Here is a 114,764-nt window from a genome sequence, read left to right as displayed (position 1 = left end):
GACCGGCGCCCGGCCTGCCGATATTGCCGCGCAGCAGCATGAAATTGGTGATCTCGCGGATCGTCGCCACGGAATGCAGATGCTGGGTAACGCCCATTGCCCAGGTGCAGATGACGCGTTCTGCGGTCATATAGACATCCGCCGCCCGCTCGATCTCCGCGCGGGTCAGGCCGGACTGGTCCTCGATCGCTGCCCAGTCCGTCGCTGCGACGGCGGCGCGGTAATCGTCGAAGCCTGCGCAATGCTCAGCGAGGAAGGCATGATCGAGCACGGGCGGCAGGCCCATCGCAACGGCAGCCTCTTCGGCGGCGAACACCGCCTTGGCCATGCCGCGCATCGCCGCCATGTCACCGCCGAGCTGCGGCTGGAAATAGTGGCTGGCGATATCCGTCGAACCGCCGCGCAGCATCTCGATCTTGTCCTGCGGATCGGAGAAGCGCTCCAGTCCGCGCTCGCGGATGGGATTGAACACGACGATGCGCGCACCGCGCAGGGCCGCGCGACGCAAGTCGCCCAGCATGCGCGGATGGTTGGTGCCGGGGTTCTGGCCGATCACGAAGATCGCGTCCGCCTCCTCGAAATCCTCCAGCAGCACCGTGCCCTTGCCGACGCCGACCGACTGGCGCAGGCCCACGCCGCTCGCCTCGTGGCACATGTTCGAGCAATCCGGGAAATTGTTGGTGCCGTAGAGCCGCACGAAGAGCTGATAGAGATAGGCCGCCTCGTTGCTGGCGCGGCCGGAAGTGTAGAACTCGGCACGATCAGGATTGTCGAGGCCCTTGAGAATCCCGCCGATCTCGGCGAAGGCGTCCGCCCAGGCTACGGGCAGGTATCTGTCGCTGGCCGCATCGTAACGCATCGGATGGGTCAGGCGGCCGTGCAGCTCCAGCTCGTAGTCCGTCAGCTTGCGCAGCTCCGACACGGTGTGCGCAGCGAAGAAGGCCGGTGAGGCGCGCTTTTCCGTCGCCTCCCAGGCGACGGCCTTCACGCCGTTCTCGCAGAATTCGAAGGAGGAGCCGTGTTCCGGATCGCCCCAAGCGCAACCGGGGCAATCGAAGCCATCGGGCTGGTTGGCCTTGAGCAGGGTGCGCGCGCCGGAGAGCGGCATGCCGCTTTGCAGAAGCTGTTTGCCACAACTCTTCAACGCCCCCCAGCCGCCGGCCGCAGAGGACTTCTTTCCGATAAAAGGTGTGTTCATGCCTCCTGTATTTGTCATCCGGCGCAGCGTATCAAGGGGATGGTTCGTATGACTTGATAGAAAACAACTATCGAAACCACATCCTCAAAGGCCGTTCCGCATGGCCGCAGCGATCCGCGCCGCATCTTCCGGCTCGATGGTGAAGACGCCGAAACGCAGCTGGTAGCCCCAGTTTCCAGCCCGCGTGAAGGCGAGCTGATCGAGAAGCGGGCGGATTGGCGCCTCCGTGGCAGGCCACCATTCGACATCCCGCCGCCAGGGCAGGAAGCCAGGCGCCATTTGCAATTGATAGGGCACGCGGTCGACAATGGTGCCGATCGCTGTGAAGGCCTGCAGGCGGTCCTTGCCGCGCATGGTTTCCGCGGGCGAATAATAGATGACGGTGTCGCCGGCGGCGGTCCGCCGCAGCGGGCCTCCTCTGCCGTGACAGACCTGCATGAAGCCCTGCGCGCGCCCGATGCGCACATGTTCGGCCGAAGCGACGGCAATCCAGGCGCGCGCCATGGCTCAGCCTCCATCCGTGACGGTGTAGACGCGCAGGCGATGTCCGTCGGGATCGGCGGCGACGAAGCTGCGGCCGAAATCCAGCTCCGTCGGCGGCATCAGGATGGCGGCGCCGTTGGCGCGCCATTCGGCATGCCATTGATCGACCTCAGCCGCGCTGTCGACCTTGAAGCCGATTTCCGATCCACCGCCCGGAACCGAGGGTGCCGGCTCGACACCATCGCGCCCCCACAGGCCGAGGCCGAGACCGGATTTCAGGACGAAGATGACGAAGGTCGGGCTCGCCTCGACCGGCTTCTGGCCGAGGATGCGTTCATAGTAGCGACCGCTCGCGGCCGCGTCCTTTACGTAGAGAAGAATGCTGTTGGACATGGTGCTCTCCTGTCTTGGTTGGATAGGAGAAAGCTAACACCGCATGCTGTCAGTTTCTGGCAGCATCATGCGCCACGCAGCGGAATCCCCTCGGCCTCGCGCCATGCCCGAAGCATGGCCTGCCGCCGCCTCGGATACCGGATATCCAGCACCGCAGCCGTTTCGATCCGGTCGGTTCGGAAATGGCGAAAACTCTCGCGCAATTCGCACCAGCCGATGACCACCCGGACGTGATCGAAGAAGGAGAGTGCGAAGGGCCAGATGGTGCGGGCCGAAGCTTCGCCGGAGCCGCTACGATAGGTGATCGCAAGCTTGCGCTCCATGCGGATCGCCGTGCGCAGCAGCGCGATATCGATGCTGTCGGCGGGCAGTTTTGCGCCCGGCCCGACCAGAAGCGGCGACGTATCCAATTCATTGCGCAGGTCGGCCGGCAGCACGGCGGCGATCCTTGCCAGCGCATTGCGCGCGGCACCGCTCAGATGGCTGTCCGCCCGGTCGGCAACCCAGCGGGTGCCGAGCACCAGCGCCTCGATCTCCTCGGCGGAAAACATCAACGGCGGCAGGAGGAAGCCAGGCTTCAGCACATAGCCCACACCCGGCTCTCCCTCGATATCGGCGCCCTGTGTCTGGAGGCTGGCAATATCGCGGTAGAGGGTGCGCAGGCTCACCCCCGTCTCCTCCGCCAGCGCCTTGCCGCTGACCGGCCGGCGATGGCGACGCAGGGCTTGCAGGAGATCGAAAAGGCGCTCGGATCGGGACATGGCGCCAGTCTATAGAAGAGGCCTGCCGCCAGAAAGTGGCAGCAGGCATCAAACGGGCCTCAGTTCAGGCCCGTGATCATCGAGACGACCTCGTTCTTGTTCGTTTCGGCCATGTTGCGGATGCCAATCTGCTTGCCGCGGCGCAGGACGCAGATGCGATCCGACAGCTTGAACACCTGATCGAGGCTGTGACTGATGATGAGCACGCCGATATTGCGTGATTTCAGCGACTGGACGATCGCCTCCACCTTGGCCGTCTCGGCAACGCCGAGCGCCGCCGTCGGCTCGTCGAGCAGGATGAGCTTGCTTGCCCAGCGCGTGGCACGCGCAATCGCCACTCCCTGCCGCTGGCCGCCGGAGAGATCGCGGATCGTCGCATGCGCGGAGGGGATCCGCACGTCGAGCTCCTTCACCAGCTTTTCCGTCTCGGAAATCATGGTGCGCCGGTCGAGCAGGCCGAAGCGGTTCACCGGCTCGCGGCCCAGGAACATGTTCATATAAACGGTCTGCTGATCGGCGAGCGCGAGGTCTTGATAGACCACCTCGATGCCATGGGCGCGGGCCATGCTGGCGCTCGCCATCGACACCGTCTCGCCCTCGATGGTGATCGAGCCCGAGGTCGGCGCATGCACGCCGGAAATGATCTTGATCAGCGTCGACTTGCCGGCGCCGTTGTCGCCGACAAGCGCCACGATTTCGCCCGGACGGATATCCAGCGAAAAGTTCTCGATGGCCGTGACGGCGCCGAAACTCTTGCGGATGTCCTTCAGGACGAGAACGGGTTCGGAAGATGAGGTCTGCATCATTCTCTCCTAAACCGGCCAGGCGGCAGTTTCGCCAAAACTGTTTTCAGTGGTCTCGACTTTCGGCGCTCCCTTCGAGATGCCGGAGACGCCAACGACGAACGCACGCGTGACGAAGGCCTGCCCGCGGAAGCCGAAGACGGCGGTGTCGCCGGGCTGCGGCGCCGCGGGGCCTGCGGCATCGATCATCGCGTAATAATCGATGGCCGAAGGCGGCGGCACCTCGACGCTGCGCAGTGCGCCTGTCGAAACGGTCGGCTCGCGGCCGACGATCGCCTTCACGTCATAATCCGGGAAGATCGGGTCGATATAGAAGCCGCCGCCGAAACAATAGGCCTTGCCGCCCGAAAGGTGCGAGACCTCTGTGAGGTAGAGCACGGCCGGCCGTTCCGGCAGGTCTTCCATAACATGCAGCGCCGTCGTGCCGTGCAGGCCATTGCCCGGCTCGCATTGCGTGGCGCCGGCCTCGGCAAGCGCGGAAAGCAGCACTGACGAGGTCGTGCCCGGGGCATTCACCTCGATATCGCGGCGGCCGGCCTTGGCCAGCGCCTCCGCAGCCTTGGTCAGCGTTGCAAGGTTGGGCGTCGGCAGGACCTTACGGCTGGCATGGTCGAAGAGCAGCGCCGGGAAGGTGGTGATACCGGCAAAGCGGCCGCCCTCCACCGCATCGAGACGGTCGGCAACGGCGGCGACATCGGAAGCGTCGAAGCCGCCCTCATGGCCGCGATAGAAGGTGTCGCCCTCGGCGCGGATGCGCGCGAGCAGGTTCTGCACGTAGCCGGCGGCTTTTGCACCGGCAGCGGCTTCCTCAGCCTTCGTGTCGTTGAAGACGGTCCAGTAATCCGGCCGGAAGCGATCTGCCGCCGCCTTCGCTTCATGGCGGGCGACCTGCTGGAGATGGCCGAGATGGCCGACCTTGAGACCCGCCTTGTGCGTTGCCCGGGCGCAGGCCATGTCGACGGCGACGGCGCGGTCGATGCCACCGCGCTGTACGGCGGCACAGAAGGAACTCGCGCGACCGACCTGCTTGGTCATGGCGAAGGTTTTCAGGCCGTGTTTATCGGCCTCGACCTTGATCACGCGGGCATTGGCCTCGACGGCATCGAGATCGAGCACATAGGCATTGGCGGGGATCAGGCCCTGCTGGTGCAGCGCCATGGCGGCTTCGATGAAGGCGGGGTTGCGGCGGCGCAGAACGTCGAGAAACATGAAATCCTCCTTCAGCGGGCTTTTTCGCGCAGCGATACGGCGACTGCGGCGAGAATGATGAGACCGCGAACGATCATCTGGTCGGAAACGGACAGGCCCATCAGGATGAGGCCGTTGTTGAGCATGCCCATCATCAGCGAGCCGACGAGCGCGCCGACGACCGAGCCCTTGCCACCATTGAGCAGCGTGCCGCCGACGATGACAGCGGCAATGACCGTCATCAGGTCGGTTTCACCAAGCGTGTATTTCGCCGCCTGCAGGCGGCCGGCATAGAGCAGGCCGGCAAGGGCCGCGAGACCGCCCGAGAGCATCATGACGGCAAGGCGGATGCGCGGCACGCTGATACCGGAGACGCTGGCCGCGCGGTTGTTGTCGCCGGTCGCCAGCACATGGGCGCCGAAACGGGTTTCGCGATACACGATATGGCCGATCAGGATGGCGATGGCCGTCCACCAGACGAGCGACGGAATGCCGAGCAGCGCGCCGGAGCCGAAGAAACCGGTGAAGGCGCTGTCGGTAACGGGGATGGACCGCAGGTCCGTCAGCGAGCGTGCCACGCCGGCAAAGAGCCCCATCGTGGCCAGCGTCACCAGGAAGGACGGCAGGCGCACATAGGCAACGAGCACGCCGTTGACGAGGCCGATCGCAAGGCCGGCACCGAGCCCGACGACGACACCGGCCGCCATGCCATAGGCATTGATGGTGACGGCGGCGGCAAGCGCCGAGACAGCGACGATGGAGCCGATGGAAAGGTCGATCTCGCCCGCCGAAAGCACGAAGACGAGGCCGATCGCCATGATCGTCGCCGGCGCGGTCTGCAGGACGATATTGGAGAGGTTGCGCACCGTCAGGAAGCCGCTGTCGCGCAGCACGATGGCAAAGAACAGGAAGATCGCCAGGAAGCCGAGATAGACGACGTATTGCTGGAGATTGATGCGCTTCAGAAGAGGCGGTCTCTCCATCGGCGCCGACGACGGCGTGGCCGTCTGCTTTGGTTGGGACATGGCGATCATCCTCACGGGAGCCGGGTCGTTCGGCGGGAGACACGCTCCCGCCAGGGGCTTACTTCAGGGCTTCGACGATGCTTTCGGGTGCATCCTTGTTAAGCGAGGCCTTCCAGCCGTCGAGCACGCTATCCTTGGTGACGGCAAGCGAATCCACCACGAGGAAGGGGGCAGCTTCCTTGCCGATCAGCGAAGCGGCGGCGGCCCGCGCGGCAGTGCGGCCGATGTTATAGGCCTCATCCGCGACGATCGCCGCGAAATTGCCGCCCTTGACCATGTCGAGTGCTGCCGGCTCGTTGAGGTCGAGCGTGACGATCTTCGTCTTGGTGTTGCCGGCAGCCTTCAGGCTGGAGAGCAGGCTCAGCGCCGGTTCGGCCCACGCAACGTAGATGCCGTCGAGATCCGGGTTCTGGGTCAGCAGGCCCTGGGCGATTTCCTCGGCGCGCGCCGGATCGGCCATGCCGGCCTCGGCGACGATCGACATGTCGGGGTAATCCTGCTCGATCGTCTTCTTGAACGCCTGGTCGCGCTGGTTGGTCACGTAGAAATCGGCATCATGGAAGATGTAGCCGAGCTTGCCCTTCTTGCCGAGCGCGGTAGCCATGGCATCCGCTGCCTTGCTGCCCATCTGGAAAAGGTCGTCGGAGACGATCGTCACATAGTCCTTGCCGTGTTCGTAGCCGGCGGGGGAATTGTCAACGAAGGCGAGTTTCACACCGGCCTTGCGGGCGGGATCGTAGACGGCGGCGGCCGTTGCCGGATCGACCGGCAGCGACAGGATGATGGTCGGCTTCTTGGCAAGCACGGTCTCGACATCGGCCTGCTGGCGGGCCGCATCGAAGCCGGCATCCGTCTGCGCCACAACGTCGATGCCGAGTGCTGCAAATTCATCCTTGGCGCCACGATCGACGGCACCGGTATACTCGCTCATCTCGTGCCAGACGAGGGCAGCGGAATACTTGCCCTCCTTGATCTTCGCGATCTCAGCATCCGTCAGCGTGACGGAAGCGGCTGGCGTGGGTTTTTCGCCATGCGGGCCGACGGTTGCACCGTCGGCGGCAAAGAGGCTGGTGGAAACAAGGCAAGCGGCGGCGAGTGCCGACAGTCGTGAAAATCTGGGCATCGTTCTTCCTCCAATGAAACCGGTGACGGGAGGGCGCCGAAGCGCCCTCCGGAGATCACTTCGCGGCGTCGAGAATGCTCTGCGGTGCGTCGCGGTTGAGCGATTCCTTCCAGCCTTCCGCCACGTTTTCCTTGGTGACGGTGAGCGCCGGGGCAACGATGAAGGCGGGCGTTTCCTGGCCGAGCAGCGACTTCAGGCCGGTCGCGGCCATGGTGCGGCCGAGCTCATAGGCCTTGTCGGCGACGAGCGCGACGACGGCGCCGCCCTTGACCATGTCGAGGCCGACGGGTTCGGCCAGATCGAGCGTCACGATCTTCGTGCTGGTGTTGCCGGCCGCGCGAAGGGCGGCGAGCACGCCATCCGCTGGTTCTGCCCAGGTGACGTAGATGCCGTCGAGATCGGGATGCTTCAGCAGCATGGCGCTGGCGAGTTCCTCAGCACGGGCCGGGTCGGTGATGCCCTGCTCGGCGACGATCTTGATGTCAGGATAGTCTTTCTCGATGGTCGACTTGAAGGCGTTGTCGCGCTGGTTGGTCACGTAATAGGTCGCATCGTGGAAGATCCAGCCGACCTTGCCCTTGCCGCCCATCGCCTTGGCCAGCGCATCGGCTGCCTGCTTGCCCATCTGGAAGAGGTCGTCGGTGACAACAGCCGCATAGTCCTTGCCGTGTTTGTAGTCGGCCGGGAGGTTGGACAGAAAGACGAGCTTACTGCCGTCGGTCACAGCTTGGCGGAAGGCTTCGGCCGAGGTGACCGGATCGAGCGGCAGTGCGAGAATGACATTCGGCTTGGCAGCAAGCGCCGTCTCGATGTCCGAGCGCTGGCGGGCGGCATCGAAGCCGGCGTCCGTCTGAACCACGACCTCGACGCCCGCGCGGGTGAATTCGTCCTTGGCGCCAGCGGTCACGGCGTTCACGAAGTCGGAGGAGGTGTGCCAGAGGAGCGCTGCCTTGTAGCCCTTGTCCTTCAGGGCCGCGACATCCGCGTCCGTGAGGGTTACCTCGGCGCTCGGAGTGGCCGTTTCGCCGGCCGGGCCGACGGTCTGGGCAAGGGCGGGCATCGTCGACAGGAGGAGGCCTGCCAGCACGGTGGCATTCAGAAATTTCCGCATGAACATGTTGTCGTTCCCTCTTTTGATTGTTCGTTCACTCAGTCGATCACGCCGCAATAGCGCGCCATGAAGCTTGCGAAGGCGACGATGCCGGCGAGGTATTCCTCGACATCGACATGCTCCTCGAATGTGTGGCAGTTCCTGATGTCTCCGGGTGCGCAATAGACCGCCGGCACGCCGAGCCGGTTGACGAAGAACGGCGATTCCGACCAGAAGGGCGCCCCTTCGATTAGGCCGCGACCGGGCATGGCGGCGGCCACCGCCTCAGACAAGAGCGCGACTTCGGAACTGTCAGCGGCGATCTCCGCCGCCGTGCCGCCGAGTGCATGGTCGCGGCCGGCGGGATAGGTGATCTCGACGCGGATCTCGGGGTCTTCGACGGCGCCGCGAATGACGGCCTCCATCTCGGCCGCTGCGGCATCGAGCGATTCTCCCGGCAGGAGCTTGCGGATCAGCGAGAGCTTGCAGGTCTCCGGCACGGCGATGAAGCCGCCGCCTTGCAGACCGGTGACGAGCAGGAAGCCGCGGCCGATCAGGTTATGTTCGGCGCGGGCGGAAATCGCGTCGGAATGGCGCCAGAGGGCGGACATGACGGCGTGGCTTGCCTTCAGCGCATCCTTGCCGAGTTCCGGCACGCCGAAATAGGCGGATTTGCCCGTGATGATGATGTCGGCGATGAAAAAGCCGATCTGCGCCGGATAGACGGCAAGGCGGGTCGGCTCGACATAGACGGTGAAATCGGGGCGGGCAATGGCGCCGCTTTCGATGCGCGCGACATAGTCCTTTACGCCGGCCGAAATGCCGGAGCCAGGCTCGCCGCTCTCCTCGTCGCCGACGAAGGCGAAGCCGATATCGCCTGCAAGGCGGATGCCCGCTTTGTCCAGAAGCGAGAGAGCGGCAAGCGAAGTGCAGATGCCGGCCTTCAGGTCCCCTGCCCCGCGGCCCCAGATCGCGCCGTCGATGATCGGCGCGCCAAAGGGGTCTTCGCGCTCCGTGCCGGCCCAGTGCTCGCGCCAACCTTCAACATGGACGGTATCCGTATGGCCGATGAACAGCAGGCGGCGGTCGCCCGTCGCGCCCTTGCGCTGCCCCCAGACATTGGGGCGACCGGGCAGGAAATCTGCGGTCTCCACGTCCTCGACGCCGCGCGCGCGCATCTGCGCTTCGAGATAGGAGACGACAGCAGCCTCGTTGCCCGTCACGCTGTTGCAGCCGATGGCGCCGCGCAGCAGCGCGATGGCATCGTCGCGGTCAAGCGCGGCGCGCAGGCGCTCAGTGAGGACAGTCGTCATTGGGCAACCTCCCGGAGGGCGACCGTGCTGGCCGGCGGCAGCGAGATGCGGCTATCGGGCGTATCAGCGCCAAAGAGCGTGTTGTGCAGATGGCCAAGCCCGATGGCGGCAGCGCCGACAAGGGCGGCGCGCGCGCCCAAGGCGCTCGCCTCGACATCGATCGGATAGGGGAAGCACTGCGGCAGGAAGACTTTGACCCGCTCCAGCATTTCCGGGCGCAAGCCGATGGAACCGCCGAGGATGACCTTTTGCGGATTGGCGATGACAGCAATAGCGCCGATGCCGCGCGACAGCAGGCGCGCCGTGTCGTCGAGTACCTTCAGCGCATCGGCATCACCTTCGGTTGCAAGGTCGAAGATCGCCGGCACCGACAGCGTCTTGCCGCTCGCCGTGCGAAAACGGTCGATGATACCGGCGGAGGCGACCACGCGCTCGAAGGCGCCGTAATGCAGGGATTCGGCTTCGAAGGGATCGGCGCCGAAGGGCAGAAAGCCGAGCTCGCCGGCCGCATGGCTTGCACCGCGCACCAGATTGCCGCCGACCATCAGGCCGCCGCCGATACCCGTGCCGAGCGCGATATAGGCGAGGTTGTCGATGCCCTGCCCCTGCCCTAGCCAGTTCTCACCAAGCACCGCAAGGTTGACGTCGTTCTCCAGCATGACGTCGAAGCCGAAACCCTTCTCGAAGGCGGCGGCGACGTTCATCGTGTCGAGATGGGGAATGTTCGGAGCGAGCAGGATGCGGCCGGTCTTATCGTCCGGTGCGCCGGGTGCGCCGATGACCGCGAGGCGAATGCGCTCGCGGGCGATGCCTTGGCGATCGGCGGCGCGAAAACACATGCCGACGATCTGGTCGACCACGGCTTGGCCGCCGCGCGGATCGGTCGGTGCGACATCCTCGGCGAAGACCTGACAGGTGAGATCGGCAATCGCGACGCGCACTTTGGTGCCGCCGAGATCGACCGCAGCGATATAGGCGGCGTCCGGTACCAGCTCATAGGTCACGGCGGTGCGGCCGATATGGCCGCTGGTGCGCCCGGTCTCGCGCACCCAGCCCTCGATTTCGAGCTGGCGCACAATTTCCGAGATCGTCTGCTTGGAAAGACCCGTCTGCTTGGAGATCGAGGCCCGTGAGATGGGACCGCCCTGCACGATCGTTTCCATGACCGCCCGCTGGGAGAATTTCCGGGATATCCGAAGGGTCTCGCTCACATCCGCCTCATTTAATTCGTTCAGTCACCGAACTAAATAACGGTTTCGAATATCCGTCAAGGGCGCCGCGGAAAAAATCGGTCAGGACGAAAGCCGGTGGCCACGGTTCGGCGCCTGCCGAAACCGGAGCAGGTGCGCGTTTTCGCCATCATCCTCCCATGGCCGCAACGGACGATGTGGCCCTCCAAATCCACGGCCAGCACGCCCCCAACAATTTTTTTTACTCCCGATTGACGGATCAGGAAAAATCAGCCTTTGATTAAATCAAATTGATTGACTCTTAAAAACGAGAGCGAAAAGGGGAATGAAATGCCAATCAATACAAAGGATTATCTAGCCATGACGCGGCGGGGACTGCTTGTGTCGGCAGCCGCGATAAGCGCCGCGCTAATGGCAGGTGGTGCCTCCGCGACAGCGGCGCAAGCCGAGGCGGTGCTCACCATGCACATCGAGGAACAGACGAGTTGGGTGCAGAATTTCAACCCGTTCGACCTCGGCGGCCGCCGACAGAGCACGATGGATTTCATCTACGAACCGCTGGTCATCTTCAATCCCGATGACGGCGGCAAGCCGGTCTTCCGCCTTGCCACGGACTTCAAGTTCTCCGACGACATGACGTCGATCACCTACACGATGCGCCCCGACGTCAAATGGTCCGACGGCCAGCCGCTGACCGCGGCGGACGTCAAATACACGCTCGATTTGATGCTGAAGAACCCGGCCCTCGACACCGCCGGCGTCGGCGAGACCGTTGCCTCCGTCGAGGCACCCTCGCCGACCGAGGTTGTCATCCACCTCAAGGGCGTCAACAGCCAGTTCCCGGAATCGCTCGCCGACCTCGCCGTCGTGCCGGAGCATATCTGGAAGGATGTCAGCGACCCCGTCGCCTTCAAGAACGAAAAGCCGGTCGGCTCCGGCCCGATGACCGAGATCCGCCGTTTCACTCCGCAGGTTTACGAGCAGTGCCGCAACCCGAACTACTGGGACGCCGCCTCGCTGCATGTCGATTGCCTGAAGCTGCCGCAGATCGCCGGCAACGACCAGATGCTGGCGCTGCTGCCGGAAGGCACTCTCGACTGGATCGGCTCCTTCCTGCCAGAGATCGACAAGACCTTCGTGGCGCTCGACCCCGAGCATAACGGCTACTGGCAGCCGCCGGCCGAAACGGCCGCGTTCCAGATGAACCTGAAGAGCAGCGACGAGGCCAAAAACGAAGCCTTCAACGACCTGAATTTCCGCCGCGCCTTCAGCCTTGCCATGGACCGCACGGCCATGGTCGATATTGCAAGCTTCGGCTATCCCAAGGTGAACCTGCATGCCAGCGGCCTGCCGCCGCGCTTCGAGGCCTGGCGCAACCCGCAAGCGGAGGGCGCCAAGGACGAATGGATGGCCTTCGACGTGGAAAAGGCCAACAAGCTGCTCGACGAGGCCGGCTACGCCAAGGGCGACGACGGCATGCGCAAGACGAAGAGCGGCAAGCCGCTTGCCTTCACCATCATCATCCCGAACGGCTGGACCGACTGGATCGACACCGCGCAGATCGCCGCCGAAGGCCTGCGCGCCGCCGGCATCAACGCCTCGGTCGCGACGCCGGAATACGAGCAGTGGCAGAAGCAGCTGCTCGAGGGCAGCTTCGACGTGGCCTTCCAGTCGCGCGCCGACGGCTCGACGCCGTTCCGCGGCTATTACCAGTCGATGTCGACGGCCTTTGCCGGCCGCATCACCACCGCGCCGTCGCGTTACTCCAATCCGAAGCTCGACGCCCTGTTCGATGCCTATCGCAAGGTCACGACGGATGAGGAGCACAAGAAGCTCTTCAACGACATCCAGATCATCGTCGCGGATGACCTGCCGATGGTTCCGATCTTCAACGGCCCGACCTGGTTCCAGTATTCCACCAAGCGCTTTACCGGCTGGGTGACGGACAAGGAGCCCGTCATGAACCCGGAGAACCATGACAACAACCGCATGCGCCTCGTGCACCTGCTCCGCCTGAAGCCGGTGGAATAAGGCAGGATCGCGGGATGTACATCTCCCCCCGGCGCCTCGGCGTCTATGCGGTGGCGCTCGCCTTTGCGATCGTCATGAACTTCACGGTCCCCCGGCTCATGCCGGGGTCCCCCGTCGATGCGATGATCGCCCAGCTCGGTCCCCGCGCGACGCCCGCCGCCATCGAGGCGATCAAGGCCAGGTTCGGCGCCGTCGAGGCGCCGATCACCGCCCAGTTCCTCGATTATCTCAAGGGACTGGCGACGCTCGATCTCGGCGTCTCCGTCAAATATTATCCGCAGACCGTGACAGAGGTGCTCGCCCGTTCGACGCTCTGGACGCTGTTCCTCGTCGTGACGGCGATCACGTTCTCGCTCGTCGTCGGCACGCTACTTGGCGCCATCGCCGCCTGGCGGCGCGGCGGGCGGTTCGACACGGTCGTCTCGCCGTTTTCGGTGGTCATGATCGCCGTGCCGCCCGTCATCATCGCGCTTTCGGCACTCTTCGTCTTCGGCGTGTCGCTGCGCTGGTTCCCGGTCGGCTACGCCTATGACCCGAGCCTCGATCCCGGCATCAACTTCACCTTCGCCGGCAGCGTCTTCTACCACGCCATCCTGCCCGTGTTGACGCTCTCGCCCTATCTCATCGGCGAATTCCAGACGACCATGCGCTCCTCGATGATCTCGGTACTCGGCGAGGACTACGTCACGATGGGCCGCGCCAAGGGGCTGACGGCCGCAACCGTGATGCTCGGCTACGGCGCGCGCAACGCCATGCTGCCGGTGCTGACCAATCTCGCCTTGATGCTCGGCGCGGTCTTCGGCGGCTCGATCGTCACCGAGATCGTCTTCAACTATCCGGGCCTCGGCCTCACGCTCTTCACCGCCAGCGTCGCGCGCGACTATCCCGTCATCCAGGGCCAGCTGCTCTTGATGACGCTTGCCACGCTCGGCGCCAATCTTCTCGTCGATATCATCTACGGCGTCATCGACCCGAGACTGAGGGATGCTTCCGCATGATGTCCGGCCTCAAAATCCTGCTTCAGCAGAAGAAGGCCGTTGCCGGTCTGATCATCATCGTGGCGCTGTGCCTGATGGCGCTTTTCGCCCCCGTCATCGCGCCCGGCGCGCCGAGCGCCCGCGTCGGCCGCTCGCACCAGCCGCCGACCGTCGAGCATGTCTTCGGCACGACGAAGATGGGCCGCGACGTCTATACCCAGTTCGTCTGGGGTTCGCGCACGTCGCTCGCCGTCGGCTTCGCCACGGGCATCGCCATCACCATCGTCGGCACGGCCATCGGCCTGATCGCCGGTTATGCCGGCGGGCGCACCGATGCCGCCCTCGACCTCGCCACCAATGCCGTGCTCGTCATCCCCAACATACCCTTGCTGATCCTGCTCGCCTCCTTTGCCGGCACCGTCGGGCCGCTTGCCATCATGGCGATCATAGCACTTACCTCCTGGCCTTGGGGGGCACGCATGACGCGCTCGCAGACCATGGCGCTGCGCAACCGCGATTTCGTCACCGCCGCCCGCATGATCGGCGAGCCGGCCTGGCGCGTGCTGTTCGTCGAGCTCCTGCCCAACCTGCTGCCGCTGATCGGCATCAATCTCGTCGGCAGCATCATCTATGCCGTCGTCGCCCAGACGACGCTCGAATATCTCGGTTTCGGCGATCCCTTGCAGGTAACCTGGGGCACGATGCTCTACAATGCGCAAAATTCCTCGGCGATCATCCTCGGCGCCTGGTGGGATATCGGCGCGCCCGCCGCCGGCATCGCGCTGATCGGGCTTGGCCTGGCGCTCGTCAATTTCACCTTCGACGAGATCGCCAATCCGCAGCTGCGCTCCGGCCCGGCGCTGACCCGCTGGCTGCGCCTCAACCGCCAGCGCAACCGAAGCCTGGGAGGCGCACGATGAGCGACACGCTTTTGAAAATCCGCAATCTCGAGGTCGATTACCTCCTCGACAAGGGCGCCTTCCGCGCCGTGAAGAATGTCTCCTTCGATATCGGCCGCGGCGAGATCTTCGGGCTTGCAGGGGAGTCGGGCTGCGGCAAGAGCACTATCGCCTTCGCCATCACCCGCCTTGCCAAGTCGCCCGCCTGGGTGACCGGCGGCGAGATCCTGCTCGACGGCCGCGATCTCCTGAAGCTGCCGGAAGGCGAGATGCAGAAGGTGCGCTGGCGCCGCGTCGGCATGGTGTTCCAGAGCGCCATGAACTCGCTGAACCCGCTGATGCGCGTCGAGGCGCAGTTCCACGACGTGCTGCACCGGCATACCGGCGCGACGCGAGCGCAATCGCGCGAACGGGCAGAAGCCATGTTCAAGCTGGTCGGCATCTCGACAAACAGGCTCACGGACTACCCGCATCAGTTCTCCGGCGGCATGCGCCAGCGCATCGTCATCGCCATCTGCCTCGCCTTGCAGCCCGAATTGATCATCATGGACGAGCCGACGACAGCGCTCGACGTGGTGGTGCAACGCGAAATCCTTGAGCAGGTCATCGATCTCCAGCGTAGCCACGGTTTCTCCGTGCTGTTCATCACCCACGACCTGCACCTGATGGCGCAGCTCTGCCACCGCATCGGCGTCATGCTGAAGGGTGAACTGGTCGAGGTCGGTGACGTCAGGCAGGTGAGCCATGCACCGGTTCACGACTATACACGCAAGCTCTGGAACGCCATTCCGCAGCTGCCTGGCCGCCGGGAACTGGCGGGAGGTGTCGCATGAACCTCGCCCCCAGCCTTTCCCTCCCGACGGCGGAGCCGATCATCCGCCTCGACACGATCGAGCGCAGCTTCGGCGCCGTGCAGGCGCTGCGCGGCATTTCGCTGTCGCTGACGCCGGGCCGCGCCTTGGCGCTGGTCGGCGAATCCGGTTGCGGCAAGACGACCTGCGCCCGCATTATCGCCCGCATGGACCAGCCAACATCGGGCCGCCTCTCCTTCCGCGGCCGCGATGTCACCGCAACCGGCACGCGCGACGAGGAAAAAGCCTATCGCCGCGAGGTGCAGATGGTCTTTCAGGACCCGTTCTCCTCGCTCAATCCGGTCTTTTCCATCGACCATCACCTCTCGCGTCCGGTGCTTCTGCACCGCCATGCCGCGGGCAAGACTGAGGTCGCCGATGCGGTTTCCACCCTGCTGGCCGATGTCGGGCTCGACCCGACAGTGACGCGGCGGAAATATCCGCACGAGCTTTCGGGCGGCCAGCGCCAGCGCATCAACATTGCGCGTGCGCTCGCCGTACAGCCCGGCGTGCTCGTGGCCGACGAGCCGACCTCGATGCTCGACGTCTCGATCCGTCTCGGCATCCTGGAACTGCTCGCCCGCATCAAGCACGAGCGCAGCCTGGCCTTGCTCTACATCACCCATGACATCGCGACCGCCGCCCACGTGGCGGAAGAGATCGTGGTGATGTTCGCCGGCCAGATGGTCGAGTGGGGCGAGACGGAGGCCGTCATCGCCAATGCGCGCCATCCCTATACGCAGCTCCTGCTTTCGGCCGTGCCTGACGGCGCCAGACCCTTTATCATCGGCGAGAGCGCGCGGTTTCTCGAACGGGCGGAAAAGGTCCGCGCGCTCTCGCGCCCGACCTCGACTGCCGTCGAGCAGGTCGGGAAAAACCATTTCGTGCGCGCGCTTGCGGCACAGAGCTAGAGGATTTCAGCTTGGACTATCTCGTCAATCTCTCACTGCTCACCCCGAAGCCGGACCTCGACGCCAGAATGGCGGAGGCCGGCGTCACCATCCGCCGGCCGCTGGCGCCGGAAGCGCGCCTGATGACCGAATGGGTCACGGAAAAATTCGGCAAGGGCTGGGCAAGCGAGACGGCCATTTCGCTGTCGCGCCAGCCGCCGACCTGCTTCATCGCGACACGCGCGCAAAAGCTTGTGGGCTTCGCCTGCCATGAATCGATTGCCCGCGGCTTCTTCGGCCCGACCGGCGTCGATGAAGCGGTGCGCGGGCTCGGCATCGGCCAAGCGCTGCTGCTTGCCTCCCTCTTCGACCTGAAAACCATGGGCTATGGCTATGCCATCATCGGCGATGTCGGCCCCTCGGCCTTCTACGAAAAGACGGTCAGCGCCATGCCGATCCCCAATTCCGCCCCCGGCATCTATGCCGGATTGCTCGACGTAAACTGATCCCCCCAGCGCATCTCCGGCCCCCCCCCCGGAAATGCTCTGGGATTTCGTTTTAACCGCATTGTCCGACGCCGAAGCGAAATCGCTTCGGCTGGAAATGCTCAAGACCCCAGAGACCGCCATGCCGATATCCGCCTTCGCCCTCGAAACCTCCTGGGCGCCCGCCACCGACGACCAGCCGCTCGCCTATATTCTCAAGCTGACCAACCATTCGAAATCGTCGCTTTCCGGCTTCCGCCTCTGCGTCAGCGGACCGGGACGGGTCGATCCGGCCGCAAGCATCGATGGCGGCTCGCTCGGCACGCGGCTTTCCAACTTCACCGAACTCCTGCCGCCGGACGGGTTCGTGCTGGAGCCCGAGGCCACATGGACCGTCGCCGTGCACGGCCTCAGCTGGGCCTTCAAGCACTGGACGGACGGCGCGCGCGGCGCCTATCTGGTGCTGGCCGATGGCGGTACGCTTGCCATCGGCACCGGGCCGACGCTCAAGGTCGGCGGCAATGCGCCGCCTAAGCGCGGCGTCGCCGCCTTCCCCGTTCCCATGAGCCCGCCGGTCCCCGTTTCGGTAATCCCCTGGCCGAAAGAGGTCGCCGTTTCCGGTCGCCGCGCCACGCCCGCCGGTTTCACGCTGCTTGCCGACAGCACCGAGGCAACCGCCGCCGCTGAAGCGTTCACGAAGCTTACGGAAGACCTGTTTGCCGTCGAGGGCATCGTCCGCGCCGCATCGGAAGGCGGGCTTCCCGTGCAGCTCAATCTGAAGCAAGGACTTGCAGCGGAAGCCTATGAGGTCACCTTTGCCGCCGACTCGGTTTCGGTTGCCGCCTCCGGCCGCACCGGCCTGCTCTATGGCCTGATCACGCTCGGCCAGATCTGGCGCGGGGCGCGGCATTTCCCCGATGCCTACAGCTTCCCCGCTACGGGCACGATCACCGACGCCCCCTCCATGGACTGGCGCGGCTTGCATCTCGATGTCGCACGCCAGTTCTATGGCGAGGCCGAGATCCGCAAGATCCTGGCCATCCTCGCCTGGAGCAAGCTCAACCGCTTCCATTGGCATCTCTCCGACGACGAATCTTGGCGCGTTGAAATCGACGCCTATCCGGCACTGACCGAGATCGGCGCGTGGCGTGGGCATGGTCTCCCCGTCCCGCCGCTGCTCGGCACCGGGCCGGAAAGGACCGGCGGCTTCTATACGAAGTCGACGATTCGCAGCATCGTTGCCTACGCCCGAACCATCGGCATCGAGATCGTGCCGGAAATCGACGTGCCCGGCCACTGCTTCGCCATGCAGCTCGCCATTCCGGAGTTGCGCGATCCGGACGAACAGGGCAGCTACTATTCCGTACAGGGTTTCCCGGACAATTGCCTCAACCCGGCGCGCGAAGAGACCTATGACGTGCTGGAGACGATCTTCAAGGAGCTGATCGAGCTCTTCCCCTTCAAGACGATCCATGTCGGCGCCGACGAGGTGCCGATCGGCGCCTGGTCGGGCTCGCAGGAGGCTCTGGAGAAGCTGCGCGACGTCAGCGGCGCGGCCATGGCCGAGGCGCATGCCCGCCGGCTGAACGTCATCACCAACACGCATGGCGCCGATGCCATCGACGGTTCGGGCGCCGCCGTCCTGCAGGCGATCTTCCTCAAGCGGATCCAGACGTTCCTCGCCTCGCAAGGCTGCGTCACCGGTGGCTGGGAAGAGGCCGCGCACGGCAATGTCATCGACAAGGCCGCGACCTATCTCTGCGGCTGGCGCGATATGGACGTCTCGGCCGCACTTGCCGGCGAGGGCTATTCGATGGTCGTCTGCCCCGGCCAGGCCTATTATCTCGACATGGCCAACAGCCCCGACTGGGACGAGCCGGGCGCCAGCTGGGCCGGCTGGTCGGCGCCGGAAATGACCTACCAGTTCGATCCCGTCGCCGGCTGGAACGACGCGCAGAAAGCGAATCTCCGGGGTGTGCAGGCCTGCATATGGTCGGAGCCGATGAAGGATCGCGCCGTCTTCGACCGTCTCGTCTTCCCCCGCCTTTCGGCCATTGCCGAAACCGGCTGGACGCTGCCGGAGCGCAAATCCTGGGAGCGGTTCAAGGCCGCCGCCGGGCTGATGCCGGTGCTCTACGGCTTCCCGATCGCGTAAGCAAAAACTTACGCCACAGGCTTCTGCAACACCGCAAATTGCGGGTTCGTCTCGGAAAAGACCGGCAAGGCGGCAGCACCCAGAATGGACGTGTCCTTGCCGGTCGCCGCAATCATGATGCGGGGAATGCGCCGCTCTTCCGTTGGATCAACAGGCGGATAGAGCGGTTCCATGCGCGCGGCAAGCCGCGCCAGCAGCCCCGCAGGCATCGGCCCGCCGAGCACGATGGTCTGGGGATCGAAGGCCAGTTCCAGGAAATCGATGGTCCGGCGCATCGGGTCGGCCGCCGCGTCGAGCCAGCCGTCCAGTGCGGAGCCAGCTCCCTCCACCATCGCATCAAGTTGATCGGCCTTGTAGGCACCGGGATCTGATATCTTGAGGTGCTCGTAAGCCGCACCAAGCGAAACATAGCGGTCGAGGCATCCGCGCTTGCCGCAAATGCAGGGCAGGCCATTGGGCTCGACGACGATATGGCCGATCTCGCCGGCATTGGCCCGGCTGCCCCGATAGAGATGCCCGTCGAGGAACATGCCCGCGCCGATGCCGCCGCCAAGGAAGAGGTAGACGAAGCTGCTGAGGCCACGGGCGACGCCATAGAGCCGTTCGCCGATCGCCGCCGCCGTCGCATCGTTTTCCACCAGAACCGGCACGCCGACCAGCCGTTCCAGCGCCGGCCCGACCTCGAAATGCTGCCAGCCCGGCAGGGCGATCGGAGTCAGCGAGGTCACGCCCTCCGCCGCATAGCGGCCGGGCATGGCGATGCCGACGCCGAGCAGGCGGTTGCGGTCGAAGGCAAAGGTCTCCTGCAATTCCGCGCTGATCGTCGCGAGGATCGGGATCGCCTGCTCCGGCGTCGGCGGGTCGATGGGCCTGACAATGCGGGCCCGGATCGTGCCCGAGAGATCGGTCAGCACGCCCGCCGCATGGTCGCGCTCCAGCTCCAGGCCGATCGAATAGGCGCCGTCGGGATTGATCGAATAGGGCGTGAAGGGCTGGCCGCGCGCCAGCTTCTGCGGGCTGTCGGCCTTCAGGAGTTCCGACCCTTCCAGCTCCTCGACGATGTTCGACACGGTTTGCGCCGTCAGCGCGGTCAGGCGGGCGATCGCGGCGCGCGACAGCGGACCGTTCGTGCGGATCGCCTCGATCACGACCCGCCGGTTGTGCGCTTTCGCCTGTTCGAGATTGGTGCCGGAAATGGCTTTCATGATGGGAGTAGTTTCACCGGATGCACCTGCGCCCGCAAGCTCTTTCAATCCATCCGGCATAAGCGGGAATCCGCCGTGTGGCCAGCGAATTGGCTGGTTATCCCGCAAAAGGCGACAGGGCACCCGTTCGGGGTGCCCTGTCTTGGTGTTCTGAAAGTCCTGTCGTCTATTTCGATGCCGGTTCGAGCGCGCCGGTCTCGGGTGCGTTCTTCCCGGCGCTCATCTTCTTGTAGAGGAAGAAATAGAGCCTGATGTACTGACCGATGAGGATGGCATTGATAATCGTGCCCTCGCGGATGAACTGGATTTCACCGAGGAAGCCGAGGCCGATCAGCGCCGACGTCACGAGCAGCGTGCAGTCGAAGCCCGTCTTGATGTTGCCCCACTTCCAGCCGGTGCGCTTGAAGATCGTGTTGACGAACATGTCGATCGGCATCAGCACGAGATTGGCGCGGATCATCAGGAAGAGACCGAACGCGAGGGCCGCATCGGCAAAGACCAGCAGTGCCACCCGGTAGGAATACTCCTCCAGCACGATGAACTCGGTGAGCTTGAGGTTGAGATCGAGGAACACCGCCAGCACGAAGGCCGGGATGAGCGAGGCGAAATTCTTGAGCTTGAAATCCTTCGGCAGCACGAAATAGGTCAGCGCGAGCATGATCAGCTCGAGCATGAAATTGTACGTGCCCTGGCTCAGCGGCGGATAGACCAGCGTCATGGTGCGCGTCAGGCTGCTCTGCGGCGAGATGCCGACGCCGGCGCGGATCGCTAGGCTGACCCCGAAGGTCAGGATGTAGATCCCCAAGACATACATGATCCAGCGCCGCGTCAGGCTGCCGGTATCGACGATTTCGGCTTCCGCCGCATGATGTGCCATGGTTTCCTCCCAAGGGCGTTGCGCGGAGCCTCCCGTCACTCCCGGCCTGCCGCGCTGAAAAACGTTTTCGCGGATGTCCCGGAACTCCTTCTCCCGGTCAATCCGTAACTTTTGGGTACCGGCAGGCGCCTCCTGCGCCTGCCGGTACGGTTCTTTCCGTCAGTGCATTAACCGGAAGCGGTGCAGCGAGATGAACAGGCTGAGCAGCTTGTTGACCACGGGCTCACCCTCGTTGCGGTTGCCCATCGCGGCGAGCGCCGCATCGATCGACCCGGCCGCCGCCGTCAACTCGGAAACGGTCATGTTCGCCATGACGCCGTAGATATCGAGCGGCATCACCGCCTTCTCCACCTTGTTTTCGGTGACGATGCACGCGCCGGCATAGGTGTCGACCTGCTTGACGCAGTGGCACATTTCCGCGCTCTCCTCGCCCACCACGACGAAGTAGGGTTTCGGCGCCGGCCAGAAGGTCGCGACAGCGCCGCGATCGATCGACACGCCCTTGAACAGGCCGTTGACGATATGGCGCTTGCCATCGGCGTAACGCTGGATGACCGAGAGGCGCGAATATTTGACGCCGTCGACCTCCGGCACCACCTTGCCGTCGCGCAGCGGCACCCAGACCTCCTGGTAGAACTTCGCATGGCCGCGGCCATAGACGTCGAACAGATAGACCTTCGCCTTGCTGCCGTCCTCGGAGATTTCGAGCGGCACGATATTGAGCTGGTCGGCCGTCAGATCGGCGAGGCCGGGAACGCCCTTCTTGCACATGCCGGAATAGTCGATCTCGGCATTCGTCAAAAGCTTGCGGTCCTTGGCGACCAGTTCGCCGTCCTTGAAGACATAACGCGGATTGATCTTCGACAGGCTGTCCGTCAGCACGATGTCGGCGAAGCGGCCGGGCGTCAGCGAGCCGAGCTTGTCTTCCATGTGGAAGGAGCGCGCCGTGTTGAGCGTCGCCATCTTGATCGCGTGGATCGGATTGATGCCCATCTCGGCGCAGAGCGAGATGATCCAGTCCATATGGCCCATGGTCAGCAGGCGCTCGATGGAGATATTGTCCGTGCAGAGCATGAAATTGTCCGTCGGCCATTTGCGGTCGACGATGGCGCGCAGCAGCACCTTGATCACCTCGGCGCTGCCCACGCCGAACTTGATATGCGTCGGGAAGCCGTAGCGGACGCTCTTTTCAAGGTCCTTCTCGTTCCAGACGTCATGGTTGTTCGAGCAGCCGATGGCCGGCAGGTAGTTGAGGATCATGTCGGAGAGCGCGGTGACGCCCCAGTGACCGTTCATGAAGCCGCCCTGCGCGCGAACCCAGGCGGCCTTGCGGAAATCGTCGTCATTGCCCGAGGAATAGGTGAAGTGCTCGAACTCGCCGAGCCCGATCACCGGCTCCATCTTCAGTACCGCCTCGGTGACATTAGCCGCCGTCTTCTTACCCGGCGCGAAGGCATAGAGGCGATAGGGCAGCTTGTCGTAGTCCTTGAACAGTTTCTGCGCCGCCTCGACGCCCTCTTCGCCGGCCGCACTCAGGAGATCGAGGCATTCGGAATAGATCGTCGTCGTGCCGCAGGGCACCATGGCCTCGGCCAGCGCCGTCGGATGGGCGAGCTGGGATTCGAAATGGATATGGGCGTCGATCAGGCCGGGAATGGCATAGAGCCCTTCGCCGTCGAAGACTTCCTTCACCTTCAGGATGCTCTCGTCCGGGTTGAGCGCGATGATGCGCTTGTCATAGACAAGGATCGAGCCGTGATAGACGGTCTCGCCGTGGACATCGAGGATGTTCAGGTTCTTCAGGAGCAGGTCCGCCTCCCGCTCGCCGTTCAGGACGGCGAAGATCGCCCGCACCTTGTCGTAGTGCGCGGCCTCCGCGATGGTGACATGTTGGTTCATGATGGTCCTCCGGTCTCTTCGGCCCGTCGCCGGGCCGGCAATCGTTCGGGGCTTCCCCCGCAAGCGCAGCTCCTGCCTCCGCGCCTTTCGAAACCATAAGACGCCATTGAACCGTTTCCGAAAAGCAGTATTTTACGCGCAAAGCGTACGCTTTTCGAGAACACTTGAAGGAGGCGAACATGCTGCACTCCCGCGTGCTGCGCTATATCGACGAGGTGGCGCGGCTGGGTTCGATCCGCGCAGCCGGCGAGCGGCTGAACGTGGCGCCGTCGGCTATCAACAAGCATGTGCTGCAATTGGAGGAGGCGATCGGCGAGCCGCTGTTCGAGCGCCTGCCGCGCGGCCTGCGGCTCACGCCGGCAGGCGAAATTCTGCTCGCCCATGTGCGCCGCACGATCAAGGAATACAGCCAGGTCGAGGCGGAAATCCGCGACATCAAGACTTTGCAGAGCGGCGAGGTGATCATCGCCACCATGAACGGCCTGGCCGGCGGCATCGTGCCGAAGGCGGCGGCCAGCTTCTGCGCCCGCCATCCGCGGCTGAAAATCTCCATCCGCGTGATGTTCGTCCGCGATATCGTGCAGGCCGTTATCGACGGCGAGGCGGATCTCGGCCTCGCCTTCAACCTCCCCGTCCTGCCGCAGCTCGAAACGCTGTGGAAGATGGACACGCGGCTCGGCGCCGTCGTCTCGCCGGAACATCCGCTCGCCGGCATGGAGACCCTGCCGCTCTCCTTCTGCGAACCCTATCCGCTGATCTTCGCCGACAAGTCGATGCTGATCCACGGCATCGTCGCCGATGCCTTTTCGGAGGCCGGGCTTGCCGTGGAGCCGGCCTTCCTGACCAATTCGATCGAGGCCATGAAATGCCTCGCCGCCAGCGGCGACAGCATCGCCTTCTTGAGCAAGTTCGACATCGCCGAGGAGCAGCGCAACGGGCTGCTCACCTATGTGCAGATCCGCGACCGCACCTTCGGCAAGAATGTGCTCTCCCTCGTCCAGCGCGAAAAGCGCGGCCGGGCGCTCGCCGCCTCCATGTTCGCCGACGAGATCACGCGGGCCTTGCGCGCGGCGGTGGAGTGATCCGGTACTTCAGAATCGTCTATAGAACAGAACCCTTAGAAAACCGGACCCGATGCCAGCCTCCACCCCGTCCCAATCCGTCCTGATTACCGGCGCACGCGCACCCGTCGCGCTGCATCTGGCGCGGCTGTTCCACGGCGCGGGCTGGCGCGTCGTGCTGGCCGATACGCCGGCCTTTCCCCTCTCCGCCGCCAGCAGCGCCTGCACCCGTTATGTCCGCCTGCCGCCGCCGCGCTTCGAGCCGCAAGCCTATGGCGATGCCGTCGCGGCTCTGGTGAAACGGGAAGGCATCTCGCTGGTCCTGCCGACCTGCGAGGAGGTGTTTTACCTCGCCGCCGTCTGGCGCGAGCGGCATCCGGCGGCAAGGCTTTTCGCCCCGGATAGCGATCTGCTTGCCCGCGCGCACAACAAGTTCGATTTCATCGAACTGTGCAAAGACCTCGGCCTCGCTGCACCGCAAACGACGCTCATCAGGGATCGGGCCGACCTCGCCGCTATCAGCGGGTCAGCATCAAAGCTAGTCTTCAAGCCGGCCTGGTCGCGTTTCGCAAGCCGCGTCCTGCTTCGTCCCCGGCCGGAAGACCTCGATGCGTTCGCCCCGACGCCGCAGGCGCCCTGGGTCGCCCAGGAGTTCCTCGAAGGCGAGGAGCTCAGCGCCTACGCCATCGCCAATGAAGGCCGCCTGCAAGCTTTTTCGCTCTACCGTTCGGTCTATCGCGCCGGCAAAGGGGCCGGCATCTACTTCGTGCCGGTCGAGAATGGCGCCGCTAAGGCTTTTGTCAGCCGCTTCGCCGCGGGCACCTGCTGGACCGGCCAGTTGTCCTTCGACCTGATCCGCCGGCCTGACGGCACCGTGCTGCCGCTCGAGTGCAATCCACGCGCCACGAGCGGCCTGCATTTCTTCCGGAACCCGCAGGCCTTCACGGCAGCGATCGCCGCCGGCGAAGGAGCCGTCGGACCCGATGTCGTTCGCCCGCAGACAGTCCGCCTCGCACTCTGGCTCTACGGACTGCCGGCCGCGTTGCGCTCGGGTGCGATCGGCAGTTTTCTACGCAACTTGAGGGGCGCCGACGAGCTTCTCGACTGGCCGGATGATCCGGCTCCGAAACGGGCGCAGTGGCGGGCGCTCAGTGAGATCGCCGCGCTGGCGCTGCGTCACCGGATTTCGCTGCAACGCGCCTCGACCCGCGATATCGAATGGGACGGGCCGGATCAAAGTTCGATGTAAAAGGTCTCCGGCTTTTCTGCGACAGGCGGCAGCGTGCCGGCCATGATGGCCTCGATGCTGCGGCGCAGGAAATCCAGCGGGCCGACGATTGGCGCGGCCTCCGGCCAATGGGCGGCGTTAAGGCTCGCAGAGGTCAGCACCCGGCGGTCCTGCTCCAGCGCGATGCGGAACATCGGCCGGAAAGCATAGGATTTGAGGTGGTCAAGCAAGCCGCCGCGCGGGCCGATCAGGCAGCCGATGCCGTCCACCTGGTTTTCCGCGGCCTGCCGAAGATGGAAGGTCGTGGCCAGCACCAGCCCTTTCGCCCCCCAATATTCCAGTTCCGCAATGCCGGGCGCGCGAAAACGCCCGATCGTCTTGACCCGGTCGCCCTCCAGCAGCCGGCTGATCAGGCCATGCTGACGCTCTTCGCCGGTGTAACACGCTTCGATCCAGCCCGGACCGCCCGACACGTCGACCCGAACGCGCTGGCGCTCGCTGCTTAGGCCGCGCAGAAGCCCCTTGTGAGTGAAATGCGTGTGCGTGGCGTCGAGAATGTTTTCGGCCGTATCGACCAGCGTCGAGCGCGTGCTGCTCTCCACAAGCTTCATGATGATCTTCTGCCCCTCCGCGCAATGCAGATAAGGCTCGCCCTCCGGCTCGCCGCGCGCGACGAAGACGACGCCATCCTTCACTACCGTCCTGAGCCTAGGCACCCGATAGCCGGGCACCGCGCCCGTCAGTCCTGGAATGGCCGTGCAGGCACCGGCCGCGTTGAAGCGCCAGCCGTGATAGGGACATTCGATCTCGCCGTTTTCGACCTTGCCCTTCGACAGTTCCACATGCCGGTGCGGGCAGCGGTCGTGCAACGCGGCGATCTCCGCGCCGCTGCGAAACAACACGACCGGCAGGCCGGACAGCAGGATGCGCCGCGGCGCCTTGCCGATCGTTGCCGCAATTGCCACCGCCTGCCATTCGTCGGGAGAAGAGTTCATAGATCGAATGCCTCCAGAAGCGGAATGCCGATGCGCCGCAACAGCCCCTCCATGAGCCGCACCGCGAGGCGCTGTTTCAGCGGAAGATGGGCGACATAGACGGCGTTGTACTCGATAACGGGTTCTGCGCCGCGCAGGCTTTTAAATCGGCCGGCGCCGGCGCTCATGTTGAAGAACAGACCGCGTTCGGCCGCAATACTCTGCCCCGTCGCCATCACCAGCCGGTAGAGCCCGTCCTTCAGCGGAAGGCTCGTGTCATAACCGACGATCGGCTGCGTCAGCGTGCGGCCATTGGCGAAGAAGCCTGAAACTGCGGCGAGCCGCCCGTTGCCATCCCGGAAGCCGATCAGGTCGAACAGGCCGTGCCGATGCATTTCGCGGATATAGAGGGCGGAGTAGTGCGGGTTCAGCGGCGTGTATTTGTCGAGATAGAGCAGCTTGTAGAGTTCGGCGGCGCGGACGTAGTCCGCCTCCGTAAAGCTCTCACCGCATGCGAAGCGATAGGGCGTGCGCGAGAGAAGCGTGCGGTCATATGACTGGTTCTGCGTTTTCCGCGCGCCCTCGCCAGAGAACAGATAGACGCGCCGCGCGGCAAGAAAGCGAAACCCCGCCGCCTTGAGACTGGCCATGGAAGGGCCGTCCGCCGTCTCGTTGAGCGAGCGGATGACAATCGCCCTGTCGGGATATTTTTCGCGCAGCTGCGCCATCAGCAGGGCCGCCGCCGAGGGCGAAATCAGCGGCACCGGATTGGTGGACAGCAGCCAGTTGTTGACCTGCACCTGCTGGTCGAGCCCGCTTGCCGCCACCAACGGACGGCAGGCGCGGATGAGGGCGCGCGCCGCGCCGCGCACCATGGGGGCGGCAGCAAAATTGCGGGTCTCATCGATGGCATAGTCGACATAGGCACTGCTCGGGCAGCAGATATAGCAGGTCGGCGCATCCCGCCGGTCGTTGAGCGTGATCGGGAAATGCCGCCCTTCAACCTCGACGGATTCGACCACTGTCACCAGATTGCCGATGAGGTCGGCCACGGGATGGGCGTTGAAAAGCGCGACGAAGCGGCGAACCGCTTCCGGCGCATTGCCCACCCGCTCGTCCTGCTGGGGCAGCACGATCATGCCCCGCCCTCCGGCCGATAGCGGTTTTCCACCCGCCGCAGCTTGCGACGCACCTCGAAGGCCATTGCCTCGCGCCGCACGACAATCTCCGGGCCGAGCCCGCGCTGCGAAAACGCCCTGCCGAGCGCATCCCGCGCCGCCATGGCACTCTCGTCTGGAAGGCCCGGCTCCAGCACGAGGATTATACCGCCATGCGCTTCCCGGATGATACGGAAATCGGTGATCGCGCGGGCGGCGTCGAGCACGGCATTGCGCATCACGTCGGGCGTCACCAGAAGCCGCGCGCCATCGCCGCGTTCAAAGACAAAGACGTCGTCCAGCCGTCCGACGATCTCGTCAACCACCCGCAGAGGAGAACCGCAGGCGCAGGAGCAATCCGACAGGCGCAGGAGATCGTTCATGCGGTAGCGCGCCATGATCTGGAAGCGGCGGCGGAAACCCGTCACCAGCGGGGCGACCAATCCATCCGCGACAGGCTCAAACTCGAAAACATTGGCATCCTCCGCCAGATGAAGCCTGCCCTTGGCGCAGGAAACCGCGAAAAGCCCCTCCGTCGCCATATAGATCTGCCCGAGCTTTTTGCCGAAACGCGCTTCGATGACGGTGCGGTCCACCGGGTCCAACGTCTCGGCGCCGGCGAAAAGCCGTCGCGGCTTCAGCCTTTCGGAATTTTCCGCCAGATGGCGCAGGACCCGGGGTGGCGCGACGATGGTGGTCGGCGCGAAGGTCTCCAGCGCGGGCATCCAGCTTTCGAGGCCCTGCCGCAGGTCGAAGAACTCCAGCCGCAGCAGGCGCGACTGGCGGGCGCCATCGTAGAGTGCGGAATTCTGGGGCAGGATGACGGCAACGCGCTCGGGCTCGACGAGAAACCGCGGCACCGCCTTGGCGAGGATCGTGCCGAGCCAGCGGTCTTGTTCCGCTGATGTAATGGCATACAGCGCGCGGTTGCCGCTGGTGCCCGTGCTGGCGCCGATGCTGATGTCACCCCATCTGCCGGTCGTTTCGAACGCCCGCCAGCCCGCTTCCGCCGTAATCCGTCCCCGGTTGAAGGCCGCGAAATCCGCCATGACGACGGCCTTGTCGATGATCGGCAGCGCCTCCAGCCGAGGCGGCGCGTTGCGATAGAAATCAACGCCGGACAGGTCCTGTTCCAGCCAGCGGCGAAGGGCTGCGGCCTGTCCCCGTTCGAATGCAGCGCGCGAATGGCCGGCACGGCAGGTCCACCGCGTTTGCGCGAAGGCCGAGGCGATGCGGAGCCGGCCGGTCATGGCACCTCCGCGGCAAGATCGTAGCGGCTCTCGGCCGGATCATGGCACAGCAGCACCGCACCACCCGCCTGACGGAATGCCAGGACACGGCGGGCGCTCTCGGCAAGCGCATTAGGATCGTGGGCGATCAGACTCGCCGGGAAGCCGGGGCGGCGGCCCTCCTCCAGCGCTTCGGCGCACCATTGCGCGTCCACTGCATAGAGAAGCGGCACGGGCAGGTTGGCGAAGCAGAGACCGAAATGGCCTTCGGCATGGCCGGGTAGATTCATGGCGAGCACGCTGCCATCGCCGAAGAGATCGCGGCCTCTTCCGAGCCCAAGCGGAGCCTCGCGTACAGCAACGCCATCGACATCCTCCACCCGCGAAGCGAGATCGGCCGGCAGAAGCTCGGAGAAAACACCATGGCGCAGGTTCTTGTACGCGGACTGCTTCAGGATTGTCCGGAGCACCTCAGCCTTCGCGACGATCCGCGCTTTCGGGAAGAGATTGAGACCCGCAACGTGATCGGCGTGGAAATGCGTGACGATGATGGTGCCGACATCCTCGACCTTCAGGCCGAGCCGCCGCAGAACGGGTTCGGGTTGGCCGTCGGCCACCAGACTGGGGCCGAGGACCCTGTTGTAGAGACGCAGCGTCAGACTGCGCGGCCCCTGCGTTACGCTCGGACCATAGCCCGTGTCGATCAGCACGGCGCCGGCCGTCGGGTGCCGGAAGAAGCCGTAGCGCACCTTCAACGGCACACGCCGCCAGGCTCCACCGCGCAGGAACAGCCGTTCCGGCGCCAAGACGAAAGCGCTGTTGGCAAAAATCGGCTTCATGGCGCGCGCCTTCTGTCCAGCGTCATGGCCAGACCGTGCTCAAGCGAAATCCGGGGTTGCCAGCCAAGCCTCCGCTGCGCCTTGGAGATATCGAGACTTTGCCGAAACGCGAAGAGGCCGAGCGTATAGGGCGTAACCAGAGGCTCTTTCGGAACAGGGCGGGCAAGGCTCGCCATTTCCGCAAAACGCGCCAGCAGGAGCGCCGGATAGAACGGCACTGGCTTCCAGCGCAGCGGCACGGAAAGCGCCGAGCAAACGCGCTCGACGAGATCGCATATAGGCACCATTTCGCCGCCCGAAATGTTGAACGTCTCGCCTTCAACCGCAGGATCGGCGCTCAGCGCCGCCTCGATCGCTGTTACCACGTCATCGACATGGGTGAGATCGATGGCCGCGGCGCTGGAGCGCAGCAGCGGTAGAGGCCCGCGGCGGGCGGCGGCGATGAGGCGTGGCAGCAGCGTTTCCTCTCCCGCGCCATAAATCCCTCGGGGCCGCAGGTTGACCGGGCCGAGTTTTGCCCGCGCCAGAACCAGCTGCTCGGCCTCCGCCTTGGTCCGGGCATAGGCATTGATCGGGCGCGGCAGGGATGCGGTCTCGGCGACGGCGATCTTGTCCTTCATCTCGAAATAGACCGTCGGCGAGGAGATATTGACGAACCGGCGGGCGCCGAGCGCTTCGGCCAGATCGAGCGCATGTCGCGTGCCCTCCACATTGGCGGCGCGGAAGGCGGCAAGCCGACCCCAGGGGGCCGAGAGCGCGGCGCAATGGACGACGGCGTCCACCCGGCCGATAACGCCGGCCAGATGCAGGACGGAACGGGAAAGGTCGGCGCGGACAATCGTGAAACCCGCATCCTGAAGCGCGCGGCAACGGGCTTCATCGCGTCCGAGGCCGATGGCATCGAGCCCGCGGGCGCCAAGATGCCGGATCAGTCTCCCACCCAGAAACCCCGTCGCTCCGGTGACCAGGACACGCATCGCGATCAGACCTCGATGGCCATGCCGCCGAAGGAAACGCCGGCCGAGGTGCCGAGCAGCAGAAGCCGCGTTCCCCTGGTGATCCGACCCTCAGTCCAGGCGATGTCGAGCGCGGTCGGAATGGACGCCGCAATCTGATTGCCGAACCGCGCCGCGATATTGACCACGCGCGCGCCGGGCATGCCCGTCTGCTCGATCATGTGCTCCAGCGCCAGCGGACTTGCCTGGTGCGGCACGACGAGATCGACATCGGCGGGCGTCCATCCGGCGGCGGCCAGAAGATCATCGACGAAGCGGGGGAAATGCCGGTGCGTGACGCGGAAGAGCTCCTTGCCGTCCATGCGGAAGACGGAATGGGCGGCAAATTCCGCCGCTTCGCGCACGAAATCGAAGCGCGTGCCGCCGGCGCCGATCTCACAGGCCCCATAGGCTGAAGGATAGGTGCGCATGAGGCTCGCGCGGATAGCGCCCGCCCCTTCCGGCGCCGCCGTCAGCACGACGGCGGCCGCGCCGTCACCGAACAGGGCCGCGACATCCGGCTGGTCATTCCAGGGCAGCGCCCGCGAGGCGATTTCCGAGGAGAAGACGAGTGCGGTGCGGGACTGCCCGGCGGCGATACGGCCGGCAGCCAGTTCAAGGGCCGACAGGAAGCTAAGACAGGTCGCATTGACGTCGAAAGCCGCAGCCGCACCGTCGGGAATGCTGAGCTCGCGCATCACGAGCGGCGCCGTTGACGGCAGGGTCTGGTAGGGAATGCCGCAGGCGCCGAGCACCAGGTCGATATCCCCGGAAGTAACGGCGGCCCTTTCCATGGCGAGCCGGGCAGCGGCCACGGCAAGGCCGATCTGGTCTTCCGCCTCGCAGACATGCCGGCTGCGCACGCCCGAAAGCCTTTCCAGATGACCGGCAGGAAATCCCAGCCGTCGGTCTAGCGCCTCGGACAGAACCACCTTAGTCGGCACTGCGTGCCCCGTGCCTGCTATGCGGATGGAAAAAATGGCGCGCATCTCCGGTCGCAACTCGATCAAGGCCCCGGCCTCACGCTATCAGGACGTTTCAGATATCCTCAATGCAGGTCCACAGCATCAAAATATTCGGCCCGGCCAGACACGCATAGCACCCGAATAAAGTCACCGCGGCACAAATTCCACCAGCAGCGATTTCAGTTCAATCTCGCGCACGCGCCGCGCCGCCTCGTCCGGGCTGACCCAGGCAAGGATGCGTTCGCCCTTCTCCTTGAATTTTCCAGCGGTCTCGGTGACTTCAATCTGGAAGACGTCGACGATGCAGGGCACGACGTCGCCGTCATCAAGGAGCTTCAGATAGGTGTAGCTGCCAACCGGCTTCTTGCGGACTTTTCCGGAAACCCCGGCCTCCTGGACGGCTTCGATCGCGGCGGCCTCGTAGGGTTTCCTGCCCTTCATCGGCCAGCCCTTGGGGATGATCCAGCGCCCGCTGTCGCGCGAGGTCACGACAAGGATTTCGATGCCGGCGGCCTCAGGTAGGAAACGAAAACACAAGGCGGCATATTGCTGACGAAACGCCCCGGAAAACAGCTTTTCCGGCTTGGCGGCAAGCTGTTGCAGCAGGGTTTTCGGCTTATTCGGCCGCGGCGCCTTGTCTTTCCTAGTGCTTTTCAACGGTCCCTGTCTCGCGGCATCGGCTCGCACACCATGTCGGGCAATATCGGCTGAAATCAAGCAACCGCGCCGGCATGTCAAAGGGAAATCTTGCAAAAAGACAGGTTCGGCCGCCTCAGGCGCGCGCGGAGCGCAGCCCCGCTGTCGTGTCGCGTACGACCAGCGGGCCATCGACCTTGATGGTCATAGCGCGCGTCTGCTTGCCGTGGATCGCCATGTCGATCAGAATTTCGGCAGCCTTCTGGCCCATCTCGTAGTTGGGCAGCACCAGCGTCGAGAGCGGCGGATGGGTGTAGCGGGCGAGTTCCTGGTCGTCGTAGCCCATGACGGAGACATCCTGCGGCACGCGAAGTCCCTTCTCCTGCGCCGCCTCCATCACGCCGATCGCCATCAGGTCGTTGCCGCAGAAGATGGCGGTGGGTGGATTGTCCATGGAGAGCAGGTCGAGACCCGCCTCATAGCCGCGCAGCGGCAGCCAGTCTCCGTCGCGCACCAAGCTTTCGTCGAAAGCGATGTCGGCGGTGGCAAGCGCCTGCTTGTAGCCTTTCAGACGATCCATCGCCGCATCCATCCACGGCTCGCCATTGATGAAACCGATGCGCTTGTGGCCAAGCGCCGTCAGATGCGCCGTCGCGGTAAAGCCACCCGCCACCTCGCCCGGCACGATCGCCACATGCTGGCGCGGCTCGCCGTAGCAGTTGAGCAGCACCGTCGGAACGGACTTCAATGCCTTGGGAACGGAGACTTTTCGCGTGAAGATCGTCGCATAGATGACGCCGGCAATCGAGGGATCACGCAGCACGGAGCGCAGAACGGCCTCTTCGAGGTCCGGATTGGAGCGGGTGGCATGGGCGGAGACCAGAAGCCCCTGCTCGAAGGCATAGTCACGGATACCATCGAGGCTCACCACCGGATGCGGGCTGGTGGAGATTTCATCGACGATGAAGGCGATTGTATCCTTCTCGACCGTGGGGGCGGCGGCGACCGGGCTGCGGGTCGCAGGTAATTTATAACCTATTTTATGAGCAGCCTCGCGCACCTTCTGCTGCGTTTCCGGTGAAATGCGCGAGCCGGACATCTCATTGAGCACGAGCGACACACTGGACTGGGAAACACCGGCAATGCGTGCGATGTCCGTCATTGTCGGGCGTCCGCCGCCTTCTTTGTCTGTATTGCGCCCGTTTCCCCTGGCCATGCGTCGTTCCTCACCCCTCGACGTGCTTTGCACTGCACGCGGATTTTTTGCAAGTGCTCATAATTTTGGCTCTTGACTGCTCATATTATTAGCGCAAGATTTGCACATGTGAAGCAGGAATTTGCTCACGTCCGGTAGAGGAGCACCGGCTAGAACCTGGGAGGAGAACCCGCTCATGACCACAATTTCCCGTCGCACCCTCATGCTTGCGGCAACGGCCATCGGTGCGCTTGCCGTCGCCGGCGTCGCCATTGCCGAAGTGCCGAAGCTGGCACAGAAGGACACCTACAAGGTCGGTTTCGCGCAGACCGAATCCAACAACCCCTGGCGTATCGCCCAGACCAACAGCATGAAGGCCGAGGCAGAAAAGCTTGGCTACCAGCTGGTCTATACGGATGCCGCCGGCTCCGCTGCCAAGCAGGTCGCCGACGTCAACTCGATGATCGCCCAGGGCGTCGACGTCATCTTCCTCGCACCGCGTGAAGAAAAGCCGCTGATCCCCGCCGTCATGGCCGCCAAGAAAGCTGGCATCCCGGTCATCCTGCTCGACCGCTCGGTCGATCCGTCGCTCGCCAAGGCCGGCGAGGACTACCTGACCTTCATCGGCTCGAACTTCGTCGAGGAAGGCAAGCGCGTCGCCGAATGGCTGGCGAAGAACGCCAACGGCAAGTCGAAGATCATCGAACTCGAAGGCACCACCGGCTCGTCGCCGGCCAACGACCGCAAAAAGGGCTTCGATGAAGCGATCCAGGCCGCCGGCGGCTTCGAGATCGTCGCCTCGCAGACCGGCGACTTCGCCCGAGACAAGGGTCGCCAGGTCGCCGAAGCGCTGCTTCAGGCGCACCCGGATGCCGATATCATCTACGCCCACAACGACGAAATGGCGATCGGCGCCATCGCGGCGCTGGAAGCGGCCGGCAAGGTACCGGGCAAGGATGTGCTCGTGCTCTCCATCGATGGCGGCAAGGAAGCCGTCCAGCTGGTGGTCGACGGCAAGATCGCGGCGGTCGTCGAGTGCAACCCGCGCTTCGGGCCCAAGGCCTTCGAGACGATGCAGCGCTACGCCAAGGGCGAAGCCATCGAGCCGAACCTCGTCAACGAAGACAAGTTCTACGACGCGTCCAACGCGGCGGCCGAACTCGCGAACGCCTACTGATCGCATCTCCCAAGCACTGTGCGGCCGGGGCGGCAAAACCGTCTCGGCCGTTTTTTGAACGGGCCTGATCTTTGGTTCGTTCGGGTGTAGGCTTGAGAGGCCGTCCCGAAGGGCGGAGAGGAGGAAACCGATGCTCTTGTCCATGCAGGGCATTTCCAAGGCATTTGCCGGCGTCGCCGCGCTGAAATCCGCCTCGCTCGAGGTCGAGCCTGCGGAAGTCATGGCGCTTGTCGGCCAGAATGGCGCCGGCAAATCGACGCTCATCAAGATCCTGACCGGTGTCTATCGCCGGGATGCGGGCGACATCACCTTTGATGGCAAGCCCGTCGATTTCACCATGCCGGCGGAAGCGCAAAGCGCCGGCATCGCGACGATCTACCAGGAAATCAACCTCGCGCCGCAGCGTTCGGTGGCGGAGAACATCTACCTCTCGCGTGAGCCGAAGCGCTTCGGCATGATCGACCATGCCGCCATGCGGCGCGGTGCGGCGGCCGTTTTGCAGACCTTCAACCTTGCCATCGACGCCGACCGTCCCGTCGCGCATTTCGATGCCGCGACACGGCAGATGGTGGCGATCGCCCGCGCCGTCACGCAGAACGCCCGCCTCGTCATCATGGACGAGCCGACGTCCTCGCTCGATGAGCGCGAGGTCGCCGTTCTCTTCGAAACGATCCGCACGCTGAAACGCTCCGGTGTCGCCGTCATCTTCATCGGCCACCGGCTCGACGAACTCTATGCGATCTGCGATCGCGTCACGATCATGCGGGATGGCCAGACGGTTGCGAAAAGCCCGATGGCCGACATGCCCAAGATGGCGCTGGTGCGCCACATGCTTGGCAAGGAACTCGCCGCCTTCCAGGCGATGGCGCCCGATCAGGATGTGCCCGAGCGCCCTGTCCGCCTTGCCGTCGACAAGGCCGGCGCGGGTGTGCGCGTGCGCGATGTCAGCCTGAATGTGCGCGAAGGCGAGATTTCGGGCCTTGCCGGCCTGCTTGGTTCCGGCCGCACGGAAACGGCCCGCCTGATCTTCGGCGCCGACCGGATGCAGAGCGGTACCATAACCATGGATGGTCGTGCGCGCGCCTATCGCGAGCCGGCGGATGCGATTGCCGACGGCATCGGCCTCGTTTCCGAGGACCGCAAGATCGATGGCATCGTGCCCGACATGAGCATCCGCGAGAACATGACGCTTGCCCTGCTGCCGAAGCTGAAAAAGGCCGGCATCGTCGACCGCGCCAGGCAGGACGAGATTGTTACGAAGTACATTCGCGCGCTCGGCGTCAAATGCGCCTCGCCCGACCAGCCGATCAAGGAACTGTCGGGCGGCAACCAGCAGAAGGTGCTGCTTGCCCGCTGGCTCGCCACCGATCCGCGCGTCCTCATCATTGACGAGCCGACCCGTGGGATCGATATCGGCGCGAAATCCCAAATCCTCAAGCTTCTGCGCAGCCTCGCCGACGACGGGCTGAGCGTGCTGATGATCTCTTCCGAACTGGAAGAGCTTCTCGCCGCCGCCGACCGTGTCACCGTGCTCAGCGACGGCACGTCGGTCGCGACCTTGCCGCGCAGGGAATTGAGCGAGGCGGCGCTGCTTGCCGCCATGGCCCATCAGGTGGAATGAGATGACGACGATAGAGACCCCTGCCCCGCAGCCGTCAGGCACGCTCTCCTCCGGCAGCCGGCTGTTTTCGCTGGCAAGCCGCTACGGCACCTTCGTCGCCTTCCTGGTGCTCATCGCCGTCAACATCGCGGTGACGCCGAATTTCCTGTCCTGGCAGACGCTGAACGTGAACCTCACGCAGGTCGCCACCATCGTCATCGTCGCGACCGGCATGACGCTCGTCATCGCCACCGGCGGCATCGACCTTTCGGTCGGTTCGCTGATGGCGATCTCGGGGGCGCTCGCGCCGATGATCTTCATGGGGCAGTTCTGGCAGGTCGAAAACATGGCTTTCGCCGTGGCCCTTGCCTTCCTGATCCCCGTCGCGGTCGCCAGCCTGTTCGGCCTGTTCAACGGGCTGCTCGTCACCCGCTTCTCCATCCAGCCGATCATCGCGACGCTGGTGTTGTTCATCGCCGGCCGCGGCATCGCGCAGGTCATGACCAACGGCAACCTGCAGGTCTTCAAGAACGAAGGCTTCCAGTTCATCGCGATGGGCCGCATCGCCGGCATTCCGGCACAGGTCGTGCTGATGGTCGTCATCGTCATCCTGGCCTCAGCGATGATCCGCTACACCGTCATCGGCCGCCAGATTATCGCGGTCGGCGGCAACGAGAAGGCGGCAAGGCTGACGGGTATTCCGGTCAAGCGCGTGAAGCTGCTCGTCTACATGATAAGCGGCGCGCTCGCCGGTCTTGCCGGTTTGGTCGTGGTCGCGCGCAATTCGGCGAGCGACGCCAACCTCGTCGGCCTCGGCATGGAGCTCGATGCCATCGCCGCCGTCGCCGTCGGCGGCACGCTTCTGACCGGCGGACGGGCCAATATCGTCGGCACGCTGCTCGGCGCCTTCGTCATCCAACTCGTGCGTTACACGCTTCTCGCCAATGGCGTGCCGGATGCCGCAGCCCTCATCGTCAAGGCGGGATTGATCGTGCTCGCCGTCTTCATCCAGCAGCGCGCCGACAGGCATTGAGGAGACCTTCCATGCAGACGCTCCTGCGCCCCTTCGCCATCAAGTCGCCGGGCGATCTCGCCCGCATCGGCGTCATTCTCGCACTCGCCGGCCTCATCCTGTTCGGGGCGCTGCGTTACGACAATTTCCTGTCGCCCTTCAACATCCTGAGTTTCCTGCGCTACAACTCGATGTTCGCGCTGATCGCGCTCGGCATGGCCTTCGTCATCATCACCGGCGGCATCGACCTCTCGGTTGGCGGCACGGCGGCGATGGCAAGCGTGGTGGCGGCCCTGCTGTCACCCTATCATTGGGCAGCCGGCCTTCTCGGCGGCATGGCGGCCGGCCTTGCCGTCGGCGCGCTGAACGGCTTCATCATCACGAAAATGCGCATCCAGCCCTTCATCGCGACCCTCGCGACCATGCTGGCCGCCTACGGCACCGGGCTGCTGCTGGCAAACAACCAGTCGGTCTCCGTCTCCTACGACACCGGCTTCACCGTCATCGGCCAGGATGATTTCCTCGGCTTCCCCATCCCCGCCTGGATCGGCCTCGTCGCCTATCTGCTCGGTTGGTTGGTACTGGAAAAGCTGCCGGTCGGCCGCCATATTCTCGCAATCGGCGACGGCGAGGCGACGGCCGGCCTGATGGGCCTCAAGGTCGAGCGTACGCTCGCCGCCGTCTATCTCGCCTCCGGCACGCTTGCCGGCCTCGCCGGTGTCATCCTCGCCTCGCAGTTTGGCGCAGGCCAGCCGACAGAAGGTGTAGGCTGGGAGCTGTTCGCCATCGCCTCCGTCGTGGTCGGCGGCACGCTTTTGACCGGCGGCTCGGGCTCCGTCGGCGCGACGCTTGCCGGCGCGCTGCTGCTCGCCATGGTCTTCAACATCCTGAACTTCGAAAACGGCCTCGGCTGGATCTCGCTCTCCGCCTATTGGCAATCCGTCATCCGCGGCGCGTTCCTGCTCGTCGTGGTCGTATTGCAGGCCAAGCTGATGACACGGCAACGCAGCGGCTGACCAGGCGTCAATCCGCCCCGAGCGCCACGGCCGGCTGGAGATGCGAGGCATTGCGGGCCGGCAGGTAGCCGAAGACGAGGCCGGTCAGGAACGAGCAGGCGAAGGCGAGCGCGACCGGGCCGATGGTGAAGCTGACCGGCATGCCCAAGACCTTGGCCAGCGCGCCGATGGAGAGGCCGAGCCCCACGCCGATCGCCCCGCCGATCGCCGAGACGACCAGCGCCTCGATGAGGAATTGCAGCAGGATATCGCGCCGCCGCGCACCCGTCGCCATGCGCACGCCGATCTCGCGCGTCCGCTCGCGCACGGAGACCAGCATGATGTTCATCACCCCGATGCCGCCGACCAGCAGCGAGATCGCCGCGACGCAGCCAAGGAACAGCTTCATCGTGTTCGACGTCTCGGTGAACGCCTCGCGTACCGAGGACATGTTGGTGATCTGCGTGTCCTCGGCCTTGTGACGCGTATCGAGCAAGGTCTGGATGGCATCCTGCGTCAGGTCGATCGCCGCGGAATCCTCGACCTGCACGGTGATCGTGCGCACGTTGCGCTGGCCGAAGAGCCGCATGCTGCCGGTCGAGAGTGGCACGAGGATCGTGTCGTCCTGGTCGTTGCCGCCGGCGCTCGCACCCATCTCTGCCATCACGCCGATGACCTGGAAGGGAATCTTGTTGACCAGCACATAGTGGCCGAGCGGGCTGGCGCCATCGGGAAACAGCGTTTTCGCCACGGTCTGGCCGAGCACGGCGACGGGCGCATAGGTGTTCATGTCGTCGGCATTGAGGAATTCGCCCGCTGCCACTTTCCAGTTCTTGGCCTGCGTGAAGGCCGGCACCGTGCCGTTCGCCGTCGTCTGATAGTCGATATTGCCGTAGCGCAGCGTCACGGAACTGGTCATTTCCGGCACGGCGAAGGAGACGTTCGGCAATTCGAGGATCGCATCGGCATCGGACGGAATGAGCGTCACCGGCGCACTGCCCCCGCCGCGGAAATTCGCCATGCTCGGGCGAACCAGCAGAACGTTCGAGCCCATGGCGGAAATACGGTCGAGCACGGAATTCTGCGCCCCCGTGCCGATCGCCAGCATCGCCACCACGGAACCGACGCCAATAACGATGCCAAGAAGCGTCAGCACGGTGCGGAAGAGATTGGCATGCAGCGCGCGGATCGCCATCTTCACAGCCTCGGAGACGTCGGCGATGGCCGCCGACCCCTCCTTCACCGCCTTCTGCAAACCGGCAGCAGCCTCGGACGCGGTTCGCGCCTTCTTGGCGCGGTCGGAGATGATGCGGCCGTCGCGGATCTCGATCAGACGGTCGGCGGCCTCCGCCACCTCGCGCGAATGGGTGATGAGAATGATCGTGTGGCCATCCTCATGCATCCGCCGCAAGAGCGCCATCACCTCTTCGCCGCTCTGGCTGTCGAGCGCGCCGGTCGGCTCGTCGGCAAGGATGACGCGGCCGCCATTCATCAAGGCGCGGGCGATGGAAACACGCTGCTGCTGGCCGCCGGATAGCTGGTTCGGGCGGTGATCGAGCCTGTCGCCGAGCTTCAGCGAAGAGAGCAGCATGTCCGCACGCTCCTGTCGCTCGCGGGCGGGAAGGCCAGCATAGATCGCGGGCACCTCGACATTTTCGCGGGCGCTTGCCGTCGGGATGAGGTTGTAGCTCTGAAAGACAAAGCCAAAGGTGCGGCGGCGCAGCGCCGCGAGCTCGTCCGTCTCGAAATCCGAGACCGGCTCGCCATCGATGCGGTATTCGCCCGACGTCGGTTGGTCGAGGCAGCCGAGGATGTTCATCAGCGTCGACTTGCCGGAGCCGGACTGGCCGATGATCGCGACAAACTCGCCTGCCTCGATGTCCAGCGACACGCCATGAAGGACCTCGACGGCAAAACCGTCGTTGAAAAAGGTCTTGGTGACGTCCTTGAGCGAGATGAGCGCGGTCATGGCAGCCTCAGAACATCGGCGGCATGCGGTTGTTGCGTCGCGCATTGCGCCCTGCCGCATCGCCCGTCGAACCGGCGGTGACGACCACCTTGTCACCCTCGGCAAGCCCGCTTTTCACCTCGATGCTGACGCGGTTGCGAATGCCGGTCTCGACCTTGCGCACCTCTTTCGCGCCCGAAGCGGCAACGACCGTAACTTCAGCCCCGTCCTTCGTGGCACTGACGGCGCCTGCCGGCACGAGCAGCACATCGCGCGCCGCCGCCTGTACGAAGAAGACCTGTGCGCTCATCGACATCATCAGCTCGCCATCCGGGTTCGGCACGTCGAACAGCGCGTTGTAGAGCACCACATTGTTCTCGACCGTCGGCGTCGGCTCGATCTGCCGAAGTTTTCCGGTGAAGCGTTTGCCGGGCTGGCCGAGTAGGGTGAAATAGGCCTCCATGCCCACCTTCAGCCGGCTGACATCGGCCTCGGAGACTTCCGCCCGCACCGTCATCGTCGAGAGGTCGGCGATGGTGACGATGGTCGGCGCGCTCTGCACGGCGTTCAGCGTCTGGCCTTCCTTGACCGGGTTGGAGACGACCGTGCCCGCCATCGGCGCATAGATCTTGGTATAGCCGAGATCCACCTCGTCGCCGGCCAGCGTCGCCTGCTGCTTGCGGATCTGCGCATCGGTGGCGTTGACGTCGGCCTCGGCGGCAGCGAGGTCGGCGACGGCCTGGTCGAGCGCCTGTTTTGCGGCGGCATTTCCGGCGACGAGATTGCGCTGGCGGGCGATATTGGCCTGTTTCAGCGCGAGCTGCGCCTTCTTGGATTCGAGCTGCGCCTGGAGGTTCGCCAGTTCCGCGCGGTTGATCTCGATACGGTTCTCAATCGTTGCCTGATCCATCTCGGCGAGCAGCTGATCCTTCTTCACGGTATCGCCGATCGCCACATGCAACGTCTTCAGCTGACCGGAGACCTGCGCGCCGGCATCGACGGATTTCACTGCCTCCAGTGTCCCGACGGCCGTCACGGCGTTTTCGATGTCGCCGCGCACCACCGCCTGCGTGATGACGGCCGTCGTCGTCTCGGCAGGCGCATAGGCGTGCCAGCCATAATAGCCGGCACCCGCAAGCACGGCGATGACCGGCAGCCAGATCCAGGCACGCGAGCGGCGCTTGCGGCGGGCTGGCGGCACGGCGCCGGGCATGAAGGTGACATTGGTGTGCCCGGCCTCGCCGGCGGGCTTCTCATCCTTCTGCGGTCGTACAGTCCTGGTCATCGGCAACCCCATGGCGAGGCCACGCCTCGTCCGTCCCTTTCCATCTCATGTGGAGCCACCCATAGCGGACGGAAAGGCCAGTGCCTCGTTATATTTTTGTAATGTTTGCGCTTTGCTTGTCAGCGCACGGGCCGCGCCGCGCCTCGAATGGCCAAGGAGACGGCATAGAGCGACGTCGTCGCGGTGATGAACAGGCGATGGCCCTGCCGGCCGCCGAAGCAGATGTTGGACACGGTTTCCGGCACCAGGATGCGGCCCAGAACCCTCCCGTCCGGCGCTATGCAATGCACGCCGTCGCCCGCCGAAGACCAGAGATTGCCCGCCGCATCGACGCGCATGCCATCCGCGCAACCGGGCGAGATCGTGTGAAAAACCTTGCCACCCGTCAGCGCCCAGTCAGCCCCCACATCGAAGACGCGGATATGGCGCGGATCGTCCTCGAACATCCGGCCGGTATCGGCGATGTAGAGCCGCTTTTCATCCGGGCTGAAGGCAAGGCCGTTCGGGCAGTTGAAATCGGTGAGCATGGCGCGGATCTCGCCGGAGAGCGCATCGACGCGATAGACGTTGCACGGCAATTCCTGCTCGGCCCGCGTGCCCTCATAATCGGAGGCGATGCCGTAATGCGGATCGGTGAACCAGATCGCGCCGTCGGAGGCAACGACGACATCGTTCGGCGAATTCAGCCGCTTGCCTTCGAAACGGTCGGCAATGACGGTGATCGTGCCGTCATGCTCCGTTCGGGTGACGCGGCGCGTGCCGTGCTCGCAGGTCACCAGCCGCCCCTCCCGGTCGCGGGTGTTGCCGTTCGAGAAATTCGACGGCTCGCGGAACGGGGTGATGCCGGTCGCGGCACTCCAGCGCAACATGCGGTTGTTGGGAATATCGGAGAACAGCAGGCATTCGTGATCGCCGAACCAGACCGGCCCCTCGACCCAATCGAAACCGCCGGCCAGTTTCTTCAGCGGCGCATTGCCCAGCACGAAGGTGGAGAATTCGGGCTCTTCAGCGGCAAAAAACGACATTCCGTTGCTCTCCTCTTGAACGAACCGCGCCGCAGGATAACGATCAAGACGCGCAGGGCAAGACGGCCAAGAAACGCCTTCGTTTCCTCACAGGCCGCCTGTATCCTGCGCAAATCAATTGCTGTGAAGGATTTTGGAAATGGACGTCGTATTTTCTCCGGAGCTCACCATCTGCGGCATCGAGGAGCTGCCCGGCCAGAGCGCCCGGAACGTAACCCATGTGCTCTCGCTGCTCGATCCGGAATTGCCCGAACTCGAGGCCTTCCAGAGCTACGGCAAGCACCTGCGCACGACTCTGCGTTTCCACGACATCATCGACGACCTACCGGAACGGGTGCGGCCGCGGCCCGATCACATCGCGTCGATCCTGGCCTTCGGGCAGGATTTCCTGAACCGGCAGGATCGGGACGCGGCGAGCCATCTGCTCGTCCACTGCCATATGGGCATCTCCCGCTCGACGGCTGCCATGTTGACCCTGATGGCGCAGGGCAATCCGGACGAGGAGGCTGAAAACCTCTTCAACCGCCTCGCCACCATCCGACCGCAGGCCTGGCCGAACTCGCAGATGATCGGCTTTGCAGACGAACAGCTGGGCCGCAAGGGCGACCTCACCGCCGCCCTTCGCCGCCACTACGGACGGCAGATCCGCAAGCAGCCGCAATATGTGGAGTGGATGACGAAGCTCGGCCGTAAGGCGGAGCTCGATATGGCGATCCTGGATTAGAACCGGCTTAGCGGCCACCTAATCAGCGCTGAACCAAACTCTTATGTCGGGCAAAACAGGCTTCCTCTACACCTTTCGCATGTCGCGGCCGCACGGGCCGCCGCACCGGAAAGCAAGGGGAAGCCGGCATGTCAGTGGAAAAAGTGGACACGCTCGTCATCGGCGCCGGCCAGGCCGGCGTCGCCATGAGCGAACATCTCGGCAAGCGCGGCGTGCCCCATCTCGTGCTCGAAAAGAACCGCATCGCCGAAAGCTGGCGCACCGCCCGCTGGGACAGCCTCGTCGCCAACGGCCCCGCCTGGCACGACCGGTTCCCCGGCATGACCTTTCCCGGCCTCGAAGACGATGCCTTCGCCCCGAAGGAGCAGGTCGCAGACTATTTCGTGGCCTATGCCGAGATGATAAAGGCGCCGATCCGCACCGGCATCGAAGTCAAGAGCGTCTCCCGCGCGGGTGGCGGCTTTCGCATAGAGACCTCCGAGGGCATCATCGAGGCGAAGAACGTCGTCTCCGCCACCGGCGCCTTCCAGCGGCCGATCATGCCGGCGCTGGTGCCGGCGGAAGAAGGCATTACGCAGATCCATTCCAACACCTATCGCAATCCCGGCCAGATGCCGGAGGGTGCGGTTCTGGTGGTCGGCGCCGGTTCCTCCGGCACGCAGATCGCCGACGAATTGTTGCGCGCGGGACGTCGCGTCTATCTCTCCATCGGTCCGCATGACCGGCCGCCGCGCCGCTATCGTGGCAAGGATTTCTGCTGGTGGCTCGGCGTGCTCGGCATCTGGGACCTCAAGGTGCCCGCGCCGAACACCGAACACGTCACCATCGCCGTCAGCGGCGCCTATGGCGGCAACACCGTCGATTTCCGCCGCCTCGGCAATCGCGGCATGACCCTGCTCGGCCGGGCGGAAAGCTTCAAGGACGGCGTGCTGCAGATCGCACCCGATCTTGCCGACAACATCGCCCGCGGCGATGCCAACCAGCTGTCGCTGCTCGACCGCGCCGATGCCTATGCCGCCGAAAACAATCTCGACCTGCCGGAAGAACCGGAAGCCCGTCACAGAGAGCCGGACCCGGTCTGCGTGACCGATCCGATCCTCGCACTGAACCTCAAGGAAGCCGGCATCACCTCCATCATCTGGGCGACGGGTTATGCGGTCGACTACAGCTGGCTGAAGCTCGACGCGCTCGATGAAAAGGGCCGGCCGGTGCATGAGCGCGGCGTGTCGAAAGTGCCGGGCCTGTTCTTCGTCGGCCTGCCCTGGCTGTCGCGCCGCGCCTCCTCCTTCATCTGGGGCTGCTGGCACGATGCAGATTATCTGGCCGGCTATATAGCCGAACACCGCAGCGACGAGAAAACCGGGGCGGAAGCCGCGGCCTCCTGAGGCTGTTGAACGCGGCCGCTGGAGAGACGAGCATGCGATGATGCGAGACCATACCCCCGGCCTCCGCCGCTTCATCCACAGCCCGGAGAGCCACGCTCTTCCCGCGCAGAAAAATCTGTTCCTTAATTGGGGCCTCAACAGGGGAACAGACATGGCGTTGCGCTTCACGCTCCGGCAACTGGAATATCTCGTCGCGGTCGGGGAATATGGCTCCGTCACCGAGGCGGCCGAGCGGGTGAACGTTTCCGCCCCCTCCGTCTCGGCGGCGATCTCGCAGCTCGAGAAGGAATTCGGCATCACGCTGTTCGTGCGCCGCCATGCCCATGGTCTGTCGCTGACGCAGGCCGGCCACACCTTCGTGGAGCAGGCGCGCCAGATCCTCGGCGAGGCTGCCAAGCTCAATGCGCTCTCCAACGAACTGACCGGACAAATCCGCGGGCCGCTGCATGTCGCCTGCCTCGTCACCTTCGCGCAGGCCGTCATCCCGGCGCTGCGGCGCGCCTTTTCCGACGAATATCCTGATGTCGATTTCTTCCAGTACGAGCGCGATCAGGCACGCATCCTGGAAGGGCTGCGCATGGCGCGCTTCGATATCGCGCTGTCCTATGATCTCGACATTCCCGCCGACATCGCCTTCCACGAGCTGGCCGTGCTGCCGCCCTATGCGGTGCTGCACGAGGATCATCCGCTCGCCGACCGCAGCGCCGTAACAATCGAGGATCTGGCACCCCATCCGATGATCCTGCTCGATCTGCCGCACAGCTCGGCCTATTTCCTCTCGCTGTTCCGCGAGGCGGGACTGACGCCGCAGATCGTCGAGCGCACCCGCGACATGTCGGTGATGCGCGCCATGGTCGCCAATCGTTTCGGCTATTCGATCGCCAATATCCGCCCCGTCTCCACCTATGCATTGGACGGCGGCAAGCTCTCCTTCGTGCCGCTCACCGGTAACCTGCGCCCCATGCGCATGGGCATCCTCTCCATGGGGGGCGCGAGCCCGGCTCTGACGGTGCGCCGCTTCATCGATTTCTGCGGCGAGAAGATCGGTGACATGGTCATGGACCTGCCGGTCTCCGCTGCTCGCCCCAAGGACCAGAAAGGCAGCTCATGACCACGACGATCGACTGGCGCACCCGCGCGCAAAGCCTGAAATTCCGCAACGGCGTCTATATCGACGGCAAGTTCCGCGATGCGGTGAAGGGCGGCCGGTTCGAGACCATCAATCCGGCCAATGCGCAGGTCCTGACGGCTGTTGCCCGCGGCACCGCCGAGGATATCGACGCCGCAGTCGCCTCCGCACGGCGCGCCTTCAATGACGGCCGCTGGTCTGGCAAATCGCCGGCCGAGCGCAAGGAGGTTCTGCTGCGGCTTGCCGCCCTCATCCGCGACAACATCCCGGAACTGGCCCTGCTCGAAACGCTCGATGTCGGCAAGCCGATCGGCGACAGCTCGACCATCGACGCGCCCGGCTCGGCGCATTTCTTCCAGTGGCATGCCGAGGCGATCGACAAGCTCTATGATGAGATCGCCCCGACCGGCCGCGGCGATCTCGCCCTCATCCGCCGCGTTCCGCTCGGCGTCATCGGCGCCGTCGTGCCGTGGAATTTCCCACTCGACATGGCGACATGGAAGCTTGCGCCGGCGCTGGCCACCGGCAATTCCGTGGTGCTGAAGCCGGCCGAGCAATCGCCGCTCTCCGCCCTGATGCTGGCCGAGCTCGCCTCCGAGGCCGGCCTGCCGGACAGCGTGCTGAATGTCGTGCCGGGCTTCGGCGAGGATGCCGGCCGGGCGCTCGGCCTGCATCCGGATGTCGACGCGCTGGTCTTCACCGGCTCGACCAAGGTCGGCAAGCTGTTCATGACCTATGCCGGCCAGAGCAACATGAAACAGGTGTGGCTGGAGACCGGCGGCAAATCGCCGAACCTCGTTTTCGCCGATGCCGATCTCGACAAGGCCGCCGAGATGGCCGCCTTCGGCATCTTGTTCAATTCCGGCGAGGTCTGCTCGGCCAATTCGCGCCTTTTGGTGCATCGCTCCGTGCAGGAGGAATTCACCCAGAAGGTCATCGCCGCCACCGCCGCCTGGCCGCTCGGCGATCCGCTCGATCTTGCCACCCGCATGGGGCCGCTGGTGGAGAAGGCCCATGCCGACCGCGTGGCTGATTATATCGACATCGGCCGCAAGGAAGCCCGCCTCGCCCATGGCGGCGAGCGCGAGACCCGCGACGGCTCGGATTGCTACATCCAGCCGACCATCTTCAACGATGTCGCCCCTGATGCCCGTATCGCGCGGGAAGAGATTTTCGGCCCCGTGCTCGCCATCACGCCCTTCGACCACGACGAGGAGGCGCTGCGCATGGCAAACGACAGCGAATACGGTCTCGCCGCCTCCGTCTGGACGAAGGACCTGTCGCGCGCGCTCTCCGTTTCCGACCGCCTCAATGCCGGCACGGTCTCGGTCAACACGGTGGATGCCCTCTCGGCCATGACGCCGTTCGGCGGCGTGAAACAGTCCGGTTTTGGCCGCGACCTCTCGATCCACAGCTTCGACAAGTACTGCGCGCTCAAAACCGTGTGGGTGAAATACTAGGCAGGCGCCTGTCCGGGCGGCAGCGCGCCGCCCGGTTTTCGCGCATCGGAGATGGAATGGTGCGATCCCGCATGTCTGCAGCATCGAGGCTCGAGCCTATCCCCTTCACAACCTGGTGAAAATAAAAGAGAATTTTTCGGTCGCCACCATGCGGTCGCGCCTTCGCGCGGAGATTGAAATCAGGAATCCGCCACACGGCAGACCCTGATTAGCCTGAACCTAATCCATGTTTCCGGAACGCGTCATTTACCGCAAGCCCGTTGCCCAATCCAATAGAGCCAGGAAACCCCGAGGACTGCCATGCGCGACGCCAAATACGATATCCTGTTCGAACCTCTCGCGATTGGCCCGCACATCGCGAAAAACCGGTTCTATCAGGTTCCGCATTGCAATGGCGGCGGCTACCGCGACCCGTCCGCGGCCGCGGCCATGCGCGGCATCAAGTCGGAAGGCGGCTGGGGCGTCATCTTCACCGAACAGACCGAGATGCACCACACCTCGGAAATCACGCCGTTCATCGAGCTGCGCCTGTGGGAAGACAAGGACATTCCCGGCCTTCGCCGCATGTCCGACGCCATGAAGGTGCACGGCGCGCTCGCCGGCATCCAGCTTGCCTATTCCGGCATCAACGGCCCGAATTTCTACACGAAGGAAGTACCGCTCGCGCCCTCCGCCCTGCCGATCCGCACCTTCACCAACGATCCGGTCCAGGCCCGCGCGCTGGACAAGGGCGAAATCAAGGACCTGCGCCGCTGGTTCGTCAACGCCGCCAAGCGCTCCAAGATCGCCGGCTTCGACCTGATCTGTCTCTACGGCGCGCACGGCTTCGGCATCTTCCAGCACTTCCTGTCGCGGGCTACCAACCAGCGCACCGACGAATATGGCGGGAGTCTCGAAAACCGCTCGCGCTTCGCTCGTGAAGTGGTGGCCGATATCCGTGACGCCGTCGGCGATACGACCGCCATCACCATGCGCGTCAGCCTCGACGAGACCATTGGCGAACTCGGCTTCTCCAATGCCGAAGTGCGCGAATTCGTCGAGATGAATGCCGACCTGCCGGACCTCTGGGACCTGGCTCATGGCGCCTGGGAAGACTGTTCCGGCCCCTCGCGCTTCAAGGAGGAGGGCGCGCAGGAATTGTTGGTCCGGGGCATCCGCGAGCTCTCGTCGAAGCCTGTCGTCGGCGTTGGCCGCTTCACCTCGCCGGACGTGATGGCGCGCATGATCCGCCAGGGCGTGCTCGATTTCATCGGCTGCGCCCGCCCGTCGATCGCCGATCCCTTCCTGCCAAAGAAGATCGAGGAAGGCCGCATCGAAGACATCCGCGAATGCATCGGCTGCAACATGTGCATCACCGGCGACATGACCATGTCGATCAGCCGCTGCACGCAGAACCCGACCTTCATGGAGGAATGGCGCAAGGGCTGGCACCCGGAGCGCATGAACGAGAAGGGCGACAGCCAGACCGTGCTCGTCGTCGGCGCCGGCCCGGCGGGTCTTGAAGCCACCCGCGCGCTTTCGATGCGCGGCTATGACGTGACGCTGGCGGAAGCCACCACCACGCTCGGCGGCCGTGTCGCCCGCGAACGGCTGCTGCCCGGTCTCTCCGCCTGGGGCCGCGTGGTCGATTACCGCCAGTACCAGATTTCCCAGCGCACCAATGTCGAGACCTATTTCGACAGCCGCCTGACGGCCGACGACGTGCTCGGCTTCGGCTTCGAGCATGTCGCCATCGCCACCGGCTCGCACTGGCGCCGCGACGGGGTCGCCCGCCAGCATGTCGTGCCGATGCCGATCGACGCCGGCATGACCGTCTGGACGCCCGACGACATCATGGGCAAGGTTCATCCCGAAAATCTCGCCGGCAAGACCGTCGTGGTCTATGACGACGACCACTATTACATGGGCGGCGTCATGGCCGAGGTGATGGCCAAGGCCGGCGCCAAGGTCATCCTCGTCACACCATCGGCCTATGTCTCCGACTGGACGCGCAACACGCTGGAACAGGGCGCAATCCATGTCCGCCTCGACGATCTCGGCGTCGACATCCGCCTCAACCGCGGCGTGACCGCCATTCGCGCCGGCGAGGTCGAGACCAACTGCACCTATACCGGGCGCAAGACCGCCATCGGCTGCGACGCCGTCGTCATGGTCGCCTCGCGCCTTTCGGAGGACGCGCTCTACAACGACCTGATCGCCCGTCAGGCCGACTGGGCCGACGCCGGGATCAAGTCGGTGAAGATCATCGGCGATGCCGCGGCCCCCGCGCCCATCGCCTGGGCGACCTATGCCGGCCACCGTTATGCCCGGGAGCTGGATACGCCGGATATCGGCGATGCCCTGCCCTTCCGCCGCGAAGTCACCCAGCTCGAGCCGGCGTAAGGATCACGGCATGACCCACGCCAAGGCCATCGAAGTCCAGTCCGTCTCCAAGCACTTCGGGGCCTATCAGGCACTGAAATCAGTCAGCTTCCATATCGCCAGCAACGAGTTCTTCACGATGCTCGGCCCGTCCGGCTGCGGCAAGACCACGCTCCTGCGCATGCTGGCCGGCTTCGAAAACCCGGATACGGGTTCGATCCTGCTGAATGGCCAGGAGGTCGTCTCGATCCCGCCGCACAAGCGGCGCGTCAACACGGTGTTCCAGAGCTACGCCCTCTTCCCGCATATGACGCTGGAACAGAACGTTGCCTACGGCCTAGAAAATCTCGGCTGGGAGAAGGGCCGCATCAAGAACCGTGTCGGCGAGATGCTGGAGCGCGTCCACATGTCGGCGATGGCGACGCGCAAGCCTACCAAGCTCTCCGGCGGCCAGCGCCAGCGCATCGCCCTTGCCCGCGCGCTCGCCCCCGAGCCGGAGGTGCTGCTGCTGGACGAGCCGCTGTCGGCGCTCGACCTGAAGCTGCGACAGGCGATGCGTGACGAGCTGCGCACGCTGCAGCGCGATACCGGCATCACCTTCGTCTTCGTCACGCATGACCAGGAAGAGGCGCTCGACATGTCCGACCGCATCGCCGTGCTCGGCGGCGGCGAGGTGCAGCAGATCGGCACCCCGACGGAAATCTACGAGGAACCGGTCAACCGCTTCGTCGCCGATTTCGTCGGCGAGACGAACTTTCTGGATATCGAGGTGCTGGAAACGCTTGGCGGTCAGGCAACCGTCCGCACGCCCTTCGGCCTCGACATCACCGTGCCGGCGGCCGGCATCACAGCGAAGGGCCGCGCGACGCTCTCCGTGCGGCCGGAGAAGATCAATCTCGGCAACCAGGCGCAAGGCATCACCTTCGAAGGCCGCGTCACCAACAAGAACTATATGGGCGGCTACACCCATTATACGCTCGACGTCGCGGGCACGGAGCTGCGCGCCTCGCGCCGCAACGCTTCGCGCGAAGGCGATACGATCCCGCTCGGCGCGACGGTTCCGGTCGGCTTCGTCGCGGGCTCCGCACGGGTGCTGGCGGTATGACGGATAGCGCCCTCAACGCCCCCGCCAGACTGGAGCGCGCGCCGCGCGCCCGGTTATGGCACGACCTTTCTTTCTGGGGCCTGCTGCCGTCGCGGCTTCTGATGGGCTTTGCGCTGATCCTGCCGATCTTCATCATCGCCGCGGTCTCGGTGGCGACGCGCGGCGCCTATGGCGGCTTCACCTGGGATTTCAACCTCGCCGGCTACAGCCAGATCCTGTTCAACGAGGGCTGGACCGGGGAGCTGGAATTCACCCCGCAATATCTGCTGATCATCGGCCGCACCTTCCTTCTGGCCGGCGCCACCACGCTGATCTGTCTCCTCTTCGCCGTGCCGGTCGCCTATTTCATTTCGCGCCAGCCCGCGAACCGCAAGGCAATCCTCGTCTATCTCGTCACCCTGCCCTTCTGGGTCTCGATGATTCTCCGCGTCTATGCCTGGATGATCATCCTCGGCAAGGACGGCACCCTGCCCAGCCTGCTGGAACAGTTCGGTTTTCCCGCCGGCATGAGCTTCATGTTCAACGACGGCGCGACGCTGACAGCCATGGTCTATACCGCCATGCCGCTGATGGTTCTGCCGGTCTTCGCCTCCATCGAAAAGCTCGACGGCACGCTGATCGAGGCCTCGCACGATCTTTACGGCGACCGCTGGGTCACGCTGCGCCGGGTCATCTTGCCCTTGACCGCCCCCGGCCTCGTCGCCGGCGCCATCCTCGTCTTCGTGCCGGCGCTCGGCGCCGTGCTGGAACCGACGCTGATGGGCGGCGGCAAGCAGATGATGATGGGCTCGCTGATCCAGCTGCAATTTGGCGGCGGCCGCAACTGGCCCTTCGGCGCGGCCATCGCCATGACCTTGATGGCCCTCGTCATGCTCTTCCTGATCGACACGGCGCTGCGCGCCGCCCGCCGGGAGGCCCGGCCATGAGCATCCGCCACGACGTCAAGCGCTATCCGGGACTTCGCCCGCTCACGATCTTCTTCTTCCTCTATCTCTATGTGCCGCTCGCCGTCATCGTCGTCTATTCCTTCAACGCCAACCGCGTCGCCGGCGTGTGGACCGGCTTTTCTTTGAAATGGTACGGCTCGGCGCTCAACAATGCCGCGCTGATGAGTGCGCTCGAAACCTCGCTGACGATCGCCGCCGTGGCGACCCTCGTCTCCACGCTCATCGCGCTCTCGGCGGCGCTTGCCATCGTCAGAGGCAAGAACGTCCGCTTCCGCAAGCTCTCCGAGACGGTGGTCAACCTGCCGCTGCTTTTGCCGGAGATCGTGCTGGCCGTCGCGACCCTCATCCTGTTCTCGCTGCTCGATATCCAGAACGGTTTTATCAGGCTCATCGTCGCCCATTCCGCCTTCTGCACGCCCTTCGCCTTCCTGCCGATCCGCGCCCGCCTGCAGGGCATGTCGCTCGATCTTGAAGAGGCAAGCGCCGATCTCTATGCCGACCGCTGGACGACCTTCCGCCGCGTGACGCTGCCGCTGATCTTCCCCGGCGTCTTCTCCGGCGCGATGCTCGCCTTCCTCATTTCGATGGACGACTTCATCACCTCGAATCTCTTGGCGACAGGCGGCTCGACGACGCTGCCCGTCTATATCTTCTCGCTGATCCGCGCCGGCACCTCGCCGGAACTGAACGCCATCGCGACGCTGCTGATCCTTGCCTCGCTCGTCCTTGCCACCGCAGCCCTTCTCGTTGCGGCACGCGGCACACGCGACAACCCTGACCAATAACCGGGCCGAACCATAATCAAAGAGAGGAACATAAGATGAAGACATACTTTGCAGCCACAGCCCTCGCCCTCTGCTTCGCCACCAGCGCGCAGGCAGCCGGCGAACTCAACATCTACGCCTGGGCCGAATCCATCTCGCCCGCCCTCATCGAAAAGTTCTCCAAGGAGAACGACGTGAAGGTAAATGTCGACAGCTTCACCTCCAACGAGGACCTGCTGACCAAGCTGCAGGCCGGCTCCTCCGGCTACGATATCGCCACCCCCTCGCAGCACTTCCTGCGCGTCATGATCGACCAGGGCATCATCGAGAATTTCGGGGCCAGCAAGCTGAAGGCCTATGAGAACATCGAGGAGAAGTGGCGCAATCAGTGGTGGGACGAGACGCAGGACTATTCCATTCCGCTCGCCTACGGCACCGCCGGCTTCGTGGTGAACACCGACCAGTACAAGGGCCCGACCGACAGCTTCAAATACTTCTTCGAGCCCGAGGGCGAGTTGAAGGGCAAGATCGCGCTTCTCTCCTATCCCGACGAGGTGATCGGCGCCGCCCAGCTCTATCTCGGCGTGCCCTTCTGCTCGGAAGACCAGGCGGAGATGAAGAAGGTGCTCGACCTGCTGATGGCCCAGAAGCCTGATGTCGCCGTCTATTCCTCCGACAATATCGCAAGCCGCCTCGCCTCCGGCGAAGTCTCAGCCCATTTCTGGTGGGACGGCGATTCGCTGCGCGCCCGCAAGACCGGCTCGCCGGTCAAGCTCGCCATGACCAAGGAAGGCCTCGTCGGCTGGATGGACAGCTACGTCATCCCGAAGGGTGCACCGAACCACGACAATGCGGTGAAGTTCATCGAGTTCATGTCGACCACGGAAAACGCCACGGAGCAGATGAACTTCTACTCGCACTCCTCGCCGATGAAGGTCATCGAGGACAAGGTGGAGAATACCAAGGAGAAGGCGCCGGAACTCTATCCCGACGTGCCGATCACCTTCTCGCGCACCTGCTCGGCCGCCGCGCAGGATCTCGTGACCCGCGTCTGGACGCAGCTTCTCCAGTAATTCCGCTTTTGCGCCGCGGGTGGCCGCGGCGCCACCCATCGCCATCCAAGGAGACCGACATGCCCGTGCACACCCGTATTCGCCCCTTCAACACGAAGGAAACCTATCCCGAGCAAAAGCTGAACAACGACCTCTGCCAGGCGGTGGTGGCGCGGGGTGCGACGGTGTTCGTGCGCGGGCAGATCGCGCAGGACCTCGACACGCGCGAAAGCCTGCATATCGGCGATGCCGGCGCGCAGGCCCGCAAGGCCATGGAAAACATCAAGATGCTGCTGGAAGAGGCCGGCTCCGACCTCAGCCACATCTGCCGCGTCGTCGTCTATCTCATCGACATCCGCTACCGCGAAGCCGTCTATACGGAAATGGGCAAATATCTACAGGGCGTCTTCCCGGTCTCGACCGGCCTCGTCGTCTCCGCGCTCGCCCGCCCGGAATGGCTGGTGGAGATCGAAGCGACCGCCGTCATTCCCGACGAAGCGTAAGGAGGGCGGCATGACCTTCTCCATTTCCGGCCGCTGCGAGAGGACCGGCATGTTCGGCATCGCCGTGTCCTCGTCCTCGCCGAGTGTCGCGGCGCGTTGCGCCCATGTGCGTGCCGGCATCGGCGCGGTCTCGACCCAGAATGTTACCGATCCACGTCTCGGCCCGAAGGGGCTGGACCTGATGGCTACAGGGCTTTCCGCCGAGGCCGCGCTGGCACGCCTCGTCGCCGAGGCCCCCAACATCGAATACCGCCAGCTGGCGCTCGTCGATGCGGCAGGCGGCACGGCAAGCTATTCCGGCGCGAAAACGCTGGGAACCCATGCAACGGCACGTGGTAACAATGTTGTTGCGGCCGGTAACATGCTGACGACGACGGATATCCCGCAGAAGATGGTGGACGCCTTCGAGGCGGCCAAGGACCAGCATCTCGGCGACCGGCTGATATCAGCCATGCGCGCGGCGATTGCGGCGGGCGGGGAGGAAGGTCCTGTCCATTCCATGGGCCTCGTCATGGTCGACAAGGTCTCGTGGAACGTTGCGGACCTGCGCGTCGACTGGACCGAGGGCGACCCGATCGAGGAATGCGCCGCACTCTGGGAGCGCTGGCGCGGCGAGATGGACGCCTATGTCACCCGCGCCCTCAACCCCTCGGGCGCCCCGAGCTACGGCGTGCCGGGCGATCTCTGACGATGGAGGGGCAGTCATGCCCCCCTGCCACTTTACGACGGATGGGCGCATGATCCCCTCGACCCCGGAAATCCTCGCCCGCCTCGTTGCCGAGCCGACGATCTCGCGAACCTCCAATCTCGCGCTGCTCGACTATGCGGAAAAACTGCTGCGTACCGCCGGCGCGCGCATCGAACGTTTCGCCAATCCCGATGGTAACAGGGCCAACCTCTTCGCGACCATCGGCCCGGAGGGGCCTGACGGCGTCGTGCTCTCAGGCCATACGGATGTCGTGCCCGTCGAGGGGCAGGCCTGGACGCGCGATCCCTTCACGCTGACCGAGCGGGACGGCCGGTTCTATGGTCGCGGCACGGCGGATATGAAGGGCTTCGTCGCATCGGCGCTGCGCGCCATGCTGCTCGCTGCCGAACGCCCGCTGAAGCGTCCGCTGCATCTTGCGCTCTCCTATGATGAGGAGATCGGCTGCATCGGTGTGCGCGGCATGATCGAGGCACTCGCGGCGCGGTCCGAACGGCCGGCGCTCTGCATCGTTGGCGAGCCGACGGGCATGAAGATCGCCACGGGCCACAAGGGCAAGCTCGCCCTGCGTGCCTGCTGCCACGGTCAGGAGGGCCACTCGGCGCTCGCCCCCAACGCGCTGAACGCGCTCCATCTCGGCGCCGCCTTCATCCAGGCGCTGCAGGCGCGGCAGGAGGCGCTGGCCGACCATGGCGCACGCGACGACGATTACGACATCCCCTATTCCACCATCCATACCGGCATGATGCAGGGCGGCACCGCGCTCAACATCGTGCCCAACCGCTGCGAGATCGATTTCGAGATCCGCAACATCGCCGAGGACGACCCGAACGCCATCCTCGCCGGCATCGCGGCGGATGCCGAGACCATCGCCAAACCTTACCGCAACCGCTTTCCCATGGCCTGTATCGAGATCGAGCCCGTCTCGGGCTATCCAGGCCTCAACACCGGCGCGGATGCGCCGGTCGTGACCCTCCTCAAGAGGATCCTCGGCGACGACGAGACGCTGAAGGTCGCTTTCGGCACCGAAGGCGGGCTTTTCGATCAGGACTTGGGCATGTCCACCGCCATCTGCGGCCCCGGCTTCATGGACCAGGGGCACAAGCCGGACGAATTCGTCAGCGCGGAGCAGCTTTCGCGCTGCGACGCAATGCTCGCCCGCCTCATCGATGAACTATCTGCCGCCTGAATGCCTGCGGATCAGGCGCCGAAGGACTTGAGGATCGGGCATGGCCCAGTCTTGCCGATGGCGCACTCGTAAACCAGCTTCTGCAACGAAGCGCGGGCGTGTTGCAGCGCCTCCATCCGCGCATCGAGCTCGGCAAGGCGCTTTGACGCCATCTCGCGTGCCGCCGCGCGATCCTCGCCGGAATCGAGCGCCAGCAGCTGGCGGATCTCCTCCAGCGTGAAACCGGCCGCCTGCGCCTGGCGGATGAAGCGCAGGCGGCTGACGTCGCTTTCGCCGTAGTGGCGGAAACCGTCGATGCGCTTGGGCGTCGAAAGCAGGCCCCGGCGCTGGTAGAAACGCACCGTCTCGACGCCGACATCCGCCGCCGCCGCCAATTTTCCGATCGTGAGCTCTTTTGGCTGTTGACTCCGTACCATGGTACGGAACCTATAGTCCTGCCAACGATTTCACAAGACAGGAGACGTGAGATGTTGGACAAAACCCAGGATACCAAGAAGGCCGTTCTCTACCGGATGGTGATGGAGAGCCACACCTGCCCCTATGGCCTCAAGGCGAAGGACCTGCTCAAGCGCTCGGGCTACGACGTGGAAGACCGTCACCTGACGACCCGTGAAGCGACCGACGCCTTCAAGGCCGAGCATGGCGTCGCCACCACGCCACAGGTCTTCATCGGCAGCGTCAGGGTCGGCGGCTATGATGATCTGCGCCGCTATCTCGGCAAACCCGTCGCCGACCCCAAAGCCACCACCTATCGGCCGGTCGTCGTGCTCTTCACGCTGACGGCGCTGACCGCCATGGCGGCAAGCTATGCCGTCAGCGGTTCGCCCTTCACGCTGCGTGCCGCCGAATGGTTAATCGCCTTCTCGATGGTGGTGCTGGCGCTGCTCAAGCTGCAGAACGTGGAAAGCTTCGCCACCATGTTCCTCAACTACGACCTGCTCGCCAAGCGTTGGGTGCCTTACAGCTATATCTACCCCTATGCGGAAGGCCTTGCCGGCGTGCTGATGGTGGCGGGTGCGCTGACCTGGCTGTCAGTCCCGATCGCCCTCTTTATCGGCACGATCGGCGCGGCCTCCGTGTTTAAGGCCGTCTATATCGACAAGCGTGAACTGAAATGCGCCTGCGTCGGCGGCGCAAGCAACGTTCCGCTTGGCTTCATCTCGCTGACGGAAAACCTGATGATGATTGCAATGGCAGCGTGGATGGCAGCGGTTTCGCTTGGCTATATCGGCGGACACGCCATGTAAAACGAACCGGCGCCGCCTCAAAGCGGCGCCGTTTCTCCCGTCTTGACCCTTTCTTCACGCTCCTCACGTAAGGAAAGCGGACGGCAAGTCTTTGCCGCGAACCGGAATGGCACAGGATCTGAGTGGGTCGCGATGTCGAGCGTACGTTCGTTTGAGGCAGGAGATGTCGATGCGGTGGCAAGCCTTTTCCAACGGCTGCTGCGCAAGACCGACGCGCCGGCAAGCGACGCGCTGAAAACCTATCTGCAAACGCTCTTCCTCGGCGAGGCCAGCCGCGACACCGGTCTGGTCTCGCGCGTGCACGTCCGCGCCGACGGCACCGTCTCGGGCTTCCTCGGCGTGCTGCCCGTCGAAATGGAATTCGAAGGGCGCCGCCTGCTGGCCGCCAATTGCGGCACGTTTGCCAGCGACGATCGCGACAGCGATCCCTTTGCCGGTGCCCGCCTGCTGCGCGACACCCTCTCCGGGCCTCAAGACCTTTCCTTCAGCGAGACCTCCAACGACGTCTCCACCGACATGTGGCGGTCGATGCGGGCGGGTGTGCTGGCCCCCTACAGCTTGGAATGGCTGCGCGTCCTCAAGCCCGCCGCTTTCGTGCTGGAAGCGGCCGCTGCAAAAATTTCGGCAGTGCGCCTGCTGTGGCCTTTCGCGAAACTCGGCGATGCCATTTTCTGCCGGCAAGACGACAATCAGTCGTGGTCGCACTACACGCCGCGCGCCGGTAAGGCCGATGCTTTCGAGGCGACCGCGGCCGACAATGCCGAATTCGCAGCACTCTGCCGCGATCTGGTCAAACCGTTCCCGTTGCGCCCGGTCTGGGATCAGGCCACGCTGGAAGGCATGCTGGGTCATGCCGAACGCAAAGCACTGCATGGCGAGCGCATCCAGCACATTGTCCGCACCCGGACCGGCAAGCCGGTCGGCCTCTACCTCTACTACGGCAATCCCGGCGGCATCGGGCGTGCCGTGCAGGTCATGGCGGCGCCGGGGCAGGAGTCCATCGTCGTCGATTGCCTTATCCGCAATGCCTACGAGCGCGGCCTCGTCGCGATCCGCGGCCGCACGCAGCCGCAACTGCTGCAGGCGATGATCGGCAAGAAATGCGCCTTCCTGCACGCCTCCTCGACCGTCGTGCATGCCCGTGATCCCGTGATACTCGCGGCCCTGACACACGGCCAGCCCTTCCTCAACGGCTTGGCCGGCGAGGGCTGGACGCGCCTCATCGGCGATCGTTTCGAGTAGCCCGGCATGTGCGGGATAGCGGGCTATCACGGAGGACATTTTTCGGCTGAACAGGGCGCGGATTACCTTTCCCGCATGGTCGCGGCGCTTCGGCACCGGGGACCGGACGGCGAGGGCATGCTTGTGCGCGGCGATACCGGCCTTGCCCATACCCGTCTTTCCATCGTCGGCCTTGCCGATGGCGCCCAGCCGATGGTCTCGGACGACTCGGACATCGCCGTTTCTTTCAACGGCGAGATTTTCAACTACTTCGAGCTGCGCGAAGACCTCAAGACACGTGGTCAGCGCTTCCGGACGAGCTCCGACACGGAAGTGCTCTTGAAAGCATATGAGGCCGAGGGCATCGACTGCCTCGAACATTTTAACGGCGATTTTGCCTTTGCACTGCACGACGCGCGCAGCCGCATATTGCTCCTGGCGCGTGACCGCATGGGTGTGCGGCCGCTCTTCTACACCGAGCATCAGGGCGCGCTGTTCTTCGCCTCGGAGATCAAGGCGCTGCTTGCGCTTCCCGCCATGGTGGCGGAGACCGATCCGGTCGCGCTCGACCAGATTTTCACGCTCTGGTGCCCCATTCCACCGCGCACGGCCTATCGCGGCATCCATGAACTGCCGCCCGGCCACCTGATGCTGGTGAAAAATGGCACTCACACCATCCGCCCCTGGTGGCAACTGTCTTATCCCGACCGCGCCGACGCGCCACCCACCCGCCCGATAAGCGAGCAGGCGGAGGAGCTGCGGGCGTTGCTCTCCGATGCCACGCGCATCCGGCTGCGCGCCGATGTGCCCGTCGGCGCCTATCTCTCCGGCGGCCTCGATTCTTCGCTGATCACAGCACTTGCCGCGCGCACCGTCACCCACGGCCTGCGCACCTTCTCGCTCACCTTCCGCAGCGAGGAGCATGATGAAAGCAGCTGGCAGCGCCGGATGGCGGCGACGCTGGATACCGAAGCCGACAGCGTGGAATGCACCACGGCGGCCATCGCCGACAGCCTTCCGGCGGTGATGCGCCATATCGAATGCCCGATCCTGCGTACCGCGCCCGTGCCCCTTTACCGGCTTGCCGCCCGCGTGCGCGAGCGCGGCATGAAGGTGGTGCTGACAGGCGAAGGGGCAGACGAGATCTTCGCCGGCTACGATCTCTTCCGCGAGGCGCGCGTGCGCCGCTTCTGCGGCCGCCAGCCGGAGTCAGCCCGGCGCCCGCGTCTCTTCCAACGCCTCTATCCCTATCTGCCGGGCCTGCAGCAGCAATCGCCGGATTATCTCGCCCGCTTCTTCGCCTTCGGTGCGGAAGCGCATGACGATCCGCTTTATTCTCATCGCCCCCGCTTCCGTTCGACGGCGGCCGCCAAACTGTTCTTCTCGGCCGATCTAAAGAACACACTTGGCGACTACGATGCCGCCGCCGACCTCGCGGACCAATTGCCGGCGGATTTCAGCCGCTGGCATGCGCTGCACCAGGCGCAATATCTCGAAACGGCCTTTCTGCTGCCCGGTTATATCCTGTCCAGCCAAGGCGACCGGGTGATGATGGCCAATGCCGTGGAGGGGCGTTTCCCCTTCCTCGATCCCCGCGTCGTCGCCTTCGCCGCCAATCTACCGCCGGAGGCCAAGCTGCGGGGCCTGCGCGAAAAGCACATTCTCAAGGAGGCCGCCCGCGGTCTCGTGCCAGACGCCATCATCGACCGTCCGAAGCAACCCTATCGCGCGCCGGATAGCGAAAGTTTCGCCGCACCCGGCACGCCGGCCTATCTCGATGATATCCTTTCGCCGGTGCGGCTTGCCGAAGGCGGCCTCTTCAATGGTCCTGCGGTCGCCAAGCTGAAGGACAAGGTCCTCAAGGGGCAGGCAAGCGGCTTCCGCGACAACGCCGCCTTCATCGGTATTCTTTCGACGCAGCTTCTCGGCGCGGCCGCGCCGTCGACACACCAAGCCTAGGGGGGGCAATCCCGGACATGTCCGACGCAACCAGAACCGCCATCCGCGCCTTCATCGTGGAAAACTTCCTGTTCGGCGACGACAGCCATCCGCTCGCGCCTGATCTATCGCTTATCGACAACGACCTGATCGATTCCACCGGCATTCTCGAACTGGTCGGCTTCCTGGAGGAGCGCTTCGCCATCTCCATCGCGGACGCCGATATCGTGCCCGCCAATCTCGATACGATCGACCGCATCGCCGGCTTCATCGCCCGCAAACAAGCCGCCTGAGACGCGATGCGGATCGAGCACACCCTCGAGGCCAGTGCTGCGCGGGACGGCGCGAAGACGGCGATCGTCTCCGGCGAGGTGCGTCTTAGCTACGGTCGCCTGCTCGATCTTTCCCGGCGTCTCGCGGCGACGCTTCATGCCCAAGGCGTCCGACGCGGAGACCGCGTGCTCGTCCTGCTCGACAATAGCTGGCGCACCGCCGTCGCCGTTTTTGCGACCTGGATTGCGGGGGCCGCGATCTGCCCCGTCAATCCCGCGACGAAAGCCGAACGGCTCGCCGCCATCGCCGGTAATTGCGAGCCCGCGCTCGTCATCGTCGAAGGCCGTCTGGAAAGGCTTGTCGAAGAGAGCCCCGCGCTTGGCGCCCTGCCGCGCCTCGTCACCGGCGAGGGCATGAGCTTCGATGCCGCACTGGAGGCCGCTCCCTTCGTTCTGACCGATCGTTTTGCCGATACCGACCTTGCCGCGCTGATCTACACGTCCGGCTCGACCGGCGAGCCGAAGGGCGTGATGCACGGCCACAATACGCTCGACGCCGCTGCGCGGTCGATCACCCACTACCTAGAAAACACGGCCGCCGACATCATCCTCGTCGTCCTGCCGATGTCCTTCGGCTATGGGCTCAACCAGCTGGTGACCGCGATGCTGTCAGGCGCTACGTTGGTCATCGAAAAATCCTTCGCCTTCCCACAGGCCATCTTCGAGACGATCCGCAACGAGCACGTCACCGGCTTCCCGATCGTGCCGGCCATGGCGGCGATGATGATGCAGGCGCGCGACCTCGATGCGTCGCTCTTTGCGAGTCTGCGCTACGTCACCAGCGCCGCCGCCGCCCTGCCGCTCGCCCATCTCGACTGGCTGCGCGCCTTCCTGCCGCATACCAAACTCTTCTGCATGTACGGCCAGACCGAATGTACCCGCGCCACCTGGCTTCCGCCCGACAAGATTGACACGAAGCGCGGTTCGGTCGGCATTGCCATACCCGGCACGCGTGCCGTGGTGGTGGACGAGGCGGGCGAGGCAGCTGCGCCCGGCGGGATTGGAGAACTTGTCATCGAGGGGCCGCATGTCATGCGCGGCTACTGGCGCAATGCCGTGGCGACGGACCGCGCCTTGCGTCCCGCGCCCGGTACCGGAACGCTTCGCCTCCACACCGGCGATCTCTTCACCGCCGATGCCGATGGTTATCTCACCTTCGTTTCCCGCATGGACGATATCATCAAGTCGCGCGGCGAGAAGGTCGCGCCGCAGGCGGTGGAGGAAGTGCTGTGCCGCATGCCGGGCATTGCCGAAGCGCTCGTCGTCGGCGTGCCGCATGAGATGCTCGGCGAGGCCGTCAAAGCCGTCGTCGTCGCTTCGGATACATCGCTGACCGAGCGCGAGGTGCTGCGCTTCTGCGCCCGCCATCTCGAAGACCACATGGTGCCGAAGTCGCTCGAATTCCGCGACGCTCTGCCCAAAACCGACAGCGGCAAGGCCAGCCGCCGCCTCGTCGCCCTGCCCGCCAACCCGACAGGATCCAAATGATGCCCCCTATTCCTGCCTTCGCCCCCCTCGTACTCGATCCCACCGCCGAGGTGGAGCGCATCTCGCAATGGCTGCGCGAGAAGCTGAGGCTTGATCTGCGCAAGCGTGGGCTGGTGCTTGGGCTATCGGGCGGCATCGATTCCAGCCTGTGCGCCGCGCTCGCCGCCAGGGCACTCGGCGCGAAGAACGTCTTCGCCCTCTACATGCCGGAAAACGATTCCGATCCGGAGAGCCTGCGGCTCGGCCGCGCCGTCGCGGACACCTTCGGCATCGACAGCACGCTCGAAGATATCGGCCCCGCACTCGCCGCCATGGGCTGCTATGCACGCCGGGATGCCGCCATCCGCGAAGCCGTGCCCGAATATGGGGACGGGTGGGCCTCGAAGATCGTCTTCGACAGCACGATGACGACGGGCGGCTACAACATTTCCTCGCTCGTCGTGCGCACGCCCGAGGGCGAGATGCGCAAGGTGCGCCTGCCGGCCAGCGCCTATCTCGGCATCGTGGCGGCGACGAACATGAAGCAGCGCAGCCGCAAGCAGCTCGAATATTACCATGCCGACCGGCTGAATTTCGCCGTGCTCGGCACGCCGAACCGGCTGGAATACGATCAGGGCTTCTTCGTGAAGAACGGCGACGGCGCGGCCGATCTCAAGCCGATCGCCCATCTCTACAAGTCGCAGGTCTATCAGCTCGCCGCCTATCTCGGCGTGCCCGCCGAAATCCTCGCGCGACCGCCGACGACGGACACCTATTCCCTGCCGCAGACGCAGGAGGAATTCTACTTCGCCCTGCCCTACGACAAGATGGATATCTGCCTCTACGGGCTGAACCATGGATTGCCGACCGAAGCGATCGCCGAAGCGACGGGCCTCAGCTCAAGCCAGGTCGAACTGGTCTGGACCGATATCGCCGCAAAGCGCAAGGTCGCCCGCTACCTGCATAGCGCGCCGCTCGTCATGGACAGCGGAAGCTGACGACCAGCCCACCCCTTCGGATAGGCCGCTTGAATTCCCGGCCGCCCCGTCTATCCTGTCGCGATGCGACCGAACCTAACCTTCGAACAGCTGCAGCGCTGGAGCAGCGGCATCGCCTCCGCCGTCAGCGCCACCTTGCCCGAGGAGATTTCGGCGCATTTCACCGCCGGCGCGCGGGATCTCATTGCCTCCGATCAGGTCTATATCGGCCTCTATCTGCGCGACAGCGCCTCGATCACCATCTACGAGCGCGACCCGGACCACTGGAACCACAATTACGATACGCGCAAATACCAGCAGGACCCGTTCTTCCGCCGGTTTGCCGGCTCGCGGCAGGATTTCCTGCTGCCGCTTTCCGCGCTCGACAAGGGTGACTTCCACACCAGCGCCTATTACCGGGATTTCTACGAACCGTCGGGCAGCTTCGACGAGATCACCGGCGTCTTCAATTTCGACCGCAATGCCGCAGGCTTCGTCACCTATCTGCGCCGCCGTGGTGCGCGACCCTTCGGCGCCGAGGATGTGGCGATGGCCGAGGCCACCGCCGAGGCGACCCGCATGGTGCTGGAGCGGCTGTGGCGGCAATGGCGCCCACCAGGCGAAAGTCCGCTGTCGCTTGGCGAGCTCAGCACGCGGGAGCGCCAGATCGCCCTCCTCCTCATCGACGGCGGCTGTGCGAAAACCATTTCGCGCGACCTTTCCATCTCGCCCGGCACGGTGCGCAACCACATCAAGACGGTCTACCGCAAGCTCGGCATCCACTCACAGGTCGAGCTGATGGCCGCCGCGCGCGACGGAGGCCGGGCGCTGCCTTTACTGCCCTGAGACGACCCGCGTCCAGAGGCGGTTCTGCAGGCGAAGCAGCTTGGCGTCGCTCGTTTCCACCACGAAGAGCTTCGCCTTCACGTCGTCAGGCGGGAACACACCGGGATCCTTCGCCACGGCCTGGTCCATCAGCGGCAGCGATTCCGGGATCGGATTGGCATAGGAGACATAGCTGGAATTGGCCGCCGCGATCTCCGGCCGCATGTTGAAATCGATCCAGGCGAGCGCGTTTTCCGGATGCGGCGCATCCTTCGGCACGGCCATGGTGTCGAAGTTGATCAAGGTGCCTTCCTTGGGAATCGAATAGGCGATCTCCAGCTTCTTTTCGCTTTCGGCTGCACGCGCCTTGGCCTGAAGGATATCACCCGACCAGCCGAGCACGAGGCAGATATCGCCATTGGCGAGGTCGTTGATATAGCGCGAAGAATGGAAGTAACGGATGTGCGGGCGCACCTTCAAAAGCAGCTCTTCCGCCTTGGCGATATCGTCCGGGTTCGTCGAATGCGGATCGATGCCGAGATAGTTCATCGCCATCGGGATGATCTCGGCCGGCGCATCGAGCATGGCGACGCCGCAATCGGCGAATTTCTCGACGATGGCGGGATCGAAGACCATGGCGAAGCTGTCGACCGGCGCGTTGCCCATGCGCTGCTTCACGGCGGCGATGTTGTAGCCGATGCCGTCGGTGACGGACATGTAGGGCACGGCGTAGGTATTGTCCGGATCGGCGCCGGAAATCAGCTTCAGCGCCTGCGGGTCGAGCTTGCCGATATTGGAAAGCTTCGCCTTGTCGAGCGGCTGGAAGGCGCCGGCTTTCACTTGGTTCTTCAGGAACGGATAGGCCGAGGGATAGACGACGTCATAGCCCGAGCCGCCGGTCAGCATCTTGGTTTCCAGCACCTCGTTGCCATCATAGACGTCGTAGACGACGCGGATGCCGGTTTCCTTCTCGAACTTCTCCGCCGTATCCGGCGCGATGTAATCCGACCAGTTGTAGACGTTGACGACCTTTTCCTCCTGCGCCCGCGCACCGCCCATGGCGGCGAGCAGAGCGAGGGCCGAGACGAGAGCTGTCTTGCGCATGGTCTTCTCCTCAGGCTTTCGTCTGGCCGGCATAGACCGGCAGGGTGATGCAGGCGACGTTACCGCCGCCGAGCAGGATTTCACGGGAATTCTCGATGCCGGTGATGCGGTGTTCGGGGAAGAGTTCGGCGAGCTTGGCTTTCGCAGCAAGGTCGAGCTTCTCGTCGTCGAACTGCGGCACGACGACGGCGGAATTGCCGGGGTAGTAGTTGATGTAGGTGGCCGCGATGCGGTTGCCGGCAGGCCGCGCCCAGGTGCTGTCGACCTGATCGACGCCCGCCGCCTCCTCCGCTGTCATCTCGATCGGGCGCGGATGCAGGATGCGGTGCACCTCCAGCGAGCGGCCGCGCGCATCGCGGGCCGAACGCAAAACGTCCTCCACCTCGCGCACGATCTCGTATTGCGGATCGTCGCGGTCTTCCGTCCAGCTCATCGCCACCACGCCCGGCCGCACGAAGCAGCAAACGTCATCGACATGGCCGTCCGTCTCGTCGAAGCAGAAGCCGCGCGGCAGCCAGATCACGTGTTCAAGGCCGAGATAGTCGGAAAGCTGCTTTTCCACCTCGGCCTTGCCGAGATGGCCGTTGCGGTTGGGGTTGAGCAGGCACTGTTCCGTGGTGATCAGCGTGCCCTGCCCGTCGCATTGCAGGCCGCCGCCCTCGGCGATCAGCGTCGAGCGGTAGCGGTCGAGATTCTCGGTTTCCAGCACCTTGCGGGCGGCGAGATCGTCGAGGTTCCAAGGCGCATAGAGGCCGCCGTCATTGCCGCCGTAGGCGTTGAAGGTCCAGTCGACACCGCGCACCACGCCATGATTGTTGATGACAAAATTCGGGCCGCTGTCGCGCAACCAGGAATCGTCCGTCGACATTTCGACGAGGCGCACGCTCTCCGGCAACATGGCGCGGGCGTTGAGCCACTGGCGCGACGAGACGGCGATGGTGACGGGCTCGCTCTCGGCAATCGCCGCCGCGACCCGCGCAAAGAGCTTCTGCGCGGGCTTGGCGCCGAGCCGCCAGGTATCGGGCCGCTCCGGCCAGATCAGCCAGCAGCCGGCCTTCGGCTCGAATTCTCCCGGTGCGCGAAAACCATCGGCCTTCGGCGTGCTTTGAAGCGTGCGTACCATGTATCCCCCAGATGAAAAATCCGGGGGGATTAAGGCAAGCAGGGCCCGTTCGGGTCAATGTCCCATTTGGGATGGGCGCTCAGCCCTCGAAGACCATCAAGGTATCGCCGGCCTGAAGATAGTCGCCTTCCTTGACGCGCAGACGCAGACGGCCGGCCTTGGGGGCGAGCACCTGCGTTTCCATCTTCATCGCTTCCATGACGGCGACCAGTTCGCCCTCGGCAACCGTGGCACCGTCGGCGATCTTGAAGGCCTGCAGCGTGCCGGAGACCGGAGCGGTAATCCCATCCTCGGCGGCCGGCTTGCCGCTGCCGACCGATCCGGTGCCCTGCCTGACCGCACCAAGACCAGCGAGAAGCAGGCTCGGCAGCGCCAGCGACACACGCTTGCCGTCGATTTCGAGATGGGTGCGGATCAGCGTCGGGTCGGCGGCCGGCTCCGGCCGGATCATGGCCTCGGGCATCGCGGCGAAATCGGTTTCGATCCAGCGGGTGTGCACCTTGAAGCCATCGGTCCCGATGAAATCCTCGGTGTCGATGGCGGCGCGGTGGAATGGCAGGACGGTCGCGACACCCTCGATACGGAATTCCTTCAACGCCCGGCGGGCCCGGCGCAGCGCCTCCTCGCGGGTGGCGCCGGTCACGATGAGCTTGGCCATCAGGGAATCGAAGACGCCGGGGATGGTGGAGCCGGTGACGACGCCGCTGTCGAGGCGCACGCCGGGACCGGAGGGGGGATCGAAGGCGGTGATCGCGCCCGGCGTCGGCAGGAAGCCACGGCCGGGGTCTTCCGCATTGATGCGGAACTCGATGGAATGGCCGCGCGGCACGGGCGTTTCGAGGAGCGTCAGGCGCTGGCCCTCCGCCACGCGGAACTGCTCGATGACGAGGTCGATGCCCGTCGTCTCCTCGGTGACGGGATGCTCCACCTGCAGGCGGGTGTTGACTTCGAGGAAGGAGATCGTGCCGTCGACACCGAGCAGGAACTCCACCGTGCCGGCACCGGAATAGCCGGCCGCCGCGCAGATCGCCTTGGCGGCGGCGTGGATGCGTTCGCGCTGTTCGGGTGCGAGGAAGGGCGCCGGCGCTTCCTCGATGAGCTTCTGGTTGCGGCGCTGCGCCGAGCAGTCGCGGGTCCCGAGAACCAGCACATTGCCGTGTTTGTCGGCAATAACCTGCGCCTCGATATGGCGGGGGCGGTCGAGGAACCGTTCGAGGAAACATTCACCGCGGCCGAAGGCGACGGTCGCCTCGCGCACCGCGGATTCGTAGAGGTCGGCGACCTCTTCCATTTTCCAGGCGACCTTGATGCCGCGCCCGCCTCCGCCATGCGCGGCCTTGATGGCGACCGGCAGGCCATGTTGTTCCGCAAAGGCGAGCACTTCCGCCGCCGAGGACACCGGCCCATCGCTGCCGGCCACGAGCGGTGCCCCGACGCTCTGGGCGATACGCCGCGCCTCGACCTTGTCGCCAAGCGCCACGATGACGTCGGGATCGGGCCCGATCCAGGTCAGGCCGGCATCCTGCACTGCCTTGGCGAAACGAGCGTTTTCCGACAGGAAGCCGTAGCCCGGATGGACCGCGTCAGCACCCGAGCGCTTGGCAATCGCGATCAGCTTGTCGATATCGAGATAGGTTTCTGCCGGACGCACGCCACCAAGGCCGTACGCCTCGTCAGCCAGGCGCACGAAGAGCGCGTCCGCATCCGGATCCGCATAGACGGCAACGGATTGCAGCCCGTAATCCCGGCAGGCGCGCAGGATGCGCACGGCGATCTCGCCACGATTGGCAATCAGCACTTTCTTCATGGCGCTCTCCTAGCGGCTTGCAGCGATATCGGCGAAGGGGCCGATCGGGCGGAAACGGATCTTTGCGTTGATGGGGATCTGGCCGGCCAGATCCAGATGGTATTCGGCGACCGCGCCGATAACGGGATAGCCGCCGGTCAGCGGGTGGTCGGCAAGGAAGAGCACCGGCTGACCGCTATGCGGCACCTGGATCGCCCCCGTCGCGGTGCCTTCGCTTGGCAATTCCGCGCTGTCCTTGCGCTCCAGTGGCACCTCGCCGGCAAGTCGGATGCCGACGCGGCTCGATTGCGGCGTGACCTGCCAGAGCTGGCTCGTCAGCGTTTCCAGCCCCTCCTGCGTGAACCAGTCCGTGCGCGGGCCGAGCACTACGTCAAGCGTCACCACGTCGCTCGCGGAGGGCGCGTCAAAAGCCGGGATTTCATTGGTGGAGACGCTGGCAAGCCCGTCTTTGCTACCCTTCAGCGCGAGTACCGCTCCCGCCGTGACCGGCTCCGGGCCGACAACGGCGAGCGTATCGGTCGCTGCACTTCCGAGCACAGGGGCAACGCCGAAGCCGCCGCGCACGGCGAGATAGGACCGCATGCCGCTCTTCGGATGACCGATGGTGACGACGTCACCGGCTTCCAGCGCGATCGGCTGCCAGGTCTGAAAATCCCGATTGCGGCCGGCGGCATCGCGCACAATCACCGGACAGGGGGCACCTGCAAGGCCGATCACGGCGCGCACGCTGCTTTCGAAGGAGAAACCGCCGAGGGTCAGCTCAAGGGTCGGCGTGTTGGCCGGATTGCCGACGATGCGGTTTGCCGCATTGAAGGCGCCATGATCGAGCGCGCCGGACGCGGAGACGCCCTGCCCCGTTTGGCCGAAGCGGCCGAAATCCTGGAAGAAAGCAGGCATCGGCGCGGCGAGCACCTTGAACTGCGGATCGTCGGCTGCGCCAGGGCGCTCCGAGCGGGCGGCCGGTTCGGGGATGTGGACGGTCTTGCCCGCCTTCGCCATGTCGAAGAAGCGCACGCGATAGCCGGGCTGGAACAGCGCGCCGGGGTCACGGTCGATATCCCACATCTTGACGGGCGTGGTGCCAATGATCTGCCAGCCGCCAGGGCTCGCTTGCGGATAGACGCCGCTGAAGGCGCCGGCGAGCGCCACGGAACCGGCCGGGATACGCGTGCGCGGGCTTTTGCGGCGCGGCACATGCAGCGCAGGGTCGCCACCGACGAGATAGCCGAAGCCCGGCGCGAAGCCGCAGAAGGCGACGGTGAATTCGCTTTCGGTGTGGCGGCGGGTGACCTCCTCGACGCTGAGGCCAGTCAGCTCGGCGACGTCGGCGAGGTCCTCGCCGTCATAGCGCACCGGAATTTCCACCAGATGCTCCGAGGGCGCGATCTTCGCCGAGAGATCGCGGGTGGCGATATCAGCGGCAAGCTCCGAAGGCGAGACCTTTTCCGGGCGGAAACGGATCATCAGCGTGCGGGCGGCCGGCACCATTTCCGCTATGCCGGTGATCGGATCGGCCTGGAAGGAAGCGAAAAGGGCGAGCGTCTCGTCGAGATCGGCAAGCTCGACGAGGATGGTGGTCAGGCTGACGGGCAGAAAACGCATCGAAGCCTCACGCGTGATAGGCGGAATCGGGAATATCGGTGATGAACATGTAGCCGGGCGCATGGGTGATGGCGAAGGGCACGCCCGACGCCATCACGGCCGCCTGCGGGGTGACGCCGCAGGCCCAGAAAACCGGCACTTCGCCCGGTTCGATGCGGACCGGATCGCCGAAATCGGGCTTGGCGAGATCGGCGATGCCGATGTCTTCGGGCGAACCAACATGCACAGGCGCGCCGTGCACGGCCGGGAAGCGACCGGAAATGGTGGCGGCATCGGCGACACGCGAGGCCGGGATCGGCCGCATGGAGACGACCATGTTGCCCTTCAGCCGGCCCGCCGGGCGGCAGGCCGTGTTGGTGAGATACATCGGCACATTGCTCTTGTCCGTCATGTGGCGGATCTCGATGCCCGCCTCTACCATCGGCGTCTCGAAGGTGAAGGAGCAGCCGATCAGAAAGGCGACGAGATCGTCGCGCTCCGCCCAGGCGGCGGTGGCGTCAGGCGTTTCCTCGGCAAGCTTGCCGTCGCGCCAGATGCGGTAGAGCGGCAGGTCGGTGCGCAGGTCCGCACCGGGCGCGAGCAGCGTCGTCGGCGAGCCCGGATCGGAAACGTCGAGCACCGGGCAGGGTTTTGGATTGCGCTGCGCATAGAGCAGGAAATCGAAGGCCCAGTCGCGCGGCAGCACGATCATGTTGGCCTGGGTGAAGCCCGGCGCAATACCCGAGGTGGGCGCGACGAGCCCGTTCCGATAGGTCGCCCGCGCCTGACGGGCGGCCGTGGCGTCGGTATGGTCCAGATAGGCGGTCGGAAGCGTCATGGCCGCACCTCAGGCCTTGTCGGCGAAGGAGCGGATGGCGATGCCTTCCGCCTCGAAGCGGCGGCGGATCTCCTGGGCGATGGCAACGGCGCCGGGGCTGTCGCCATGCACGCAGATCGACTGTGCCTCGATGCGGATCGTGCTGCCGTCGATGGCTTCCAGCGTGCCCTCGCGGGCGAGCTGCACCATGCGGTCGGCGATTTTCTTCTCGTCATGCAGCACGGAACCGGCTTCGCGGCGCGAGACGAGCTCGCCCTTCGGCGTGTAGGCGCGGTCGGCAAAGGCTTCCGCGACGACGGCAAGGCGGGACTTGCGCGCGAGATCGAGGATCGGCGCATTGGCAAGGCCCATCAGGATCAGCGAGGGATCGACCGCCTTGATGCCGTCGATGACCGCCTGGCCCTGCTTCGCATCATAGGCGATGCGGTTGTAGAGCGCGCCGTGCGGCTTGACGTAGCGCACGGTCGTACCGGCAGCGGCGGCAACGCCCTTGATCGCGCCGATCTGGTAGATCACGTCGGCGATCAATTCCTCGGGCGTGGCGTCGAGATCGCGCCGGCCGAAGCCGACGCGGTCGGGATACGAAACATGGGCGCCGATGACGACGCCGTTTGCAGCCGCCGCCTTCACCGTGCGGAAAATGCCGGCCGGATCACCCGCATGGAAACCGCAGGCAATGTTGGCGGAGGAGACGACGGCGAGCATCGCCGCGTCGTCGCCCATGCGCCAGGCACCATAGCTTTCGCCGAGATCGCTGTTGAGATCGATCGCTGTCATGGTTTCCTCCCTATGCGAACAGCAGGCTGAAGATGTTGCCGGCCGACTTGTATCCCATATACCACGTGAGTGCGCAGGTCAGGACGCCGAGCGCAAGCAGCCAGCGCGGGTAGTGATAGCCGCCCATCAGGTCGGGGCGTGCCCAGGCGGCATACATGAAGATCGAGAAGCCGATCGGCAGCACAAGGCCGTTCAGACCGCCAACAAAGACCAGCATGGCGGCCGGCGGGGTCGTCATCAGCATGTAGCAGACGAGCGAGAAGGCGATGAAGCCGACAGTGGCGAGGTTGCGCTGGCGCTCGGTCATGTCGGGCTTGAAGGCCGTGAGGAACGAGACCGACGTATAGGCGGCACCAATGATGCTGGTCATGGCCGAGGCGAGGAAAACCGCACCGAACAGGCGGAAGCCGATATTGCCGGAAGCCGCATGGAAGGCCTGGCCGGCCGGGTTTGCGGCCTGACCGGAAAGGTCGATCACCACGCCAGAAGCGACGACGCCGAGGATGGCAAGGAACAGGATGTAGCGCAGTACGCCTGTTATCGCGATGCCGCTGAAGGCCGCGCGGTTGATGGCGCCGATGTTTTCAACACCGACCGTTCCCTTGTCGAGCAGACGGTGCGCGCCGGCATAGGTGATGTAGCCGCCGACCGTGCCGCCGACGATCGTCGTGATAGTGGCGAAATCGATCGTATCCGGCAGGAAGGTCTGGCGGAAGGCTTCGGCGACCGGGGGGCCTGACGCAATCGCCGCATAGACGATCAGCGCCAGCTTGACGAAGGCAGCGACGATGACGACGCGATCCATGGCGATGCCGGCGCGGCGCGACAGGAAGATCCCGATGGCCGCAAGCGCACCGATCGCGCCGCCGATCTTAGGATCGAGATCGATCATGGCGTTGAAGCCAAGGCCGGCGCCGCCGATATTGCCGATGTTGAAGAACAGACCGCCGATGATGACGAGCACGGCAAGCACATAGCCGGAGCCAGGGATGGCGGCATTGGCGACCGCCGGTGCGCGCATGCGCGTCACAGCAACGATGCGCCAGATATTGGCCTGTACGACGAAATCGATGAGGATCGAGATGAGGATGGCGAAGGCGAAGGCCGCGCCAAGCTTGACGGTGAAAGTGGCCGTCTGCGTGATGAAGCCCGGCCCGACTGCCGACATCGACATCAGGAACATGGCCGAAAGCAGGGCGCGGCGCTGGGTCGCCTTGTTCTGCGCGGGGGGTACGGCGTGGGCGGCCGCAAGCTCGTTCTGCTGCATGGGTATCCTCCCGGATCTGCCGCCGCGCTGGCGGGGGCTCAATGGGAATATCATGCGCTGCTACACAAAAATGTCAATATTGTTCAACAATATTTCCATATCGTTCCTTATTCCTGCCGCTTTACCAATTACATAGCACAGGATTCGCCACAATTTCCGACGCCACCGTCCCCGCATTCATGCTATGGGCAGTTGGGAAAGAGGGTAACCGGGCGCAGTTTGCCCGGCCGGGGAGACGCGCATGACGGAAGACGAAGAAGGCCTGCCGCTGGCGGACCGGTTGGCACGGCACATTCGCACGCTGCTCATTTCGGGCGAGCTTTCGCCCGGCCAGCGCCTGTCGGAAGCCGCCTTCAGCGAGCGTTTCGACGTGTCGCGCAATTCACTGCGCGAAGCCTTCCGCCTGCTGACCAAGGACGGGCTTCTGCGCCATGAGGCCAATCGCGGCGTTTTCGTCACCGTGCCCTCCATGGCCTCGGTCATCGATATCTACCGGGTGCGTCGCATGCTGGAATGCGGCGCGCTGCGCCAGGCCTGGCAGCAGCATCCGGCCATTCGCGTGATGCGCGAGGCCGTCGCGGAGGGGCAGAAGAAGCGCAATGCAGGCGACTGGGTCGGCGTCGGAAGCGCCAATATGATCTTTCATACCGCGATCATCGACCTTTCGGACAGCGCGCGGCTCACCGAATTCTACGAGCGCATCTCGGCGGAACTGCGCCTCTGCTTCGGGCTGCTCAATGACCCCGAGCACCTGCACTCACCCTTCGTCGACATGAACGACGCGATCGTCACGCTTCTGGAGCAGGGAAAGTCGGCAGAGGCCGCCGCGCAGATGGAAACCTATCTCAACCTTGCCGAACGCACGATGCTTAAGGCACTGGAGCGGGCGGAACAGGCTTAGAGCAATTCCAGCAAAAGTGCGAAGCGGTTTTGCGTCCGGAATTGCATAAAACGACAATCTAGGCGACGTCGGCACGACGCAAGGGGATAACCGTGCCCGAAGCGTCCGGCAGGAACGGTTCCGGCCGGCCGAGGAAATAGCCTTGAGCGTAGTCGACACCGATGGTGCGCAGCGCGGTGAGAATATCGGCATTCTCCACGAACTCGGCGATCGTCTCGCGGCCGGCGAGATGTGAAATCTGGTTGATCATCTCGACCGTCATCCAGTCTGCCTTGTCGGTCAGCATGTCGCGCACGAAGCTGCCGTCGATCTTCACATAATCGACCGGCAGGCGCTTGAGGTATGTGAGCGACGACATGCCGACGCCGAAATCGTCGAGCGCGAAACGGCAGCCCATGGCGCGCATGGCGTTCATGAAGGCGATGGCATCGTCAAGATTCTCGATGGCGCTGGTTTCGGTGATCTCGAAGCAGAGCACATCGGCCGGTACGCGGCTGCGGCGCAGCATCTCGCGCAGGAAGGGCAGAAACGTGTCGTCCTTCAGCGTCAGGCCGCTGAGATTGATCGAGTAGGTGCCGGAGGCCGCTCCGGTTCGCCGGCTGATGATGTCGAGCGCATGACGCACCACCCAGCGGTCGAGGGCCGGCATCAGGCCGAACCGCTCGGCCGCCGGAATGAAGGCGCCGGGTGCCAACAGCTTGCCGTCTTCCTCCAGGCGCAGCAGGATTTCGCGATGTTCGGCCGGCGCGCCGGCTCCGTCGACCGTCGCTATCTTCTGCGAGAACAGCCGGAAACTGTCTTCCTCCAGCGCGCGATGCAGGCGTTGCACCCAGTTGAGATTGGCGGTGAACTGCGTCTGCGCCGCATCCGTCGTCTCAAAGACATGCACGCGATTGCGGCCCTTCTCCTTTGCCATGTAGCAGGCGATATCAGCCGCCCGCAGCGCCTCCTGCAGCGTATAACTGAGCCCGGCAAGGTGGACGACGCCGATGCTGGCGCTGATCGAATAGCGGTGGCCGTTCCAGACGAAATCGATCGCCTCGGCGATCTCGCGCAACCTCAGGCCGATGCGCAGCGCATCCTCCGGCGTACAGTTCGGCAGGATGATCCCGAATTCGTCGCCACCCAGCCGGGCCAGCAAATCCACGCCGCGAATCGCCTTGTCGAGATCGTGCGAGATGCGGCGCAGCAGTGCGTCGCCAGCTGCGTGCCCCCCGTTATCGTTGACCGCCTTGAACTGGTCGAGGTCGATGAACATCAGGGCATGAGGGCTGCCGGGTTCCGCCAGCGCGCGGGTAAGCCTGTCTTCGAAAAGCCGGCGGTTTGGCAGGCCGGTGAGGTCGTCATGGTTGGCTGTGTGGGAAAGCTGCTCCTCGATGGCGCGGCGATGCGCAAGGAAGCTGTTGAGCCGCCAAACAGTCAAAAGGATGAAGACAAGCGCCATGACAGCATTGCTGACTAAGAGCACCGTCTGCACCTGCCGTGTGCCCTCCCCCAGTCGGTCGGAGAAGCGCTTCGTCAGGGGCGTCACCAGCGCATTGATCTCGTCGAGCTGGCGGATGATATCGCGCCGGTCGTTCTCGTTGATATGGCGGGACGTATCAATGCTCTCGCCGATCGGCAGGAGCTGCATCAGCACGCCTTCGGCCGTGCGCCAGTCGCGGATGCAGGCCTCCATGACCGGCAGCCAACGGAAATAGCGGAACAGCCATATTACGTTCGGGATGTCGTCGGGATGGTTGCCGCCGGCAACAAAGCCCCTGAAGGCTGCGTCGAGATCGGGCGGATCCGCTTCGAGCGCCAGCCGCGCCGCACGGTCGCCCAGCGGCACCGCCATGGCTTGGTGATAACGCGCGACGAAGGACCGGTTGCCGGATTCGGCATAGCGGTTGAGATAGTAGAGCGCATCGTGCTGACCTTTCGACCAGAGGCTTTCGCCGCTGACGAAGGCCCGCAACGACGACGTGACTTGAAGGCTGAACGTAGCAAGTGCCGTCTGGAGAAGGACAATGAGAACGAAAGGCCAAGCTACGGCGACGAGGCGTAGCGTTGTCTTGCGAGACCTCGTCATGCAGGCCCCCGGCCCTGCGGGTATATGGCTGCAGTCCTACAGGCTGTCTGTCTTTGCCTCGTCCCGTTTGCCTTCATCCCGCCCGCCCGTCTCATATGCGCATCCCTGGCCGTGACATCGCCCGGAAATCCAGACATCGCACCATCACATCGGCAACAGGAATTGGAGCATAAGAGCGTGATGAAAGTGCTAATACAACCACTAGATTGCATTTTATCGCTCTATTTAGGACGCGCCATTTTCGGACAGCACCGGGAGCAGGCAAAAAAAATGGGCCAGCGAAACCGCGGCCCATTGAAGTGTGAAGGTCAAAAAACCTCCAGAGGGGAACAGCTGATGCGGCGGCACTGGGAGGAAAACCGCCGTGTGCATCAACTGAGTGCACTATGCCCAGTTTTTGACCGGATGGAAAACATTTATTGTGCAATGCAGCTATGCAAATGCCGCGCTGCTCCCGGCAGGGATTTGCCACTGGCCCGGCGCAGATTTTTTAGCGAATGATGTCGCAGGGCGAACGGGCCGCACGTCCTTGGCGAAAGCAGAAGGAGAAACCGATGCAGACGACCGACGACGACCTCATCCATTTCGAACGGGACGGTGCACAGCCGCTGCCGCCGGCGCGCGTACAAGGCTATGTCGAACACGACGGCGCGCGGATCTGGCACGCCGTCGTCGGCGCCGGGCCGGCCGTCGTCCTGTTGCATGGCGGTCTCGGCAGCGCCGGAAACTGGGGCAACCAAGTGCCGGCTCTTGTCGTGTCTGGAAGGACGGTCGTCGTCATCGACAGTCGCGGCCACGGGCGCAGCACCCGCGATGCCGGCCCGTTCGGCTATGGCCGCATGGCCGGCGACGTGCTGGCTGTGATGGATCATCTCGGCATCGAGAAGGCCAGCCTCGTCGGCTGGAGCGACGGCGCCTGCACGGCGCTGATCCTGGCCGACCGGCACCCGGAGCGCGTCAGCGGCGTCTTCTTCTTCGCTTGCAACATGGACCCGAGCGGCACGCTCGACTTCCAGCCAACCCCCGTGCTCGATCGCTGCTTCCACCGGCACTGGCTGGACTATCAAGCCCTGTCCACCACGCCGGACGCCTTCGACACCTTCGTGGCGGACGTCTCCAGGATGATGCAGACAGAGCCGAACTACACCACCGCGGATCTTGCCGGGATCACGGTTCCCGTCGCCGTGGTGCTCGGAGAGCACGACGAGTTCATCCGGCCGGAACACGCCGCTTATCTCGCGGCAACCATCCCGCAGGCCACACTCAGCATCCTGCCCGACGTCAGCCACTTCGCACCGCTGCAACGGCCGGCGCTCTTCAACGACGCCGTGCTGCGCTTCCTCGACCGGATTGGCGGCTAAACTCGCGCCAGCATCGCTTCGGCCGCCTTCTCCGCGATCATGATGACGGGCGAATTGGTGTTGCCGGAAACGATGGTCGGCATGATCGAAGCGTCGGCGACTCGCAGCCGGTCGAGCCCGTGCACGCGCAGCTTGGCATCCACCACCGCCATGGGGTCGCTGCCCATCTTGCAGGTGCCGACGGGATGGAAGATCGTCGTGGCGATATCGCCGGCGCGGCGGATTAGCTCGTTCTCGCTTTGATATTCGCGACCGGGCAGCATTTCCTCAGGACGGAATTTCGCGATCGCTTTGGCTTGCATGAGACTGCGGGCGTGACGGATGGATTTGGCGGCCAGCAGGCGGTCGCCCGGCGTCGAGAGGTAGTTAGGTCGGATTTCCGGCGGCAGCGCCACATCGCGCGCCGTCACATGCACCGTGCCACGGCTTTCAGGCCTCAGATTGCAGACCGAAACCGTGACGGCCGGATAGCGGTGCAACGGCTCGCCAAGCCGGTCGGTGCTGAGCGGCTGAACATGATATTCGAGATCGGCCGTGGCGACGGCCGGATCGCTCTTGGCGAAGATTCCGAGCTGGCTCGGCGCCATGGAGAGCGGGCCGGAACGGCGGAAGGCATATTGCAGCCCCATGCCGGCGCGGCTGAAAAAGTTGTGATAGAGCTGGTTCAGCGTGCGCGCGCCCTCAATCTTGAAGACCGTACGGATCTGCAGGTGGTCCTGCAGGTTCTCGCCCACGCCCTTCAGTTCATGCTGAACGGCAATGCCGAAGTCGGACAGCAGGTCCGCCCGCCCGACACCAGAGAGTTCCAGAATTTTTGGCGAATTGATCGCCCCGGCTGACAGCGCGACCTCGCGCGTTGCGCGGGCGACACAGAGCCGGCCGTTGAGGCGAAAGCGCACGCCCGTCACCGTCCTGCCTTCGAAATCCAACCGCTCCGTCTCGGCACCGGTCAGGACGCGCAGGTTCCTGCGCTTCATCGCCGGGCGGAGAAACGCCTTTGTCGTGTTCCAGCGCACGCCGCCGCGCTGGTTGACCTCGAAATAGCCCGACCCCTCGTTGTCGCCATCGTTGAAATCGTCGGTCTTGCGGATGCCGAGCTCTTCCGCCGCATCGCGAAAGGCATCGAGGATCGGCCAGGAGAGACGCTGGCGCTCGACGCGCCATTCGCCGCCGGCGCCATGCATCTCCGAACGGCCGCGATAATTGTCCTCCGACTTCATGAAATAGGGCAGCACGTCGTCCCAGCCCCAGCCGGCATTGCCCGCCTGCCGCCAGCCGTCATAGTCGGCCGCCTGGCCGCGCATATAGATCATGCCGTTGATCGACGAGCAGCCGCCCAGTACCTTGCCACGCGGATAGTTGAGGGCTCGGCCGTTGAGCCCGGCCTCCGCCGCCGTCTTCATCATCCAGTCGGTGCGCGGATTGCCCATGCAGTAGAGATACCCGATCGGCACATGGACCCAATGGTAACGGTCCGACCCGCCCGCTTCGAGTAGCAGGACCCGGTTCTTCGGATCGGCCGAAAGGCGGTTGGCCAGCACGCAGCCCGCCGAGCCGGCACCAACGACGATGAAGTCGTAGCTGCCCTCATCGACAGGCGCTTCATTGACAGGGCGGTTCACGCTGCAACTCCCGTTGCCATCTTCTCCGAAGCCGCCAGCCGCCGCCAGAGCGGCGTCATCGCCTCGGCGATATCAATGTAAAGCGCATAGCGCCGCGCATAATGGGCGGCAAGGCCGGCATTCGGCTTATAGTGCCGCTCCGTGCGCACCATCGCTTCGGCGCCCTCCCTGAAATCGGCGAAGAGGCCGACGCCAGTGCCGGCCGCAATCGCCGCGCCAAGCGCACCCGTCTCGCGCGATGCGGCAACCGAGACCGGCACGCCGAGCACATCCGCAAAAATCTGCGGCCAGAGCTTGCTGCGCGAACCGCCGCCCGAGAGCACCGCCTCTTCGAAGGTCGCGCCCGCCTTGCGGATCGTCTCGATATGCTGGCGATGGCCGAAGGCGACACCCTCCAGCAGGGCGCGGATAAGGTGGCCCTTGGTGTGCCAGCCGGCCATGCCGTAAAAACCCGCCCGCGCATGGCCATCCTGCTGGGCGCCGTAGAGATAGGGATGGTAGAGCGGATCGTCCGCCGCGGGTTCGACGGCCGCCGCAAGCGCGCAGCAGGCGTCGAAGGGCGAGATGTCGGCATGGTGGTCGCCCTCGAAGAACTCCCGCACCAGCCATTCGAGATTGGCTGCCGACGTGGCGCTGTTTTCCATCGCCATATAGCGGCTGCGGTCGAAGGTGGAGGACATGAAGACCGGGCCTTTCAGGTCCGGACCATCGATGATCACCTGGTTGATGCTCCACGTACCGGCAATAATCGAAGCACTGCCCGTGCGAGACACGCCGGAGCCGAGTGCCGAGGCGACGACATCGAAGAGACCGCCGACAACAGGCGTGCCGGCGGCAAGCCCGGTTTCGACCGCAACGGCCTCCGTCACATGCCCGGCAATGTCGGCGCTCTCGATCAGAGGCGGCAGGAGATCCATGCAATCGCCAAGGCCATAGGCCTCCATCAGCGTCCTGTCATAGCGACGGGCCGCCAGATCGAGCAGCCCGGCACCGGACATGTCGGAGACCTCGCTGACGCGCTTTCCCGTCAGGCGGTTCACGACGAAATCCTTGGAATAGAACACCGTGCCGATACGCTTGAAGACATCGGGTCGGAAGCGTTTCAGCCAGGCGAGCAGCGTCGGCGTCTGGGCCGGCCAGGGGCGCTGGCGGGCAATCGCCTGGGTGCGGTCGCCCACACCTTCAGCCTGCCATTCCTCGACCAGGCCGGTGGCGCGGGTATCGATCGACTGGATGCCGATCAGCGGCGCGCCGTCCCGGTCGAGCGCATAGAGCCCGTTGCCGTGGCCGGCACAGCCGATCGCAGCAATATCGCCGGCCGCGATGCCCGCCTTGTCGAGGCAGGTGCGGATGACACGTTTGGCATTGGCCCAGAGTTCGCCGAGATCACGCTCGACATGGCCGGGCTGTGGCATGCGGCTATGCCCCTCCTCCCCGGCATGGGCAAGCTCACGGCCCTCGAGATCGAAGATGACAGCCTTGATGACCGTGTTGCCCGCATCGAGCCCCAGAAGATATTTTTGCATGCAGAACCCCTCCCAGGTTCACTTCACTCACGCGATTGCGGGACATCGCCTCGTGTGTGTCCCGCAATCGTCCGGCGTCTCATCCCTGCTGGTAGAGCGCGTGGGCCTCCTCGCCGCTCGCGTCCCTGTGGATGATCGCCATCAGCCCGCGCACCACGGCGCTCGGATTGGCGTGCTGGTAGATGTTGCGCCCATAGACCATGCCCATTGCACCCTGTTGTATCAAGGCGGCAGATTTCGCAAAGACCGCGGAAAGGTCTTCCTTGCCGCCGCCACGCACCAGAACCGGGCAGCGCGCCGCCTCGACGACACGATGGAAATCCTCGGCATTGGTCGTCGGGTCGGCCTTGACGATATCGGCGCCCATCTCGCGGGCAAGCCGCGTCAGGGTGACGATTTTGTCCGCATCGCCATCGACCATGTAGCCGCCGCGCTCGGTGACGGGCTGCATGACCAGCGGCTCGATCATCAGCGGCATGCCGTGTTTCTCGCAATCGGCCCGCACGCGCGCGATGTTCTGTACGCATTGCCGGAAGAGATCCGGCTCGTCCGGCAGCATGAAGAGGTTGACGACCACGCAGGCCGCATCCATCTGCAAGGCGCCGATCAGCGGTTCGGCCTCGTTCTGCAGCACCGCCCACATGTCGCGGTGGCGGATGCGGTTGTAGGGGTTACCCATGTCGATGCGCATGACCAGCGCCGGCTTGTCCTTGCCGGGAAGGTCCTGCAACAGATCGGCCTGTCCGTAGTTCATCTGGATCGCATCCGGCCCGGCATCGACCAGCGCCTTCACCACGGCTGGAACGTTTTCCAGCCCGTCGAGGAAGGAAGGCTCGTTGCAGACGCCGTGATCTATCGCCACGTCAAGGCAACGCCCGTTGCCGAACAGCCGGTTCATCCGGACTTTGCGGTTGTCTCGCATAGTTCACTCCTGTGTTCATTCCGTGCGGAAAGGGTGTGTTCGGTGACGCCGTGGCGCTCACCCATGAGGGTTAGAAAACGGCTGCGCTCTTCGGCAACCCGCTCAGCGGACCAGCCCTTTTCGGCAGCAAGCAGATCCAGTGCGGCCTCGGCCATGACGAGGGAAAGATCACCGGAAATCGCCAGCGTCGTTCGACGCAGCAGCAGGTCGTCCAAATGCTCGACCGCCTCGGCGCGGACGAGGTACTGAAGCTCCCGCGCGCTGTAGAGGGCGTGCGGCAGCGGATGGTCCGGCTTCGCCGCGATGAAACCGGCGATATCCTCGGCCTCCGTGCCGTAGCGTTCGAAGAGAACCGCGACGCGGGCGACGGAAAGGCCCGTCGATGCGGCAAGGTCGCGGATCCAGCTCTCCGGGTCCTTCGGGAAGACGCGCCCGCCGCCGATCGCCCGGTCCGCCGTATCCACGCGGCGCGTCACACCCAACTGGTCCAGCGCCATGTCGGCGGCGAGTTCGCCGAAAGAACGGAAGGTCGTCCACTTGCCGCCGATCATGCAGAGTACTGGCGGCCCGCCGTTCTTGCCCTCCAGCACGGTGCAGAAATGATCGCGCGGGATGCGGCCGGTAAAGCTGTCCTTGCTTGCCGGCAGCGGGCGCACGCCGGCGAACTGGAAAACGATTTCTTCCGGCCGGATCTTTATGCCCGGCAGGACGAAGGCGAGCGATTGCAGGATGTAATCGCGCTCGTCCGCCTCGCAGCGCACCGTGCCGGGGTCGTCGACGCGGATATCCGTCGAGCCGACCAGCACCTTGCCGAGATAGGGGAACAGAATGCAGATGCGCCCGTCCTCGTTCTCGTAGTAGATCATGTGGCCGTCGAGCATGTCTCGCAGCGCGGGATTGTCGATGATGAGGTGCGAGCCCTTGGTGCCGCCCATCAGCGGTGCGGGCCCTGCCTCGTCCGCAAATAGCGTGCCGTTGGCAATGTCGATCCAGCCGCCGGTGGCATTGATGATCAGCCGCGGCTGAACAGGCAGCACCTCGCCATTGAGACCATCGCGCAGACGATAGCCGCTGCCGCTGGCCTCCACGGTCGCATAGTTCAGCGCCATGGCATTCGGGCCGGCCGACAAGCCATCGCGCAACAACTCGATGCCGATACGCTCGGGATGGCTGACCCAGGCGTCGTAATAGGTCGCGGAATTGCGGATCGACGGGTTGAGCGCCGGCCATTTCGAGAGCGTCGCCCGGCGACTGCGGAACTCGTGCTTTGGCATCAACGCGCGCTTGCGCGTCAGGAAATCATAGATCCCAAGGCCCGCCTTGATGGCGATGGCGCCACGGCGGCTCGGGCGGCGGGTGAGGCCGAGGAAACGCACCACGCCATTGGCGAGGCCGGAGAAGGTGTCGAAGATGGGCACCGTGGTCGGCAGCGGCGCGACATAGTGGGATGCGTTGCGCAGCAGCCGGTCGCGCTCGACGAGCGATTCCTTGACCAGGCTGAACTCGCCGTTCTCCAGATAGCGCAGGCCACCATGAACCATGCGCGAAAGCGCCGCACTCGCGCCGGAGCAATAATCCGCCTGTTCGACGAGCAGCACGTTGACGCCCTGCAGCGCCAGCTCGCGGAAGACGCTGAGCCCGTTTATGCCGCCGCCGAGGACGCACACGTCCACCTTCGGGCTCTGGCTGAGCCCGTGCAATGTCTCTGTCCGGTTCATGATGACAGTCCGTTATCCGTCCATATGGGCCAGTTTTGCCGCTATAGCAGCGTCGATGGCCGCAAGATCGTCCTTGTCGAGCCGAAGTGTTCCGGCCCGTGCATTGTCGAGCGCCTGCGCCGGGTTTCGCGCGCCGCAGAGCGCGAAGGTCACCCCCGGCTGCGCCAGCGTCCAGGCGATCACCACCTGCGCGATGCTGGCGCCGTGCCGGTCCGCCACCGGGCGGATCGCATCGGAGAAATCCTTCGCCTTCTGCCGGTTGGAAACGGAGAAGCGTGGATTGTCCTTGCGCTGGTCGTCGCCGGCAAAGACCCGGTCCGGCCCGATCATGCCGGAGAGCAGGCCGAGCGCCAGCGAGGAATAGCTGAGCGTCGCCACGTCGTTCTGATGGGTGAGCGGCAGCAGGTCCGCCTCGATCTCGCGATCGATCATGCTGAACCGCTCTTGGATCGCATCCAGCGACCCGGTCGAGATATATTGCTCCAGTTCCGACCGGTTGACGTTGCTGGCGCCGATCGCTCGGATCTTTCCGGCCTTTTTCAGGTCCTCCAGCGCCGCGACGGTCTCCTCGATGGGGGTCGTCGGGTCCTGCCAATGGGTGATGTAGAGGTCGATATAATCAGTGCCGAGCCGGCGCAGGCTTTCCTCGACCTCGTGGATGATCCCGTCCCGGCCGAGATAACGGTGAACCGGCTTGCCGTCCTGATCGAAGAAATGCTTGCCCTTCTGGGTATGCCAGACGAGGCCGCATTTCGTGGCGATGACAGCCTTGTCGCGGCGGCCGGCGATGGCCTTGCCGACGATCTCCTCCGAGCGGCCGAGGCCGTAAGCGGGAGCCGTATCGATCAGCGTCACGCCGGCATCGAGCGAGGCCTGGATGGCGGCGATGGATTCAGCCTCGTCCGTGCCGCCCCACATCCAGCCGCCGATGGCCCAGGTGCCGAGGCCGACGGCGGAGGCTGTGACGCCGGAACGTCCGATCGGACGGGTCAATTGTTCGCCGCTCATGCGGAAAGTCCTTCTTCGGATGCCAGTTCGAGAATGCGCGCGCCCGTCGCCTCGTCGGTGACGAGCGTATCGAGATGGTTGCCGCGCAGCACGCTGAGGATGGAGCCGGCCTTGTTGAGGCCGCTGGCCACGCCGATCTTCATCGGGATGGATTCGAACTCTTCAAGCGTCAGCGAGACGAGCGCGCGGTTGAGGGAGTAGTCGCAGACCCGGCCCTTGCCATCGAGCAGATGGGCGAGCAGTTCCGCACTCGCGCCGGACTGTTCGATGGCATTGCGATCCTCGCTGGAAGAGGGATGCAGATCGTAATAGGTCGAATCCTGGCTGAGGATCGAGCCGATGCCGACCACCGCGACCTTCGCCTCCCGCGCCCGCTGAAACACGTCGGCGACGGAGCGCATGTTGATCAGCATGGCGCGCTGTGCGGCATCGTCGGCGAAAAGCGGCGCGTGGATCTGCCAGGAACGGCCGCCCAGCCGGTCGGCCATCAGCGTCGAGACGTGGTTGACGTCGGTATAGTGTTTGCCCTGCACGCAGCCGGTCGCAGGAATGACCTCGACATCGTAGCGGCGCGCGGCCTGCAACCCGGCGACGACGGCGCTGACGCCCTTGCCGCCGGTGATGCAGATCGTATCACCATCCGCGATCTCTTCGAGCAGCAGGCGCGCGGCCGCCTCCCCCACCGCGAGAAGCGCGGTCTGCGGACTGTCGGAGACGGTCGGCACCACCACGGCGCGGCTGATGCCGCCGAGTGCGAGCAGCCGCTCCTCTAGATCGACCAGGGGCTCCATCGGCGACTTGATCTTGATCTCGACGAGGCCGAGCTGGCGGCCGCGCTTGATGAGGCGGTTGACGGTGGCATGCGACAGGCCGAGTTGGTCGGCGATCTGCGCCTGCGTCAGGCCCTCCAGGAAGTGCAGGACAAGCGCCTGGTGCATCTGGCGGGCGATGACGATCTCTTCACGCGGGGCGGGCTTCAGTTTGGCGACGGGCATGTCAGCTGGCCTTCCGCTTGTGCATGAAATGATCGATCGAGACGGCGGCGAGCAGAATGCAGCCCTTGATCATGTCCTGCCAATAGACCGACACATTGAGCAGGATGAGCGACGAGGTGACGAGCGACAGCAGCGCCATGCCGAGGATCGCACCGAGAACCGTGCCCGAGCCGCCGCTGAGCGAGGCTCCACCGATGACGGCGGCGGCGATGATGTTCAGTTCCATGCCGGCGCCGAAGGTAGGTGTGGCGGCACCGAAGCGGGACATGTAGATGACGCCGGCCACGCCTGCGAGCGTCGAGCACAGCACCGTCACCCAGAATTTCACCTGGTTGGTCTTGATGCCGGAATAAAGCGCGGCCTTCTCGTTGCTGCCGGTGTAGAAGACCTTTCGGAAGGCGGTCGCCCGGCGCAGCAGAAAATCGAACAGGATGACGACGGCGACGAAGATCAGGATGACATAGGGAATGCCGTAGAAGGTGCCCTGACCGACCTCCTTAAAGGCCGCCGGCAGCGTGAAGAGCGAGAGCGGCGTGCCCTTGGTGATGATGAGGCAGAGGCCGCGCACGATCACCATGGCCGCCAGCGACGTTATGAAATGGTTGAGGCCGACAACCGTCACGAAGAAACCCATGGCGCCGCCGATGGCACTCGAGGCGAGAATACCGATCAGCGAGGCCGTCCAGGGATCGAGCCCGGCGAGGAAGAGCGAACCGGACAGCACCATCGCGAAGCAGACGACGGAGCCGACCGCGAGGTCGATGCCGCCGACGATAAGCAGGATCGTCATGCCGACGACGACGATGCCTTCGACGGAAAAGCTCATCAGCATGGCGCGGAAATTGCCGAGCGTGAGGAAGTGCGGCGACGCGAAGCTCATGATGATGCCGAGCGCCAGAATGATCGCAATCAGCCCGGCCTCGCGCATCGAGCCGATGCGCTTGAAGGACGATGTTTTCGGCGCCGTATCCGCCATCGTGTCGATTGCCATTTCCCGCTCCCCCAGTTTCTTCTCACGCGGCATGATCGGCCGCCCTTGCCGCGCCGAGCCCGGAGGCCAGACGGATCACGGCTTCTTCCGACATCGCGTCGACCCCCAGTTCGCCTGCGATGCGTCCCTCTTGGACGACCAGCACACGATCGCAAAGGCCGAGCAGTTCCGGCATTTCCGAGGATATGACGACAATGCCGATGCCTGAGCGCGCAAGCTCGCGTAGCAGGCGGTGAATTTCGGTCTTGGCGCCGACATCGATGCCGCGCGTCGGCTCATCCATCAGGATGACCTTCGGGTTGACGGCCAGCTGCTTGGCGATCGCTACCTTCTGCTGGTTGCCACCCGACAGCGATTTCACGGGCGCTTCGACACCGCTCATGCGCACCGCGAGCCGTTTCGCGAAATCTTCCGCCAGCGTCGCCTCGGCGCGGCCGTTCAAGAGGCCGGCGGCATTGGTCAGCGCCTTCAGGTCGAGTACGGAAATGTTCTGGGCAATCGACATGTCGAGAAACACGCCGGAGCCCTTGCGGTCTTCCGAGAGATAGACGACGCCCGCCTTCACCGCATCGGAATAGGACGAAATCTTCTGCGCCTTGCCGTGTAGGCGCACCGCGCCCGATGTACAGGGACGCAGGCCGCAGATGCCCTCGGCGATCTCCGTGCGGCCGGAGCCGATCAGCCCGCCGATGCCGAGAATTTCGCCTTTTCGTAAGTTGAAGCTGACATTTTGGAAACGCGTGCCGTCGCCGATGTCGTCGACTTCCAGAATGGTTTCGGCGGAGACCTCATCGGCACCGAGCTTGTCGGGATAGAGTTGGGTGATCTCGCGGCCGACCATGCGGCGCACCACGTCGTCGGGTGTGATATCGGCGATCTTATCCGTGCACACATAGCGCCCATCACGGAACACGGTCACGCGGTCGCAGAGCGAAAAGATCTCGGCCATGCGGTGGCTGATATAGATGATCGAGATGCCGTTCGCCTTGAGATCGCGAATGATCGAAAAGAGCTGCTGTGCCTCGGTTTCGGTCAATGCAGCGGTCGGCTCGTCGAGGATCAGCACGCGGCAGTCGAGCGTCAGCGCTTTGGCGATCTCGACCAGCTGCTGGCTGGAAATCGGCAGGTCGGCGACCTTGCGGCGAACATCGATGGCGGCGAGACGGTTCATCACGGCCTGCGCATCGCGTTCCAGCGCGCGGTAATTCATGAAGGGCGAGCGGCGGCGGTTGGTGGCCGCCATGAACATGTTTTCGGCAACCGTCGCATCCGGGCAGAGCGCGATTTCCTGATGCACCAGGCCGATGCCGAGCGACTGGGCGACGGCGGGGGAGCTGATGCGCACCGGCTGGCCATCGACGCGGATTTCACCCTCGGTCGGCTGCAGCACGCCGGCGATGATGTTCATCAGCGTCGACTTGCCGGCGCCGTTCTCGCCGCAGAGTGCATGGACCTCGCCGCGTTCGAGAGTGAAGCCGACATCCGTCAACGCCTTCACCGCCCCGAAATGCTTGGTCACGCCATGAATGGTGAGCACCGGCTCCGCCATCGTCTTCCTCCCTCTCCTTTCGAGGCCATCCGCGCCGCGAGGCGCGGATGGTATTCGCTTGGGAGATTACTCCTCGATACCCTTGGTGCCGCGGCGCTTCAGGTACTTGTCCCAGTAGAAATCGTCTGCATTTTCGGCCGTGACGATCGACAGGCCGTTGTCGACGACCGGGATGCTCATCGGGTTGAAGCCCGAGCGCTTGGCGTCGTTCATCGGATCGATGAGTTCCGGGTGCTTGGCGAGCCACAGCAGCATGAAGCCCATGTAACCCTGCATGCCCTGGTTCGGGTTGATCGAGCCGAAGACTTCGCCAGCCTTGATCATGTCGAGGATATTGGCGTTGACGTCGGCGCACATGACGAGGACCTTGCCGCCGGCTTCCTTGTTGGCCTGTGCGGCGCCGATCGCCGAATTGGCTTCCGGCATGAAGACCGCGCCAAGGTTCGGATTTGCCTGGATAAGGCTCGATAGGCCCTGATAGGCCTTGGTCGGATCCTGGTTGGAGGCGGCGCGGCCGACCAGCTTCATGTCTGGCCACTTCTCTTCCATGCGAGCGATGAAGGCGGCGATGCGCTTGTCGTGGTTGTCCTGACCGGGGTTTTCGAGGACGGCATATTCGCCCTTGCCACCCATCTTCTCGGCAATCGCGTCGGCCGCATAGGTGCCTTCGCGGGTGTTGTCGGAGGTGATGAACGAGACGCGCTTGGAGAGCGGCGAGTCGGCGGCAAACGTCACGACGGCCGTGCCCTGGTCGATGGCGCGGTTGATCGGCTCGATGAACGGATCGGAGTTCATCGGGTGTACGAGAATGCCGGCCGGGTTCTGGGCCAGCGCCTGGTCGAAGGTGGCGATCTGCTTGTTGACGTCATATTCCGGCGTGCCGGTATATTCTGTCTCGCAGCCCATCTGCTGGCCGGCCTGCTTGAACATTTCATAGACCGGGAACCAGTATTCGACGCCCGAAACCATGACGTTCATGACGTATTTTTCGCCCGGCTTGCAGCGGAACGGATTTTCCGTCTCGGCAGCGGCCGCGCCGGCAAAAAGCGTGGTCGCAAGCACCGCCATGGCGGTCGTCGTGAAAAAAGTGCGCAAGTGTCCTCCTCGGGGCGCAAAGCCCCTCCCAAAAAGCCCGTGGGCGTCGGTTTCGACGCCGCTGATCTCAGTGAAGACCGGGCTTCCTCCTCGAAGTCCGGTATGAGCACCTAAACGCAGGATGCATTGCGTGTCAATATAATTCACGCAATGAAATATATTTCATATGGAGAATCCGAAATCAAGAGTGTGCAATGAAATATCTTTCACGTGAGAGTACCGGATAGCGCCGCATGCGCCAGCGAAATCCGTCTCGACAAATTGCAAAAATCGCCACAGAGCGCCCCTACAGCGGAATTTCAAGCGCGCGCACCGGAGACACGCAGAATAGGGCAAAACCCACTCTACGCGCCTCAGAAGCCGAAAGGCAGTCATCTCCCGCGAAGCGAACGAAGAGCCATACGCCCCTTCGTCCCCTATCTCAGGACTTCACCCGCGCAGCCATTGGATCGTAGAGTGGTTCGAGATGTATCTTCGCCGGCGTGCGCTCCATGGCAACGACGAGTTCATAGTCACCGCTTTCAAGGAATTCATCAGCGTCCCCATCTGCACGGCGCACATAGCCGTAGCCGACATTCTTGCCTAGCGTGTAGCCATAGCCGCCGCTGGTGAGGTAGCCTACGGGCTCGCCGTTGCGCAGGATCGTCTCGCGACCGACCAGCACGATATCGGGATCATCAACCGTGAAGCCGGCGAAGACCTTCTTGTGCGGTTCGCCCTGAACCGCTTCCAGCGCACGGCGGCCGAGGAAATCGGTGTTCTTGCGCAGCTTCACTGCCCAGCCAAGGCCAGCATCGAAGGGCGTGTCGTTCGGCGTGATATCCGAGCCCCAGGCACGATAGCCCTTTTCAAGGCGCAGCGATTCCAGCGCGCGGTAACCAACCGGGCGGATATCATGCGGCGCCCCCGCAGCCATCAGCGCATCGAAGACGGTCCCGATCGCCGCGATCGGTGCATGCAGCTCCCAGCCGAGCTCGCCGACATAAGTGACGCGCAGCGCCCGCACGGAATGGCCGGCAATCGCGATTTCCCGCACATGGCCGAAGGGGAAGGCGGCGTTGGAGACATCCGCATCGGTGACGGCCGCGAGCACGTCTCGCGCCTTCGGCCCCATCAGCGAGAGCGTGCCGAAATCCTCGGTCACGTCGCGCAGGGTCACATCGAGGCCCTCGGGGATATGGTCCTCGATCCAGCCGAGATCGTGCGTGCGGAAACCGGTACCCGTGACGATGTAGAATTTTTCCTCGGCAAGACGCGCCACCGTCAGGTCCGCCTCGATGCCGCCGCGGCTGTTGAGAAGTTGGGTATAGGTGAGACGCCCGGTCGGCTTGCCGACATCGTTGGCGCAGATCCAGTCGAGCGCCTTCAGCGCGTCCGGCCCCGTCATCTCGTATTTGGCGAAGGAGGACTGGTCGAAGATGCCGACGGCCTCGCGCACGTGGCGGTGCTCGTCGCCGACGGCGGCAAACCAGTTCTGTCGGCCCATGGAATAGATATCCTTCGGTTCCACACCCTTGCGCGCGAACCAGTTCGGCCGCTCCCAGCCGAGCTTCGAACCAAACACCGCGCCATGCGCCTTCAGGCGCTCATAGAGCGGCGAGACGACGCGCGGGCGGCCGCTTTCGTACTCCTCGTGCGGGAAACCGATCGTGTAGTGTTTGCCATAGGCTTCCAACGTGCGGTCGAGCACCCATTGGCGGTCGCGGTGCATGCCGGCGAAGCGCCTGATGTCCACCACCCAGAGATCGAGCGGCGCTTCGCCATCGACGACCCACTGTGCCAGCACCCACCCTGCCCCGCCGCCGGAGGCGATGCCGAAAGCATTGAAGCCCGCGCCGACGAACATGTTCTTGCATTCCGGCGCAACGCCCAGAATGAAGTTTCCATCGGGTGTAAAGCTCTCAGGGCCATTGATCATCTGCTTGACGCCGACCGTCTCCAGCGCCGGCACGCGGGCGATCGCCTGCTCCATATGCTGCTCGAAGTGGTCGAAATCATCATCGAACAGGCGGAATGCCCACTCGTCCGGCACGTCGCCCGTGGTCCAGGGCTGCGGGTTCGGCTCGTAGCCGCCCATGACGAGGCCGCCGACCTCCTCCTTGAAATAGGTCCGGCGATCCGGGTCGCGGATGGTCGGCGCATCGGTCGAGAGGCCGGGCACCTTTTCCGTGATGATATACTGGTGCTTGACGGGCTGCAGCGGCACGTTGATGCCCGCCATCGTCCCCACCTGCCGCGCCCATTGACCCGCGCAGTTGACGACCTTTTCGCAGGCGATATCGCCAAGCGTGGTGCGCACGCGCCGGATGCGTCCCTCCTCCATGTCGAAGCCGGTGACGCGCACATTTTCGACGATCCTGGCGCCATGCATGCGCGCGCCCTTGGCGAGCGACTGGGTGATGTCGGAGGGGCTTGCCTGCCCGTCCGTCGGCAGCCAGCTCGCGCCGACGAGGTCACTGACCTCCATCAGCGGCCACATCGCCTTCACCTCCTGCGGCGTCAACAGATGCATGTCCATGCCGAAGCTCTTGGCGGTGGTGGCGAGGCGGCGGAATTCGGTCCAGCGGTCCTGGTTGGTGGCCAGGCGCAGGCAGCCGCTCATCTTCCAGCCGGTGGCAAGACCAGTCTCGGCCTCCAACCCCTTGTAGAGATCGACGGAATATTTCAGCACGCGGGTGATCGAGGCCGAGGAGCGCAGCTGGCCGACGAGGCCGGCGGCATGCCAGGTGGAACCCGAGGTCAACGTGCCCTGCTCGAGCAGGACGACATCGGCCTTGTGATCGCGCGCTAGGTGATAGGCCGTCGAGCAGCCGATGATGCCGCCGCCGATGACAACGATCTCGGCATGGGATGGCAGGGTCATGTCTTTGGTTTCCCGTATATGGTTCTGTAATGGTCGAGCGCCTTTTCGAGACGGTCGAGATTTTCTGTCGTGTAGCCGACATAATCGGCGCCGGGCGCGGTGAGGTGCAGTTCGGAGACCATGCTCCACATCGCCTCGCGCAACAGCGAGGCGCATTGCATGGCGGCGTGCGAACGGCGGATCGCAGGGTCCGGCGCACCGCCGAAATAGGCGTCGAGGAAATCCTCCGCCTCGTCGGGCGAAAGCCCGGCATTGGAGGTCGCGCCGGCAAGGTCGAACATGGCGGTGGAGAAGCCGGCATATTCGAAATCGATCAGCCAGAGTTTCCGGCCGTCATCGAGGATATTCGCGGGCAGAAGATCATTGTGGCCGAAGACGATGGGCAGCGGCGCCTGCGCTGCCTCCAGTTCATCGGCCAGCGCGATGTAATCAGGCAGATGCGGCACCATGCGGCTGTTTCCGGCCTTCAGCGTGCGCGCATAGTCGCGCATCACATGAAACGGCCAGAAGAGGAAGGCCGCCCCGCTTATTTCCGACGGCATCTGCGTGTGGAAACGACGAAGGAGATCGGCGACGCGCCGGCACTCTGCCACCACATCCCCTGCCCCGAAGGTTTTCGCCCCGAGATAGGCCGAGACCATGATGCCGGGCTCCGCATAGCGCACCTCCGGCCCGAAACCGGCCGCATGGGCCGCCCGTGCCGTCATCAGCTCGCGGTCGCGGAAGACATGGTGGAACGGATAATCCTTGCCGAAACGCACGACATGGCGCCCCGCGCCGTCGCTGACGACATAACTCTCATTGCTGATGCCGCCCTTCAGCGGCGCAATCGTGATCCGGCCCTGCCAGCATGGCATCGCACGGATGCGATCTTCCACGGCGCGGCTGAGCTCGATATGACCGTCCATCAACGCCCTCTCCCAAGTGGTGTCACGGACTTCTGCCGTAAACCGTTCCGAAGCCCGTTCCCTTTGGTCTTGTTGGTCGCTTCGGGTGGCAATCTCATGCAGGATGAAACCGGGTGTCAATCCTGAAATGTGGCTTTTTCTGTTTTTATGACTGTTTTTGCCGCTTTCTTGCCAGATCGCTCCTGTGCGATTATGAAAGGATAAACGTCTCCGCGGACCAGAAGACATGAACCATTCCAAGCGCCACAACGATATCCTCCGCCTTCTCCAGCAAGACGGCACGGTGACCATCGCCGATCTCGCCAAAAAGCTCGACGTGTCCCTGGAAACTGTGCGTCGGGATATCAAGCCGCTGACGAGCAACGGTGCGGTGGTGAAGATGCACGGGGCGGTCGCCTTGCCCTCGCTGATCGGTGAAGCGCCGTTCGAAAAGCGCATGCGCGAAAACAGTGATGCGAAGAAGGCGATCGCGGTCGCCGTAGCGGCGACGATCCGCGACGGCGATTCGATCATGCTCGATACGGGCACGACGACGAGCTATCTCGCCCGTGAACTGCTCGGACATCGACGACTGACGGTGGTGACCAATTCCTCCGACATCGCCCGCACGCTTTCGACCGTCAACGACAACCGCGTTTACATGGCGGGTGGAGAGCTGCGCAGCGACAATGGTGCGGCCTTCGGCATTTCTGCCATCGAGTTCATCAGCCATTTCACCGTCGGTCACGCGGTCATCTCGACGGGCGCGATCGATGCCACCATCGGCATCATGGACTATGATCTGGAAGAAGCCGAATTCGCCCGCGCCGTGGTGGCGCAGGGCCGTCGCGCCGTGGTGGTGACCGATCACACGAAGTTCGGCCGGCAGGGGCTGGTACGCGTCTGCGACTTCTCCGCTCTCACCGACCTCTACACCGACAAGGCCCCACCTCGCGATGTTTCGGCAGCCCTGAAAACGGCGGGCGTCACGATCAACCTCGCCCGCTAAGTTGCCTGCAGTAAACTAAAAACCCGGCGATTGATTCGCCGGGTTTTCTCTGTTTTAGAGCCGTAAAGCGCGATCAGAACGACGTACTGGCCTTGAGGATGAACGTGCGGCCCGCGCCGTAGCCGCAGCTCGCTTCGCTCTGGCATGATGCAATATACCGTTTGTCGAACAGGTTGGACGCATTGAGGGCGACCGACCAATTGTCCTTTTCATAGCGGATCGCCGCATCCACCAGGGTGGCGGACGGCACCCGCAGGGTGTTTGCGTCGTTTGCCCAGGACTTGCCGACATGGCGGACACCAGCGGCAACGCTCAGGCCGCTGAGGGCATCGTTCTGGAAGGCATAGTCGAGCCAGAAGGAAGCGCTCAGGTCGGGAACCTGAACGGGTGTGTTGCCAACCAGTTCCGGCCGAAGGTCCTTGACGACTTCCATGTCGATATAGGTGAAGCCAGCGATGGCCTTGAGGCCTTCGGTTACGTTCGCCTGAACTGAGGCTTCGAAGCCTCGCGCCTCTACTTCCCCGATGGCGTAGTAGCGGCTCATACCACCGACGAATTCGGATTTGACGACGTTTTCCCGAGTGATGTCGAAATAGGCCGCGGTGATAAGAGCATCCATAAAATCGGGCTGGTACTTCACGCCCGCTTCCCACTGCTTGCCCGCGTCCGGATCCGGCAGGCCGTTCAACGGATCGACCGACGTCGCAGGGTTGAAGGAGGTCGAATAGCTGACATAGGGTGTCAGGCCATTGTCAAACTCATAGGCAAGCGCCGTGCGCCATGTGAACTTGCTATTATCGGTATCCGTCGAGCCGAGACCCGCCGCCGTTCGATCATCGATTTTCGTCGAGACGAAATCGTAACGCCCGTTCAGGGTGGCAACCCAGCCCCCGCCAAACTTGATCTGATCCTGGGCATAGATACCGATCTGATCCCGCTTGAATTCGTTGTCGGCGTAGGGATCGAAAAGATCGGGTAAGTCGACATTGCCGTAAACCGGATCATGTGGGTCGATGTCCAGATCGCCGGGAACAAAACCGCCGGTCGCCTGAACCTGATCGATGTCGTAGTGCCGGTAGTCCAGCCCGACGAGCAGCCTGTGCTCAAGTCCACCCGTCGCGAATTCACCTTCAAGCTGGTTATCGACCGTCAGCAACCCGACATCTGTATCATGCGCAAAGCGGTAACGAGCGAGCTTGGTCGGATCGGCAAAAGACCCACCATTGGCATACAGCGCATCTTCCTTCAGCGAGACATTCGCGTAGCGAACGTTCTGGCGGACTGTCCAGTTGTTGTCGAACGTGTGCTCGAACTCATAGCCGATCATCGCCTGCTGGCGCTCGTAAGCGTCGAAGTCCTCGTCACCATAGAAAAAGTCACGCGGGATCCGGCCGAAATTCGGCGAATCGACGACCGTGCCGACATAGGGCAGGAAGCCGGTGCTGGTGTGCGTCAGATCGATGTTCTGATAGGAGCTGAGGATCGTCAGGCTCGTGGAATCGTCCGGACTCCAGGTCAGGCTCGGGGCGATCGTGCCGCGGAAATCCTTGGCATGGTCGGTTTCCCAGCCGCCGCCGGACAGTTTACCGGTGACACGGTAGCCCATGACGTCGCTGCTGCCGAGCTTGTCACTGAAGTCCAGGCCGAGATAACCGTTGCCGAAGTTGTTGATGCCGGTTTCGACGTAGCGAAGCGGCTCGTCAGTCGGCCGCTTGCTGATCATGTTCACAAAACCACCGGGGTTTCCGCTACCATAGAGAACGGAGCTCGGCCCCTTGATCACCTCGATACGCTCCAGGAAGAAGGGATCGACGAGGAAGGTGCCGAAGCCGGTCTGGAAAAGTGAAAGGCCGTCAAGGAAGACACCCGTCTGCTCGGCCTGGAAGCCACGAATGAAGAACCAGTCGGTATCTGCGTCCGTGCCGTAGGTCGAGGTACTGACACCTGCAACATAGCGCAAAGCCTCATCGATCTTCTGTGGGCTCTGGTCGTCAATCTGCTCCCGACCGACGACGGTCACCGACTGGGGAACTTCCTTGAGTTCCGTCGTCGACTTCGTACCGCTTCTGGTCGATCTCGCGACAATGCCCTTGACCGGATCGATGCCCGTTGTGTCACCACCAGCCTCGCCCTGATCGACACGAACCTCTTCGAGGCGCGTCGCGCTCTCCACGCCCTCAGCATAGGAAGGCAATGCCGCCAGCAAAGCGATGGCGGCGGTTCCACCGACCAGAGCCGATCTCAGAACTTTCAGATTTCCGGTATTCCTGATCATTATAGACACCCCAACTCCACCGTCCCTCTCCGGGCCGGTTACGATAAGATGAGTAATTAACTCAGTTTTAACGCTTGGGATTGTCACATTCCGCGAAAATTGAATGTTCTTGGGCAATTTCCAGGTTGCGAAGATGCGCACATAGGCGGCTTCAGCCGACATTAGCCTTCTGCCAATGGGCGGGCGTCGTTCCGAAATTCTTGCGGAAAACACGGGTGAAATGCGCCTGATCGGCAAATCCCGTCTCGGCGGCAATTTCCGACAGCGTCTGGTCGCCCTTCAAAATCAAGTGCTTGGCGTGGCGAAGGCGGGCATTCACCTGCCATTGATGCGGCGCGACTCCGGTCGAAGCCTTGAAGGCATGACTGAAATGGGATTGCGAGAGCCCGAGCAGGCCGGCGATTTCCTCCAGCCGGATATTGCGCAAGCAGTTTTCTTCAATGAAGTCGGTCGCGCGGCGCAGTTGCCAGCTGGCAAGCTTGCTGCGCTTGCGGCCGGACGCCTTGGCAAACTTCATCACGTCGATGATCAGCGCCAACGAAAGCCCGTCACCATAGAGATCGTGTAGAGGTTGCGGATTGGTGATTTCAGCGGCGATCAACTGGGCAAGAGACAGCAGTTTCGTATCGGTAAAGAACAGCTGCGGCGTCAGCAGGCGTTCGGAATCAAGGTCCTCGGCCAGCCGCCGGCTTATGGTCTCCAAGTCGAAATGCAGGTCGAGATGACGCATGAAACGGTGGTCGGCAAGATCCGCCCAGAGCTCGAAATTGGCGGGGATATAGGAGATCGGGCAGCGGGCCCAATCGCCGACCGTCTCTGCCCCTCCAGGCGCCACCCGCGTGCGGGACGGCCCGGGGCCTCGCTTATCGAGAAGGATGAACAGGCGTGGATCCTGGCCGACATAATAGCCCCCGGCGTGCGGCGCGCATTCGACATTCCAGACGTCAGCGACGATGCCATTCCAGTGCCGCCGATTAAGGCCGCCGACCACCGAAAAGCCTTCGATCCTGTTTTGCATACGCGGCTGAAAGGTCATGCCGAATAATTATTCCTTCATTTTATTATCAAGTTTTATCCTGATTTCCGCTGCGACGCAATATCGCTGAAAATGACAAGGGCGGCTCACGGCCGCCCTTCCCTGTTTACCCAAATGTCGGCCTCAGTCCTCTTCCTGGAACACCTCTTCGCGCTTCTTTTTGACCGACGGCAAGAAGACGATAACGAGTACCGCAAGCGCAATCGCCAGGAGGATCGCACTGATCGGACGCGTCACGAACGTGGTCGGGTCGCCGCGCGACAGGATCATGGCGCGCCGCAGGTTCTCTTCCAGCAACGGCCCAAGCACGAAGCCGAGCAGCAGCGGCGCAGGCTCGCAGCGAAGTTTGACCAATAAGTACCCGCCAAGTCCGAATAGCGCGACCGCGTAGAGGTCATAGACATTCGAGTTCACGCTGTAGACGCCGATCGAGCAGAACGCCATGATGATCGGGAAGAGCACGTAGTAAGGCACCGTCAGGAGCTTCACCCAGAGGCCAATCAGCGGCAGGTTCAGCACCACGAGCATCAGATTGCCGATCCACATGGAGGCGATGATGCCCCAGAAGAGCGTCGGCTGCTCCGCGGCGACGTTCGGCCCAGGTACGATCCCCTGGATGATCATCGCCCCGACCATCAGCGCCATGACAGGATTGGCCGGAATACCCAGCGTTAACAAGGGAATGAATGAGGTCTGCGCACCCGCATTGTTGGCCGATTCCGGTCCCGCGACGCCGGCAATGGCGCCGTGGCCGAACTCCTCCGGGTGGTCCGAAACGCGCTTTTCCACCGTATAGGAGGCGAAGGCGGCGAGGATCGCCCCTCCTCCAGGTAGGATGCCCAAGGCCGAGCCAATGACCGTGCCGCGCAGCACGGGCGCTGCCATCCGCTTGAAATCGTCCTTGGTCGGCCACAGCCCGGAGACCTTCGCCATCACCAGTGTCCGGGTCTTCTCGCCTTCCAGATTGCGCAGGATTTCCGCAATGCCAAAAACACCCACAGCGACAGCGACGAAGTTGAGACCGTCGGCATATTCGCGAATGCCCAAGGTAAACCGCGGCGTGCCAGTATAGATATCCGTCCCGACGAGACCGAGAAGTAGACCCAGCGCCACCATGGCCAGCGCCTTGACTATGGAGCCATGGGCAAGCGCGATGGAGGAGACGAGGCCGACGACCATCAGGGAAAAATACTCCGCCGCACCGAATTTCAGCGCGATAGCCGTAAGCGGAATGGCGAAGATCGCTACCAGAAAGGTCGAGACCGTGCCGGCAAAAAAAGAGCCAAGAGCCGCGATGGAAAGTGCGGCACCTGCCCTGCCCTTGCGCGCCATTTGATAGCCGTCGATGGCGGTCACGGCGGACGAAGATTCCCCAGGCATGTTGATCAGGATCGCCGTTGTGGAGCCGCCATATTGCGCACCGTAATAAATGCCGGCGAGCATGATGAGTGAGGAAACCGGCTCCAGCTGGAAGGTGATCGGCAGGAGCATGGCGATCGTCGCCGTCGCACCGATGCCGGGCAGCACGCCGATCAACGTGCCGAGCAAAACGCCGATGAGGCAGAAGGCGAGGTTGGCTGGCGATGCGGCCGTCGAAAAGCCGAGTGCGAGATTGCTGATGAGATCCATATCGCGCCTCCTAGAGCCGGGTCCACGGGCCGAACCGTTCGAACGGCAGGCCGAGGGCATAACTGAACACCGCGACGGAGAAGAGCGTAATCGCGGCGGCAAGAACCACCGCCATACCCGGCTTCATTCGCGATGAAGCAAAGGCCGCGATCAGGGCGGCGAAGAACAGCGACGGCACGAAGCCGAGACCGCGCACCGTCAGCCCGAAAAAGACGGGCGCGGGCAGGATGAACAGCATGCCGCGCAACGCGATCGGCCCGATCGGCTCACCTTGAACACGGGTTGCCTGCACGAGAACGATCGCGCCAAGAAGTGTCAGGATGACCGCCAAAAATAGTGGAAAATAGCCCGGGCCCATGCGGAGCGCGGTGCCAAGTTCCAAGTTAAGGCATTGATAAATAGAGAAGCATCCGAGAGCGATGAAGGTCAGGCCGCATATCGCATTGGTGCTGTCGAACTGCAGGTTTTTCATGAGATCCCCTTCTCCCGGCGTTCCCGAGAGCGCGCACAATGGCTGGCATCGGGACGGTGTTGACCGCCGTCCCGATGCTTATCCCGCGGGTTTGATCAGTCGGCGTACTGGCCAGCGGCCTCGATCACCGGCTTCCACCTGGTGATTTCGCCCTCAAGCTTGGCTTTCAATCCGGCCGGCGTCGCGTCAGAATCGGAGGAGGGGGCCGTACCCAGTTCAGCGAAACGGGCTATGACGTTGGGATCCTTCAGCGCCAGTTGCAGCGACTTCGAGAGCCGTTCCGTCACCTCGCTCGGGGTGCCCTTCGGCGCATAGATGCCGTGCCAGATGCCGACCTGGAAACCGGGCAAGCCACCTTCTTCAGCTGTCGGGATATCGGGCAGGTTGCCAAGGCGGGCAGGGGAGGTCACGGCATAGGCCTTGATCGTGCCGCCCTGGATCTGCTTCGTCGTGTTGGTCGTCTGGTCGCACATCACATCGACCTGGCCGCCCAGGAGGTCGGTCATGGCGGGCCCAGTACCCTTGTATGGAACGGTGGTAAACTGGGTCTGGAGCGCACTCATCAGCATCATGCCGCAGAGATGGGACGCCGCACCGATGCCGGCGTTGGCCACGGTCACGGTGTCTTTGTTCGCCTTCATATAGTCAACCAGACCCTTTAGATCGCCTGGCTCAAGGTCTTTACGAGCGACGATCGTCATCGGCACCTCGGTGACGAGACCCACATACTCGAAAGCGTTCAGCGTATCGTAGGCCAGCTTCCGATAGAGCGTCGCGCTGGTCGCCATGCCGATATGGTGCAGCAGCAGGGTGTAACCGTCTGGATCGGCGCTCGCGACACGACCAGCACCGAGCGTGCCACCCGCACCGCCGACATTCTCCACGACGATCTGCTGGCCAAGGTCCTTCGACATAGCTTCCGCGACAAGACGCGTAACCGTATCCGTGGGGCCGCCGGCGGAGAAGGGCACAACCATGGTAATCGTGCGCTCCGGGTAAGTCTGGCCCAGCGCCGACGACGCGAGCAAGGTGGCGGCAACAGCTGCAGAAACGCCAAACAGGGATTTCAAGGTCTTCATCAAATCCTCCCGAGATGAAACGACCAGCCGGCGCAGCTCCTCCCGCGCCGTTTCTGGTTGCCTCCAGAGTGAATGATGCGACCGGAGGAACAAGCTCGCTGACTCGATGACGCGCTGTTTACGGCAGTAAACCCGACCAGGATGGGTGAATTAAGGGACAAAGCGCGCGGTCCATGGGTGGGAATCCACCCATCAGCCATTAGGCATCGTCCTGAGAGGCGTCCAAACGAGCATATTTATCGAGCCCATATTTCTGCATTTTCTCGTAAAGCGTCTTACGGGAAACACCGAGTTGCTCGTAAACCGGCTTCAGGCTCCCCCCATGGGCGACCAGTGCACTCGCAATCAGCCCTCGCTCGTAGGATGCCACACGATCTGCAAGACGCTGCGGGCCTGTGTCAGGTGGACCGTCTTCCGGCGTTGGGGAAAGACCGAGCACCAAGCGGTCTGCGGCATTGCGCAACTCCCGAACATTGCCGAGCCAACCACGCGTGGCAATGTCCGTTATCAACTCTGGCGGCACGTCGATATCGTTGCGATTATATCGCGCGGACGCCTCGCGCACCAGCTGCAGAAAGAGGAGGGGGATGTCGGCCTGTCGTTGCGCAAGCGAAGGCACACGGAGCGTCGCAACATTAAGCCGGTAAAAGAGATCAGCTCGAAAACGACCAGCAGCAACCTCGGCCTCCAGATCGACCTTACTGGTCGCGATGAAGCGCACATCAAGCGGAATCTGCTCGTTCGAACCCAGCCGCGTAATGATGCGTTCCTGCAGGACACGGAGAAATTTCGCTTGCAAATCAAAGGGCATAGACCCGATTTCATCGAGCAGGATCGTACCGCCACGCCCGTGCTCAAACTTTCCGTAGCGTGGCCGAAGCGCGCCCGGAAAAGCACCGGGCTCGTGGCCAAATAACTCGCTTTCGATCAGAGTCGCGGGGAGGGCGGCACAGTTGATCGCGATAAATGGTCGACTTGCGCGACTGCTGACATCATGCAACGCCCGTGCCACAACCTCTTTGCCGACACCTGTCTCCCCGATGATGAGCGTATCCGCATCGGTCGCGCCGATGGCCCGCAGCCTGTAGCGCAAGTCCACCATAACTTGGGTACGCCCCGGCAGCCGCGCTTCGATATCGTCACGCTTACCGGCAACGGCGCGCAATCGGCGGTTCTCCAAAACGAGGCTGCGGCGGTCCATCGCTCGCCGGATGACGGCCGCCAAATGCTGTGCCGCAAACGGCTTTTCGATAAAGTCATAAACGCCAGCTCGCATGGCGCTGACCGCGAGTTGCACATCCGCATGCCCGGTTACTAGGATCACGGGCACTTCCGGGTCGACCTCGCGAATCCGCTGAAGCAGCGTCATACCATCCATGCCCGGCATACGGATATCACTCACCACGACACCATTAAAGGCATAGCCGATAAGCTCCAGAACCGGCTCGGCACTTGAAAACGTCTCGACCGTGAGATCGAAAAGTTCCAGTGCCTGAGCAGAGGAACGGCGCATTTCGTTCTCGTCATCGATTAGAAGAACACACGGTTCCGTCATTCTGCCGCCTCACGCGCAGCGCCTGCCAGGTCAAGCACAAGCCGGAATACGGCACCACCCTCGGCATGGTTCATCACCGACAAATCCCCCCCGAAGTCTTTGATAATATTATAAGAAATGGACAGGCCGAGGCCAAGCCCCTTGCCGACGCCCTTCGTGGTGAAGAACGGATCGAAGATGCGCTCGGCAATCGCTGCGGCCACACCGGGTCCATGATCACGTATTGTGATGACAGCGCGCCCATCCACCCGGCTAGCCGACAGCAGGATTTCCCTGTTATCCAGACCTTCCACGGCATCCGCCGCGTTGCCGATAATATTGACAAGAACCTGTTGTAAACGGACCGGTCCGGCCTGAACAGCCAAACCGTCTTCTTCAAACTGAAGCACCAGCTCTGCATCCGCTGCCTTGAGTCGGGGTGTTACGATTTCAAGTGTGTCGGCAATCACACTGGAGAGGAGAACCGGTCCAAGTTTCTCATTCGGCTTGCGCGCAAAGTTGCGTAAGTGCCGACTTATAGACGCCATGCGATCGATGAGGCTTGAAATGCGGCGGACATTGTCTTGCGCTTCGGGCATGCGGCCGCGGTCCATCAACAGGGCGGCACTATCGGCATAGGTTTTTGCGGCGGCGAGCGGCTGATTGAACTCATGCGAAAGCGCTGCCGACATCTGGCCAAGGCCGGCCAATTTGCCGGCTTGGATCAAGTCAGCCTGTGTCTTGCGCAACTCCTGTTCGGTCAAACGTCGTTCCGACACCTCCAGTTCGATCTGCTCATTGACGCGGGCAAGAGCAGCCGTCCGTTCTTCGACACGCCGCTCCAGTTCGTTTTGGGTTTCCTCCTGCAAACGCAGGCGCTCCACCACGCGGCTTCTACGTTGCAGGAGAACGGCGGCACCCAGACCGGCAAGGCAGATGAAGAGCACGATCGCAATCAGTGTGGTGCGCGCCTGCGCGCGCACCGATGCCGTGTCCAGCAGAACATTGACCGTCCAATCCGCTTCAGGCATGTATTGGGAGAGCCGGATATATTCGTGAGTAACGCCGTTCGATGTGATGCTCATCAAACGTTGACCGTGGTAAACCATCTCGGTCTGAGAGAGTGGCCGCAGCCTGGCTTCCGCATACCGCCGAGAGGCCTGCGTGCGCGAAAGTCGAGGCGCATCCAATGGTAGAATCCCGGTATAGAGCCATTCCGGGCTACCGGTCATGAAGATGATGCCCTCAGGATCGGCGACGAAAATCTTGTATTCCCCGCCGCGCCATGACGTCTCGATGGAATCGATGTCCACCTTGAAAACGATGACGCCGAGGATCTTGCCAGCCACCTCCACAGGTGAAGAAAAATAGTAGCCTCGTTTTAGTGATGTGGTTCCTAGGGCATAGAAGCGCGCTCGATCTCCCTTGATCGCATCCTGAAAATACGGGCGATAGTGGAAGTTCTGCCCGACGAAGGTCGTCGGCATGTCGTAGTTGCTGGCGGCGATCGTATTGCCGTCAGGAGTCATCACATAAATGTCGGAGGACTCCAGCAATCCATTGATTTCCTTTAGATAGTTGCTTGCGGCGCGGCGGAGGGAGGGGTCGTCCGGCTTCTGCAGCAGTGCCTCGATATCATCATGATCGGCGATGAGTGAGGGAAGAGGCTCGTATCGGCGGAGATGGCCAGCCAGTGCGGCAACCGCCAAACGCAAGGCCGAACTGGCCTGCGACGACGCCTCATCCATATAGCTGCGCGTCACCAGTGTTCCGCCTTGCAGGATCGCAAGGACGACAACGATCGGCAGTACCGCGAACACCAGGGCGTGGCGCACTTTCACGAAATGGCTGCTCCTCTCCTCCATCGCCCGAAGAGAGCCGGGCGGCCTATTTTACGCAGCCGGTTGCTTCTTTCCTAGGGGGAGGGGAGGGATCAATGAGGGAGGCGGCTGGCACCAAGGTCGATGCCGAGGAAAGCGGCGATGGCGTCAGCCACGATAGCATGATCGCTCCGCTGCGGCACGCCCGAAACCGTGACCGCGCCGACGCATCCGAGCTCGGCGACAAAAAGCGGGAAACTGCCGCCATGCACCGAGAAGTCCGAATGGGAAAGATTGTGCGCCTCCACCTGTTCGCGGCCGGAAAGCGCCAGACGACGCCCAACAAGATAAGACGAGTGCCAAAGCCGCAGGACCGTGTTGCGCTTGCGCCGGATCCACTCGAGATTATCCGTCGATGTGCCGGGCAAAGCACAGTGGAAGAGGGTTCTATCCCTAAGCGAAATATCGATTGCCACACCGGCGCCGATAGCAAGCGCCGTTTCGCGGACCCGGTTTCCAAGCGCCCAGGCATCATCCGGGCTGAACCGGGTAAAATGCAGGAGCCGTTCCTGCTCCTCGAGCCGGCGAATGTCGTCTGCGATCATGTCTGTCATTGCTTCCTCCCTGCGGAAATGGCTCCCTGTTCCTAGCGGGACAAAACGCCGAGGGGAAGAGCGTCTTCCGTCGAGATTCGGATGCTCTTGACGGAGATCAACGTTGTGCTCAAGGAAGAGGCCTAGAGACGGTACGGAACGGCCGACTTTCCATGGGAACCCACATGCCGGACAGCTTTTTTCTCTTTGCCATCCTCGCTCTGCTCCTGACACCAGGCCCGACCAATACATTGCTGACGGTTGGCGCGGCGGCGCGCGGTTTTCGCAAGAGCGTACCCTTGCTGCTGGGTGAGTTGTCCGGTTATCTCACCGTCGTGATTCCACTGGCAACAATTGCAGCTGCTCTCCTCGACGGTCGTCCAATATTGGCGACAGGCCTACGGATCGTTGCGGCTTGCTGGGTTCTGTTCCTCGCCGCTCGACTTTGGCTCGTTTCGTCCAAACCGGCAGGGGAGGGGGATGCGAAAGCGGTGACGGTTGGCCAGGTCTTCCTGACCACCATGCTCAATCCCAAAGCGCCCATCATCGGGCTCGTCATCATGCCACATGGAACATTGACGGAAATCGCACCGGCGCTCGGGCTCTTCAGCCTGCTGGTCGCAGGCGCCGGAACCAGCTTCCTCGTGCTCGGCAGTCTTGTCGGCAAAGCACCAGTTTTGTCGCCTCGACTGATCTATCGGGTTGCCGCAGCATTCCTCGTCGTCTTTTCGCTCGGCCTCGTGAGCAGCGCGACCGGGCTGATCTGATCGAAGCGATCAGGCTTCTTCTGCATGATGTATGCGGAAAAGCTCCTGCTGCACCTCATCTTGAAAAGCAAAAACCGCCGCGCGCGCACTTTCTTCGCTCGAACCGAGCTTGCGCATTTCGTCGGCCAGTTCGAGGCAGACTCTCCGCCAATAGAGCCGTGCATCCTCGCCTTGCAGACTATCGAGCTCGCCGGCGCAGCGACGGATTTGTGCCGTGCGGCGTTCGGCAGGGAAGGGCACGACCGGTCCGGTTTCGGTGACGACAGAACGGCGGCGCATCTGCGGGGAGGCGTAAGGGGGCATTGATTCGAGCTTCCTTGTCTTGCCCCCCATGATTACGGATTGCATGGTTAACGTGCGGTTTCCAAAGCCGAATTCACCGTCTCGATTTGACCTCACCCTGCGCGTTTCGCCGGGGCACCATTCGCGCGGGCAAGCGCCATCAGCATTGGACCGAGCGTGAATTCACCGCGTTCCGCCCGCCGGGTGAGATCACGCAGGTAGCCGCCGGCCGAATTAATATGTCCGGAACGCTCGAGAATGCAGGCGATGACCGTCGCTGCATTTTCCGGCCCAAGCACCGCGCAAGCATTTTCATAGGCCGATGGGCTGATCGCCAGCATCGAACGCACCACCACGGCCGCCGTCATCAGGTCGCGCCACCCCGAAATCGTGCCACCCGGACCAAACGGAATAATTTCCGGGCAAGCTTGCAGGACAAGGGGGAGGGGATAGGGTTTTTGGGGCTCCGGCCCGGCTCCCAGCGGGGGCACCGGTCGCCTCGCCATCTCGCGATCGAGCGACTTGCCCGTTCCAACCGAATTTCCAGTTTCAATCCCCGCTGCTGCATCGGCCATAGCAACCGGTCCAGGTTGGAATTCGGCCTTGCCGTCCTGCTTCGATTCGAAGCGAGGTTCAAGATCAGATGTAGAGTCGGGTTTTGAATTCTGTTTGTGCCGCTCAGTTTGGTCGGGATAGCCAGCCGTATTATGTAAAATAATCTGTTCTTCCATGCACTTGAGTATCTGCGTGCGCAGGGCTTCGAGCGCGGAAAGGACAGCGGTGAGGATTTCCGGTGTTGCGATGCGCGGCAAAGCGAGGATTTGCACGCGATACTCGGCTTCGAACTGCATCCAATCACCGGCGAGGCCGTCTTCCAAGGCCGTTTCGATCAACTTGACGATGTCACGGCGGACGAGCGTGATGCGTTCGCGAAGCTGCAGCAACAGCAACCGCTCGGCTGTTACAGCCGCCGCGAGCTGCTCGATCTCCCCTGCCCTCGCGAGGAGGGGGGCAAGCGAAAAGCCGAAGGCCTCGCCGATCTCCCCTTCCCTATCTCGGCGGACGTAGCGCTTTCCGTTGGGGCTATCGCGCCGCATCAGCAGACCGGCATCGACGAGCGCGGCGAGATGCCGGCGCAGCGTGGTTTCCGCCATGCCATGCGTGCGCAACGAGAGCTGCATGTTGGAAGGGAAGACGACCATGCTGTCGCCGGCCGCAAGCTCCGTCTTCGGATAGAAGCTCATCAGCGCATTCAGCACCGACAGCGCACGATCGCTGACGCGCAACTTCGGCCGCGCTTCGCAGAGCCAGCGGTAGAGTTTCCACTTGTCTATACTCGCCTCTGGCGGGATCGCCTTGACGATCGCCTGGCTTGCCAACATACCAAGCGTCATCGCTCGCCGCCCGAAGGGCGTCGCTATGCCGTCCGTTTCCATGTCTCTTCACCTTCAAATAGGCAAAAGAGACCCCTTCATCGGAAACCGATGCCAAAAACGCTTGACTGTGATTCGGGGAAGTGCGACTCTCAGGCTGCTAAACGATGAGAAGGGCTTCCGCGACGGTAACGTTGAGGGGGCCTTTTTCTTTTGCGGATCAATCTCCCGATTTCTGTTTCTTTTCAGCTCGATACGCCTCGTAGAGGCGATCCAGGTTCTGCGTGATGTAGGCCCCGAAGGCTGCGGCTTCCGCGGCTTTCAGGGAAATCGTGTATTGCCGCCCCTGTGCCTTGATACTGGCGCGCACGGAACCGTCCTTGCGCTCCCAGGCGGCCGGGGCAGGCTTGGCGGCATGCGCCGGAGCATCCGATTTCGCGAGATGCCCGCTGACCAGATTGAAGCGTTCTTCCGGCGAGCGAACCTTGATCCGCTCGCGGCCGAGAAATTCGATGGCCCTGTCCTCATTGGACGGTTCGTCGAAGCGGGTCGCAAGTTCATGCCAGCGGTCGCGGCCGATGGCGAGCGCCGGGCCTATGGCCGTCCGCACCCCCTTCGGAATCCTGTTCACGACCGACAACATTTTTGAAACTGTCGTCTTGTCGACACTCAAGGCCGACATAATGGTCTCACGATCAAAACCGCGGCCTTCCAGTTCCCCGGCAAAGGTCGCACGTTCCAGGAACGACAGATCGGCGCGCGCGCTGTTCTCCTGACCCTGCGCAATGACGTGATCGCGGTCGGTCAGCGCCTTGACGACGGCACGGACCGGGCGGCCGAGCAGGCGCGCGGCTTTTGCACGACGGTGGCCGAAGGCAATCTGGTAAATGCCATCCTTGGTCGGGTGCGGACGCACGAGGATCGGCGAATCCTGGCCGCGCACGCGCATGGCATCCACCAGTTCCTGAAACTGCTGGTCGGAATGGGCGAGACGATCCGAAACGAAGGAATCCTCGATCTGGTCTGGCTCGAGTTCGATCACCACCTCGCCGGCCGTCAGCTTCGCCTCGATCTCCTTGGCCGCATCGGCTTTCGCCGCCAGTGCATCGATGCTGCGCGTCACCGCACCGAGTGCACCGATACCCTTGTAGGTGACATGCTGACGCTGCTCGTCTGCTGCGGGGTTTACCGGCGTCAACTTGTCGTTGGCGGGGGCCATTAGATTGGAAAGAACGTTTTTGCGCGCCATATCAACGCCCCCATGCCTTATGGATAAGTTCGACGAGTTCCGAATTGACCGCTTCCATGGATTCGAAAGCGCGATCATAGGTCGCGCGCGTGAACTGACTGCGGTCCACTTCGTAGAGCGTCTGGTTGGTCAGCGCCGCATCGGCGATCGCCACGCTGCGCACCATCGGACTGGTCAGGACATGCTGCTTGAACATCGAGCGCATGAAAGCGACCATCTGCGTCTGCGGCCCGTCCGCTGGATCATAGCGGGTGACGAGGTAGCGCAACCAGTCGAGGTTCATGTTGCCGCCGGCGCTCTTCAGCGTGTTCAGCACTTCGCCGAGCATCTGCAGGAACTGGCACATCGACATGACGTCGAGCATCTGCGGATGCACGGTGATAAGCACCGCTGTCGCGCCGCAGATTGCACTCATCGTCAGGAAGCCGAGCTGCGGCGGGCAGTCGATGACAACGACGTCATAATCGTCGGCAACGGACGACAGCGCCTCATCGAGCCGGGCAAAGAAGATGCGGCCGTAGTCGCCACGATTGCCCTGCGCCAGAACGCGCGGCGTATCGTGCTCGAACTCCATGAGTTCGAGATTGCCGGGTACGATGTCGAGACCGGGGAAATTTGTCTTGCGGATGATCTCCTTCAACGGCCGGCGCTGGTCGTCGTAGCGGATGGCGGCGTACAGCGTCTCGTTTTCGTTGACGTCGAATTCCGGCTGGAACCCGTGGATCGCCGAAAGGCTTGCCTGCGGGTCGAGATCGACGGCGAGCACGCGGTGGCCGGTGAGAGCCAGGTGTTGCGCGAGGTGCGCCGTCGTCGTCGTCTTGCCGGAACCGCCCTTAAAGTTCACCACTGCGATGACCTGCAGGTGCTCGCTGCCGCGCCGGTGCGGGACATAACGCTGGCCGCGGCTGTTCTGCTCCAGATACTGGCGCATCTCCTGCAGCTGATCGGCGGAATAGGAACGGCGGCCGGAGGGGGTCACCTGCGGAAGGGGGCCTTTGGATTCCAGCGAGAGATTGCGCAAATAGCCGCTGGTGACGCCAAGGAAGTGCGCAGCCTCGCTCAGCTGGAACTGGCGCAGGTTTTTCTGCGCAACGGGTGGAAACATTTCCAGCCGATGCTGCTTCAGCTTGTCCGACAGCTCGTGGGCCTGACCGATGATCAGTTGATCGACCTCGGAAATTGCCTGCCCGAACGTTGCAGCCATATTCATGTCGCTAATCTCAAAATGCGTTTCAAAGCCTATTTGGCGATTTAAACCGCATCTAGAACCGATTCGGAAGAGAGGGCAAGGCCAACGGGCCGAATGCGAGACGCAAGAAAGCTTTGGCGCTTCAATAATTTGCCACTCAGCATATTGACCATTTCGCGCCTATCGGCGTCCAGCGATTCGTTCGGCAAAGTGCGAGCGGAAACCGCGTGCCCACCGATTTCATCTCATGATTCGCGATAGCCCCGCCGACGACGGCGCGCCACTTGCCGTTCCAGCATGGCCTGCGCCTCCGCCATGCTGGCATGAAATGTCGCCACCTGCCGGCCGCGTGTGCCGATCCGGCCCCAATGCCGGAACACCGCCACGTCGCCGAAGAGCGTCGGTTCAAGCGAGAGCATATAGAAGCGCGCCATATTGCTGCCGGCATCGATGCGGCGAAAATGGCGGATTGCGGGGAGAGGAGGCAACGTGTTCGACATGCCGGCGATTCTGGCGAAGCGCGGAATCGGCGTCCAACGAGAGTTTTGAATCGATCCGCCCGGATTGATTCAAATTGGTGATGTATGCTCAGTCCTGCGAACCTCTGGGCCCGGAAACGGGCGGCAGTTTCCCTTCAATTGCAGCCAAGCCCGCTTCCAAAGTCTTTACGCCGCTCGCGCCAAGAAGCTGCGAAAGTTCGCGCTCGTAGTCGTGCGCAAGCGCGATCATCTCGCCATAGATGCGCTTCCCCGCCACCGTCAGCTCCAGATGCTCCACGCGCCGGTCGTCGGCATCCTCGCTGCGTTTCAGCCAGCGCTTTTCTTCCAGCGCCCGCACGGCGCGCGACACCTTCGTCTTGTGCATGCTGGAATTGCTGCCGATCTCAGTGGCGGTCATGCGCCCATAAGTGCCGAGCGCTGCCAGCGTCCGCCATTCCGGCCGCGTCAAGCGGTAGCGCGCGCGGTACTGCGCGGCGAAACGCTGGCTCACGCGCTCGGCCGCCTGGTTGAGACGATAGGGCAGAAAGGTTTCGAGACTGAAGTCCATCGACGGCGCCTTGATGGTTACAAAATAGACAGTTACGCCTGTAACCATCTAAGCCTGCTTGAAGAGGAGGGCAAGCCATGTCCGAGAGCACCAACAGCCTGAAATACATGCCGGGCTTCGGCAACGACTTCGAGACGGAATCGCTGCCGGGCGCCCTGCCGCAGGGCCAGAACAGCCCGCAGAAATGCAATTACGGTCTTTACGCCGAACAGCTCTCCGGCTCGCCCTTCACCGCGCCGCGCGGCACCAACGAGCGCTCCTGGCTCTACCGCATCCGTCCCAGCGTGCGCCATACCCGCCGCTTCTCCAACACCAGCTATCCGCACTGGAAAAGCGCGCCCTGCCTCGACGATCATTCCCTGCCGCTCGGCCAGCTGCGCTGGAACCCGCTGCCCGCGCCGACGGAAACGCAGAATTTCCTCGAAGGCATCCGCACCATGACGACGGCGGGGGACGTGCTGACCCAGGTCGGCATGGCTGCACACGCCTATACGTTCAATGCCGATATGGTGGACGACTACTTCTTCAATGCCGATGGCGAGTTGCTGGTCGTACCGCAGCTCGGCGCCGTCAGGATCTTCACCGAAATGGGCATCATGGATGTCGAGCCGCTGGAGATCGCCCTCATTCCGCGCGGCATGATGTTCAAGGTCTCCCGCCTGGGCGAGGGCGATACCTGGCGCGGCTATATCTGCGAGAACTACGGCGCGAAATTCACGCTGCCGGATCGCGGCCCGATCGGCGCCAATTGCCTTGCCAACCCGCGGGATTTCAAGACGCCTGTCGCCGCCTATGAGGACAAGGAAATGCCCTGCCGGGTGCATGTCAAATGGTGCGGCAAGTTCTATGTCACCGAAATCGGCCATTCGCCGCTCGACGTCGTCGCCTGGCACGGCAATTACACGCCGTTCAAATACGATCTTCGCACCTATTCCCCCGTCGGCGCGATCCTCTTCGATCATCCCGACCCGTCGATCTTCACCGTCCTGACGGCGCCGACCGAGGAAGCAGGAACGGCCAATATCGATTTCGTGATCTTCCCTCCACGCTGGATGGTGGCCGAACACACCTTCCGCCCGCCGTGGTACCATCGCAATATAATGAGCGAATTCATGGGCTTGATCCATGGCCAGTACGACGCAAAGGAGGAGGGTTTCGTGCCCGGCGGCATGAGCCTGCACAACATGATGCTGCCGCATGGTCCGGACGCGACCGGCTTCGAAAAGGCTTCGAACACCGAGCTGAAGCCGGTGAAGCTCGACCATACGATGGCCTTCATGTTCGAGACCCGCTACCCGCAACAACTCACCAAGTTCGCCGCCGAGCTGGAGACCCTGCAGGACAACTATCTCGAATGCTGGGACGGGCTGGAGCGCAAGTTCGACGGCACCCCGGGCATCAAATGATCTCAGCCGCCCTGCCAGGTTTTCACCGCTTCCAGCGGCCAGACGAGCATCAGGATGTTGAGTGTCAGGCCGTCCCGGATGAGATAGGTGGTCGTCGCCTCGAAGACGATGACGATCGCGACGCTTGCCCAGACCGGCAGGCGCGACGCCAGGAAGAAGCCGACGACCATGGCAAGGATATCGGCGCTCGAATTGATCACGCTGTCGCCGAAATAATCGAGCGATATCGTCGATTCCCGGTAGCGATTGATGATCATGTCGGTGTTTTCGAGGATTTCCCAGGCGCATTCGACGATCAGCGACAGCACGAGGCGGACATTGATATCCGTCTTGCGCAAGAACAGCGTGAAGAGGCCGAAGAACAGGATGCCGTGGATGATGTGGCTCGGCGTGTACCAATCGCTGAGATGTTGCGAGTTTTCCGAAGAAATCACGACGCCATGCCAGAGTTTCACATATCCGCACTTGCAGATGAGCGGCTGACCCATCGTATAAAGGATGGTGGCGGTTACCGCGATGAAGGCGGCGACGATCAGCAGGGAGTTTTGGACCGAGCGGTTCACGCGGAATTCCTTGAAGAATGCGATGCGCCGTGGGAGCGGCGCACGAGGGTGGAGACAGGCAAACGGAAGATGACACCATCTGACGGCTGCAAACAAGATCGGGAGAGACGTGCATGAAACTTGCGACGCTGAAGAATTCCACCCGTGACGGCCGGCTGGTCGTCGTTTCGCGTGACCTGACGCGCTGCTCGGAAGTCGGGCATATCGCCCGCACCCTGCAGAATGCCCTTGATGACTGGGACCATGTCGCGCCGCGCCTCGAGCGCGTGGCCGAAGGGCTCGAAACCGGCGCGCAGCCGACCGCACGCTTCCATGAGCATGACGCCACCTCTCCCTTGCCGCGCGCCTATGCCTGGGCGGACGGTTCGGCCTATGTCAACCACGTCGAACTGGTGCGCAAGGCGCGCAATGCCGAAATGCCGGAAAGCTTCTGGACCGACCCCCTGATGTACCAGGGCGGCTCCGACAGTTTCCTGGGACCCCGCGATCCGATCCTCGCGGCCGACGAGGCCTGGGGCATCGATATGGAAGCCGAGATCGCCGTCATCGTCGGCGATGTGCCGATGGGCGTGGGTGTGGAGGAGGCCCGCGACGCGATAAAACTCGTCATGCTGGTCAATGACGTCTCGCTGCGCGGCCTTATCCCTGCCGAACTCGCAAAGGGTTTCGGTTTCTTCCAGTCGAAGCCGTCATCGGCCTTCTCGCCGGTCGCCGTTTCGCCGGATGAACTGGGCGACGCCTGGAAGGACGGCAAACTCCACCTGCCGCTCCTCGTCTCGCTCAACGGCAAGGCCTTCGGCAAGGCCGATGCCGGCGTGGACATGACCTTCGACTTCGGCCAGCTCGTCGCGCACGCTGCAAAGACCCGGCCACTGGTCGCCGGTACGATCATCGGCTCCGGTACGGTCTCCAACAAGCTTGACGGCGGGCCGGGCAAGCCCGTCTCCGAGGGCGGCGCTGGCTATTCCTGCATCGCCGAGATTCGCACCATCGAGACGATCACGACTGGCGCGCCCAAGACGCCTTTCATGAAATTCGGCGATACCGTGCGCATCGAGATGAAGGACAAGACGGGCCACTCGATCTTCGGAGCGATCGAGCAGACAGTCAAGAAATACGAAAAGGAGTGATCGCGTGAGCGACGACATCGTGCTCTTCGATTACTGGCGCTCATCCGCCAGCTATCGCGTGCGCATCGCGCTCGCAAGCCTGGGGCTTGCCTATGCAAGGCAATCCGTCGACCTGCTTGCCGGCGCCCAGCGCTCCGAGGAACACCGCGCCCGCAATCCGCAGGGTCTCGTGCCGGCGCTGCTGATCGACGGACACATGTTGACGCAATCGCTTGCGATCATCGAATATCTCACGGAAACGCGCCCTGAGGCGCGTTTTCTGCCCGCCAATCCGCTCGAACGGCAGCGCGTGCGCACGCTTTCCTATGCCATCGCCATGGAAATCCACGCCGTCTGCAACACCGGCGTCATCGGCCATGTCCTTGATATCACCGGGGGAGGGGACGAGGTTCGCAGCGCCTGGATGAAGAAATTCATCGGCGAAGGTCTCGCTGCCGTAGACGTCCTGCTGGACGACCCCGCCACCGGCACCTTTTGTCACGGCGACACCCCGACGATGGCCGATTTCTGCCTCGTCCCGCAGGTCTACAATGCAGAGCGCTGGGGCGTGGATATCTCCAGCCTCAATAATGTGCGGCGCATTGCGGAAATCTGCAACGCCCTTCCGGCGTTCAAGGCCGCGCATCCGGATGCGGTGAAGAGGCTTTAAACGCGTCACTTTGGTGACGGGGCCATAGGCTGAAAAGGATCGCCCCGCGCAAGGCGGGGCGATCTGTTCGTTCGTTTATCAGGCGACGTCGCCCATGCAGACGTATTTCAGCTCCAGATAATCATCCGCGCCGTGGGCCGAGCCTTCGCGGCCGAGGCCGGACTGTTTGATGCCGCCGAAGGGGGCCGCCTCGGAGGAGATGAGGCCGGTGTTGACGCCGACCATGCCGTATTCCAGGGCTTCTGCGACCTTCCAGACCTTCTTGAGATCGCCGGCGAAGAAGTACGCGGCGAGACCGAATTCGGTGTCGTTCGCCTGTTCGATGACGTCCTCGACCGTGTCAAAGCGGAAGAGCGGCGCGACCGGGCCGAAAGTTTCTTCACGCGCAACCGTCATACCGCGCACGACGCCCTTGAGCACCGTCGGCTCGAAGAACGTGCCGTTGCCGGCAATGCGCTTGCCGCCGGCAACGACGGTTGCGCCCTTGGAAACGGCGTCAGCGATATGGGCCTCGACCTTGTCGATGGCCGCTTCCTCGATCAGCGGGCCGATTGTCACGCCCTTGTCGAAGCCGTTACCAACCGAGAGTTCGGCGACTTTCTTCGCCAGCTTTTCAGCAAAGGCGTCGTAGACGTTCGACTGAACATAGATGCGGTTGGCGCAGACGCAGGTCTGGCCGGCATTGCGGTACTTCGAGGCCATGGCGCCTTCGACGGCCGCGTCGAGATTGGCGTCGTCGAAGACGATGAAGGGCGCATTGCCGCCGAGCTCGAGGCTGACCTTCTTGATCTGGTCCGAGCACTGGCGCATCAGGATGCGGCCGACTTCCGTCGAGCCGGTGAACGAGATCTTGCGGACCTTCGGGTTGAAGCAGAGTTCCTTGCCGATCGCCGGGCCGTCCGTGCCGAGGATGACGTTGAAGACGCCCGAGGGAATGCCGGCCTTTTCCGCCAGCACGGCAAGCGCGATCGCCGAAAGCGGCGTCTGCTCGGCGGGCTTGGAGACGACCGTGCAGCCGACGGCGAGCGCCGGCGCGATCTTGCGGGCGATCATTGCGGCCGGGAAGTTCCACGGCGTGATCGTGCCGACGACGCCGACCGGCTGCTTGATGACCAGCATGCGCTTGTCGGCGGACGGGGCAGGGATCGTCTCGCCGTTGATGCGCTTTGCTTCTTCCGCATACCACTCGACATAGGAGGCGGCGTAGAGGATTTCGCCCTTGGCTTCCGCCAGCGGCTTGCCCATTTCGGCGGTCAGAATGGCAGCGAGCTCGTCGGCATTGGCGATGATCAGGTCGAACCATTTGCGCAGGAGAATGCTGCGGTCCTTGGCCGGGCGGGCGGCCCAGACAGCCTGCGCCTTATAGGCGGCGTCGATAGCGGCTGCGGTCTCGCTCGCCCCCATTTCCGGCAGCGTCGCGAGCTTTTCGCCGGTCGCGGGGTTCAGTACGTCGAAGGTCTCGGTGCCGTTGCCGCCGATCCAGTTGCCGTTGACATAGCCGGCATCGCGCAGGAGGTCGGTCGACTTCAGGTGCTTGGTAAGAGCATCGTGGAAGGCCATGCTTTCATTCCTTTCGGACACAAACGGTCGTTCACCCGGAGCAAATGCCCCGGGTGCCGTCTTGGGAGATTTGGTTCAGTCGTTTGCGTCGCCGATCAGGCGGCGCGGGCTTCGATCATTGCGGCTTCGAGAATGTCGAGCGCCTCGGCGAAAACCTCGTCCTGGATGGTGATCGGGGCGAGGAAGCGGATGACGTTGCCGTGCACGCCGCAGGTCAGCAGGATCAGGCCCTTTTCGAGAGCCTTCAGGCGCACCTTGTTGGCGAAATCGGCGCTCGGCTGCTTCGTCGTAACGTCGTTGAACTCGACAGCGTTCATGAAGCCCGGACCGCGAATGTCGATGATTTCGGGAACCTTGTCCTGCAGCGAGGCAAGGCGCTGCTTGAGGCGGGCGCCGAGGTTTTCCGCACGGTTGCAGAGATCTTCATCCTTAATGACGTCGAGAACGGCATGGGCCGCCGCAACGCCGATCGGGCTGCCGGCATAGGTGCCGCCGAGGCCACCGGGGCCGGGTGCATCCATGATTTCGGCGCGGCCGGTGACGGCCGCGATCGGGAAACCGCCGCCCAGGCCCTTGGCCATGGTCATCAGGTCAGCCGCGATGCCGT

Annotated in this window: 101 protein-coding genes (2 of these 101 running past the window's edge); 39 read left to right on the top strand and 62 right to left on the bottom strand. The window is 63.6% G+C overall.

From position 1 onward, the window contains the following. From D0Y60_RS15900 to D0Y60_RS15850, 11 genes are all read right to left on the bottom strand, one after another. Positions 1-1,198: the 5' portion of an FdhF/YdeP family oxidoreductase gene (locus D0Y60_RS15900; protein ID WP_117370938.1), read on the bottom strand. It extends 1,097 nt beyond the left edge of the window; 1,198 of the gene's 2,295 nt are visible here — the first part of the coding sequence; the start codon lies at positions 1,196-1,198; its stop codon lies off the left edge, out of view. Between the two features lie 84 nt (positions 1,199-1,282). Beyond that, a complete protein-coding gene (locus D0Y60_RS15895) occupies positions 1,283-1,702 on the bottom strand; it encodes an EVE domain-containing protein (RefSeq protein WP_117370937.1) in 420 nt (139 codons plus the stop codon). A gap of 3 nt (positions 1,703-1,705) precedes the next feature. Then, positions 1,706-2,074 carry a VOC family protein gene (locus D0Y60_RS15890; protein ID WP_117370936.1) on the bottom strand — a complete coding sequence of 123 codons (369 nt, stop codon included), beginning with the start codon at positions 2,072-2,074 and terminating at the stop codon, positions 1,706-1,708. A gap of 65 nt (positions 2,075-2,139) precedes the next feature. Continuing rightward, complete coding sequence (locus D0Y60_RS15885; protein WP_117370935.1) at positions 2,140-2,835, bottom strand: YafY family protein; 696 nt, start codon at positions 2,833-2,835, stop codon at positions 2,140-2,142. A 59-nt stretch (positions 2,836-2,894) separates the two neighbouring features. Then, the gene (locus tag D0Y60_RS15880; protein ID WP_117370934.1) at positions 2,895-3,638 is read right to left on the bottom strand and encodes an ATP-binding cassette domain-containing protein; all 744 of its coding nucleotides are present in this window, start codon (positions 3,636-3,638) and stop codon (positions 2,895-2,897) included. A gap of 9 nt (positions 3,639-3,647) precedes the next feature. Then, entirely contained in the window at positions 3,648-4,847 is a 1,200-nt protein-coding gene (locus tag D0Y60_RS15875) for an alanine racemase (protein ID WP_117370933.1), read from the bottom strand. Positions 4,848-4,858: 11 nt separating this feature from the next. Then, positions 4,859-5,851 carry an ABC transporter permease gene (locus tag D0Y60_RS15870; protein ID WP_245409200.1) on the bottom strand — a complete coding sequence of 331 codons (993 nt, stop codon included), beginning with the start codon at positions 5,849-5,851 and terminating at the stop codon, positions 4,859-4,861. A 58-nt stretch (positions 5,852-5,909) separates the two neighbouring features. Next, positions 5,910-6,974 carry a substrate-binding domain-containing protein gene (locus D0Y60_RS15865; protein ID WP_117370932.1) on the bottom strand — a complete coding sequence of 355 codons (1,065 nt, stop codon included), beginning with the start codon at positions 6,972-6,974 and terminating at the stop codon, positions 5,910-5,912. Between the two features lie 55 nt (positions 6,975-7,029). Continuing rightward, positions 7,030-8,085 carry a substrate-binding domain-containing protein gene (locus tag D0Y60_RS15860; RefSeq protein WP_348627862.1) on the bottom strand — a complete coding sequence of 352 codons (1,056 nt, stop codon included), beginning with the start codon at positions 8,083-8,085 and terminating at the stop codon, positions 7,030-7,032. Between the two features lie 38 nt (positions 8,086-8,123). Continuing rightward, a complete protein-coding gene (locus tag D0Y60_RS15855) occupies positions 8,124-9,377 on the bottom strand; it encodes a M20 family metallopeptidase (RefSeq protein WP_117370930.1) in 1,254 nt (417 codons plus the stop codon). Next, positions 9,374-10,588, bottom strand: coding sequence for an ROK family transcriptional regulator (locus D0Y60_RS15850; RefSeq protein WP_117370929.1), 1,215 nt, complete (start codon positions 10,586-10,588; stop codon positions 9,374-9,376). The genes D0Y60_RS15855 and D0Y60_RS15850 overlap by 4 nt, the downstream gene beginning before the upstream one ends. 309 nt (positions 10,589-10,897) lie before the next feature. Between D0Y60_RS15850 and D0Y60_RS15845 the strand changes: the two genes are divergently transcribed. The 7 genes from D0Y60_RS15845 (at position 10,898) to D0Y60_RS15815 (ending at position 18,855) form a co-directional block, all read left to right on the top strand. Then, on the top strand, positions 10,898-12,598 hold the full coding sequence (locus tag D0Y60_RS15845; RefSeq protein ID WP_245409199.1) for an ABC transporter substrate-binding protein: 1,701 nt from the start codon (positions 10,898-10,900) through the stop codon (positions 12,596-12,598). A gap of 14 nt (positions 12,599-12,612) precedes the next feature. Beyond that, entirely contained in the window at positions 12,613-13,596 is a 984-nt protein-coding gene (locus D0Y60_RS15840) for an ABC transporter permease (protein ID WP_117370928.1), read from the top strand. Continuing rightward, positions 13,593-14,495 (top strand): ABC transporter permease, encoded by a 903-nt coding sequence (locus tag D0Y60_RS15835; protein WP_117370927.1) that lies wholly within the window; start codon positions 13,593-13,595, stop codon positions 14,493-14,495. Before D0Y60_RS15840 ends, D0Y60_RS15835 begins: the two co-directional genes overlap by 4 nt. Then, positions 14,492-15,307, top strand: coding sequence for an ABC transporter ATP-binding protein (locus D0Y60_RS15830; RefSeq protein WP_117370926.1), 816 nt, complete (start codon positions 14,492-14,494; stop codon positions 15,305-15,307). The genes D0Y60_RS15835 and D0Y60_RS15830 overlap by 4 nt, the downstream gene beginning before the upstream one ends. After that, positions 15,304-16,236: an ABC transporter ATP-binding protein gene (locus tag D0Y60_RS15825; RefSeq protein ID WP_117370925.1), complete on the top strand. Its 933-nt coding sequence runs from the start codon at positions 15,304-15,306 to the stop codon at positions 16,234-16,236. Before D0Y60_RS15830 ends, D0Y60_RS15825 begins: the two co-directional genes overlap by 4 nt. 11 nt (positions 16,237-16,247) lie before the next feature. Then, positions 16,248-16,721, top strand: a complete 474-nt coding sequence (locus D0Y60_RS15820) for a GNAT family N-acetyltransferase (protein WP_117370924.1) — start codon at positions 16,248-16,250, stop codon at positions 16,719-16,721. A 121-nt stretch (positions 16,722-16,842) separates the two neighbouring features. Further along, a complete protein-coding gene (locus D0Y60_RS15815; protein WP_117370986.1) occupies positions 16,843-18,855 on the top strand; it encodes a beta-N-acetylhexosaminidase in 2,013 nt (670 codons plus the stop codon). Between the two features lie 8 nt (positions 18,856-18,863). Here D0Y60_RS15815 and D0Y60_RS15810 read toward each other — a convergent pair whose 3' ends face one another. The 3 genes from D0Y60_RS15810 to D0Y60_RS15800 form a co-directional block, all read right to left on the bottom strand. Continuing rightward, positions 18,864-20,060, bottom strand: a complete 1,197-nt coding sequence (locus tag D0Y60_RS15810) for an ROK family transcriptional regulator (protein ID WP_117370923.1) — start codon at positions 20,058-20,060, stop codon at positions 18,864-18,866. Between the two features lie 166 nt (positions 20,061-20,226). After that, positions 20,227-20,937 carry a DUF6198 family protein gene (locus D0Y60_RS15805; protein WP_117370922.1) on the bottom strand — a complete coding sequence of 237 codons (711 nt, stop codon included), beginning with the start codon at positions 20,935-20,937 and terminating at the stop codon, positions 20,227-20,229. A gap of 159 nt (positions 20,938-21,096) precedes the next feature. After that, positions 21,097-22,836 carry an amidohydrolase family protein gene (locus D0Y60_RS15800; protein WP_117370921.1) on the bottom strand — a complete coding sequence of 580 codons (1,740 nt, stop codon included), beginning with the start codon at positions 22,834-22,836 and terminating at the stop codon, positions 21,097-21,099. 179 nt (positions 22,837-23,015) lie between these two features. Here D0Y60_RS15800 and D0Y60_RS15795 point away from each other — a divergent pair, with 179 nt between their 5' ends. Both D0Y60_RS15795 and D0Y60_RS15790 read left to right on the top strand, forming a co-directional pair. After that, positions 23,016-23,918: a LysR family transcriptional regulator gene (locus tag D0Y60_RS15795; protein ID WP_117370985.1), complete on the top strand. Its 903-nt coding sequence runs from the start codon at positions 23,016-23,018 to the stop codon at positions 23,916-23,918. A gap of 52 nt (positions 23,919-23,970) precedes the next feature. After that, positions 23,971-25,146, top strand: coding sequence for an ATP-grasp domain-containing protein (locus D0Y60_RS15790; RefSeq protein WP_117370920.1), 1,176 nt, complete (start codon positions 23,971-23,973; stop codon positions 25,144-25,146). On the opposite strand, the gene D0Y60_RS15785 is transcribed toward D0Y60_RS15790, so the two are convergent. From D0Y60_RS15785 to D0Y60_RS15750, 8 genes are all read right to left on the bottom strand, one after another. Next, positions 25,131-26,120, bottom strand: a complete 990-nt coding sequence (locus D0Y60_RS15785) for a Rieske (2Fe-2S) protein (protein WP_117370919.1) — start codon at positions 26,118-26,120, stop codon at positions 25,131-25,133. The genes D0Y60_RS15790 and D0Y60_RS15785 overlap by 16 nt on opposite strands. Continuing rightward, a complete protein-coding gene (locus D0Y60_RS15780) occupies positions 26,117-27,238 on the bottom strand; it encodes a GNAT family N-acetyltransferase (protein WP_117370918.1) in 1,122 nt (373 codons plus the stop codon). Before D0Y60_RS15780 ends, D0Y60_RS15785 begins: the two co-directional genes overlap by 4 nt. Next, complete coding sequence (locus D0Y60_RS15775) at positions 27,235-28,506, bottom strand: CoF synthetase (protein ID WP_117370917.1); 1,272 nt, start codon at positions 28,504-28,506, stop codon at positions 27,235-27,237. Before D0Y60_RS15775 ends, D0Y60_RS15780 begins: the two co-directional genes overlap by 4 nt. Then, a complete protein-coding gene (locus tag D0Y60_RS15770; RefSeq protein WP_117370916.1) occupies positions 28,503-29,324 on the bottom strand; it encodes an MBL fold metallo-hydrolase in 822 nt (273 codons plus the stop codon). The genes D0Y60_RS15775 and D0Y60_RS15770 overlap by 4 nt, the downstream gene beginning before the upstream one ends. Continuing rightward, positions 29,321-30,301: an NAD(P)-dependent oxidoreductase gene (locus D0Y60_RS15765; RefSeq protein ID WP_117370915.1), complete on the bottom strand. Its 981-nt coding sequence runs from the start codon at positions 30,299-30,301 to the stop codon at positions 29,321-29,323. The genes D0Y60_RS15770 and D0Y60_RS15765 overlap by 4 nt, the downstream gene beginning before the upstream one ends. Before the next feature lie 5 nt (positions 30,302-30,306). After that, positions 30,307-31,263 (bottom strand): 3-oxoacyl-[acyl-carrier-protein] synthase III C-terminal domain-containing protein, encoded by a 957-nt coding sequence (locus D0Y60_RS15760; protein WP_245409198.1) that lies wholly within the window; start codon positions 31,261-31,263, stop codon positions 30,307-30,309. 168 nt (positions 31,264-31,431) lie between these two features. Beyond that, positions 31,432-31,941 (bottom strand): NUDIX hydrolase, encoded by a 510-nt coding sequence (locus D0Y60_RS15755; RefSeq protein WP_117370913.1) that lies wholly within the window; start codon positions 31,939-31,941, stop codon positions 31,432-31,434. Positions 31,942-32,056: 115 nt separating this feature from the next. Further along, the gene (locus tag D0Y60_RS15750; protein ID WP_199564206.1) at positions 32,057-33,136 is read right to left on the bottom strand and encodes a LacI family DNA-binding transcriptional regulator; all 1,080 of its coding nucleotides are present in this window, start codon (positions 33,134-33,136) and stop codon (positions 32,057-32,059) included. 175 nt (positions 33,137-33,311) lie between these two features. Here D0Y60_RS15750 and D0Y60_RS15745 point away from each other — a divergent pair, with 175 nt between their 5' ends. The 4 genes from D0Y60_RS15745 (at position 33,312) to D0Y60_RS15730 (ending at position 37,920) form a co-directional block, all read left to right on the top strand. After that, on the top strand, positions 33,312-34,292 hold the full coding sequence (locus D0Y60_RS15745; RefSeq protein ID WP_117370911.1) for an ABC transporter substrate-binding protein: 981 nt from the start codon (positions 33,312-33,314) through the stop codon (positions 34,290-34,292). A 130-nt stretch (positions 34,293-34,422) separates the two neighbouring features. Further along, the gene (locus D0Y60_RS15740; protein WP_117370910.1) at positions 34,423-35,913 is read left to right on the top strand and encodes a sugar ABC transporter ATP-binding protein; all 1,491 of its coding nucleotides are present in this window, start codon (positions 34,423-34,425) and stop codon (positions 35,911-35,913) included. A 1-nt stretch (position 35,914) separates the two neighbouring features. Continuing rightward, positions 35,915-36,925, top strand: coding sequence for an ABC transporter permease (locus tag D0Y60_RS15735; RefSeq protein WP_117370909.1), 1,011 nt, complete (start codon positions 35,915-35,917; stop codon positions 36,923-36,925). A gap of 11 nt (positions 36,926-36,936) precedes the next feature. Next, positions 36,937-37,920, top strand: coding sequence for an ABC transporter permease (locus D0Y60_RS15730; RefSeq protein WP_117370908.1), 984 nt, complete (start codon positions 36,937-36,939; stop codon positions 37,918-37,920). A 7-nt stretch (positions 37,921-37,927) separates the two neighbouring features. Here D0Y60_RS15730 and D0Y60_RS15725 read toward each other — a convergent pair whose 3' ends face one another. From D0Y60_RS15725 to D0Y60_RS15715, 3 genes are all read right to left on the bottom strand, one after another. Continuing rightward, entirely contained in the window at positions 37,928-39,868 is a 1,941-nt protein-coding gene (locus D0Y60_RS15725; protein WP_117370907.1) for a MacB family efflux pump subunit, read from the bottom strand. Positions 39,869-39,875: 7 nt separating this feature from the next. After that, positions 39,876-41,132 (bottom strand): efflux RND transporter periplasmic adaptor subunit, encoded by a 1,257-nt coding sequence (locus D0Y60_RS15720; protein WP_117370984.1) that lies wholly within the window; start codon positions 41,130-41,132, stop codon positions 39,876-39,878. 119 nt (positions 41,133-41,251) lie between these two features. Further along, complete coding sequence (locus D0Y60_RS15715) at positions 41,252-42,157, bottom strand: SMP-30/gluconolactonase/LRE family protein (protein ID WP_117370906.1); 906 nt, start codon at positions 42,155-42,157, stop codon at positions 41,252-41,254. A 139-nt stretch (positions 42,158-42,296) separates the two neighbouring features. Between D0Y60_RS15715 and D0Y60_RS15710 the strand changes: the two genes are divergently transcribed. The 12 genes from D0Y60_RS15710 (at position 42,297) to argE (ending at position 55,482) form a co-directional block, all read left to right on the top strand. After that, positions 42,297-42,881 carry a protein-tyrosine-phosphatase gene (locus D0Y60_RS15710; protein WP_117370905.1) on the top strand — a complete coding sequence of 195 codons (585 nt, stop codon included), beginning with the start codon at positions 42,297-42,299 and terminating at the stop codon, positions 42,879-42,881. Between the two features lie 128 nt (positions 42,882-43,009). Next, positions 43,010-44,266, top strand: a complete 1,257-nt coding sequence (locus tag D0Y60_RS15705; RefSeq protein WP_117370904.1) for an NAD(P)/FAD-dependent oxidoreductase — start codon at positions 43,010-43,012, stop codon at positions 44,264-44,266. Between the two features lie 151 nt (positions 44,267-44,417). Further along, positions 44,418-45,377: a LysR family transcriptional regulator gene (locus D0Y60_RS15700; protein ID WP_117370903.1), complete on the top strand. Its 960-nt coding sequence runs from the start codon at positions 44,418-44,420 to the stop codon at positions 45,375-45,377. Beyond that, positions 45,374-46,855, top strand: coding sequence for an aldehyde dehydrogenase (locus D0Y60_RS15695; RefSeq protein ID WP_117370902.1), 1,482 nt, complete (start codon positions 45,374-45,376; stop codon positions 46,853-46,855). Before D0Y60_RS15700 ends, D0Y60_RS15695 begins: the two co-directional genes overlap by 4 nt. Positions 46,856-47,155: 300 nt before the next feature. Beyond that, entirely contained in the window at positions 47,156-49,237 is a 2,082-nt protein-coding gene (locus tag D0Y60_RS15690; protein WP_117370901.1) for an FAD-dependent oxidoreductase, read from the top strand. 10 nt (positions 49,238-49,247) lie between these two features. After that, positions 49,248-50,321: an ABC transporter ATP-binding protein gene (locus tag D0Y60_RS15685; RefSeq protein WP_117370900.1), complete on the top strand. Its 1,074-nt coding sequence runs from the start codon at positions 49,248-49,250 to the stop codon at positions 50,319-50,321. Next, positions 50,318-51,247 carry an ABC transporter permease gene (locus D0Y60_RS15680; RefSeq protein ID WP_117370899.1) on the top strand — a complete coding sequence of 310 codons (930 nt, stop codon included), beginning with the start codon at positions 50,318-50,320 and terminating at the stop codon, positions 51,245-51,247. Before D0Y60_RS15685 ends, D0Y60_RS15680 begins: the two co-directional genes overlap by 4 nt. Further along, positions 51,244-52,053, top strand: a complete 810-nt coding sequence (locus D0Y60_RS15675; RefSeq protein WP_117370898.1) for an ABC transporter permease — start codon at positions 51,244-51,246, stop codon at positions 52,051-52,053. Before D0Y60_RS15680 ends, D0Y60_RS15675 begins: the two co-directional genes overlap by 4 nt. A gap of 35 nt (positions 52,054-52,088) precedes the next feature. Continuing rightward, on the top strand, positions 52,089-53,105 hold the full coding sequence (locus tag D0Y60_RS15670; RefSeq protein ID WP_117370897.1) for an extracellular solute-binding protein: 1,017 nt from the start codon (positions 52,089-52,091) through the stop codon (positions 53,103-53,105). Between the two features lie 59 nt (positions 53,106-53,164). Then, complete coding sequence (locus tag D0Y60_RS15665) at positions 53,165-53,587, top strand: RidA family protein (RefSeq protein WP_050743390.1); 423 nt, start codon at positions 53,165-53,167, stop codon at positions 53,585-53,587. A gap of 10 nt (positions 53,588-53,597) precedes the next feature. Beyond that, entirely contained in the window at positions 53,598-54,275 is a 678-nt protein-coding gene (locus D0Y60_RS15660) for a DUF1028 domain-containing protein (protein ID WP_117370896.1), read from the top strand. Between the two features lie 49 nt (positions 54,276-54,324). Next, a complete protein-coding gene (gene argE, locus D0Y60_RS15655) occupies positions 54,325-55,482 on the top strand; it encodes an acetylornithine deacetylase (RefSeq protein WP_117370895.1) in 1,158 nt (385 codons plus the stop codon). 11 nt (positions 55,483-55,493) lie between these two features. Here the strand turns inward: argE and D0Y60_RS15650 are convergent, their stop codons facing one another. Then, the gene (locus D0Y60_RS15650; protein WP_117370894.1) at positions 55,494-55,898 is read right to left on the bottom strand and encodes a MerR family DNA-binding protein; all 405 of its coding nucleotides are present in this window, start codon (positions 55,896-55,898) and stop codon (positions 55,494-55,496) included. Between the two features lie 51 nt (positions 55,899-55,949). On the opposite strand from D0Y60_RS15650, the gene D0Y60_RS15645 reads away from it, so the two are divergent. The 7 genes from D0Y60_RS15645 to D0Y60_RS15615 all read left to right on the top strand — a co-directional run bounded on the left by D0Y60_RS15645 (position 55,950) and on the right by D0Y60_RS15615 (position 63,510). Then, positions 55,950-56,729, top strand: a complete 780-nt coding sequence (locus D0Y60_RS15645; protein WP_117370893.1) for a glutaredoxin — start codon at positions 55,950-55,952, stop codon at positions 56,727-56,729. A gap of 174 nt (positions 56,730-56,903) precedes the next feature. Then, the gene (locus tag D0Y60_RS15640; protein WP_245409197.1) at positions 56,904-57,971 is read left to right on the top strand and encodes a hypothetical protein; all 1,068 of its coding nucleotides are present in this window, start codon (positions 56,904-56,906) and stop codon (positions 57,969-57,971) included. 6 nt (positions 57,972-57,977) lie between these two features. After that, the gene (asnB, locus tag D0Y60_RS15635) at positions 57,978-59,909 is read left to right on the top strand and encodes an asparagine synthase (glutamine-hydrolyzing) (protein WP_117370891.1); all 1,932 of its coding nucleotides are present in this window, start codon (positions 57,978-57,980) and stop codon (positions 59,907-59,909) included. A gap of 17 nt (positions 59,910-59,926) precedes the next feature. Beyond that, complete coding sequence (locus D0Y60_RS15630) at positions 59,927-60,181, top strand: acyl carrier protein (protein WP_117370890.1); 255 nt, start codon at positions 59,927-59,929, stop codon at positions 60,179-60,181. Positions 60,182-60,187: 6 nt separating this feature from the next. Beyond that, positions 60,188-61,708, top strand: a complete 1,521-nt coding sequence (locus tag D0Y60_RS15625; protein ID WP_117370889.1) for a class I adenylate-forming enzyme family protein — start codon at positions 60,188-60,190, stop codon at positions 61,706-61,708. Further along, complete coding sequence (gene nadE / locus D0Y60_RS15620) at positions 61,708-62,685, top strand: NAD(+) synthase (protein ID WP_117370983.1); 978 nt, start codon at positions 61,708-61,710, stop codon at positions 62,683-62,685. Before D0Y60_RS15625 ends, nadE begins: the two co-directional genes overlap by 1 nt. A 63-nt stretch (positions 62,686-62,748) precedes the next feature. Further along, the gene (locus D0Y60_RS15615; RefSeq protein ID WP_117370888.1) at positions 62,749-63,510 is read left to right on the top strand and encodes a LuxR C-terminal-related transcriptional regulator; all 762 of its coding nucleotides are present in this window, start codon (positions 62,749-62,751) and stop codon (positions 63,508-63,510) included. Here the strand turns inward: D0Y60_RS15615 and D0Y60_RS15610 are convergent. The 7 genes from D0Y60_RS15610 to D0Y60_RS15580 all read right to left on the bottom strand — a co-directional run bounded on the left by D0Y60_RS15610 (position 63,499) and on the right by D0Y60_RS15580 (position 71,986). Then, the gene (locus tag D0Y60_RS15610; protein ID WP_117370887.1) at positions 63,499-64,593 is read right to left on the bottom strand and encodes a polyamine ABC transporter substrate-binding protein; all 1,095 of its coding nucleotides are present in this window, start codon (positions 64,591-64,593) and stop codon (positions 63,499-63,501) included. The genes D0Y60_RS15615 and D0Y60_RS15610 overlap by 12 nt on opposite strands. 10 nt (positions 64,594-64,603) lie before the next feature. Beyond that, the gene (aguA, locus tag D0Y60_RS15605; protein WP_117370886.1) at positions 64,604-65,716 is read right to left on the bottom strand and encodes an agmatine deiminase; all 1,113 of its coding nucleotides are present in this window, start codon (positions 65,714-65,716) and stop codon (positions 64,604-64,606) included. Between the two features lie 79 nt (positions 65,717-65,795). Beyond that, positions 65,796-67,523, bottom strand: a complete 1,728-nt coding sequence (locus D0Y60_RS15600; protein WP_117370885.1) for a biotin carboxylase N-terminal domain-containing protein — start codon at positions 67,521-67,523, stop codon at positions 65,796-65,798. A gap of 9 nt (positions 67,524-67,532) precedes the next feature. Next, positions 67,533-69,125, bottom strand: coding sequence for a 5-oxoprolinase/urea amidolyase family protein (locus tag D0Y60_RS15595; protein WP_117370884.1), 1,593 nt, complete (start codon positions 69,123-69,125; stop codon positions 67,533-67,535). Between the two features lie 7 nt (positions 69,126-69,132). Next, positions 69,133-69,942 carry a putative hydro-lyase gene (locus tag D0Y60_RS15590; protein ID WP_117370883.1) on the bottom strand — a complete coding sequence of 270 codons (810 nt, stop codon included), beginning with the start codon at positions 69,940-69,942 and terminating at the stop codon, positions 69,133-69,135. Between the two features lie 9 nt (positions 69,943-69,951). Next, entirely contained in the window at positions 69,952-70,719 is a 768-nt protein-coding gene (locus D0Y60_RS15585; protein ID WP_117370882.1) for a 5-oxoprolinase subunit PxpA, read from the bottom strand. A 10-nt stretch (positions 70,720-70,729) separates the two neighbouring features. Beyond that, a complete protein-coding gene (locus D0Y60_RS15580) occupies positions 70,730-71,986 on the bottom strand; it encodes an NRAMP family divalent metal transporter (RefSeq protein WP_117370881.1) in 1,257 nt (418 codons plus the stop codon). A 241-nt stretch (positions 71,987-72,227) separates the two neighbouring features. Here D0Y60_RS15580 and D0Y60_RS15575 point away from each other — a divergent pair, with 241 nt between their 5' ends. Then, positions 72,228-72,887, top strand: coding sequence for a GntR family transcriptional regulator (locus tag D0Y60_RS15575; RefSeq protein WP_117370880.1), 660 nt, complete (start codon positions 72,228-72,230; stop codon positions 72,885-72,887). A gap of 58 nt (positions 72,888-72,945) precedes the next feature. Here the strand turns inward: D0Y60_RS15575 and D0Y60_RS15570 are convergent, their stop codons facing one another. Further along, positions 72,946-74,958, bottom strand: a complete 2,013-nt coding sequence (locus D0Y60_RS15570; RefSeq protein WP_117370879.1) for an EAL domain-containing protein — start codon at positions 74,956-74,958, stop codon at positions 72,946-72,948. A gap of 554 nt (positions 74,959-75,512) precedes the next feature. Here D0Y60_RS15570 and D0Y60_RS15560 point away from each other — a divergent pair. Next, positions 75,513-76,319: an alpha/beta hydrolase gene (locus tag D0Y60_RS15560; RefSeq protein ID WP_117370877.1), complete on the top strand. Its 807-nt coding sequence runs from the start codon at positions 75,513-75,515 to the stop codon at positions 76,317-76,319. Here D0Y60_RS15560 and D0Y60_RS15555 read toward each other — a convergent pair. The 11 genes from D0Y60_RS15555 to D0Y60_RS15505 form a co-directional block, all read right to left on the bottom strand. Further along, positions 76,316-77,941: a GMC family oxidoreductase gene (locus tag D0Y60_RS15555; protein WP_117370876.1), complete on the bottom strand. Its 1,626-nt coding sequence runs from the start codon at positions 77,939-77,941 to the stop codon at positions 76,316-76,318. The genes D0Y60_RS15560 and D0Y60_RS15555 overlap by 4 nt on opposite strands. Further along, positions 77,938-79,467, bottom strand: coding sequence for an FGGY-family carbohydrate kinase (locus D0Y60_RS15550; RefSeq protein WP_117370875.1), 1,530 nt, complete (start codon positions 79,465-79,467; stop codon positions 77,938-77,940). Before D0Y60_RS15550 ends, D0Y60_RS15555 begins: the two co-directional genes overlap by 4 nt. A 79-nt stretch (positions 79,468-79,546) precedes the next feature. Then, positions 79,547-80,389, bottom strand: a complete 843-nt coding sequence (locus tag D0Y60_RS15545) for a class I fructose-bisphosphate aldolase (protein ID WP_117370874.1) — start codon at positions 80,387-80,389, stop codon at positions 79,547-79,549. After that, positions 80,362-82,107, bottom strand: a complete 1,746-nt coding sequence (locus D0Y60_RS15540) for a glycerol-3-phosphate dehydrogenase/oxidase (RefSeq protein WP_199564205.1) — start codon at positions 82,105-82,107, stop codon at positions 80,362-80,364. Before D0Y60_RS15540 ends, D0Y60_RS15545 begins: the two co-directional genes overlap by 28 nt. 12 nt (positions 82,108-82,119) lie before the next feature. Continuing rightward, a complete protein-coding gene (locus D0Y60_RS15535) occupies positions 82,120-83,115 on the bottom strand; it encodes an aldo/keto reductase (RefSeq protein WP_117370872.1) in 996 nt (331 codons plus the stop codon). Continuing rightward, positions 83,112-84,110, bottom strand: coding sequence for a sugar-binding transcriptional regulator (locus D0Y60_RS15530; RefSeq protein ID WP_117370871.1), 999 nt, complete (start codon positions 84,108-84,110; stop codon positions 83,112-83,114). Before D0Y60_RS15530 ends, D0Y60_RS15535 begins: the two co-directional genes overlap by 4 nt. Before the next feature lies 1 nt (position 84,111). Beyond that, the gene (locus tag D0Y60_RS15525) at positions 84,112-85,101 is read right to left on the bottom strand and encodes an ABC transporter permease (protein ID WP_199564204.1); all 990 of its coding nucleotides are present in this window, start codon (positions 85,099-85,101) and stop codon (positions 84,112-84,114) included. Positions 85,102-85,123: 22 nt separating this feature from the next. Further along, a complete protein-coding gene (locus tag D0Y60_RS15520; protein ID WP_117370869.1) occupies positions 85,124-86,650 on the bottom strand; it encodes a sugar ABC transporter ATP-binding protein in 1,527 nt (508 codons plus the stop codon). Positions 86,651-86,716: 66 nt separating this feature from the next. Beyond that, on the bottom strand, positions 86,717-87,745 hold the full coding sequence (locus D0Y60_RS15515) for a substrate-binding domain-containing protein (RefSeq protein ID WP_117370868.1): 1,029 nt from the start codon (positions 87,743-87,745) through the stop codon (positions 86,717-86,719). 421 nt (positions 87,746-88,166) lie between these two features. Further along, the gene (locus D0Y60_RS15510; RefSeq protein WP_117370867.1) at positions 88,167-90,608 is read right to left on the bottom strand and encodes an FAD-dependent oxidoreductase; all 2,442 of its coding nucleotides are present in this window, start codon (positions 90,606-90,608) and stop codon (positions 88,167-88,169) included. Next, a complete protein-coding gene (locus D0Y60_RS15505; RefSeq protein WP_117370866.1) occupies positions 90,605-91,516 on the bottom strand; it encodes a phosphotransferase family protein in 912 nt (303 codons plus the stop codon). Before D0Y60_RS15505 ends, D0Y60_RS15510 begins: the two co-directional genes overlap by 4 nt. Before the next feature lie 226 nt (positions 91,517-91,742). Here D0Y60_RS15505 and D0Y60_RS15500 point away from each other — a divergent pair, with 226 nt between their 5' ends. Further along, positions 91,743-92,504, top strand: coding sequence for a DeoR/GlpR family DNA-binding transcription regulator (locus D0Y60_RS15500; protein WP_117370865.1), 762 nt, complete (start codon positions 91,743-91,745; stop codon positions 92,502-92,504). Positions 92,505-92,577: 73 nt separating this feature from the next. Here the strand turns inward: D0Y60_RS15500 and D0Y60_RS15495 are convergent, their stop codons facing one another. From D0Y60_RS15495 to D0Y60_RS15460, 8 genes are all read right to left on the bottom strand, one after another. Beyond that, positions 92,578-94,941, bottom strand: a complete 2,364-nt coding sequence (locus D0Y60_RS15495; RefSeq protein ID WP_245409196.1) for a TonB-dependent siderophore receptor — start codon at positions 94,939-94,941, stop codon at positions 92,578-92,580. Further along, positions 94,931-95,815 (bottom strand): AraC family transcriptional regulator, encoded by an 885-nt coding sequence (locus D0Y60_RS15490; protein ID WP_117370863.1) that lies wholly within the window; start codon positions 95,813-95,815, stop codon positions 94,931-94,933. Before D0Y60_RS15490 ends, D0Y60_RS15495 begins: the two co-directional genes overlap by 11 nt. A 123-nt stretch (positions 95,816-95,938) precedes the next feature. Further along, positions 95,939-97,444: a tripartite tricarboxylate transporter permease gene (locus D0Y60_RS15485; RefSeq protein WP_117370862.1), complete on the bottom strand. Its 1,506-nt coding sequence runs from the start codon at positions 97,442-97,444 to the stop codon at positions 95,939-95,941. Positions 97,445-97,454: 10 nt separating this feature from the next. Continuing rightward, complete coding sequence (locus tag D0Y60_RS15480) at positions 97,455-97,916, bottom strand: tripartite tricarboxylate transporter TctB family protein (RefSeq protein ID WP_117370861.1); 462 nt, start codon at positions 97,914-97,916, stop codon at positions 97,455-97,457. Between the two features lie 95 nt (positions 97,917-98,011). Continuing rightward, the gene (locus tag D0Y60_RS15475) at positions 98,012-98,995 is read right to left on the bottom strand and encodes a tripartite tricarboxylate transporter substrate-binding protein (protein WP_117370860.1); all 984 of its coding nucleotides are present in this window, start codon (positions 98,993-98,995) and stop codon (positions 98,012-98,014) included. Between the two features lie 199 nt (positions 98,996-99,194). Continuing rightward, positions 99,195-100,550: a sigma-54 dependent transcriptional regulator gene (locus tag D0Y60_RS15470; RefSeq protein WP_117370859.1), complete on the bottom strand. Its 1,356-nt coding sequence runs from the start codon at positions 100,548-100,550 to the stop codon at positions 99,195-99,197. Further along, the gene (locus tag D0Y60_RS15465; RefSeq protein WP_281048150.1) at positions 100,547-102,370 is read right to left on the bottom strand and encodes a sensor histidine kinase; all 1,824 of its coding nucleotides are present in this window, start codon (positions 102,368-102,370) and stop codon (positions 100,547-100,549) included. The genes D0Y60_RS15470 and D0Y60_RS15465 overlap by 4 nt, the downstream gene beginning before the upstream one ends. A gap of 92 nt (positions 102,371-102,462) precedes the next feature. After that, positions 102,463-102,963, bottom strand: coding sequence for a heme-degrading domain-containing protein (locus tag D0Y60_RS15460; protein WP_199564203.1), 501 nt, complete (start codon positions 102,961-102,963; stop codon positions 102,463-102,465). Positions 102,964-103,127: 164 nt separating this feature from the next. On the opposite strand from D0Y60_RS15460, the gene D0Y60_RS15455 reads away from it, so the two are divergent. After that, positions 103,128-103,709 carry a hypothetical protein gene (locus D0Y60_RS15455; protein ID WP_117370981.1) on the top strand — a complete coding sequence of 194 codons (582 nt, stop codon included), beginning with the start codon at positions 103,128-103,130 and terminating at the stop codon, positions 103,707-103,709. 9 nt (positions 103,710-103,718) lie between these two features. Here the strand turns inward: D0Y60_RS15455 and D0Y60_RS15450 are convergent, their stop codons facing one another. The 6 genes from D0Y60_RS15450 to D0Y60_RS15425 all read right to left on the bottom strand — a co-directional run bounded on the left by D0Y60_RS15450 (position 103,719) and on the right by D0Y60_RS15425 (position 108,849). Beyond that, positions 103,719-104,057: a DUF6074 family protein gene (locus tag D0Y60_RS15450; RefSeq protein WP_147324529.1), complete on the bottom strand. Its 339-nt coding sequence runs from the start codon at positions 104,055-104,057 to the stop codon at positions 103,719-103,721. 47 nt (positions 104,058-104,104) lie between these two features. Continuing rightward, positions 104,105-105,427, bottom strand: coding sequence for a plasmid replication protein RepC (gene repC / locus D0Y60_RS15445; protein WP_117370856.1), 1,323 nt, complete (start codon positions 105,425-105,427; stop codon positions 104,105-104,107). A gap of 157 nt (positions 105,428-105,584) precedes the next feature. Continuing rightward, positions 105,585-106,613, bottom strand: coding sequence for a plasmid partitioning protein RepB (gene repB / locus D0Y60_RS15440; RefSeq protein WP_117370855.1), 1,029 nt, complete (start codon positions 106,611-106,613; stop codon positions 105,585-105,587). Position 106,614: 1 nt separating this feature from the next. Further along, positions 106,615-107,823, bottom strand: coding sequence for a plasmid partitioning protein RepA (gene repA / locus D0Y60_RS15435; RefSeq protein ID WP_117370854.1), 1,209 nt, complete (start codon positions 107,821-107,823; stop codon positions 106,615-106,617). 224 nt (positions 107,824-108,047) lie between these two features. Further along, the gene (locus D0Y60_RS15430) at positions 108,048-108,302 is read right to left on the bottom strand and encodes a WGR domain-containing protein (protein WP_117370853.1); all 255 of its coding nucleotides are present in this window, start codon (positions 108,300-108,302) and stop codon (positions 108,048-108,050) included. Between the two features lie 88 nt (positions 108,303-108,390). Then, complete coding sequence (locus D0Y60_RS15425) at positions 108,391-108,849, bottom strand: MarR family transcriptional regulator (RefSeq protein WP_117370852.1); 459 nt, start codon at positions 108,847-108,849, stop codon at positions 108,391-108,393. 77 nt (positions 108,850-108,926) lie between these two features. Here D0Y60_RS15425 and hmgA point away from each other — a divergent pair, with 77 nt between their 5' ends. Then, the gene (gene hmgA / locus D0Y60_RS15420; protein WP_117370851.1) at positions 108,927-110,255 is read left to right on the top strand and encodes a homogentisate 1,2-dioxygenase; all 1,329 of its coding nucleotides are present in this window, start codon (positions 108,927-108,929) and stop codon (positions 110,253-110,255) included. 2 nt (positions 110,256-110,257) lie between these two features. Here the strand turns inward: hmgA and D0Y60_RS15415 are convergent, their stop codons facing one another. Next, on the bottom strand, positions 110,258-110,818 hold the full coding sequence (locus D0Y60_RS15415) for a DUF2585 domain-containing protein (RefSeq protein WP_245409195.1): 561 nt from the start codon (positions 110,816-110,818) through the stop codon (positions 110,258-110,260). Positions 110,819-110,931: 113 nt separating this feature from the next. Here D0Y60_RS15415 and D0Y60_RS15410 point away from each other — a divergent pair, with 113 nt between their 5' ends. Next, positions 110,932-111,948, top strand: a complete 1,017-nt coding sequence (locus tag D0Y60_RS15410; protein ID WP_117370850.1) for a fumarylacetoacetate hydrolase family protein — start codon at positions 110,932-110,934, stop codon at positions 111,946-111,948. A gap of 4 nt (positions 111,949-111,952) precedes the next feature. Further along, entirely contained in the window at positions 111,953-112,597 is a 645-nt protein-coding gene (gene maiA, locus D0Y60_RS15405; RefSeq protein WP_117370849.1) for a maleylacetoacetate isomerase, read from the top strand. Between the two features lie 78 nt (positions 112,598-112,675). Here the strand turns inward: maiA and D0Y60_RS15400 are convergent, their stop codons facing one another. Further along, on the bottom strand, positions 112,676-114,157 hold the full coding sequence (locus tag D0Y60_RS15400; protein WP_117370848.1) for an NAD-dependent succinate-semialdehyde dehydrogenase: 1,482 nt from the start codon (positions 114,155-114,157) through the stop codon (positions 112,676-112,678). A gap of 95 nt (positions 114,158-114,252) precedes the next feature. Continuing rightward, positions 114,253-114,764 carry the final stretch of a 4-aminobutyrate--2-oxoglutarate transaminase gene (locus tag D0Y60_RS15395; RefSeq protein WP_117370847.1) on the bottom strand. Its footprint extends 766 nt past the window's final position, so only the last 512 of its 1,278 coding nucleotides appear in the window; its start codon lies off the right edge, out of view; it ends in the stop codon at positions 114,253-114,255.

Source organism: Shinella sp. WSJ-2 (assembly GCF_003432075.1).
Classification (GTDB): Bacteria; Pseudomonadota; Alphaproteobacteria; order Rhizobiales; family Rhizobiaceae; genus Shinella.
The sequence above is the reverse complement of the archived record's forward strand: the minus strand, read 5'-3'. Positions and strand labels throughout refer to the sequence as shown.

Bases quoted from the DNA above. Each gene is read 5' to 3' on its own strand.
- D0Y60_RS15895 (WP_117370937.1), bottom strand. From the start codon at position 1,702: ATGGCGCGCGCCTGGATTGCCGTCGCTTCGGCCGAACATGTGCGCATC.
- D0Y60_RS15890 (WP_117370936.1), bottom strand. From the start codon at position 2,074: ATGTCCAACAGCATTCTTCTCTACGTAAAGGACGCGGCCGCGAGCGGT.
- D0Y60_RS15885 (WP_117370935.1), bottom strand. From the start codon at position 2,835: ATGTCCCGATCCGAGCGCCTTTTCGATCTCCTGCAAGCCCTGCGTCGC.
- D0Y60_RS15880 (WP_117370934.1), bottom strand. From the start codon at position 3,638: ATGCAGACCTCATCTTCCGAACCCGTTCTCGTCCTGAAGGACATCCGC.
- D0Y60_RS15875 (WP_117370933.1), bottom strand. From the start codon at position 4,847: ATGTTTCTCGACGTTCTGCGCCGCCGCAACCCCGCCTTCATCGAAGCC.
- D0Y60_RS15870 (WP_245409200.1), bottom strand. From the start codon at position 5,851: ATGTCCCAACCAAAGCAGACGGCCACGCCGTCGTCGGCGCCGATGGAG.
- D0Y60_RS15865 (WP_117370932.1), bottom strand. From the start codon at position 6,974: ATGCCCAGATTTTCACGACTGTCGGCACTCGCCGCCGCTTGCCTTGTT.
- D0Y60_RS15860 (WP_348627862.1), bottom strand. From the start codon at position 8,085: ATGCGGAAATTTCTGAATGCCACCGTGCTGGCAGGCCTCCTCCTGTCG.
- D0Y60_RS15855 (WP_117370930.1), bottom strand. From the start codon at position 9,377: ATGACGACTGTCCTCACTGAGCGCCTGCGCGCCGCGCTTGACCGCGAC.
- D0Y60_RS15845 (WP_245409199.1), top strand. From the start codon at position 10,898: ATGCCAATCAATACAAAGGATTATCTAGCCATGACGCGGCGGGGACTG.
- D0Y60_RS15840 (WP_117370928.1), top strand. From the start codon at position 12,613: ATGTACATCTCCCCCCGGCGCCTCGGCGTCTATGCGGTGGCGCTCGCC.
- D0Y60_RS15835 (WP_117370927.1), top strand. From the start codon at position 13,593: ATGATGTCCGGCCTCAAAATCCTGCTTCAGCAGAAGAAGGCCGTTGCC.
- D0Y60_RS15830 (WP_117370926.1), top strand. From the start codon at position 14,492: ATGAGCGACACGCTTTTGAAAATCCGCAATCTCGAGGTCGATTACCTC.
- D0Y60_RS15825 (WP_117370925.1), top strand. From the start codon at position 15,304: ATGAACCTCGCCCCCAGCCTTTCCCTCCCGACGGCGGAGCCGATCATC.
- D0Y60_RS15815 (WP_117370986.1), top strand. From the start codon at position 16,843: ATGCCGATATCCGCCTTCGCCCTCGAAACCTCCTGGGCGCCCGCCACC.
- D0Y60_RS15810 (WP_117370923.1), bottom strand. From the start codon at position 20,060: ATGAAAGCCATTTCCGGCACCAATCTCGAACAGGCGAAAGCGCACAAC.
- D0Y60_RS15805 (WP_117370922.1), bottom strand. From the start codon at position 20,937: ATGGCACATCATGCGGCGGAAGCCGAAATCGTCGATACCGGCAGCCTG.
- D0Y60_RS15800 (WP_117370921.1), bottom strand. From the start codon at position 22,836: ATGAACCAACATGTCACCATCGCGGAGGCCGCGCACTACGACAAGGTG.
- D0Y60_RS15795 (WP_117370985.1), top strand. From the start codon at position 23,016: ATGCTGCACTCCCGCGTGCTGCGCTATATCGACGAGGTGGCGCGGCTG.
- D0Y60_RS15790 (WP_117370920.1), top strand. From the start codon at position 23,971: ATGCCAGCCTCCACCCCGTCCCAATCCGTCCTGATTACCGGCGCACGC.
- D0Y60_RS15785 (WP_117370919.1), bottom strand. From the start codon at position 26,120: ATGAACTCTTCTCCCGACGAATGGCAGGCGGTGGCAATTGCGGCAACG.
- D0Y60_RS15780 (WP_117370918.1), bottom strand. From the start codon at position 27,238: ATGATCGTGCTGCCCCAGCAGGACGAGCGGGTGGGCAATGCGCCGGAA.
- D0Y60_RS15775 (WP_117370917.1), bottom strand. From the start codon at position 28,506: ATGACCGGCCGGCTCCGCATCGCCTCGGCCTTCGCGCAAACGCGGTGG.
- D0Y60_RS15770 (WP_117370916.1), bottom strand. From the start codon at position 29,324: ATGAAGCCGATTTTTGCCAACAGCGCTTTCGTCTTGGCGCCGGAACGG.
- D0Y60_RS15765 (WP_117370915.1), bottom strand. From the start codon at position 30,301: ATGCGTGTCCTGGTCACCGGAGCGACGGGGTTTCTGGGTGGGAGACTG.
- D0Y60_RS15750 (WP_199564206.1), bottom strand. From the start codon at position 33,136: ATGGCCAGGGGAAACGGGCGCAATACAGACAAAGAAGGCGGCGGACGC.
- D0Y60_RS15745 (WP_117370911.1), top strand. From the start codon at position 33,312: ATGACCACAATTTCCCGTCGCACCCTCATGCTTGCGGCAACGGCCATC.
- D0Y60_RS15740 (WP_117370910.1), top strand. From the start codon at position 34,423: ATGCTCTTGTCCATGCAGGGCATTTCCAAGGCATTTGCCGGCGTCGCC.
- D0Y60_RS15735 (WP_117370909.1), top strand. From the start codon at position 35,915: ATGACGACGATAGAGACCCCTGCCCCGCAGCCGTCAGGCACGCTCTCC.
- D0Y60_RS15730 (WP_117370908.1), top strand. From the start codon at position 36,937: ATGCAGACGCTCCTGCGCCCCTTCGCCATCAAGTCGCCGGGCGATCTC.
- D0Y60_RS15725 (WP_117370907.1), bottom strand. From the start codon at position 39,868: ATGACCGCGCTCATCTCGCTCAAGGACGTCACCAAGACCTTTTTCAAC.
- D0Y60_RS15720 (WP_117370984.1), bottom strand. From the start codon at position 41,132: ATGACCAGGACTGTACGACCGCAGAAGGATGAGAAGCCCGCCGGCGAG.
- D0Y60_RS15715 (WP_117370906.1), bottom strand. From the start codon at position 42,157: ATGTCGTTTTTTGCCGCTGAAGAGCCCGAATTCTCCACCTTCGTGCTG.
- D0Y60_RS15710 (WP_117370905.1), top strand. From the start codon at position 42,297: ATGGACGTCGTATTTTCTCCGGAGCTCACCATCTGCGGCATCGAGGAG.
- D0Y60_RS15705 (WP_117370904.1), top strand. From the start codon at position 43,010: ATGTCAGTGGAAAAAGTGGACACGCTCGTCATCGGCGCCGGCCAGGCC.
- D0Y60_RS15700 (WP_117370903.1), top strand. From the start codon at position 44,418: ATGGCGTTGCGCTTCACGCTCCGGCAACTGGAATATCTCGTCGCGGTC.
- D0Y60_RS15695 (WP_117370902.1), top strand. From the start codon at position 45,374: ATGACCACGACGATCGACTGGCGCACCCGCGCGCAAAGCCTGAAATTC.
- D0Y60_RS15690 (WP_117370901.1), top strand. From the start codon at position 47,156: ATGCGCGACGCCAAATACGATATCCTGTTCGAACCTCTCGCGATTGGC.
- D0Y60_RS15685 (WP_117370900.1), top strand. From the start codon at position 49,248: ATGACCCACGCCAAGGCCATCGAAGTCCAGTCCGTCTCCAAGCACTTC.
- D0Y60_RS15680 (WP_117370899.1), top strand. From the start codon at position 50,318: ATGACGGATAGCGCCCTCAACGCCCCCGCCAGACTGGAGCGCGCGCCG.
- D0Y60_RS15675 (WP_117370898.1), top strand. From the start codon at position 51,244: ATGAGCATCCGCCACGACGTCAAGCGCTATCCGGGACTTCGCCCGCTC.
- D0Y60_RS15670 (WP_117370897.1), top strand. From the start codon at position 52,089: ATGAAGACATACTTTGCAGCCACAGCCCTCGCCCTCTGCTTCGCCACC.
- D0Y60_RS15665 (WP_050743390.1), top strand. From the start codon at position 53,165: ATGCCCGTGCACACCCGTATTCGCCCCTTCAACACGAAGGAAACCTAT.
- D0Y60_RS15660 (WP_117370896.1), top strand. From the start codon at position 53,598: ATGACCTTCTCCATTTCCGGCCGCTGCGAGAGGACCGGCATGTTCGGC.
- argE (WP_117370895.1), top strand. From the start codon at position 54,325: ATGATCCCCTCGACCCCGGAAATCCTCGCCCGCCTCGTTGCCGAGCCG.
- D0Y60_RS15650 (WP_117370894.1), bottom strand. From the start codon at position 55,898: ATGGTACGGAGTCAACAGCCAAAAGAGCTCACGATCGGAAAATTGGCG.
- D0Y60_RS15645 (WP_117370893.1), top strand. From the start codon at position 55,950: ATGTTGGACAAAACCCAGGATACCAAGAAGGCCGTTCTCTACCGGATG.
- asnB (WP_117370891.1), top strand. From the start codon at position 57,978: ATGTGCGGGATAGCGGGCTATCACGGAGGACATTTTTCGGCTGAACAG.
- D0Y60_RS15630 (WP_117370890.1), top strand. From the start codon at position 59,927: ATGTCCGACGCAACCAGAACCGCCATCCGCGCCTTCATCGTGGAAAAC.
- D0Y60_RS15625 (WP_117370889.1), top strand. From the start codon at position 60,188: ATGCGGATCGAGCACACCCTCGAGGCCAGTGCTGCGCGGGACGGCGCG.
- nadE (WP_117370983.1), top strand. From the start codon at position 61,708: ATGCCCCCTATTCCTGCCTTCGCCCCCCTCGTACTCGATCCCACCGCC.
- D0Y60_RS15615 (WP_117370888.1), top strand. From the start codon at position 62,749: ATGCGACCGAACCTAACCTTCGAACAGCTGCAGCGCTGGAGCAGCGGC.
- D0Y60_RS15610 (WP_117370887.1), bottom strand. From the start codon at position 64,593: ATGCGCAAGACAGCTCTCGTCTCGGCCCTCGCTCTGCTCGCCGCCATG.
- aguA (WP_117370886.1), bottom strand. From the start codon at position 65,716: ATGGTACGCACGCTTCAAAGCACGCCGAAGGCCGATGGTTTTCGCGCA.
- D0Y60_RS15600 (WP_117370885.1), bottom strand. From the start codon at position 67,523: ATGAAGAAAGTGCTGATTGCCAATCGTGGCGAGATCGCCGTGCGCATC.
- D0Y60_RS15595 (WP_117370884.1), bottom strand. From the start codon at position 69,125: ATGCGTTTTCTGCCCGTCAGCCTGACCACCATCCTCGTCGAGCTTGCC.
- D0Y60_RS15590 (WP_117370883.1), bottom strand. From the start codon at position 69,942: ATGACGCTTCCGACCGCCTATCTGGACCATACCGACGCCACGGCCGCC.
- D0Y60_RS15585 (WP_117370882.1), bottom strand. From the start codon at position 70,719: ATGACAGCGATCGATCTCAACAGCGATCTCGGCGAAAGCTATGGTGCC.
- D0Y60_RS15580 (WP_117370881.1), bottom strand. From the start codon at position 71,986: ATGCAGCAGAACGAGCTTGCGGCCGCCCACGCCGTACCCCCCGCGCAG.
- D0Y60_RS15575 (WP_117370880.1), top strand. From the start codon at position 72,228: ATGACGGAAGACGAAGAAGGCCTGCCGCTGGCGGACCGGTTGGCACGG.
- D0Y60_RS15570 (WP_117370879.1), bottom strand. From the start codon at position 74,958: ATGACGAGGTCTCGCAAGACAACGCTACGCCTCGTCGCCGTAGCTTGG.
- D0Y60_RS15560 (WP_117370877.1), top strand. From the start codon at position 75,513: ATGCAGACGACCGACGACGACCTCATCCATTTCGAACGGGACGGTGCA.
- D0Y60_RS15550 (WP_117370875.1), bottom strand. From the start codon at position 79,467: ATGCAAAAATATCTTCTGGGGCTCGATGCGGGCAACACGGTCATCAAG.
- D0Y60_RS15545 (WP_117370874.1), bottom strand. From the start codon at position 80,389: ATGCGAGACAACCGCAAAGTCCGGATGAACCGGCTGTTCGGCAACGGG.
- D0Y60_RS15540 (WP_199564205.1), bottom strand. From the start codon at position 82,107: ATGAACCGGACAGAGACATTGCACGGGCTCAGCCAGAGCCCGAAGGTG.
- D0Y60_RS15535 (WP_117370872.1), bottom strand. From the start codon at position 83,115: ATGAGCGGCGAACAATTGACCCGTCCGATCGGACGTTCCGGCGTCACA.
- D0Y60_RS15530 (WP_117370871.1), bottom strand. From the start codon at position 84,110: ATGCCCGTCGCCAAACTGAAGCCCGCCCCGCGTGAAGAGATCGTCATC.
- D0Y60_RS15525 (WP_199564204.1), bottom strand. From the start codon at position 85,101: ATGGCAATCGACACGATGGCGGATACGGCGCCGAAAACATCGTCCTTC.
- D0Y60_RS15520 (WP_117370869.1), bottom strand. From the start codon at position 86,650: ATGGCGGAGCCGGTGCTCACCATTCATGGCGTGACCAAGCATTTCGGG.
- D0Y60_RS15510 (WP_117370867.1), bottom strand. From the start codon at position 90,608: ATGACCCTGCCATCCCATGCCGAGATCGTTGTCATCGGCGGCGGCATC.
- D0Y60_RS15505 (WP_117370866.1), bottom strand. From the start codon at position 91,516: ATGGACGGTCATATCGAGCTCAGCCGCGCCGTGGAAGATCGCATCCGT.
- D0Y60_RS15500 (WP_117370865.1), top strand. From the start codon at position 91,743: ATGAACCATTCCAAGCGCCACAACGATATCCTCCGCCTTCTCCAGCAA.
- D0Y60_RS15495 (WP_245409196.1), bottom strand. From the start codon at position 94,941: ATGTCGGCTGAAGCCGCCTATGTGCGCATCTTCGCAACCTGGAAATTG.
- D0Y60_RS15490 (WP_117370863.1), bottom strand. From the start codon at position 95,815: ATGACCTTTCAGCCGCGTATGCAAAACAGGATCGAAGGCTTTTCGGTG.
- D0Y60_RS15485 (WP_117370862.1), bottom strand. From the start codon at position 97,444: ATGGATCTCATCAGCAATCTCGCACTCGGCTTTTCGACGGCCGCATCG.
- D0Y60_RS15480 (WP_117370861.1), bottom strand. From the start codon at position 97,916: ATGAAAAACCTGCAGTTCGACAGCACCAATGCGATATGCGGCCTGACC.
- D0Y60_RS15475 (WP_117370860.1), bottom strand. From the start codon at position 98,995: ATGAAGACCTTGAAATCCCTGTTTGGCGTTTCTGCAGCTGTTGCCGCC.
- D0Y60_RS15470 (WP_117370859.1), bottom strand. From the start codon at position 100,550: ATGACGGAACCGTGTGTTCTTCTAATCGATGACGAGAACGAAATGCGC.
- D0Y60_RS15460 (WP_199564203.1), bottom strand. From the start codon at position 102,963: ATGACAGACATGATCGCAGACGACATTCGCCGGCTCGAGGAGCAGGAA.
- D0Y60_RS15455 (WP_117370981.1), top strand. From the start codon at position 103,128: ATGCCGGACAGCTTTTTTCTCTTTGCCATCCTCGCTCTGCTCCTGACA.
- D0Y60_RS15450 (WP_147324529.1), bottom strand. From the start codon at position 104,057: ATGCAATCCGTAATCATGGGGGGCAAGACAAGGAAGCTCGAATCAATG.
- repC (WP_117370856.1), bottom strand. From the start codon at position 105,427: ATGGAAACGGACGGCATAGCGACGCCCTTCGGGCGGCGAGCGATGACG.
- repB (WP_117370855.1), bottom strand. From the start codon at position 106,613: ATGGCGCGCAAAAACGTTCTTTCCAATCTAATGGCCCCCGCCAACGAC.
- repA (WP_117370854.1), bottom strand. From the start codon at position 107,823: ATGAATATGGCTGCAACGTTCGGGCAGGCAATTTCCGAGGTCGATCAA.
- D0Y60_RS15430 (WP_117370853.1), bottom strand. From the start codon at position 108,302: ATGTCGAACACGTTGCCTCCTCTCCCCGCAATCCGCCATTTTCGCCGC.
- D0Y60_RS15425 (WP_117370852.1), bottom strand. From the start codon at position 108,849: ATGGACTTCAGTCTCGAAACCTTTCTGCCCTATCGTCTCAACCAGGCG.
- hmgA (WP_117370851.1), top strand. From the start codon at position 108,927: ATGTCCGAGAGCACCAACAGCCTGAAATACATGCCGGGCTTCGGCAAC.
- D0Y60_RS15410 (WP_117370850.1), top strand. From the start codon at position 110,932: ATGAAACTTGCGACGCTGAAGAATTCCACCCGTGACGGCCGGCTGGTC.
- D0Y60_RS15400 (WP_117370848.1), bottom strand. From the start codon at position 114,157: ATGGCCTTCCACGATGCTCTTACCAAGCACCTGAAGTCGACCGACCTC.